The 115,343-nt window shown below is 37.8% G+C and carries 107 protein-coding genes, 1 tRNA gene and 3 pseudogenes (2 of these 111 running past the window's edge); 61 read left to right on the top strand and 50 right to left on the bottom strand.

Going from position 1 to position 115,343, the window contains the following annotated elements:
- Window positions 1–82, top strand: partial view of a DEAD/DEAH box helicase gene (locus ACTJJF_RS16795; protein WP_312299391.1) — the end only. Its footprint begins 1,271 nt before the window's first position; 82 of the gene's 1,353 nt are visible here — the last part of the coding sequence; its start codon lies beyond the left edge, outside the window; its stop codon occupies window positions 80–82.
- A 50-nt stretch (window positions 83–132) separates the two neighbouring features.
- Here the strand turns inward: ACTJJF_RS16795 and ACTJJF_RS16800 are convergent, their stop codons facing one another.
- From ACTJJF_RS16800 to ACTJJF_RS16830, 7 genes are all read right to left on the bottom strand, one after another.
- A complete protein-coding gene (locus ACTJJF_RS16800; protein WP_440700375.1) occupies window positions 133–789 on the bottom strand; it encodes a GDSL-type esterase/lipase family protein in 657 nt (218 codons plus the stop codon).
- A 71-nt stretch (window positions 790–860) separates the two neighbouring features.
- Complete coding sequence (locus ACTJJF_RS16805) at window positions 861–1,319, bottom strand: lipocalin family protein (RefSeq protein WP_312299387.1); 459 nt, start codon at window positions 1,317–1,319, stop codon at window positions 861–863.
- A gap of 299 nt (window positions 1,320–1,618) precedes the next feature.
- Complete coding sequence (locus tag ACTJJF_RS16810) at window positions 1,619–2,782, bottom strand: iron-containing alcohol dehydrogenase (RefSeq protein WP_440700376.1); 1,164 nt, start codon at window positions 2,780–2,782, stop codon at window positions 1,619–1,621.
- A 243-nt stretch (window positions 2,783–3,025) separates the two neighbouring features.
- Window positions 3,026–3,631, bottom strand: coding sequence for a hypothetical protein (locus ACTJJF_RS16815; protein ID WP_440700377.1), 606 nt, complete (start codon window positions 3,629–3,631; stop codon window positions 3,026–3,028).
- A 515-nt stretch (window positions 3,632–4,146) separates the two neighbouring features.
- Window positions 4,147–4,290, bottom strand: a complete 144-nt coding sequence (locus ACTJJF_RS16820; RefSeq protein ID WP_440700475.1) for a peptide deformylase — start codon at window positions 4,288–4,290, stop codon at window positions 4,147–4,149.
- Window positions 4,291–4,535: 245 nt separating this feature from the next.
- On the bottom strand, window positions 4,536–4,685 hold the full coding sequence (locus ACTJJF_RS16825) for a hypothetical protein (RefSeq protein WP_312299379.1): 150 nt from the start codon (window positions 4,683–4,685) through the stop codon (window positions 4,536–4,538).
- A 74-nt stretch (window positions 4,686–4,759) separates the two neighbouring features.
- A complete protein-coding gene (locus tag ACTJJF_RS16830) occupies window positions 4,760–5,470 on the bottom strand; it encodes a hypothetical protein (RefSeq protein ID WP_312299377.1) in 711 nt (236 codons plus the stop codon).
- A 127-nt stretch (window positions 5,471–5,597) separates the two neighbouring features.
- On the opposite strand from ACTJJF_RS16830, the gene ACTJJF_RS16835 reads away from it, so the two are divergent.
- Window positions 5,598–8,132, top strand: coding sequence for a phosphoenolpyruvate carboxylase (locus tag ACTJJF_RS16835; RefSeq protein WP_440700378.1), 2,535 nt, complete (start codon window positions 5,598–5,600; stop codon window positions 8,130–8,132).
- Between the two features lie 167 nt (window positions 8,133–8,299).
- On the opposite strand, the gene ACTJJF_RS16840 is transcribed toward ACTJJF_RS16835, so the two are convergent.
- The gene (locus tag ACTJJF_RS16840) at window positions 8,300–9,904 is read right to left on the bottom strand and encodes a S8 family peptidase (protein ID WP_440700379.1); all 1,605 of its coding nucleotides are present in this window, start codon (window positions 9,902–9,904) and stop codon (window positions 8,300–8,302) included.
- Between the two features lie 88 nt (window positions 9,905–9,992).
- On the opposite strand from ACTJJF_RS16840, the gene ACTJJF_RS16845 reads away from it, so the two are divergent.
- From ACTJJF_RS16845 to ACTJJF_RS16860, 4 genes are all read left to right on the top strand, one after another.
- Window positions 9,993–11,117 carry a DegT/DnrJ/EryC1/StrS family aminotransferase gene (locus ACTJJF_RS16845; protein ID WP_065397319.1) on the top strand — a complete coding sequence of 375 codons (1,125 nt, stop codon included), beginning with the start codon at window positions 9,993–9,995 and terminating at the stop codon, window positions 11,115–11,117.
- A complete protein-coding gene (locus tag ACTJJF_RS16850) occupies window positions 11,117–11,560 on the top strand; it encodes a hypothetical protein (RefSeq protein ID WP_440700380.1) in 444 nt (147 codons plus the stop codon). The genes ACTJJF_RS16845 and ACTJJF_RS16850 overlap by 1 nt, the downstream gene beginning before the upstream one ends.
- 5 nt (window positions 11,561–11,565) lie before the next feature.
- Window positions 11,566–12,588 (top strand): UDP-glucose 4-epimerase GalE, encoded by a 1,023-nt coding sequence (gene galE / locus ACTJJF_RS16855; RefSeq protein ID WP_312299368.1) that lies wholly within the window; start codon window positions 11,566–11,568, stop codon window positions 12,586–12,588.
- Window positions 12,589–12,711: 123 nt separating this feature from the next.
- Window positions 12,712–13,164 carry an adenylyltransferase/cytidyltransferase family protein gene (locus ACTJJF_RS16860; protein ID WP_241330898.1) on the top strand — a complete coding sequence of 151 codons (453 nt, stop codon included), beginning with the start codon at window positions 12,712–12,714 and terminating at the stop codon, window positions 13,162–13,164.
- A 46-nt stretch (window positions 13,165–13,210) separates the two neighbouring features.
- On the opposite strand, the gene ACTJJF_RS16865 is transcribed toward ACTJJF_RS16860, so the two are convergent.
- From ACTJJF_RS16865 to pnuC, 5 genes are all read right to left on the bottom strand, one after another.
- Window positions 13,211–15,817 (bottom strand): TonB-dependent receptor domain-containing protein, encoded by a 2,607-nt coding sequence (locus tag ACTJJF_RS16865; protein WP_440700381.1) that lies wholly within the window; start codon window positions 15,815–15,817, stop codon window positions 13,211–13,213.
- Between the two features lie 132 nt (window positions 15,818–15,949).
- Window positions 15,950–16,975, bottom strand: a complete 1,026-nt coding sequence (mltG, locus tag ACTJJF_RS16870) for an endolytic transglycosylase MltG (RefSeq protein WP_065397324.1) — start codon at window positions 16,973–16,975, stop codon at window positions 15,950–15,952.
- Between the two features lie 33 nt (window positions 16,976–17,008).
- The gene (gene dapF, locus ACTJJF_RS16875; protein ID WP_440700382.1) at window positions 17,009–17,776 is read right to left on the bottom strand and encodes a diaminopimelate epimerase; all 768 of its coding nucleotides are present in this window, start codon (window positions 17,774–17,776) and stop codon (window positions 17,009–17,011) included.
- A 101-nt stretch (window positions 17,777–17,877) separates the two neighbouring features.
- Entirely contained in the window at window positions 17,878–18,552 is a 675-nt protein-coding gene (locus tag ACTJJF_RS16880) for a hypothetical protein (RefSeq protein WP_440700383.1), read from the bottom strand.
- A complete protein-coding gene (gene pnuC / locus ACTJJF_RS16885; RefSeq protein ID WP_312299352.1) occupies window positions 18,549–19,226 on the bottom strand; it encodes a nicotinamide riboside transporter PnuC in 678 nt (225 codons plus the stop codon). The genes ACTJJF_RS16880 and pnuC overlap by 4 nt, the downstream gene beginning before the upstream one ends.
- A gap of 164 nt (window positions 19,227–19,390) precedes the next feature.
- On the opposite strand from pnuC, the gene ACTJJF_RS16890 reads away from it, so the two are divergent.
- From ACTJJF_RS16890 to hemN, 3 genes are all read left to right on the top strand, one after another.
- On the top strand, window positions 19,391–20,908 hold the full coding sequence (locus tag ACTJJF_RS16890) for an amino acid permease (RefSeq protein WP_312299349.1): 1,518 nt from the start codon (window positions 19,391–19,393) through the stop codon (window positions 20,906–20,908).
- Between the two features lie 56 nt (window positions 20,909–20,964).
- Window positions 20,965–21,978 carry a WD40/YVTN/BNR-like repeat-containing protein gene (locus ACTJJF_RS16895; RefSeq protein ID WP_440700384.1) on the top strand — a complete coding sequence of 338 codons (1,014 nt, stop codon included), beginning with the start codon at window positions 20,965–20,967 and terminating at the stop codon, window positions 21,976–21,978.
- A gap of 178 nt (window positions 21,979–22,156) precedes the next feature.
- Window positions 22,157–23,515, top strand: a complete 1,359-nt coding sequence (gene hemN / locus ACTJJF_RS16900) for an oxygen-independent coproporphyrinogen III oxidase (protein ID WP_440700385.1) — start codon at window positions 22,157–22,159, stop codon at window positions 23,513–23,515.
- 114 nt (window positions 23,516–23,629) lie between these two features.
- Here hemN and ACTJJF_RS16905 read toward each other — a convergent pair whose 3' ends face one another.
- Entirely contained in the window at window positions 23,630–25,006 is a 1,377-nt protein-coding gene (locus ACTJJF_RS16905) for a PQQ-dependent sugar dehydrogenase (RefSeq protein WP_440700386.1), read from the bottom strand.
- Window positions 25,007–25,222: 216 nt separating this feature from the next.
- Between ACTJJF_RS16905 and secD the strand changes: the two genes are divergently transcribed.
- The 3 genes from secD to ACTJJF_RS16920 all read left to right on the top strand — a co-directional run bounded on the left by secD (window position 25,223) and on the right by ACTJJF_RS16920 (window position 30,546).
- Window positions 25,223–28,117, top strand: a complete 2,895-nt coding sequence (secD, locus tag ACTJJF_RS16910; protein WP_440700387.1) for a protein translocase subunit SecD — start codon at window positions 25,223–25,225, stop codon at window positions 28,115–28,117.
- A gap of 247 nt (window positions 28,118–28,364) precedes the next feature.
- Entirely contained in the window at window positions 28,365–29,618 is a 1,254-nt protein-coding gene (locus tag ACTJJF_RS16915; RefSeq protein ID WP_440700388.1) for a TCR/Tet family MFS transporter, read from the top strand.
- Between the two features lie 127 nt (window positions 29,619–29,745).
- Entirely contained in the window at window positions 29,746–30,546 is an 801-nt protein-coding gene (locus ACTJJF_RS16920; protein WP_440700389.1) for an arylamine N-acetyltransferase family protein, read from the top strand.
- An 81-nt stretch (window positions 30,547–30,627) separates the two neighbouring features.
- Here the strand turns inward: ACTJJF_RS16920 and ACTJJF_RS16925 are convergent, their stop codons facing one another.
- Window positions 30,628–31,578, bottom strand: coding sequence for a hypothetical protein (locus ACTJJF_RS16925; protein WP_440700390.1), 951 nt, complete (start codon window positions 31,576–31,578; stop codon window positions 30,628–30,630).
- Between the two features lie 302 nt (window positions 31,579–31,880).
- Here ACTJJF_RS16925 and ACTJJF_RS16930 point away from each other — a divergent pair, with 302 nt between their 5' ends.
- The 4 genes from ACTJJF_RS16930 to ACTJJF_RS16945 are packed head-to-tail and all read left to right on the top strand — an operon-like array spanning window position 31,881 to window position 34,198.
- The gene (locus ACTJJF_RS16930; RefSeq protein ID WP_312306401.1) at window positions 31,881–32,216 is read left to right on the top strand and encodes a Sec-independent protein translocase subunit TatA/TatB; all 336 of its coding nucleotides are present in this window, start codon (window positions 31,881–31,883) and stop codon (window positions 32,214–32,216) included.
- Between the two features lies 1 nt (window position 32,217).
- Window positions 32,218–32,784 (top strand): phosphatase PAP2 family protein, encoded by a 567-nt coding sequence (locus tag ACTJJF_RS16935; protein WP_312306403.1) that lies wholly within the window; start codon window positions 32,218–32,220, stop codon window positions 32,782–32,784.
- Window positions 32,781–33,593 (top strand): tetratricopeptide repeat protein, encoded by an 813-nt coding sequence (locus ACTJJF_RS16940; protein ID WP_440700391.1) that lies wholly within the window; start codon window positions 32,781–32,783, stop codon window positions 33,591–33,593. Before ACTJJF_RS16935 ends, ACTJJF_RS16940 begins: the two co-directional genes overlap by 4 nt.
- A 29-nt stretch (window positions 33,594–33,622) precedes the next feature.
- Window positions 33,623–34,198 (top strand): hypothetical protein, encoded by a 576-nt coding sequence (locus tag ACTJJF_RS16945; protein ID WP_312306407.1) that lies wholly within the window; start codon window positions 33,623–33,625, stop codon window positions 34,196–34,198.
- A gap of 49 nt (window positions 34,199–34,247) precedes the next feature.
- Here ACTJJF_RS16945 and ACTJJF_RS16950 read toward each other — a convergent pair whose 3' ends face one another.
- Window positions 34,248–34,721, bottom strand: a complete 474-nt coding sequence (locus ACTJJF_RS16950) for a 23S rRNA (pseudouridine(1915)-N(3))-methyltransferase RlmH (RefSeq protein WP_312306409.1) — start codon at window positions 34,719–34,721, stop codon at window positions 34,248–34,250.
- A 459-nt stretch (window positions 34,722–35,180) separates the two neighbouring features.
- On the opposite strand from ACTJJF_RS16950, the gene ACTJJF_RS16955 reads away from it, so the two are divergent.
- Window positions 35,181–36,194, top strand: coding sequence for a YihY/virulence factor BrkB family protein (locus tag ACTJJF_RS16955; protein WP_276161413.1), 1,014 nt, complete (start codon window positions 35,181–35,183; stop codon window positions 36,192–36,194).
- On the opposite strand, the gene nhaA is transcribed toward ACTJJF_RS16955, so the two are convergent.
- The 13 genes and pseudogenes from nhaA to ACTJJF_RS17020 form a co-directional block, all read right to left on the bottom strand.
- Entirely contained in the window at window positions 36,191–37,369 is a 1,179-nt protein-coding gene (gene nhaA / locus ACTJJF_RS16960; protein WP_440700392.1) for a Na+/H+ antiporter NhaA, read from the bottom strand. The two genes, ACTJJF_RS16955 and nhaA, sit on opposite strands and share 4 nt — an antisense overlap.
- Window positions 37,370–37,371: 2 nt before the next feature.
- The gene (locus tag ACTJJF_RS16965) at window positions 37,372–39,582 is read right to left on the bottom strand and encodes a RelA/SpoT family protein (RefSeq protein ID WP_065397341.1); all 2,211 of its coding nucleotides are present in this window, start codon (window positions 39,580–39,582) and stop codon (window positions 37,372–37,374) included.
- 107 nt (window positions 39,583–39,689) lie between these two features.
- Window positions 39,690–40,055 carry a hypothetical protein gene (locus ACTJJF_RS16970; protein WP_312306419.1) on the bottom strand — a complete coding sequence of 122 codons (366 nt, stop codon included), beginning with the start codon at window positions 40,053–40,055 and terminating at the stop codon, window positions 39,690–39,692.
- Window positions 40,056–40,454: 399 nt separating this feature from the next.
- Window positions 40,455–42,362, bottom strand: coding sequence for an acetate--CoA ligase (gene acs / locus ACTJJF_RS16975; RefSeq protein ID WP_440700393.1), 1,908 nt, complete (start codon window positions 42,360–42,362; stop codon window positions 40,455–40,457).
- A gap of 61 nt (window positions 42,363–42,423) precedes the next feature.
- Window positions 42,424–44,310 (bottom strand): AMP-binding protein, encoded by a 1,887-nt coding sequence (locus ACTJJF_RS16980; protein WP_440700394.1) that lies wholly within the window; start codon window positions 44,308–44,310, stop codon window positions 42,424–42,426.
- 260 nt (window positions 44,311–44,570) lie between these two features.
- Window positions 44,571–44,930 carry a response regulator transcription factor gene (locus tag ACTJJF_RS16985; protein WP_440700395.1) on the bottom strand — a complete coding sequence of 120 codons (360 nt, stop codon included), beginning with the start codon at window positions 44,928–44,930 and terminating at the stop codon, window positions 44,571–44,573.
- A gap of 9 nt (window positions 44,931–44,939) precedes the next feature.
- A complete protein-coding gene (locus tag ACTJJF_RS16990) occupies window positions 44,940–47,642 on the bottom strand; it encodes an ATP-binding protein (protein WP_440700476.1) in 2,703 nt (900 codons plus the stop codon).
- The gene (locus ACTJJF_RS16995) at window positions 47,635–47,871 is read right to left on the bottom strand and encodes a hypothetical protein (protein WP_440700396.1); all 237 of its coding nucleotides are present in this window, start codon (window positions 47,869–47,871) and stop codon (window positions 47,635–47,637) included. The genes ACTJJF_RS16990 and ACTJJF_RS16995 overlap by 8 nt, the downstream gene beginning before the upstream one ends.
- A gap of 21 nt (window positions 47,872–47,892) precedes the next feature.
- Window positions 47,893–48,120 (bottom strand): DUF6814 family protein, encoded by a 228-nt coding sequence (locus ACTJJF_RS17000; RefSeq protein ID WP_312305881.1) that lies wholly within the window; start codon window positions 48,118–48,120, stop codon window positions 47,893–47,895.
- Between the two features lie 43 nt (window positions 48,121–48,163).
- Window positions 48,164–49,744 carry an MFS transporter gene (locus ACTJJF_RS17005; RefSeq protein ID WP_440700397.1) on the bottom strand — a complete coding sequence of 527 codons (1,581 nt, stop codon included), beginning with the start codon at window positions 49,742–49,744 and terminating at the stop codon, window positions 48,164–48,166.
- A 74-nt stretch (window positions 49,745–49,818) separates the two neighbouring features.
- The gene (locus ACTJJF_RS17010; RefSeq protein ID WP_312305877.1) at window positions 49,819–51,198 is read right to left on the bottom strand and encodes a porin; all 1,380 of its coding nucleotides are present in this window, start codon (window positions 51,196–51,198) and stop codon (window positions 49,819–49,821) included.
- Between the two features lie 413 nt (window positions 51,199–51,611).
- Window positions 51,612–51,710 (bottom strand): annotated as a pseudogene (locus ACTJJF_RS17015) (helix-turn-helix domain-containing protein); the annotation flags it as partial.
- 54 nt (window positions 51,711–51,764) lie between these two features.
- Window positions 51,765–51,857, bottom strand: a pseudogene (locus ACTJJF_RS17020) (transposase-like zinc-binding domain-containing protein); the annotation flags it as partial.
- A 160-nt stretch (window positions 51,858–52,017) separates the two neighbouring features.
- Here ACTJJF_RS17020 and ACTJJF_RS17025 point away from each other — a divergent pair.
- The 8 genes from ACTJJF_RS17025 to argH all read left to right on the top strand — a co-directional run bounded on the left by ACTJJF_RS17025 (window position 52,018) and on the right by argH (window position 60,760).
- Window positions 52,018–52,617, top strand: a complete 600-nt coding sequence (locus ACTJJF_RS17025; RefSeq protein WP_312305873.1) for a GNAT family N-acetyltransferase — start codon at window positions 52,018–52,020, stop codon at window positions 52,615–52,617.
- Window positions 52,589–53,785, top strand: coding sequence for an argininosuccinate synthase (locus tag ACTJJF_RS17030; protein WP_440700398.1), 1,197 nt, complete (start codon window positions 52,589–52,591; stop codon window positions 53,783–53,785). The genes ACTJJF_RS17025 and ACTJJF_RS17030 overlap by 29 nt, the downstream gene beginning before the upstream one ends.
- Before the next feature lie 54 nt (window positions 53,786–53,839).
- On the top strand, window positions 53,840–54,805 hold the full coding sequence (gene argC / locus ACTJJF_RS17035) for an N-acetyl-gamma-glutamyl-phosphate reductase (RefSeq protein WP_440700399.1): 966 nt from the start codon (window positions 53,840–53,842) through the stop codon (window positions 54,803–54,805).
- A gap of 112 nt (window positions 54,806–54,917) precedes the next feature.
- Window positions 54,918–56,057, top strand: a complete 1,140-nt coding sequence (locus ACTJJF_RS17040) for an aspartate aminotransferase family protein (RefSeq protein WP_440700400.1) — start codon at window positions 54,918–54,920, stop codon at window positions 56,055–56,057.
- Between the two features lie 257 nt (window positions 56,058–56,314).
- Window positions 56,315–57,268, top strand: a complete 954-nt coding sequence (locus ACTJJF_RS17045) for an N-acetylornithine carbamoyltransferase (RefSeq protein ID WP_440700401.1) — start codon at window positions 56,315–56,317, stop codon at window positions 57,266–57,268.
- A gap of 47 nt (window positions 57,269–57,315) precedes the next feature.
- Window positions 57,316–58,110 carry an acetylglutamate kinase gene (gene argB, locus ACTJJF_RS17050; RefSeq protein WP_440700402.1) on the top strand — a complete coding sequence of 265 codons (795 nt, stop codon included), beginning with the start codon at window positions 57,316–57,318 and terminating at the stop codon, window positions 58,108–58,110.
- Complete coding sequence (locus tag ACTJJF_RS17055; protein WP_440700403.1) at window positions 58,085–59,167, top strand: M20 family metallo-hydrolase; 1,083 nt, start codon at window positions 58,085–58,087, stop codon at window positions 59,165–59,167. The genes argB and ACTJJF_RS17055 overlap by 26 nt, the downstream gene beginning before the upstream one ends.
- Window positions 59,168–59,455: 288 nt before the next feature.
- A complete protein-coding gene (argH, locus tag ACTJJF_RS17060; protein ID WP_440700404.1) occupies window positions 59,456–60,760 on the top strand; it encodes an argininosuccinate lyase in 1,305 nt (434 codons plus the stop codon).
- A gap of 312 nt (window positions 60,761–61,072) precedes the next feature.
- Here the strand turns inward: argH and ACTJJF_RS17065 are convergent, their stop codons facing one another.
- Entirely contained in the window at window positions 61,073–61,534 is a 462-nt protein-coding gene (locus ACTJJF_RS17065) for an Lrp/AsnC family transcriptional regulator (protein ID WP_312305854.1), read from the bottom strand.
- Window positions 61,535–61,775: 241 nt separating this feature from the next.
- Here ACTJJF_RS17065 and ACTJJF_RS17070 point away from each other — a divergent pair, with 241 nt between their 5' ends.
- From ACTJJF_RS17070 to ACTJJF_RS17125, 12 genes are all read left to right on the top strand, one after another.
- Complete coding sequence (locus tag ACTJJF_RS17070) at window positions 61,776–62,666, top strand: aspartate carbamoyltransferase catalytic subunit (protein ID WP_440700405.1); 891 nt, start codon at window positions 61,776–61,778, stop codon at window positions 62,664–62,666.
- Window positions 62,667–62,993: 327 nt separating this feature from the next.
- Complete coding sequence (locus ACTJJF_RS17075; protein ID WP_065397359.1) at window positions 62,994–64,067, top strand: carbamoyl phosphate synthase small subunit; 1,074 nt, start codon at window positions 62,994–62,996, stop codon at window positions 64,065–64,067.
- 68 nt (window positions 64,068–64,135) lie between these two features.
- Window positions 64,136–64,486, top strand: coding sequence for a four helix bundle protein (locus ACTJJF_RS17080; RefSeq protein ID WP_440700406.1), 351 nt, complete (start codon window positions 64,136–64,138; stop codon window positions 64,484–64,486).
- 56 nt (window positions 64,487–64,542) lie between these two features.
- A complete protein-coding gene (carB, locus tag ACTJJF_RS17085) occupies window positions 64,543–67,725 on the top strand; it encodes a carbamoyl-phosphate synthase large subunit (RefSeq protein ID WP_440700407.1) in 3,183 nt (1,060 codons plus the stop codon).
- A 194-nt stretch (window positions 67,726–67,919) separates the two neighbouring features.
- Complete coding sequence (locus tag ACTJJF_RS17090; protein ID WP_440700408.1) at window positions 67,920–68,447, top strand: hypothetical protein; 528 nt, start codon at window positions 67,920–67,922, stop codon at window positions 68,445–68,447.
- 203 nt (window positions 68,448–68,650) lie between these two features.
- On the top strand, window positions 68,651–69,088 hold the full coding sequence (locus ACTJJF_RS17095; protein ID WP_440700409.1) for a RidA family protein: 438 nt from the start codon (window positions 68,651–68,653) through the stop codon (window positions 69,086–69,088).
- Window positions 69,089–69,393: 305 nt separating this feature from the next.
- On the top strand, window positions 69,394–72,156 hold the full coding sequence (locus ACTJJF_RS17100; RefSeq protein ID WP_440700410.1) for a S8 family serine peptidase: 2,763 nt from the start codon (window positions 69,394–69,396) through the stop codon (window positions 72,154–72,156).
- Window positions 72,157–72,166: 10 nt separating this feature from the next.
- Window positions 72,167–73,813 carry a hypothetical protein gene (locus ACTJJF_RS17105; RefSeq protein WP_440700411.1) on the top strand — a complete coding sequence of 549 codons (1,647 nt, stop codon included), beginning with the start codon at window positions 72,167–72,169 and terminating at the stop codon, window positions 73,811–73,813.
- 72 nt (window positions 73,814–73,885) lie between these two features.
- Window positions 73,886–74,332 (top strand): hypothetical protein, encoded by a 447-nt coding sequence (locus ACTJJF_RS17110; RefSeq protein ID WP_440700412.1) that lies wholly within the window; start codon window positions 73,886–73,888, stop codon window positions 74,330–74,332.
- A gap of 120 nt (window positions 74,333–74,452) precedes the next feature.
- The gene (locus ACTJJF_RS17115) at window positions 74,453–75,244 is read left to right on the top strand and encodes a hypothetical protein (RefSeq protein WP_440700413.1); all 792 of its coding nucleotides are present in this window, start codon (window positions 74,453–74,455) and stop codon (window positions 75,242–75,244) included.
- 99 nt (window positions 75,245–75,343) lie between these two features.
- Window positions 75,344–75,790 carry a hypothetical protein gene (locus tag ACTJJF_RS17120; protein WP_440700414.1) on the top strand — a complete coding sequence of 149 codons (447 nt, stop codon included), beginning with the start codon at window positions 75,344–75,346 and terminating at the stop codon, window positions 75,788–75,790.
- A 61-nt stretch (window positions 75,791–75,851) separates the two neighbouring features.
- Window positions 75,852–76,571, top strand: coding sequence for a hypothetical protein (locus ACTJJF_RS17125; protein ID WP_440700415.1), 720 nt, complete (start codon window positions 75,852–75,854; stop codon window positions 76,569–76,571).
- A gap of 39 nt (window positions 76,572–76,610) precedes the next feature.
- Here the strand turns inward: ACTJJF_RS17125 and ACTJJF_RS17130 are convergent, their stop codons facing one another.
- The 3 genes from ACTJJF_RS17130 to ACTJJF_RS17140 form a co-directional block, all read right to left on the bottom strand.
- Window positions 76,611–77,828, bottom strand: a complete 1,218-nt coding sequence (locus tag ACTJJF_RS17130; RefSeq protein WP_440700416.1) for a helix-turn-helix domain-containing protein — start codon at window positions 77,826–77,828, stop codon at window positions 76,611–76,613.
- An 83-nt stretch (window positions 77,829–77,911) separates the two neighbouring features.
- A complete protein-coding gene (locus tag ACTJJF_RS17135) occupies window positions 77,912–78,445 on the bottom strand; it encodes a hypothetical protein (RefSeq protein ID WP_440700417.1) in 534 nt (177 codons plus the stop codon).
- Between the two features lie 47 nt (window positions 78,446–78,492).
- Window positions 78,493–79,287, bottom strand: coding sequence for an alpha/beta hydrolase (locus ACTJJF_RS17140; RefSeq protein WP_440700418.1), 795 nt, complete (start codon window positions 79,285–79,287; stop codon window positions 78,493–78,495).
- Between the two features lie 389 nt (window positions 79,288–79,676).
- Here ACTJJF_RS17140 and ACTJJF_RS17145 point away from each other — a divergent pair, with 389 nt between their 5' ends.
- Complete coding sequence (locus ACTJJF_RS17145; RefSeq protein ID WP_440700419.1) at window positions 79,677–80,168, top strand: hypothetical protein; 492 nt, start codon at window positions 79,677–79,679, stop codon at window positions 80,166–80,168.
- A 175-nt stretch (window positions 80,169–80,343) separates the two neighbouring features.
- Here the strand turns inward: ACTJJF_RS17145 and ACTJJF_RS17150 are convergent, their stop codons facing one another.
- Both ACTJJF_RS17150 and ACTJJF_RS17155 read right to left on the bottom strand, forming a co-directional pair.
- Window positions 80,344–81,375 (bottom strand): hypothetical protein, encoded by a 1,032-nt coding sequence (locus ACTJJF_RS17150; RefSeq protein ID WP_440700420.1) that lies wholly within the window; start codon window positions 81,373–81,375, stop codon window positions 80,344–80,346.
- 15 nt (window positions 81,376–81,390) lie between these two features.
- A complete protein-coding gene (locus ACTJJF_RS17155; protein WP_440700421.1) occupies window positions 81,391–82,242 on the bottom strand; it encodes a hypothetical protein in 852 nt (283 codons plus the stop codon).
- Between the two features lie 67 nt (window positions 82,243–82,309).
- On the opposite strand from ACTJJF_RS17155, the gene ACTJJF_RS17160 reads away from it, so the two are divergent.
- The 6 genes from ACTJJF_RS17160 (at window position 82,310) to ACTJJF_RS17185 (ending at window position 85,636) form a co-directional block, all read left to right on the top strand.
- Window positions 82,310–82,828: a Crp/Fnr family transcriptional regulator gene (locus ACTJJF_RS17160; protein ID WP_312305808.1), complete on the top strand. Its 519-nt coding sequence runs from the start codon at window positions 82,310–82,312 to the stop codon at window positions 82,826–82,828.
- A gap of 55 nt (window positions 82,829–82,883) precedes the next feature.
- Window positions 82,884–83,432, top strand: coding sequence for a DinB family protein (locus tag ACTJJF_RS17165; RefSeq protein ID WP_440700422.1), 549 nt, complete (start codon window positions 82,884–82,886; stop codon window positions 83,430–83,432).
- 42 nt (window positions 83,433–83,474) lie between these two features.
- Entirely contained in the window at window positions 83,475–83,987 is a 513-nt protein-coding gene (locus ACTJJF_RS17170) for a methylated-DNA--[protein]-cysteine S-methyltransferase (RefSeq protein ID WP_440700423.1), read from the top strand.
- Window positions 83,988–84,136: 149 nt separating this feature from the next.
- Window positions 84,137–84,739 (top strand): DUF2911 domain-containing protein, encoded by a 603-nt coding sequence (locus tag ACTJJF_RS17175; protein ID WP_312305799.1) that lies wholly within the window; start codon window positions 84,137–84,139, stop codon window positions 84,737–84,739.
- 1 nt (window position 84,740) lies between these two features.
- Window positions 84,741–85,268 (top strand): GNAT family N-acetyltransferase, encoded by a 528-nt coding sequence (locus tag ACTJJF_RS17180; RefSeq protein WP_440700424.1) that lies wholly within the window; start codon window positions 84,741–84,743, stop codon window positions 85,266–85,268.
- Window positions 85,265–85,636 carry a cupin domain-containing protein gene (locus tag ACTJJF_RS17185; RefSeq protein ID WP_065397381.1) on the top strand — a complete coding sequence of 124 codons (372 nt, stop codon included), beginning with the start codon at window positions 85,265–85,267 and terminating at the stop codon, window positions 85,634–85,636. The genes ACTJJF_RS17180 and ACTJJF_RS17185 overlap by 4 nt, the downstream gene beginning before the upstream one ends.
- Before the next feature lie 53 nt (window positions 85,637–85,689).
- Here ACTJJF_RS17185 and ACTJJF_RS17190 read toward each other — a convergent pair whose 3' ends face one another.
- The 3 genes from ACTJJF_RS17190 to ACTJJF_RS17200 form a co-directional block, all read right to left on the bottom strand.
- Entirely contained in the window at window positions 85,690–86,433 is a 744-nt protein-coding gene (locus ACTJJF_RS17190; RefSeq protein WP_440700425.1) for a dienelactone hydrolase family protein, read from the bottom strand.
- A 108-nt stretch (window positions 86,434–86,541) separates the two neighbouring features.
- On the bottom strand, window positions 86,542–87,153 hold the full coding sequence (locus tag ACTJJF_RS17195; protein WP_440700426.1) for an HAD family hydrolase: 612 nt from the start codon (window positions 87,151–87,153) through the stop codon (window positions 86,542–86,544).
- 149 nt (window positions 87,154–87,302) lie between these two features.
- Complete coding sequence (locus tag ACTJJF_RS17200) at window positions 87,303–87,734, bottom strand: type I restriction enzyme HsdR N-terminal domain-containing protein (RefSeq protein ID WP_312305787.1); 432 nt, start codon at window positions 87,732–87,734, stop codon at window positions 87,303–87,305.
- 7 nt (window positions 87,735–87,741) lie between these two features.
- Between ACTJJF_RS17200 and holA the strand changes: the two genes are divergently transcribed.
- Both holA and trxB read left to right on the top strand, forming a co-directional pair.
- Complete coding sequence (gene holA, locus ACTJJF_RS17205; RefSeq protein ID WP_312305784.1) at window positions 87,742–88,779, top strand: DNA polymerase III subunit delta; 1,038 nt, start codon at window positions 87,742–87,744, stop codon at window positions 88,777–88,779.
- A 212-nt stretch (window positions 88,780–88,991) separates the two neighbouring features.
- Window positions 88,992–89,933: a thioredoxin-disulfide reductase gene (gene trxB, locus ACTJJF_RS17210; protein ID WP_312305782.1), complete on the top strand. Its 942-nt coding sequence runs from the start codon at window positions 88,992–88,994 to the stop codon at window positions 89,931–89,933.
- A 364-nt stretch (window positions 89,934–90,297) separates the two neighbouring features.
- Here trxB and ACTJJF_RS17215 read toward each other — a convergent pair whose 3' ends face one another.
- Entirely contained in the window at window positions 90,298–91,149 is an 852-nt protein-coding gene (locus tag ACTJJF_RS17215) for a hypothetical protein (RefSeq protein WP_440700427.1), read from the bottom strand.
- 504 nt (window positions 91,150–91,653) lie between these two features.
- Between ACTJJF_RS17215 and ACTJJF_RS17220 the strand changes: the two genes are divergently transcribed.
- Window positions 91,654–91,866, top strand: a complete 213-nt coding sequence (locus ACTJJF_RS17220; protein WP_312305770.1) for a glyceraldehyde-3-phosphate dehydrogenase — start codon at window positions 91,654–91,656, stop codon at window positions 91,864–91,866.
- A gap of 172 nt (window positions 91,867–92,038) precedes the next feature.
- Window positions 92,039–92,123, top strand: a tRNA-Ser gene (locus tag ACTJJF_RS17225).
- A 112-nt stretch (window positions 92,124–92,235) separates the two neighbouring features.
- On the opposite strand, the pseudogene ACTJJF_RS17230 reads toward ACTJJF_RS17225, so the two are convergent.
- Window positions 92,236–92,376, bottom strand: a pseudogene (locus ACTJJF_RS17230) (transposase); the annotation flags it as partial.
- Between the two features lie 366 nt (window positions 92,377–92,742).
- Entirely contained in the window at window positions 92,743–93,396 is a 654-nt protein-coding gene (locus ACTJJF_RS17235; protein WP_440700428.1) for a DUF892 family protein, read from the bottom strand.
- Window positions 93,397–93,411: 15 nt separating this feature from the next.
- On the opposite strand from ACTJJF_RS17235, the gene ACTJJF_RS17240 reads away from it, so the two are divergent.
- Both ACTJJF_RS17240 and ACTJJF_RS17245 read left to right on the top strand, forming a co-directional pair.
- A complete protein-coding gene (locus ACTJJF_RS17240; RefSeq protein WP_440700429.1) occupies window positions 93,412–93,609 on the top strand; it encodes a hypothetical protein in 198 nt (65 codons plus the stop codon).
- 132 nt (window positions 93,610–93,741) lie between these two features.
- Window positions 93,742–94,101, top strand: coding sequence for a VOC family protein (locus ACTJJF_RS17245; RefSeq protein ID WP_440700430.1), 360 nt, complete (start codon window positions 93,742–93,744; stop codon window positions 94,099–94,101).
- A gap of 54 nt (window positions 94,102–94,155) precedes the next feature.
- Here the strand turns inward: ACTJJF_RS17245 and ACTJJF_RS17250 are convergent, their stop codons facing one another.
- Window positions 94,156–94,302 carry a bacteriocin-like protein gene (locus ACTJJF_RS17250; RefSeq protein ID WP_165602490.1) on the bottom strand — a complete coding sequence of 49 codons (147 nt, stop codon included), beginning with the start codon at window positions 94,300–94,302 and terminating at the stop codon, window positions 94,156–94,158.
- A gap of 25 nt (window positions 94,303–94,327) precedes the next feature.
- On the bottom strand, window positions 94,328–94,471 hold the full coding sequence (locus ACTJJF_RS17255; protein WP_312305757.1) for a bacteriocin-like protein: 144 nt from the start codon (window positions 94,469–94,471) through the stop codon (window positions 94,328–94,330).
- A gap of 275 nt (window positions 94,472–94,746) precedes the next feature.
- On the opposite strand from ACTJJF_RS17255, the gene ACTJJF_RS17260 reads away from it, so the two are divergent.
- The 4 genes from ACTJJF_RS17260 to ACTJJF_RS17275 all read left to right on the top strand — a co-directional run bounded on the left by ACTJJF_RS17260 (window position 94,747) and on the right by ACTJJF_RS17275 (window position 97,337).
- Window positions 94,747–95,622: an alpha/beta fold hydrolase gene (locus tag ACTJJF_RS17260; RefSeq protein ID WP_312305755.1), complete on the top strand. Its 876-nt coding sequence runs from the start codon at window positions 94,747–94,749 to the stop codon at window positions 95,620–95,622.
- Between the two features lie 45 nt (window positions 95,623–95,667).
- A complete protein-coding gene (locus ACTJJF_RS17265) occupies window positions 95,668–96,033 on the top strand; it encodes a VOC family protein (RefSeq protein ID WP_440700431.1) in 366 nt (121 codons plus the stop codon).
- Window positions 96,034–96,155: 122 nt separating this feature from the next.
- Window positions 96,156–96,740 carry a hypothetical protein gene (locus ACTJJF_RS17270; protein WP_440700432.1) on the top strand — a complete coding sequence of 195 codons (585 nt, stop codon included), beginning with the start codon at window positions 96,156–96,158 and terminating at the stop codon, window positions 96,738–96,740.
- 138 nt (window positions 96,741–96,878) lie between these two features.
- Window positions 96,879–97,337, top strand: coding sequence for a hypothetical protein (locus ACTJJF_RS17275; RefSeq protein ID WP_440700433.1), 459 nt, complete (start codon window positions 96,879–96,881; stop codon window positions 97,335–97,337).
- A gap of 127 nt (window positions 97,338–97,464) precedes the next feature.
- Here the strand turns inward: ACTJJF_RS17275 and ACTJJF_RS17280 are convergent, their stop codons facing one another.
- Window positions 97,465–98,919 carry a sigma 54-interacting transcriptional regulator gene (locus tag ACTJJF_RS17280; RefSeq protein ID WP_440700434.1) on the bottom strand — a complete coding sequence of 485 codons (1,455 nt, stop codon included), beginning with the start codon at window positions 98,917–98,919 and terminating at the stop codon, window positions 97,465–97,467.
- Window positions 98,920–98,998: 79 nt separating this feature from the next.
- Window positions 98,999–100,138 carry a vWA domain-containing protein gene (locus tag ACTJJF_RS17285; protein WP_440700435.1) on the bottom strand — a complete coding sequence of 380 codons (1,140 nt, stop codon included), beginning with the start codon at window positions 100,136–100,138 and terminating at the stop codon, window positions 98,999–99,001.
- Between the two features lie 810 nt (window positions 100,139–100,948).
- Here ACTJJF_RS17285 and ACTJJF_RS17290 point away from each other — a divergent pair.
- Together ACTJJF_RS17290 and ACTJJF_RS17295 are read left to right on the top strand one after the other, a co-directional pair.
- Window positions 100,949–102,682, top strand: coding sequence for a sensor histidine kinase (locus tag ACTJJF_RS17290; RefSeq protein WP_312305739.1), 1,734 nt, complete (start codon window positions 100,949–100,951; stop codon window positions 102,680–102,682).
- Complete coding sequence (locus tag ACTJJF_RS17295; protein ID WP_440700436.1) at window positions 102,660–103,313, top strand: response regulator transcription factor; 654 nt, start codon at window positions 102,660–102,662, stop codon at window positions 103,311–103,313. Before ACTJJF_RS17290 ends, ACTJJF_RS17295 begins: the two co-directional genes overlap by 23 nt.
- Before the next feature lie 432 nt (window positions 103,314–103,745).
- On the opposite strand, the gene ACTJJF_RS17300 is transcribed toward ACTJJF_RS17295, so the two are convergent.
- The 5 genes from ACTJJF_RS17300 to ACTJJF_RS17320 all read right to left on the bottom strand — a co-directional run bounded on the left by ACTJJF_RS17300 (window position 103,746) and on the right by ACTJJF_RS17320 (window position 108,290).
- Window positions 103,746–104,204: a DoxX family protein gene (locus ACTJJF_RS17300; RefSeq protein ID WP_440700437.1), complete on the bottom strand. Its 459-nt coding sequence runs from the start codon at window positions 104,202–104,204 to the stop codon at window positions 103,746–103,748.
- Between the two features lie 83 nt (window positions 104,205–104,287).
- Window positions 104,288–104,887, bottom strand: a complete 600-nt coding sequence (locus tag ACTJJF_RS17305; protein ID WP_440700438.1) for a Crp/Fnr family transcriptional regulator — start codon at window positions 104,885–104,887, stop codon at window positions 104,288–104,290.
- Window positions 104,888–104,942: 55 nt separating this feature from the next.
- A complete protein-coding gene (locus ACTJJF_RS17310) occupies window positions 104,943–105,377 on the bottom strand; it encodes a hypothetical protein (RefSeq protein WP_440700439.1) in 435 nt (144 codons plus the stop codon).
- A gap of 136 nt (window positions 105,378–105,513) precedes the next feature.
- Complete coding sequence (locus ACTJJF_RS17315; RefSeq protein ID WP_440700440.1) at window positions 105,514–106,830, bottom strand: sensor histidine kinase; 1,317 nt, start codon at window positions 106,828–106,830, stop codon at window positions 105,514–105,516.
- A gap of 116 nt (window positions 106,831–106,946) precedes the next feature.
- Window positions 106,947–108,290, bottom strand: a complete 1,344-nt coding sequence (locus tag ACTJJF_RS17320) for a sigma-54-dependent transcriptional regulator (protein ID WP_440700441.1) — start codon at window positions 108,288–108,290, stop codon at window positions 106,947–106,949.
- Between the two features lie 184 nt (window positions 108,291–108,474).
- On the opposite strand from ACTJJF_RS17320, the gene ACTJJF_RS17325 reads away from it, so the two are divergent.
- The 5 genes from ACTJJF_RS17325 to ACTJJF_RS17345 form a co-directional block, all read left to right on the top strand.
- Complete coding sequence (locus tag ACTJJF_RS17325; protein WP_440700442.1) at window positions 108,475–109,716, top strand: efflux RND transporter periplasmic adaptor subunit; 1,242 nt, start codon at window positions 108,475–108,477, stop codon at window positions 109,714–109,716.
- A 79-nt stretch (window positions 109,717–109,795) separates the two neighbouring features.
- A complete protein-coding gene (locus ACTJJF_RS17330; protein WP_440700443.1) occupies window positions 109,796–110,518 on the top strand; it encodes an ABC transporter ATP-binding protein in 723 nt (240 codons plus the stop codon).
- A gap of 48 nt (window positions 110,519–110,566) precedes the next feature.
- Window positions 110,567–112,981 (top strand): ABC transporter permease, encoded by a 2,415-nt coding sequence (locus tag ACTJJF_RS17335; RefSeq protein WP_440700444.1) that lies wholly within the window; start codon window positions 110,567–110,569, stop codon window positions 112,979–112,981.
- Between the two features lie 43 nt (window positions 112,982–113,024).
- Window positions 113,025–114,323, top strand: a complete 1,299-nt coding sequence (locus ACTJJF_RS17340) for a TolC family protein (RefSeq protein WP_440700445.1) — start codon at window positions 113,025–113,027, stop codon at window positions 114,321–114,323.
- 295 nt (window positions 114,324–114,618) lie between these two features.
- A protein-coding gene (locus ACTJJF_RS17345) for a T9SS type A sorting domain-containing protein (RefSeq protein WP_440700446.1) crosses the window boundary here: on the top strand, window positions 114,619–115,343 show its beginning. Its footprint extends 889 nt past the window's final position; only the first 725 of its 1,614 coding nucleotides appear in the window; it begins with the start codon at window positions 114,619–114,621; its stop codon lies beyond the right edge, outside the window.

Consider the following 115,343-nt stretch of genomic DNA (forward strand, 5'->3'; position numbering starts at 1 on the left):
TTCCAAAAGAAAAGCTCCTAAAAAATTTGGAGCCAACAGGGCACAGCAAAAAGCGATTTCTAAATCGAAGAAAAAGAAATAAATAAAAAACGATTCCGGATATTGGAATCGTTTTTTTTATTGTTGTTCATTTTACTTTAAATAAGGAGTGATGATCCTTGTCCAGATTTTATACCCTTCCGGTTTAAAGTGAAGCATATCTTCTACAAAAATGTCTTTTCTTACATTTCCATTGGAATCTTCCATCGCTTTGGTAACATCAATGAATTCTGCATGGGGTTCTTTTTTCATAAAAGCAGCAATCTTTTTATTGGCAATTTTCATTTGCGGCCAGATCACTTCTCTGCTCGGAGAATATTTGATGGATATATAATCCACTTCAATATTGGGAAATCTCTCCCGTATTTTTTTGTAAAAGCTTTTGTATCTGTCCACTACTACCTGAGCTTTCAGCTGATGATTGTCTGCAAAGTCGTTTTCACCACAATAAATAATAATCTGTTTAGGCTGGTAAGGCGCTAAAAGATCGTCAGCAAAATCATTCAGGTCTGTAAGTCTGGATCCTCCGAACCCTCTGTTGATGATCGTTTTACCGGGGAAATAATCTGCGATGTCAGTCCATTTGGTGAATGATGAGCTTCCAAGGAATAAGATGGCATCTTTAGGAGGCGGGTTTTGCTGGTCCTGTTTTTTGAATTCCTGGATGTCCTGCCAGAACATCGGTTTTTTTTCCTGAGAAAAGGCAATAGTAAAATACAGCAGTAGAAATGCTGATAGAATCTTCTTCATTATATTCAGTTTTAAATTTAAGATAAAAGTAATAAAAAACTCCCGGTTAAGAGGGAGTTTTTATAGTTGATTTATCTTTTATAGGTAATATAGGTGTAGTCCGGAACTTTATCTCCATTCATATCCATCAGCCCGGATTGCTGAACCATTTTTAAATCCTTGCTTGTCAGCACCTCAATTTTAAAGTCCATAGAGCCTTCATCACCAAGTTTAATTCCTATCACCTTAGTTCCAGCATCATAAGTATATCTCCCTTCCGTTTTTACATCCATCTGGCAGTCTGTCCCTGTTCCAGTATAGGCTGTATAGCTTACATAATAGTCTGTTTTTAAATATAATGTGTTCTTAGCTTCGCATCCTGTAGGTATGTCAGTTTGAAGCACAGTTTTATCTTTTCCGGAAATTAGTTCCCTTTTAACTTCCTTCCAGTCTCCCTGCATGATTTCCATATCATAAGCTTCAAGATTTTCATCTTTACAAGAAGTAAGCGCCAGAGCCGAAAAGGCAAATAAAAGTAGCTGTTTTTTCATTTTCACAAATTTAGAATATGCTAAAATATAAATAAATTTGAAATATCCGTAATGAAATCACTGTTTTTTAAACAAATGTTTACAAATAAGAGCATTCTAAAAAAAGAATATGAGATTTTAATGAAGTCTGGCTTTCAAAAAGAATATTGATAAAAGATATTGTCATTAAGCAACTTTTACTCATGAGGAAATTACAATAATCAATAGGAGCGGGCTTTAGCCCGTTCCTATAATCAATTTATCATTCAATTTGGCTTCAGCCAAAGCTTAAAAGTATGAATTTCAGATTTTTAATTTGATTAGTAGCTCATTTCCACAATCTTATAAGCATCCTTAGGAGTCAGTTTTTTATACTCTCCAAGGCCAAGCCAGTTTCTGTCTGTAAAAGCTTTTTCCACTTTTTCTGCTGTCCCTTTATATTCTTCCGTATACTCAGAAAGTCTGGTTTTGATATGAAGACTGTGGAAGAACTCTTCAAGCTTTTTGATTCCTGATTCTGCTTTTTCTTCTGTCGTTCCGTCTTTGATTCCCCAAACTCTTTCTGCATACTGAGCCAGTTTTCCTTTTTTATCCTCAAAATTATAACGGTAGTGAGACGGAGCAATAATCGCCAGTGTTCTTGCATGGTCAATACCGAAATAAGCGGTTAATTCATGTCCCATAGCGTGTACTGCCCAGTCTGTGATTACGCCTTTCTGGATGAGTCCGTTCAGAGCCATTGTACAGCACCACATAAAGTTTCCGGCAGCATCATAGTTAAAGTCATCTGCCAGTACTTTTGGAGCGGTTTCCTGAAGACTGATCAGGATACTTTCCGCAATTCTTTCCTGAAGATCAGCGGAAGAAGGAGCAGTCATATATTGTTCCAATACGTGAGTGTAAGCATCCGTAATTCCGTTGACAATCTGATTTTTAGGAATTGATCTGATCACTTCCGGATCCAGAACAGAAAACTGAGGGAAAAGTCCAGGACCTCCTGAAGATAGTTTTTCATTTGTTTCTCTCCTAGAGATCACATATCCTGAGTTCATTTCCGAACCGGTTGCAGGAAGTGTTAAAATACTTCCGAATGGCATTCCTTCTCCTTCAAAAGTTCTTACCTGCTTTTTCAGAATATCCCATGGCTCACCCTCATAATGGGCTGCTGCAGAAATGAATTTAGTTCCGTCAATAACAGATCCGCCACCTACGGCAAGAAGATAAGTAATATTATTTTCTTTGATAAAGCTTATAGCATTGATCAGCACTTCATATTCAGGGTTGGCAGGCACTCCGCCAAATTCATAAAGGGTATGATCTTTCAAAGCCGCTTTTACCTGATCATAAACTCCGTTGTTTTTGATGCTTCCGCCACCGTAGATCATTAATATTCTGGCATCTTTAGGAATTTCATTGGAAATTTTAGCGATTTCGCCTTTTCCGAAAAGTATTTTAGTTGGATTTTTGAACTCGAAATTAAGCATTGTTCTAAATTTATTTTAATTCAAATTTACGGAATGAAAAAAGAATATTGAGTTAATGAAATTTTAAAATTGCTATGATTAAGTTTCATGAAAGCTATTATGTGACAGAGCAGAGTGGAAGCAGCTTCCGGCTAAATATTCCAGGAAGAATAAAGCACATTGCTCAAAATAGCTTTAGCGACTTTCCCTTAAAAAAACTTAATGGGTTATAAAATTATAAGATTTTCAATTTTAGTAATGATTTTACAAAGAAGAACAGTTCTCATCCTTCGCATACATACCATTGCTTTTTGCTTCCAACTTTCCGGTTTTTCTGTTGATTTTAACGAAAAAAGACTCTTTCACAGCAGGACAGCCCTTAATCTGCATGAGGTACATGGAAATATGGCGATCGTCAATTTTATAGGATCCGGTAAATCGGTTATTCGTATCTACAGAATATCCATACGTTTTTGCCAGCAAAATAGCTTCTGGAAGATTGTCTACAGTTCCGATAAAATCTCTTAACTGCTGTTCATTGGAAAAATAAACAGACCTTTCATTTTTACAGGCAAGAATGTATGAAAAACAGTTGTCTCCAATACATTTCTGGAAGAATCCTTTTTCCGGAAGAGGTTCATTGATGGTCATGAAATCAGGTGCCTGGCTTTCATAGATCACAGCTTTTTCATAATCCGGATCATTGCTGAGAACACGCCAGTAAGCATAGTCTTTATCCGGGATTATGAAAGGGTAAAGATAGTCTGTCGTATCCAGTATATCAGGAATTTTTTTATAATCATCAGGAACCTTGATCTGGCTGTAAAGCAGATGGGAGAAGATCAGGGAAAATGTGATGATAACTTTCATAAAGAATGTATTTACAGTGCAAATGTAAAGAGAATTATTGCAATACAATTTTGTAATAGCCTTTTTCCTCTTTTACATCGATTCCAATGCCTGTAAACGTTAATTTATTGATTTGAAAACCATCACAGCCCCCTTTAAATTCTGATGACTGGATTGAAAAATCAAGGTTTTTAATATTAGAATAAAATTTATAATTTTTTGTTCCGTTATAGGCCCCTACATTTTCTAAAATAACTCTATTGTCAGACGTTTTGGTTAATTCTACATTAACATTATTTTCGTCCTGAACGGAATAGGATGTGAGTGTCCCATTAGTAATAAGGTTTTCATCATTGGAATTGATAAATTCAAAAACAATGGGAAGTGGTGCATTATAACAATCTTTTTCACAAGAGATGAACAGAAGGGTGATGAGTAGAAAAGTAAATATTTTTTTCCTAAATTTTAACTGGAGTGAAGAGTAAAATTAATGAATAATATTTTGTAGTCAAAATTATAGCAGACTGTTGTCAGATTTATAAAAACTTCATCGGATATTTCACTGTAATATTCCCATGGGAAATTTTCTTCAGTTTTGATTCCTTCATTCTTTTTGTCAGAGGTTTCAGGTGGTCGGTATATAAAATTCCCCATGTATGATCGTATTCATGCTGGATGATTCTTACCGTAAGACCGGAAAAGGTTTTGTTGCATCATGAAATCTCTGTCCAGGTGTTCAATAGTAATTGCAGGTCATCATGAGAGATCTGCCATACTACGGTTTCTGTTAATGCCTGCATTTCATATTCAGAAGGAGTCCGGGTAAGGAAAGAATCATAGGCACAGGTAAATTCTTTCTCAAAACTAAAACCGAAAGTAAACCCATATTCATCATCCGGAAGATAAAACCTGACCAGCCCGGATTCTATAAAAGATGAAAAGTTTTCATTGTTGCCTGTTGGGTGATGATCCCGTTTTTAGCATATACCTTTCTGTGAAAATGCCCGGCTATAAATGCCCATTCCGATTCCTGAAGTTTGACGACCTGTTCATAATATTCTCTGATATAGCCCATAGGATTGCCTATGATCAGGTAAAGGTAAGGAAAATCAAATTTTTGCAGCAGAAAGATGTTTCATCCTTAAAGATTTAATGTACCATATACTCCACAAAAGGAACAATTCTGTTATGGTGAATCCTTCCTTTGATATATACCTGATCCCCGTCCTGAAAAACATATTCGCTGACCAGGATATTGTTTAAACCACTGGTTCCCAGAAAAGAACTGATCCATGGATGCCGGCCTTTGAGTAAAGATACTTTGGGGTTTTCAGTGGGTTGATAATTTTGTAGATAATAAGGTGTTTTATAATTGGTGGCATAAACTTTTTGTGTAAAATGGTTCTGGTCGATTATACCATCCGCCATCCATAATTTAAAATCGATGTCATATAATTTTCCGTCCACGGATACCTGAGTGCCTTTCGGATATCCTGCAATAATATTGTAGTCAAAAGTTTCATAAATTTCTACCGGATCTTTACTTTGCCGGGCAGTACCTACACGCAGGGCATAAAATGCTGCTTCTTTTCCGGATAAAGGAGCTTTTAGCGTTGTATTGGTATGGATGGTACATTTCAGTCCTGGCAACGCTGCTATATCCTCCATGTGCTGGCTATATTCTTCATCCTGATCCATTGAACCAAGACTGGAGATCAGAGAACCAAATACCATCATTGAAGAAATGCAGATGAGTATAAAAACAGCAGAAACGATCAGGAAGATCTTTAGGGATTTCCTATGAACCGGTGCTCCGTTCGTTTTAATATTCACATTGGCGTTGAAATTGAATTTGATCATAAGAATTCAGATGGATGCCAAAACTAGGTAATTTTCCAAAGCAAAAGCTAATTTTTTTTGTATTTCATTACTTAATTTTTGTCATTTGTCAATTCAACTCATTACAAAATCACTTACATTTGTGAGTATGAGACACGACCAACGCACAGAAAAATTCAGGCAGATCGTGGAAAATAAATTCCAGATCTACAATTCATTATTTATGAGCCTGCCTTATGATAAAATGACGAATATCGGGATGCTTCTTCCGTTTCTTTGTGAAGAAAGTAAAATAGGCTATGAAGCCGGGAAAACACCCGAAGAAATCGTTGAAGAATTTTTTAAAAACCATACGGATCTTCAGACGGAAGAGCAGAAGCTCGAACTGCTTTTTAAGATCATTCAGTATATAGAGAGACAGGTTGTATTGTTTGACAGTATTGAAGATGCAGCCTTTCCAAATCTTCATTCTGAAAGTGACAGCGGAACGGTTACCAATCTTTTTGAGCGCTCTTTTCAGGATCATAAGATTGAAAAGGTACGTGAAAAATTAAAAGATTTTAGTGTAAAAGTAGTGTTTACCGCACATCCGACGCAGTTTTATCCAAGCTCGGTTCAAAGAATTATCCAGGACTTAAGAGGAGCGATTACCAGTGATTCTGTGACTCAGATCGATATGCTTCTTCAGCAGCTGGGAAAAACTCCTTTTGTCAATAAAGAAAAACCCACTCCGATAGATGAAGCACTCAGCATTATTTCTTATCTGAGATATGTATATTATGATACGATCGGCGAATTGTTTACGAAAATTAAAAAGACCTTCGGAAACGGGCATTTCCATCTTCATGAAGATATTATCCAGCTTGGATTCTGGCCGGGAGGTGACAGAGACGGAAATCCTTTTGTAACTGCAGATGTTACCAGAAGAGTGGCGGAGGAACTTCGTTCAGCGATCCTCAAATCTTATTACAGCCATCTGAAATACATCAGAAGACGACTGAGTTTCCGTGGAGTAGCTGAAGTTTTGACCCAAATGAGCGAAGAGCTGTATGCTGCTATTTTTGATGGAAAAACTATTACGGCAGAAAATATCCTGGAGAAAGCAGATGAGGCGGAAAAGATTCTGATTAACGAACATAATTCTTTATTTCTTGACCTTCTGGTAAACTTCAAAGACCGTGTGAAGATTTTCGGAACTCACTTTGCAACATTGGATGTACGTCAGGACAGCAGAATTCATCAGAAAGTAATTGATGAGGCTTTTGCAAAACTATATGGAAATGAAGAAGCTACTCAGGAAGAAAAATTCAGTAAGCTGATTCAGGTTTCAGAAAAAGTGAATGCCGATGATTTTCAGGATATTGTAAAAGATACATTACTGACGGTTTCCCAGGTTTCGGAAATTCAGAAACTGAATGGGCTGAGAGGGATGAATCGCTATATCATCTCCAATTCCGATGCTGTAAAAGATGTAATGAATGTGTATGCATTCTTTAAAATCTGTGGGTATAAAGATGAAGAGATCAATATGGATATCGTTCCGCTTTTTGAAACAATGGAAGGCCTTGCCAATGCCGAACATGTCATGAATGAGCTGTATCAGCATCCCGTTTATAAAAAACACCTTGAAAAAAGAGGAAACCAGCAGACTATTATGCTTGGCTTCTCCGACGGTACTAAAGACGGAGGATATTTAAAGGCCAACTGGGAGATTTATAAAGCAAAAGAAGTCCTGACGAAGCTTTCAGAACAAAATAATATCAAAGTAGTATTCTTCGATGGAAGAGGAGGCCCGCCGGCAAGAGGGGGAGGGAAAACCCACGACTTCTATGCTTCTCAGGGAAAAACAATTGCCAATAACAAAATTGAGCTAACCATCCAGGGGCAGACCATTACCAGTATCTTCGGAAATAAAGAGCAGGCGATGTATAACTTTGAACAACTTCTGACAGCCGGAGTTGAAAATGATGTCTTTAAGAATGCCAAAAAGGACCTGACAGAGAAAGAAAGAGCCTTAATTATAGAGCTGGCGGATATCAGCTATCAGAAATACTCCGATCTGAAAGCCCATCCGATGTTCGTCCCTTATCTTCAGGAAATGAGTACACTGGAATATTACGGAAAAACGAATATAGGAAGCCGCCCGTCCAAGAGAGGAAATGGAAGTGAATTGAAATTTGAAGACCTGAGAGCTATTCCATTTGTAGGGTCATGGTCGCAGCTGAAGCAGAATGTGCCAGGATTCTTCGGTTTTGGATATGCAATGCAGAAGATGAAAGAGCAGGGAAGGTTTGAAGAGGTGAAAGAACTTTACAAAGGTTCTGATTTCTTTAAAACCTTAGTTCTGAATTCTATGATGAGTATGAACAAGTCTTATTTTCCCCTGACGTATTATATCAAAAACAATCCGAAATTCGGGGTATTCTGGAATGTACTCTTCGATGAATATGAGTTGTCCAGAGAAATCATGCTGGAGCTTACGGGTTTCAAAATGCTTCAGGAAGAAGATCCTTTATCAAGAAAATCCGTGAAAATCCGTGAGAAGATTGTACTTCCGTTATTAAGTATTCAGCAATATGCATTAATGAAGATTCAGAAAGGAGAAGGAAATAAAGAGGCTTATGAAAAACTGGTGACAAGATCGCTGTTTGGAAATATCAATGCGAGCAGAAATTCAGCATAGATCATTTACTACGAATTCTACAAAATATTATAGGAATGGGCTTTAGTCCATTCTTTTTTATTAAAGATCCATCGGCTTTAACCAAAAATAGTAAACCTCTCGTCCATTAAACAAACGAAATACAATATCGGGGATTGTTCAGCTTGCTCAATAGACGAGAGAAAAAATTATTCTTTTATAAACTTTTCATAATGAACTTTATCCTGAGTCTGAATTTTCAGATAATATACTCCTTTTGCAAAGTCATCAACTTTTACAGCTTTCTGATTGCTGTTTTTTCTGATCAGCCTTCCCAGATTGTCATAAACTTCCAGAGATTTAATATCATTTTCTGATACTACGCTCAGAATATTTTTGACAGGATTAGGGTATAGTGCAAAACGGTCTTTTTTTACAACTTCAGAAGTGTTTAACACTGCGTTATACACGTTTCCGAAATTGAGAATACCAAATCCTGTCTGATCATTATGATTCGGATAAAGAGAAGCCGTTTGTCTCAGCCTTGCTCTGATCTGGTCCCGGTTCATTGTCGGGAAAGCCTGGATAAAGCATGCCACACCTCCTGCTGCAATCGGAGTAGAAATGGAAGTTCCGTTTACGATGGTAGTTGTATTATCATAAACCGTTGTGGTAAAGGTTCCCTGGGCACTTCCGTCCGGTTTTACCACTCCAAGGGAATTAGGCCCGTAAGAGGAAAAATCCGAAGCATTTCCTGCCGAATCCACAGAACCGATAGAGAAAACTTTGGCATTATCTGAAGGTGTGGTAAGATAATGCCATGGCTGTGTTCCTGAATTTCCTGTAGCAGCAAGCACAAAGATGCCTTTATTCGCTGCAATCTCCGCTCCACGGGCAATGAAGGAGGTACTCCCGTTCATATCTGCATAACTATAATTGTACCGGGTATCATCAAAAACATGATATCCGAGAGAGGAAGTAATAATATCTACACCTTTTCTGTCTGCTTCTTCAGCGGCTTCAATCCAGTAGAGCTCTTCTTCAGGGACTTCAACGGTAGCATTTTCACTGCGGTAAAGATAAAAATCAGCATCCGGTGCAGCTCCTACAAAGGTATTTTCAATGAAACCACCGATTGCTCCCAGTACTACGCTGCCATGAGGGCTCAGGGAAGTATTATAAATATCTCCGGTTTTCGCAACGAAATCATAAGCGGCCTTTATTTGATTGCCATTCCATAATCTTGAAAAAGCAGCCCCTGTATTCACGGTAGGGAATCCTGCATCAATGACAGCAATGGAGACTCCGGTTCCGGTATATCCTGCCAGATGAAGCGGACGTATATTCACCTGGTCGATCTGTGCGGAGCCTGAGCCGTAATTAAAATTGGTCAGAATTTTATTAAGACCTGTATCATCTTTCCATTTGCCGGGTGCTTTTTTTAGTCCCGTTGGATTGCCGTTTCTGGCAAAACTTTCCACGGAAAGTACAAAAGGCTGAGCCTGCAGCTGTGCTTTCTGCGCTGGAGTGGCATTTACCGCAGCACCATTGAGCCATTTGGAATAATCGGTAACCGTAAAACCTAAATTCTGTAAGTTCTGAAGGTATGACGGTTCAATAGGGGCATCCTGGTCATTGAGCGGAATTCCAAGTGCTGTACGTCTGTTGATCGATTTTTGAGAAAGTTCTGAGAGCGGATTGGCATAAAATGCTGCTTTATTGGGCTTGTCTGTGAAATAGACAAAAACAAGTTCAGTTTGTGCAGATACGCTGAGGTAACCTGTTAGGAAACAAAAGAGTAAAAGTTTTTTCATAAGATTAATTTGTATAAAGATAAAAACAAAATCAATAAAATTTTTGATAGGATATTAAATTCCTTATTTTTACAGAAATATTTGTTATATGAAAAAAATTCAGATGGTTGACTTGCAAAGTCAGTATTACAAAATAAAGAATGATGTAGACAATGCGGTTTTAAATGTAATGGATTCGGCGGCATTCATAAACGGTCCTGAAGTAAAGTCTTTCCAGAATGAATTGGAGTCTTATTTAGACGTAAAACATGTGATTCCTTGTGCCAATGGTACAGATGCATTACAGATTGCCCTGATGGCTTTGGATCTGAAAGAAGGAGACGAGATCATCACAGCAGATTTTACTTTTGCGGCTACGGTAGAAGTAATTCACCTGCTTAAATTAAAATCAGTACTGGTAGATGTGGATTATGATACTTTCACCATTTCTACGGAACAGATTAAAAAAGCAATTACGCCAAGAACAAAAGCGATCATTCCGGTACATATTTTTGGACAGTGTGCCAATATGGAAGAAATTTTGAAAATTGCTGAAGAGCACAATCTGTATGTTATCGAAGACAATGCTCAGGCAATCGGTTCAGAATATACATTCTCTGACGGAAGTGTAAAACAGGCCGGAACAATGGCCACTGTGGGAACAACCTCTTTCTTCCCGTCAAAAAACCTTGGATGCTACGGAGATGGTGGTGCAATCTTTACCAATAATGATGAATTAGCACACCGTTTAAGAGGGATTGTAAACCATGGAATGTACGAAAGATACTATCATGATGAGGTAGGTGTGAACTCCCGTTTAGACAGTATTCAGGCAGCTGTTTTAAGAAAAAAACTTCCACATCTTGATTCTTATAACGAAGCAAGAAGGAAAGCAGCAGATTATTATGATGAAGCATTCGCAGGAAATCCGAATATTCTTACTCCGAAAAGATCTGAAAACTCTACCCACGTATTCCACCAGTATACTTTAAGAATTCTGAATGGAAAGCGTAATGAACTTCAGAAATTTTTAACGGAAAAAGAAATTCCTGCAATGATCTACTATCCGGTTGCACTAAGAAAGCAGAAAGCTTACTTCCAGGAAAGCAACGCTGCAGACTTTGTGAATACAGACAAACTTCTGGATCAGGTGATTTCTTTACCGATGCATACGGAATTAGACGAAGAGCAGCTGAAGTATATTACGGATGCAGTGCTTGAGTTTATGAAATAATGAAAAATACCATATTTAAATATAGAATAATAGGAATTGTAATATTTGTATTCCAGTTGCTTTTATTTTTGTTTTTGTTTTTTGGCTTTGGTACTTACAGTTCTTTTTTAGAAATCAGTACAGAGAAAATTTTTTCAATAGAAAATTTGGTCTGTCTCTTTACTTTAACCATATTTATAAGTACATTTCTAAGCCTGACAGGTTTTTTATATAATAGCAGAAAAGTTATTCTATATTTAAATGTAAACTATATTTTAGTTTTATCGTTTTTTATTTTTGAGTATATAAAGCTTATGATAGAAACCTCGTTTGAGGAGGTTGATGTTTTAATATTATTTCTGATTTTTTCTATTACATCGGCCTTTCTTTTAATGACGAATATTTTTAAAAATAAAAAAGTACAATTTTTAGAATTAGAAGATATAGGAAAATACAAAGATTAAAAAAAATGGCAATACTTGTTACCGGAGGACTTGGATACATTGGTTCCCACACTGTAGTAGAACTTCTCAATAGCGGCTTTGAAGTGATTATTGTAGATGATTTATCCAACTCAGAAAGGTTTATTTTAAATAATATTGAGGAAATTACAGGCAAAAAGCCGGTTTTTTATCCTTTTGACCTCAGAAGAAAAGAGCTTCTCAGCCAGGTTTTTGATGCGCATCAAATTGAAGGGTGTCTCAATTTCGCCGCTTCTAAAGCAGTAGGAGAGAGTCAGCTGAAACCTGTGGATTATTATGAAAATAATTTATTCTCGCTCATCAATATTCTTCAGGAATTTAAAGAAAGGGAAATATCCAATTTTATTTTCAGCTCATCCTGTACGGTTTACGGGCAGGCAGACACAATGCCAATTGACGAAAATACACCTTTGAAAATGCCGGAAAGTGTGTATGGAAAGACCAAACAGATGGGAGAAGAAATTCTGATTGATTTTGCAAAGGCTTATCACCGAAAAATATCGTTACTGAGATACTTCAACCCTATTGGTGCGCACCCGTCTGCAAAGATCGGAGAATTGCCTTCGGGAATTCCTAATAATTTAGTACCTTACGTTATGCAAACGGCGGCAGGAATCCGTGAGAAACTAAGCGTATGGGGGAATGATTATGATACGGAAGACGGAACCCCGGTCCGTGATTATATCTATGTGGTTGATCTAGCAAAAGCGCACGTAGCAGCATTAAAAAAGCTAATGGAAGATCCATCTTCGGATACTGTGATCGATACTTATAACCTTGGAACAGGAAAAGGATCCTCAGTATTAGAGGTCATACAGGCATTTGAAGAGTCAAATGGAGTAGAAGTACCTTATCAGATCTGTGCCAGAAGAGAAGGGGATATTACCATCGCCTATGCCAACCCTCAGAAAGCCGAAAAAGAGCTTCACTGGAAATCTGAAACTTCACTGGAAGAATCTTTAAGAACAGGTTGGGAGTGGCAGAAGTACCTGAACACCAGGAATTCATAAAAACAGGAAAATTTAAAAACGACTATAAAAATAAATTACAAAATATTTTCCCTGAATCCCCGGTCTTTTATCCATTTAAAAGAATCTTTTTTCAGGTGAAGTTTTAAATAATTTTAAATTAATATGAAGACACAAAGAATAGGTATTACATTTTCCTCATTTGATTTATTACATGCAGGGCATATTAAAATGCTTGAAGAAGCTAAAACCGTATGTGATTATTTAATCGTAGGACTTCAGATTGATCCATCTCATGATCGTCCCAACAAAAATAAGCCGAGCCAGACGATTGTAGAGCGTTATATTCAGCTGAAAGCAGTAAATGCTGTAGATGAGATCATTCCTTATTATACAGAAGAAGACCTGCTGGATATTTTGAAATCCTTCGTTATTGATGTAAGAATCATCGGTGACGATTATATGGACAGAGACTTTACAGGAAAACAATACTGTGAAGAAAAAGGAATTGAAATCTTTTATAACAAAAGAGATCACAGGTTTTCCACCAGTGACCTGAGAAAAAGAATTTACGAAGCTGAAAAAGAGAAATACTCCAAAACAGAACAGGTAAAATAAGAACAATAAAAAATCCCGAAAATTAATTTTCGGGATTTTTTTTGTATTACATTGGACCGCCTTGCTGATCATCGCCTGCCTCATTGGCATTGATGTCTTTTTTCTTTTTAGGTTGTTCTATCTTTTCACCTTGCTTAAATCTGTAGGTTAATGAAATAGAAAACTGTCTTGGCTGCCACTGCATATAATTTCTACGGGTATAATCGCTATTGAAGCTATATACTTCTCTGCTTCTTGTATTGAAGATATCCTGGATATTGAAGGAAATTGTCCCGTCTCCTTTCCAGATGGTTTTGGAAGCTCCAAGGTTCAATGCATACATATCCTGTGTATCCTGGTTGGCAGATTTCTGTGCTCCTCTGTAGAATCCCTGTAATTGTACACTTAAAGTTTTATCAAGCTTGAAAGTCGTATTAAGACGGGCTCTTGTAGAAAAACCGCTTCCGGTAAAATTCATATTTCCTACTTTGGCATTACCATCCTTGTCCCTCGCATCATAATAAGCAATTCCGGTGGTTTTATATCCGAACATATCCAAACTACCCATTATTTTTAACCATGCAAAAGGATCATAAGTGAAGTTAAGGTCTAAACCATAACGGTCATCATTACCAAGGTTGATAGGTTTCGTATAGAACACACTCTTACTTTCATCCGGTCTGTATACAAGCATTTTGGTATCATCCGTAGCATGTCTGTAGTACAGGGTAGGGTTTACCATAAATTTCTTTCTGGTGATGTTATAACCTACCTCAAAAGAGTCTACATAAGACGGGTTCAGGTCAATATTCCCTTCAAAAATATTCTGGCTGTTGCTGTAATTAGGGAAAGGAACCATGAAGAATGATCTTGGCCTGTCAATTCTTCTGGAATAGTTAACCAAAATCTGATTGTTCTTAGATACATCGTAGCTTAAGAAAACACTCGGGAACAAATTGTTGTAATTCTTCGTTTTGTTCAGAGGTTCTTTTGCCGTGTTCTGGCTGATATAATTGATCTTAACATTCGAAATCTCATCTCTTAAACCTAACTGGTAGGCAAAATTTCCAATCTTACTTTTAAATTGCAGATAAAATGCATTGAACGTCTCTCTGTAATCAGTATTGTTATTAAAATCCGAAATAAAAGGATTGTTTGAAGTACTGCTTACAAAGTTATCATACTTATTGTCGTTGATGTCTAGTCTGTATCCTGCTTCCAGTTTAGATTTCTCACCTATTGGAAGTTCATAATCGGCTTTTCCTATAACAGTTTTGCTTACAGAATGTCTTCTGGTAACATCATGTATGTCTGGTAGCAGGTCATTTGTTTCCAGAATGTCTGCATTGTTGTTGCTTCTGTTTCTCTGTAAACTCATTGATACGGATAAATTCTGACCTTTATCATCAAATTTGTGATCCAATCCTACATCCCCCTGGAATGCAAGGTTGTTGAACACGCTTTTGGAATCTCTAAGCCCGAAAGGGTTTAACAGTTGCCAGGTTCCCGCTACATTGTTAGGATCAGAAGGATCTTTAAAGAAACGGTGAAAACTTTCTTCCGTATTCAGCAGTTCATTTCCATCCCCTTCAAACGTTCTTACCAAACCTGTTAAATTGATCGAAGTTTTTTCAGACAGATCATGTACAAAACCGGCACTTACATTATAATTTTTGTTATAGGTTTTATTCGTGGAATTTTGCAGCTGATGAAGAAGAACATCTTTAGGCTGTTCACCTTTTACGATGTTCGGGAAATTAATGCTGTGGTAAGTCGTTTCAGAATTATTTTTTGTTTTATTTTCAGTGTAACCGCCGCCGCCGTTCAGAAACCAGGTCCAGTTATTTTTTCTCCAGCTCAAATTGGTGTTAAGCGAGGTTCTCGGGAAATATCCCAAAGATCCTACAACACTACCATTGAATCCGACTTTCTTGCTTTTTTTAAGGATGATATTCAAAATCCCCGAAGTTCCGCTGGCTTCAAATTTAGAAGAAGGGTTGGTGATCACTTCAATTCTTTCAATCTGATCCGCCGGAATACTCTGCAAAGCATTGGCGCCGTCATCAATTCCCAGAAGGGCAGAAGGTTTCCCGTTGATCAGGAACTTTACATTGGTGCTTCCTCTCATAGAAACCGTTCCGTCAGTATCTACAGAAACCGAAGGAACATTTGTAAGGACATCCTGAAGGCTTCCCCCTTTACTTACAATATCCTGTGAAGGATCATATGTTTTTTTATCAAGCTCTACCTTATAAGGTTTTGCTGCAGATGCAGTAATAACGACTCCCTGAATCTCTTTGGTTTTGCCATCAATGGTAGTTGTAGCTTCAGGTTCTATAGATAATGCACCAATATTACCTGCTGTAGTAATATTTTTGCTGACCACACTTTTCTTGTAGTCAATAGCCTCTACTGTAATGTCGTAATCTCCGGGAGCAAGCTGAAGTTTGTACTGTCCCTTTTCGTCAGTAAGAACAGCGTCACTTAACGCAGTGTTGGCTTTATTGCTGAAAGTAACGGAGGCATAAGGAACCGGCTGGTTCTTCTTATTGACAATCGTTCCCGAAACACCTGCTTTTTCCTGGGCAAAAGCCATAGCCGCTGCCGAAAGTACTAAAGTAAGTCCTAAAGTTTTTCTGGTGAAAATATTGACAATTTCTGTCTTATTCTTCATAGGTTATTTTTTTGTATAAAATCGTGAAAGGATAACCCTTAATATTTTGGATTTTTATATTAGTTTGATTTCCAAAATATTATGATTTGTTTATTGTTTTTAGCTGTATAAAATTTTAGATGCCTGCTAAGCTTATTTTATATTCCTGGAGTTGAGCCAGTCCTGATAAGCTTTTGCATTTACAGCATGCTCTTCAGCACTTGCCGTAAACTTATGATATCCAAATCTTGCAGGATCGGCACACATGAATATATAATTGTTGTTTTCCGCATTCAAAACAGCATCTACCGAATTTTTATCCACCACACAGATCGGTCCCGGAGGAATGCCTGCATTAGCATAGGTGTTGTATGGCGATGGAGTAGACAGATGCTTATATAATACTCTTTTTATAGGTTCTTTAAAATTAGTCTGTTTGTTGATGGCATAAATCACCGTAGGATCAGACTGAAGCTTCATTCCTTTTCTGTAACGGTTCAGGTATAACCCGGCAATCGTTTTCATTTCATCTTTCTTACCTCCTGATTCTTTATAAACAATGGAAGCCAGTGCATAGATCTGATCTCTTGTAAGACCGGACTGCTGTTCCTTATTCTTTCTTTCACCCGTCCAGAAACTATTGTACTGATCTTCGAATTTTGCAAAAAATTCTCTTGGACTTACTGTCCAGAAAAAATTATACGTATCGATGAAAAAATATTTCTTTAAATCTTCAACATTTTTATACCCCTTCGCCTGGGCAACAACATCCAGATCATTTACGAAATGTAAAGAATCAATCTCCGTTTTTTTGCTCACCTTTCCAATCATCTGATACATATCTCCAAAATCTCCGATTCTGAAAGAATTAGCAGTCTGATTACCTGCTTTGATCATATTCACAAGGTCTGTATTTCCTGTTCCGCTTTTGATCTGGTAACGCCCCGCTTTGAAATTGGCAGGAAGACCTTTGTCCTTGGCTACCGCTTCAAAAGATTCCTTATCCTTAATATAAGGCGCAACAGAATCAAGAATCTGTTTGAAACCCGCATTGTGAGGGATCAGAACATAGCCTTCTTTTTCTACGTTATTCCCGAAATATTTATTATAAAATCTCAAACCAAAAAATCCTGCGACTACAAAAACCAGCAGAATGATAATGAGAATAGCTTTTTTCATTCTTATTAAATGTTGATTAAAAGTCTTTTTGTTTTAAAGAAGATCCGTTTTACCTCTAAAAACCTGCTTTGCAGGACCTTCCAACCATATATCATGGAAAGAATCACCGCTTTTTTCAGCATATACTTTAAGGTTGCCCCCTAAAGTTTTAACTTTTACAGAGGTTAGATGATGCTTTTGAAGAAAAGTTAAAGCGGAAGCCGTAACTCCTGTTCCGCAACTGTAAGTTTCGTCCTCAACGCCTCGTTCATAGGTTCTTACAAAAATCTCCTGATCCGAAATTTTTTCCACAAAGTTTACATTGATGCCTTTTTCCTTGTAATTTTCAGAATTTCTGATCCCATATCCTTCGTCATATACGTGAAAGTCTTTCAGGTTGTCTACATATTTTACATAATGAGGAGATCCGGTGTTCAGAACAAAATCATTTCCGTCGTGAGAAATCGTATCTACATTGATCATTTTCAGTTTAATGATTCCGTTGTGTACTTCTGCTTCATGTTCTCCGTCTATTGCCATGAACTTACATTTATCTTCAAAAATGTCCAGGAAAAAAGCAAAAGCTACCAGGCATCTTCCACCGTTTCCGCACATTGTACTCTCTCCGCCGTCAGAATTGTAGTAGACCATTTTAAAATCATAATCCGGATCATTTTCAAGCAGGATAAGTCCGTCAGCACCTATCCCAAAACGTCTGTCACATAGTTTTTCAATGATTGTTTTATCTTTTGGAAACTGAAGGTCACGGTTGTCTACCATCACAAAATCATTTCCTGTTCCCTGATATTTATAGAATTCCATACTTTTTTTTTGTCTAAATGAAGCAGCAAAATTAATATATTTAAAATGAAAAACGAACAGTGTTAACTGTTCGTTTCCTTATTTATAATCGTTTTATCTAATTATCTGAAGCCTCTTCCGTTGCTCTGTCTGTTGGCATCACTGCTTTGGCTGCTTGAGTTGTTTCTGAACCCGCTGGATGATGATTCTGATCTTGTACTGCTTTCGCTGTTTCTGAACCCGCCACTGTTTTGGTTTCTGAATCCGCTATTGTTTTGGTTGTTCTGAGAACCGCTGCTTTGATTTCTGAATCCGCTATTGCCGCTGCTGTTCTGATTTCTGAATCCGCCACTGTTTTGGTTATTCTGATTTCCCTGGTTTCCCTGGTTTCTGAACCCGCTGTTACTGTTGGAGTTTCTGTTATTATTGAATCCTCCGCTATTATTGTTATTGTAAGATCCGTTATTATTTCTGAAACCATTGTTAGGTCTCTGGGTGGTTATTGTAGAAGACCTTCTTTCCACATACACTTTTCTTCTGGAGTTGTTGTAACTATCATAATAGTAAGGAATACCATTATCATAATAATAATTAATATTATTTCTATAGTAATAGCCATCATTACCCCAATATCCACCGCTTCCATAATATCCGGAAGGGGCATAGTAATATCCGTTATTATAATAAGGATCACCATAACCATAGCCATTATTGGCGTATCCATCTGAATATGCTAAACAAGAAGTTAAACTGCTAATAGCAAAAATACTGAGTGCTATTTTTAATAAATTTTTCATGACTTTATTGTACTTTTTTCTTTAAAACTTTTTTTCCAATTGACGTATCCTAAGATAGCCATTATAGTAAATACCAAATATTGCACCGAAGTGATACCAAGTCCCTTAAAAATCATCATCGGGATGCAAATAAGATCTCCGATAATCCAGAAAATCCAGTTCTCAATGCGCTGTTTGGCCATAAACCACATTCCTGCTAAAAATATTGAAGTTGTGAAAACATCCATCCAATTGGCCCAGTCCAGATGATACAATCCAAGGTTGGCCCCTTCCATAGAAAACTGATTATCTATATAAGGTTTGTAGTAGTAAATAACTGTAACCAATACTAAACTGAGTACAAAAAGAATGCTCGCATACAGCCATTCTTTCTTTGTAGCCCATGTAACGTCTACATGTATATGATCTTCTGAGTTTTTTGCCCATAAAACCCAGCCATAGACACTCATGATCGTATAGTATACATTAATAAGACAGTCTCCCAGTAATCCGAAATTAAAAAGAATATATACATAGATCAGGGTAGAAATAATGCCGGTAGGATATACCCATATATTTTTTTTAATGGAAAAATATACGCTCAAAGTTCCGAAAACAGCACCTGCCGTTTCCAGTGCAATTTGTAAAGAATCGTAGCTTTCATAAGGCTTTACAAAAAGATCATATAAATTCATGCGATCAAAAATAAGCAAAAATATGGACTTTTTAAAATGAATTAAATAATGTCTTGTTCAGGTTTTTGATATATTAATGTAAAATAAATCATGAAAGTTTAACGATAAACGTGAGAGTTCCTAAATTTTTTATATTTTCGTGAATCCTTAATAAATAAAAAAACATGTCGAAAATTTGGGTTAAGAAGCCACTAAGTGCCTATGAGGCAGATATGAAGAAAAGTGAGCTGAAAAAAGTCCTTGGAAAATGGAGTTTAACAGCAATTGGAGTGGGTGCTATCATTGGTGGTGGAATCTTTGTTCTTACCGGAACCGGAGCCTATTACCATGCAGGTCCTGCACTTGCAATTTCCTTTATTATAGCAGGTATTGCCTGCGTTTTTGCAGCATTATGTTATGCAGAGTTTGCATCCATTATTCCTGTGGAAGGTTCAGCGTATGCTTATGCATATGGAACAGTAGGAGAGATTTTTGCCTGGGCAATGGGCTGGTGTCTCATTCTGGAGTATGCTATGGCCAGTATGGCGGTCTCGGTGAGCTGGTCCGGATATTTTAATAAATTTCTGAAAATATTCAATATTCACTTACCGGCTTATCTTACCTCAGACCCGGCAAGTTATACCGGTGACGGTTTCTCTATGAACCTGCCTGCATTTATCCTTGTTCTATTGATTACAGCTTTACTTGTAAAAGGAACTAAAGAAGCAGCGGGTGCCAATAACCTGATCGTTCTGATGAAAACTTCTGCAGTTATTTTCGTGATCATAGCCGGAGTTTATATTATCTTCTCCAATACTGACCTTTATAACGCTGTAGACGGAGTAAAAAACTGGAAGCCATTTATTCCTGATCAGATCAAGATCAAGAATTCTGAAGGCGATATGGTTTCTGCCTATGGTATCAAAGGAATCATCTCCGGAGCGGCTGCAATTTTCTTTGCCTATATCGGTTTTGATGCTGTTTCTACCCAGGCAGGGGAGGCGATTAATCCTAAAAAGGATGTGCCTTTTGCGATTATTGCTTCATTATTGATCTGTACTGCTTTGTATATCTGTGTATCTCTTGTATTGACAGGAATGATGCATTATACAGACTTTAATCCTGAAGGAAAATATCCTGATGCGATCAAAGCTCCTGTAGCCTACGCATTTGAAATTGCAGGAAAACATTGGGCAAGTAATGTGGTAACGATTGCTGCTACTGTAGGATTGATTTCTGTAGTAATGGTAATGATGATGGGACAGTCCAGAATCTTCATCGGTATGGCAAAAGACGGATTGATTCCTAAGTTCTTCGGTGAGCTTCACCCAAAAACAAAGACTCCTTATAAAGGAATTATTTTGTTAGGAATTGTAGTAGCGTTCATTGCAGCCTTTACGCCAATTTCTACTCTTGCGGATATGACAAGTTTCGGAACCCTGTTTGCATTTACACTGGTATGTATTGCTGTTTGGGTAATGAGAAAGAAAGAACCTGCATTGATCAGACCTTTTAAGGTTCCTGCTTATAAAGTGGTAGTAGCATTGGGAGTAGTAATCAATCTTTATCTGATTTTTAACTTAAGTGCCCACGCACTGGAACTTTCTGCTGTATGGTTATTCTTAGGTGGTTTAGTGTATTTCCTTTATGGAAAATCAAACAGTAAACTTAATAATCCTGAAAAATATAAAAACGTAGACTAAATCAATCAATATATAAACCGCTTCGGCGGTTTTTTTGTTCTTAAAAATATAAGCTTATGAAAAAAATACTCTCCATTATATTCCTTTCTGCAGGAATATGTGCATTTTCTCAACAGGTAGAAAATATTGAAACGATCCTTAATGATAAAATAAGCATCAGGGCGATTGAGCTTTATGATCATAAGGTCTGGTACAGTGGAACGGAAGCTAAATTCGGGTTTGTAGATCTTAAAGATTATAAAAACCAGAAGCAGATCAAACTTTCGGAAGAAAAGCTTGAGTTCCGTACCCTGGGTCAGAATAAAACGTCCTTCTATGCCATCAATATCGGAAGTCCGGGCCGTTTCTTTGCAATAGACAAAAAGGACATGAAGTCACAGGTTGTCTTTACAGATCCCTCTCAAACCGCTTTCTATGATGCTTTACATTTTGTGAACGATAAGCTGGGATATACCTTCAGTGATGCAGACAAAGATAATTTGCTGAAGCTTGCCGTATACAGAAATGGAAACTGGAGTATGCTGAAAAGTGATTTGAAACTGAATGAAGGCGAAGCCGCTTTTGCAGCCAGTAATACCAATATTTCTTCTACTCAGAAATACCTATGGATTGCAACAGGTGGTAAAGCCTCGAGAATCTTAAGAATGGATCTGAAAAATGAAAAAATTGAAGTATTCAATACCCCGTTTGTTCAGGGGGAATCTTCGCAGGGAATGTATTCCATCGATTTTTATGATGATCATTTCGGAATTGCGGTAGGAGGTGATTATACTAAGCAGGAAGCCAATATCAATAATATTGCAACCACCAATGATGGAGGTAAAACATGGCAGGTTCAGGCTTCAGGGCAGAATGCAGGATATACAACCTGTGTGAAAATCAAACCGGGCTCAAAAGGAAAAGAAATGATTGCTGTAGGTGACCGTCACATCAGTTATTCTTCAGATTTCGGAAAAACCTGGAAGAAGATTTCAGATGAAAAAGGTTTTTTTGTCTGTGAATGGATAGATGCCCATAGAATTGCAGTTGCGGGCAATGGAAAGATTTCAGTAGTGAAATTAAAATTTTAAATAATATGGATAGAAATTATCATTATTGAAGAAAGGTATTGATAATGCGTATTTAGACTCATTATAAAATAGAGCCTAATATAATTCATAGGTTATATTTCACAACTAATGGTTAATTTTGCAGGACGAAATTTTAATTATGTTAAATTTCATCATCTGATTAATTTAATTTTTCAAAATGAACTCTTTAATAGATAAATATAATATTCCCGGACCTCGTTACACTTCTTACCCTACCGTTCCTTACTGGGATGAAACTACATTCTCACCGGAACAATGGAAGGAGACCGTGATCAGGTCTTTTCATGAAACCAATGCGGAAGAGGGGATTTCTATTTATATCCATTTGCCTTTTTGTGAGGCGTTGTGTACATTCTGTGCATGTCATAAAAGAATAACGAAACAGCATAGCGTTGAAGTTCCTTATCTGGAAAGCGTATTAAAAGAATGGAAACTTTACCTGGAACTTTTCGATGAAAGGCCTAAACTGAAAGAGCTTCACCTGGGTGGCGGTACACCGACATTTTTCTCTCCTGAAAATTTAAAAACATTATTGGAAGGAATCTTTTCAACGGTAGATATTGCGGAACATCCTGAATTCTCTTTTGAAGGTCACCCGAATAACACTACAAAAGAACATCTTCAGACTTTGTATGACCTTGGTTTCAGAAGAGTAAGCTTTGGAGTACAGGATTACGACCCTAAAGTACAGAAAGCGATCAACAGAATCCAGCCTTTTGAGAACGTGAAAAACGTAACGGAATGGGCGAAGGAAATAGGTTACAGGGGAATCAGCCATGACCTGGTCTTCGGTCTTCCGCATCAGACCTGGGAGGCGATGGAACACACCATCAGAAAAACGATGGAACTGAAACCGGACCGACTTGCTTTCTATTCTTATGCACACGTTCCATGGGTGAAAGGTGTAGGACAAAGAGGATTTGATGAAAATGACCTTCCAAGCGGAGAAGAAAAGAGACGTTTGTATGAAGATGGTAAAAAACTGCTTCAGGATCTGGGATATATTGAGGTTGGAATGGACCATTTCTCTCTGGAACATGATGATTTATACCAGTCTTTGATTCATAAAAAACTTCACAGAAACTTCATGGGGTATACTTCAAGCAACACCCAACTGATGGTAGGACTGGGGATGTCAGCAATCTCAGATTCATGGTATGCTTTTGCCCAGAATGTAAAAACGGTGGAAGAATACCAGAAAATGGTGGAAGAGGGCCAGATTCCTGTAGTGAAGGGCCATGTGCTTAATGAAGAAGACCTGGTGGTAAGAAGACATATTCTTAACCTGATGTGCCAGCTTGAAACTACTTTCAATGAAACCAATTCATTCCCGGAACTTGAAAATGCATTAGATATGCTGAAAGAGATGGAAAATGACGGTTTAGTTGAAATCAATGGGCATGAAATAAAAATTACAGAAGCGGGAAGAGCCTTCACCAGAAATGTTGCAATGGTTTTCGACCTGAGAATGATGAGAAATAAACCGGAAACGAGGATTTTCTCCATGACGATATAAAACAAAAGCGGTTCAGTGTTGAGCCGCTTTTTTATTTGCTTTAAGATTTTAGTTGAAGTCTTACTGCTACTTAAAGCTAATCTATACAAAGGATAGCTGTCTGTATCAATTTTTTTATTTAATGACAATTTTCTGGCTATAAGATTTCAGATCACCGGATTTTACATTGATAAAATAAACACCGGAGGCTATTCCGGAAATATCAATGCTCTTTCCGCTGGTAATCTGACCGGTTTCCAGAACCTTTCTTCCCTCTGCACTGATGATTTCTGCCGTTACTTTTTTATCCTTTATCCCATCTATAAAGATTTCTTTGGAGGCTGGATTTGGATAGATCTTCACAGTTCCTAAAGGATCATTTTCCTTTGTTGATAGAGTTCCGGTTGTAATTTTAAAAATTTTCCCGCTATTCACTGCTGCTACATACAATTCTTTTTGTGAATCCTGTCCGAAAGTGGAGAAGTTATTCCCGCTGTACGCAGAAGTCCAGGTTATGGTATTGTTGCTGTCCAGAATTCCGATTTGTGTGGAGCAGTAATCTGCAAAGAAATATTTCCCCTGAAGAGACGGATATTGAGTTCCCCTGTAGACATACCCTCCTGTTATGGAGCATTTATTTCCGGAATGATCATACACTGCGATCGGGAATGTCATCGTAGACTGGGCGGGACATCCTGCTGTATTGTAAGCATTATTTCCTTCATAGCAGCGCCAGCCATAATTTATACCAGCCTGTGTAATGGGCATTTTGTTGATCTCTTCTATGTTTTCCTGGCCCACGTCAGCAATCATAGCGTTTCCTGTAGTAAGATCAAAGGAATACTTCCAGGCGTTTCTGAGACCGTAAGCCCATATTTCATCGGCTCCGTCTACACCAGCCCCGGCAAAAGGATTGTCAGGAGGGATGTTGTAAGGAGTGGGGTCAGTGGCATCTACATCAATCCGCAGCATTTTTCCCAGCAGTGAATTTTTATTTTGGGCATTATTGTTGGGGTCTCCGCCGCTTCCGCCGTCTCCTGTGATGATCCATAATTTTCCGTCAGGGGCAAAATGAATGCTTCCGCCATTATGATTGGAGAATGGTTTGGGAATATTCAGCAGGATCTTTTCAGAACCGGCATTGGCTACATTGGGATCTGTGGAGCTTACAGAGTATCTTGCCACGATAATATTTCCGGCAGGGTTGTTATAATACACAAAAAAATACCCGTTTACAGAGTACTGCGGGTGAAATGCAAGCCCTAGAAGCCCCCTTTCACCACCAAAAATAATTTTTGAAGAAATATTCAGAAAATTAGTGGCATTAATGGTCCCGTTAGGTTGAATAATCTTAATAATTCCGTTTTGCTGAACGACAAACAGACGGCTGTCATTAGCGTTTGTAATCTCTACGGGACTGGTCAGTCCGCTCACAAATTCTTCCAGATTAATGCTTTGGGCATTACCGATTAAGGAAGAAAAAATACTGATGCTAAAAAGTAGTTTTTTCATAATATTTTGATAGTTAAGGTGTTGAAATATGAATGAAAATTTTATACCAATCAGATTTTGCAGACTTTATGATGATACCGTCAAATAATTGTTAAATCTTAAATAGAAATCAGAATACCAATATATCTGAAAATAAACCATTTCTGTTGTTAAAAATTCATAAAATACAAGAAAATCATTATATTTGCCGACTTAATTTAACGTAGTTATAACAAAATGCAAGGAAAAGGACTTATTACAATTGTTGCTATTGTCCTGGGGTTGATCTGCTTAAACGAGCTATTGCCAACCTGGTACACCAGCAAAATTGAATCGCAGATTGAAGCTGCGAAAGGAAACGAGAAAGAGATCAAACGAATCAAGGAAGATACTCTTAATCTTGGGTATACAAAGCTTTATTATTCTAAAGCGAAGGACAAGGAAATGAAATTGGGTCTTGACTTAAAAGGAGGGATCAACGTTCTTTTGGAAATCAATCAGAGAGATCTGGTAAATGATTTAACCAATTATTCTACGAATCCTGTTCTTATTGAGGCTTTAAACAAGACTGATGAAGCTCAGAAAAACTCAACAAAATCTTACATCGACAATTTCTTTGAACAGTTCGATGCGGTAAACAAAGCAAAAGGAACAAACCTGAAGCTAGCTGATCCGGAACTTTTCGGAAATACAAATCTATCTGAAATCAAGTACAACACTACTGATGAGCAGGTAAAAAGTATTATAAAAAGAAGAATTGATCTTTCTGTAGGAACAGCTTTCGAGGTAATCAGAACGAGAATTGACAAGCTTGGAGCGATCCAGCCGAACGTTCAGAGAGTACCTGGTACAGCTAGAATTTCTGTGGAAATGCCTGGTATGAAAGATATCGACAAAGTGAAGAAAATGCTTCAGACTTCTGCAAAACTTCAATTCTGGGAAGTACAGCAGATTCCTGAAATTGCGCCTTATTTCCAGACTTTGACAACTATGGTTGCTGCAAAAGGAGATTCTATGGGAGTTGCAAAGAATGTGAACTTCATGAACCTTTTACAGCTTGACAAATTAAGAACTAATGGTGTTGCCAACGTAAAATTGTCTGATACTGCTGCTGTAAACAAAATCTTGAACAGCAAAGTAGGTATGGCTTTACGTCCTGCAAACATTAAATATACACAGTTTATGTGGGGTTACAAACCTGAAGCTACAAGCCCTGATGATTTGGTATTGTATGCAATCAGAAGTAACATCAACCAAAAAGCTCCGGTAGACGGTGCCGTAGAAACTGCGAACATCAGCTATGACGAACTTGGAAGAATAGTGGTAGACATGCAGATGGATTCTAAAGGTGCTAAAGAATGGAAAACTTTAACGGAGAAAAACGTTGGAAAACCAGTAGCTGTAACACTTGATAACAGAGTATACACTGCTCCAAACGTTGTAGGTGCTATTCCTAACGGGAGAACTCAAATCTCTGGTAACTTCTCTCAGGAAGAAGCTAAAGAACTGGTTGACGTATTAGGAGCCGGTAAATTACCTGCAGGTGCAAAAGTAGTACAGGCTACTCAGGTAGGTCCGTCTCTTGGACAGGAATCTATCAATGCCGGTATGATTTCATTCGCAATCGCATTCTTAATTATCATTGTTTATATCATTTTCTATTACGGTGGTGCCGGTGTGTACGCTGTAATTGCGATGGTAATTAACTTATTCTATATTTTCGGAATTATGGATTCCGGAGACTTTACGCTGACTCTTCCTGGTATCGCAGGTATCGTATTGACGATGGCGATGGCGGTAGATACCAACGTAATTATCTATGAAAGAACGAAAGAAGAATTATTTGCAGGTAAGAGCATCCTGGAAGCTTATAAAGACGGTTTCAAACATGCATTAAGTGCAATTATCGACGGTCACTCAACTACGTTACTTACAGCGGTAGTGCTATTCTTCTTCGGAACAGGACCTATCAAAGGATTTGCTTTGACATTAATGATCGGTATTATCATGACCTTGTTCACTTCTGTATTGTTATCAAGAGTGATGATCTTCAGCAGACTGAATAAAGGTAAGACCCTTTCTGTATGGACTCCGCCAACTAAAAATCTATTCAGAAACACATGGATCGATTTCATCGGAAAGAGAAAATATGCTTATATCATCTCTGCGGTATTAACTGTGGTTTGTATCATTTCTATAGCTACTCACGGGTTCAAATATGGTATCGACTTTACAGGAGGTAGAAACTATGTGGTAAGATTTGATAAAGAAGTAAATGCCAATGACGTTGAAGAGAAGCTGGTAAAACTTTTCAAAACTGAAGATGGGAAAAACTCTTCTGTGGAAGCGAAGACTTTCGGAAATTCAAATCAGTTGAAAATTTCTACAGATTATCTTATTGAAGATGAATCTTTAAAAGCTGACCAGACGATTGAGCAGAAATTATACGAAGGATTAAAAGGAGAGCTTCCGGCTAATATTACACTGAATGATTTCAAATCTGCGGATAAAGACCATGCAGGAATTATTTCTTCTGAAAAAGTAGGACCTACAGTAGCAGATGATATTCAGACACACGGTATTCTTGCTGTAGTAGCTGCATTGGCCGGTATCTTTATCTATATCTTATTCCGATTCAGAAAATGGCAGTTCTCTCTGGGTGCAGTTGCTGCACTATTCCACGATGCGGTTATTATTTTGGGAACGTATTCATTACTTCACAAGTATATGCCATTCAATATGGAGATCAACCAGGACTTCATTGCTGCGATCCTTACGGTATTGGGGTACTCTATCAACGATACGGTAATTATCTTCGACAGAATCAGGGAGTATCTGAGAGAGAAGAAATCATTGACATTGGCTGGATTGTTTGATGACTCTATTTCAAGTACATTGGGTAGAACATTCAACACTTCATTTACTACAATCCTTGTGATCCTTGCGATCTTCATCTTTGGTGGTGATAACCTTAGAGGATTCATGTTTGCCTTGTTGATCGGTATCGGATTCGGTACTTATTCATCCATCTTTATTGCATCAGCAATTGCTTATGATTTCCTGAAGAAAGGAAAAGAAGAAGAAGTACACGGTAAAACAACTTCTGACAAAGAAGTACTTGCTTCAAAGTAATACGAACTACAATAAATTAGTAAAAGCCTTTCGAAAGAAGGGCTTTTTTTATTGTAATTAAATCAATGAAAACACATTGCTTTGTAAGTGACTTCTGTTTTCATTACTCATGAAGTATAAAATTGTATTAAAAAGAGTGAAGTGAATTCTGTTTTATTGATATAGATTTGCTATTCTGTATTATACTTCTTTAATACAATGAAATTTATAATCATTATTTTTAAGATTTGATTAATTTTGCACCATCATGGAAAATTCAAAGAAAAAAGCGGCTATAGGCTTCATATTTATTACTTTACTGATTGATATTACCGGATGGGGCATCATTATACCTGTGGTTCCGAAACTGATCGAAGAACTGATTCATGCAGATATCAGTGAAGCTGCAAAGTATGGAGGCTGGCTGGGATTTGCCTATGCATTCACACAGTTTATTTTTTCTCCCCTAGTTGGAAACCTGAGTGATAAATACGGGCGCCGACCTATTATTCTGATTTCACTTTTCGGATTTGCTGTAGATTATATCTTCTTGGCATTAGCACCTACAATCTGGTGGCTGTTTTTAGGAAGAGTAATAGCAGGAATTACAGGGGCAAGCGTCACCACGGCAAGTGCTTATATCGCAGATATTTCTACCGATGAAGACCGGGCCAAAAACTTTGGACTGATAGGAGCTGCATTTGGACTTGGATTTATTATAGGACCGGTTTTGGGTGGAGTTCTCGGACATTATGGAGCCAGGGTTCCTTTCTATGCCGCTGCAGGTCTGTGTCTGCTCAATTTCCTGTACGGTTATTTCATCCTTCCGGAAAGTTTGGATAAAGATAAAAGAAGAGAGTTTGACTGGAAGCGTGCCAATCCGGTAGGATCATTTAAATTTTTAGGTAAGCACCCCGAAATTTCCGGACTCATTGTTTCGTTGATTTTAATTTATATAGCAGGTCATGCTGTACAGAGTAACTGGAGTTTCTTTACTATGTATAAATTCAGCTGGACAGAAAGAATGGTGGGAATTTCATTAGGAGTAGTAGGATTGCTGGTAGGATTGGTACAGGGACTTCTGATCAGATGGACAACACCAAAACTGGGAGAACAGAAAAGTATTTATTACGGATTGGCTTTTTATGCTGTAGGAATGCTGTTATTTGCATTTGCTTCAGAAGGCTGGATGATGTTTGTATTCCTCATTCCTTATTGTCTTGGGGGTATTTGTGGACCGGCTTTACAGTCTGTTATTACTAAAAGTGTTCCTTCCAATGAACAGGGAGAGCTTCAGGGAGCTCTGACGAGTTTAATGAGTGCAACTTCCATTATCGGGCCTCCGATGATGACCAACCTGTTTTACTTTTTTACCCACGATGAAGCGCCTTTCAAGTTTTCGGGAGCGCCATTCTTCCTGGCATTTATTCTGATGGCAGTTAGCGTCATCATTACCTATTCTGCTTTTCAGAAAAAACCGAAAAATTTAGATCCACTCCCGGAAGATAAATATTCAAAATAAAAACAGGGTTAAGATGCATTGAACATCTTAACCTTATTTTTTACAGACCGATTCTGAATATTTACGTAAATTGTGATAGAGTTACAGAATCTTCTTGATAGCTGTCTTTGCGTTAAAGCCCTATATTATGAATGAATTGAAATTAGAACAATACCTCGAACGGATTCATTATTCCGGAGATTTGGCAATGGATATGGATACCCTGAAAAAAATCCATCAGCTTCATCCCAAGCATATTCCTTTTGAAAATATAGATCCTTACACAGGAACAGTTCCGTCTCTGAATGCGGATGATGTTTTTCAGAAATTGGTCGTTCATGGAAGAGGAGGATATTGCTATGAGCAGAATCTGCTTTTAAGTGAAGTACTGAAATATATAGGATTTCCCGTTCAGCTGCAATTGGGCAGGGTAGTTTGGAAAAGGGAAGAAAACAGCATTGCTGCAAAGACCCATTTACTCCTTATTGTTGACTTTGAAGGAAAAAAACATCTCGTAGATTGTGGTTTCGGTACAGCAACACTCACTGCTCCTTTAGTTTTGAATGATGAAGGACCCCAGCAGACTCCTAACGGGTTGTTTAAGATATCAAAAAAAGAAGAAGAATACGTGCTTTGGACCTTGCGGGAAGAATGGTTTCCTGTTTATCGTTTTGCCCTGGAGCAAGTAGAACCAATTGATCTGGAAATTGCCAATTGGTACCTTGCTACACTTCCTGAATCAGGTTTTAAGAAAAATCTGGTTCTTTCAAAAGTAGATGAAAACGCCCGTTATACCTATACGGATCATGTGCTGAATATCCGATCAAATGAAGGATTAAAAGAATCTGTCTCTATAGATAATAACCTGCAGTTATTTGAAATACTCAAAAATACTTTTGGATTAAGAGGTAATGCAATAGATTTGCTGAAGAAAAAACTGAATGACTGACAATGTTTCTGATAAATGCTATAAGATAAAAGGGAAGCCATCTGGCTTCCCTTCGTTTTGAAATTTAATTCTATATGAAGATTAAGGATATAAAGATTTTGTTCCGTTGCTCACAATATTACTTCCTAATCCTGAGAATGATACTGAGAATTTGCTGGAATTAAAGCTCAGGGAACCGGTAGGAGTACAAAGTCCCAGTGCATATTGACACTGTCCGTATGCGCCTGTTCTTTTGATGATTTTGCTTTCGCTTTTTGCCTTTCCTAAGCTGATTGAACCCCAGTCGCTCACATCCGCATTGGAAACTGTAGATCCAGAGTAATAAATGGTGATCTGATACCCGATTTCCCCTCTTTTAGACCCCCAAAGCCAGTTGGCAGTCCACCATTGTTTGTACCATTTAGAGACAACTTTTGCAGCCTGGGTTTCGCTGGAGGTCTCCGTATTGGCCCTTGTATCCATCATGACCAGTCCGCCCAGGATATTATCCCAGATAATTCCGGACTCATTGTAAAAGCATAATGTGCTGAATGTTCCTTTTTTGCTGTTCCAGGTGATTTCCATGACGTTGGTTCCGGCTTTTACTTCTTCAGTGATAGCATCTTTCAGTCCTTTTTGAGCTATTGCCAGATCATCACCGGTATACAGGTCTCCGATCTTTCCGATTTTTACAGAAGACGTTTCCATGATATTTCCCAGCGCAATAAACTGGCCTGGATCAGAGATTAAGCTTTGGGAAATGTCAATTCCTTTCTGAGTAGAGATTTTTCCGATAATATTGACTTCTGCAATCTGTAAATCGCTCTTCAGATAGGTCTCAAGATTTTTTTTGGATTCATTCAGCTGTACCTGTACTGTTTCAGGAACAATTTTTGATGGAAGGGGAGTGGTTTCCTTTTTCAGATCTTCAGGGCTTACTTTAGCCTGAACTGTTTCCTGCCTCGTGATTTCATTGTTCTCATCACTGCAGCTGCTGAGAGCTAATACCGACAGTGCGGCAAAAACTTTAAAAGTAGTTACTAATTTTTTCATATTAATTTTTTGTTGTGTAAAGTAAATATAATGATTCGTTACATAATTCTCAGTGTTTTGAGTTAATTATTTATTAATAAATTAAAAATTCAGAATTGCAAGGTCACAAATAGCAGTAACAATAATTAATAACTACTCGTTTTATATAACATAACTGAAAAACCGAATCCGTTACCTATAACCTTCATCTTAATTCCTGCATCTCGGGTCACAGCCCACAATCTGCCTCTGAAAATCTTAAAATTTGTTTAAATTTTTCATTTACGCTAACATAAGTCTATAATCTTTCGTAATTTTACACCATGGAATTAAGCATTGGAGAAATGGCACTCATTGCTATTGCAATCGTTGTATTATTCGGACCGGATAAACTTCCTCAGATCGCGCGTGACTTAGGATCAGGTGTAAGAAAAATGCGTGGAGCAGTAGAAGATATCAAAACAGAAATCATGAAGGAAACGGATAATCCTGTTTCTGAGATCAAACGTGAAATTGAAAAGGTAAAAGATGCTGCCAAAGATTTCAATCCTGTAAATGATATCAAAAAAGATATTCTTACAGAACCTGCTTCGTCCAATGAAACTCCAAAAATAAAACCTTCAGAAGATGAAACTTATGAAGGCCCTGTAAGCAGATAATATGGAGGAGCTTATTCAGGAAGATAAAAAGGTATTTCTGTACCTTAACAATTTGGGAGACTCTTCTTTTGATCAGTTCTGGATGATGATTTCCAGTACATGGATCTGGGTTCCCCTTTATATTATATTCCTTTACTTTTTATACAAGAATTATAAGCTGAGATCTCTGGTCTTTATTCTTATATTTCTGGCCATCGGAGCTACAGTATCTGATCAGCTTGCCGGTGTTTTCAAATATGGTGTGGCGAGATTAAGGCCCTGCCATGACCCTACACTGGAACATCACATGAGAATTGTGAAATGTGGCGGGCAGTATGGATTTTACTCTGCTCATGCCTCCAATACATTCTTTTTAGCATCTTTTCTAAGTATTTTGCTGAAAAATAAACTTAAATGGTTTCCATATACTATATTTGTATGGGCTTTGGTCGTATCCTACAGCCGTATTTATTTAGGAGTGCATTTTCCAATTGATATTTTGGTGGGAGCGTTTGTTGGATCTTTATTGGGAGTGATATTTGGTGCACTCGCCAGAAAAGTGATTAACAAACAAACGATAACCTCATGAAAAAAACTTTATTACTCACAGCATGTATTTGCTTTTCATTCAATGCTTATTCCCAGGACAAAAAAATAGCTGAAGACTGTTTCAATAAAGGCGATTATAAGTGCGCTGAAGAACAGTATTCCAAACTGGCTGAAAAAGAACAGATCCAGAAATTCAAATCCGAATATTATGATTATCTGGGAACTGCCCAAAGAAGATCGGGAAAAGCTGCTCTTGCTTTTAAATCCTATGAATCTGCCTTGAAGGCAAATCCCATGTCGGTATCTGTATATGCCAATCTGGCCTCATTACACAGCCAGAAAGGAAATAAGACCAAAGCATTGGAATATATTGAAAAAGGACTTCAGGTAGATGACAAAAATCCTGATTTATACCTTACACGTTCCAAAATTTATGATAGCCAGGGAAAAAAGGAGCTTGCTATCAATGACCTTACTCAGATTCTGACCTTTGCACCCGATAATCTCTTTGCCAAAACAGGGCTGGCAGCGCTTAAAAAAAATAATGGTGACCTGGATGGTGCTTTAAAGGATTATAATCAGCTTATTTCGGAAAAACCGGAGTCCCTATTATACAATGACAGGGCAGATGTTTATCTGAAAATGAAAAAGTATAAAGAAGCTCTCGCAGATGTAAATAAAGCCGTTTCTATTGATTCAAAATTTTCACAGTCTTATGTGACCAAAGCTTTAATCCTGTTTGATACAGCCAAGCCTAAAGAAGCCTGTGAGAACCTTGATAAAGCCGTAGGATTAGGCTATGAAAAAGCAGTGCTGGCAGAATATTATACCAAATGTGTGAAAAAATAAAGAACATTATTTAAATCTTTCCGGATAAAATGAATATAATAACCATCAAAATACTTTGTATAACAGCACTTCTGTGCTATGGATTTTCAAAAGGGCAGGAGGCCGGGGAATACCTCAGCTATTATGAATTCGGGCTTTGCAATTCACCTCAGGTTGTTGTATTGAAACATCATAAGGATAATACCTATTCTGCAACCATCAACACCCATCTGAAAAAGAAAGGAAGCGATCTTGAAATCGTGTCAGAGACAACCCTGTTTCCGGATGCGGCCAGAGAAATGGTTTTAAAGTTGAAAGAAGCAGGTATTGATTCTGCGGATGAGACGTATAATGATGAAGAAGTGGCTTATCTGGATGGAGATGCTCTGACTCTGAAACGGTTGAAAAATAATAAAATGGAAAGTTTTGCATTTCCCGAGCTTTACCCTCCCGGTCAGCAAAAACCGGAAACTACACCATTAAGGCTTAAAGTGCAGAATTGGCTGGCAGTTATAGACCATGAACAAAATCTGAAAGAAAATTTTTCAGATGTAAAGAAGAGGCTTAAAAGAGGAACTTACTGTTATAATGCAGGAATCAATACCATTTGTTTTAAAAAGAAATAAAAACAGCATTATATATTGAAAAATGGCCCCCTGCGGAGGCCATTTTTTATTAGTCGTTATGATAAGGTTTTCCCTGCAGGATCTGGTCTGCCCTGTACAATTGCTCTACAATAAACAGACGGATCATCTGGTGGGTAAATGTCATTTTTGATAGTGAGAGTTTTTCATTCGCCCTGCTGTACATTTCCTCTGAAAAGCCATAAGCTCCACCGATCAGGATGTGAACTTTTTTCACAGAAGAATTCATCCAGTTATCGATTTTCTGAGAAAATTCCCGGCTCGTAAACTGTTTTCCTTTTTCATCAAGGATCACCACAAGATCATTTTTGTCTATATGATTCAAAAACAGCTTTGCTTCCTCTTTTTTAAGAAGTTCAGGAGAAAGGTTTTTAGCATTTTTCACATCAGGAATTTCCGTTATTTCAAAATTCCAGTGTTTGGGTAAACGGTTGAGATAATAATGAATTAAAGAAGTGATCTCTTTATCGTCTGTTTTACCGATACAAAGTAAGCTGATTCGCATTGATGAATAGTTTCAGAATGCAAAGATAGGGCTTTTGTGTTCAAGGCTCAAAGTGATAATTTTCATGCGACAGGTCAACGGCTGGAAAATGCGGCAGAAATGTGCTTTTAGTCTACATTAGCTAGCAATAATCATTAAAAATAATGCAAATGCAAAGATTATTCTTTTGCGGACTTGGTAACTTCCTGCCCTCTGAAGATCAGAAGTTCATATGCTGAATTCAGGTAACAATAACAATTGGAATATTCCAACCGATTTTTATTGAATGTAAAAAGCATGACAGTGATAAACGCAAAAAAATCATAATTTGAATATTTCAGACCTATCAGACTGAATTCTATATAATGCAGCTTGGGAAATAGGAGAGGGAAAATGTTTATATTTGTATGAAAAGACCTGCAGAATATCTGAAAAAAATGATGGTTTCAGAGAGTAAGTTTTTCATTAATATAACTATAGATGAGTGTAAAAGTTCCCAGATTTATCCTGAAAATTCAAGAGTTTTTTGATGACATCCATATTCCTGTTTTGGGAATATCACTTTGGCAGATGTTTCAGATTTATATCTCCGGGATTTTCAAAGGAAATATAGGACGTAAGGCAGCTGCTATTTCCTGGAGCTTTACCATAAGTCTGTTTCCCTTTATTCTGTTTCTATTGTCGGTTTTGCCTTATATGCCACATTATGCCAAGCTGCAGTTTTATATTTTTGATGTGCTGATGCATAATGTATTTCCATCCAATATGGAAGGAGATATACGGGGATATATCGAGGCCAATATTGTTCCCAATATGAAAGGAATCAGTAATCTGACAATTGTTCTGGCTTTGCTTTTTGCGACCAATGGTACTTTTTCGCTCATCAACGGATTCAATGAAAACTCTGATGAAAAGCTGAGTGATGTAAAAGAGTTTATTTTGTCATTTTTCATTACGATCGGCTTTATTACCATTGTATTTTTAGCGCTTTTCGGTGTGTATTATGCAGAAGTGGTGATGAAACCTTTTACTCCGGCCTATGATATTTCGTGGCTGGTGAATAACCTTTCCAAAATTATCGGATTTGTTTCCTTTCCTCTATTTTATTTTATCCTTCTTACCCTGTTTTACTGGTTGGGAACCGTTAAGATCACCAGATTCAGACAGGCAATCCCCGGAGCGATTCTTACCACCGTATTATTTGTGGTCACCACTTATATTTTTGCCATTTATGTAAAAGATATTGCCCGTTACAATGTTCTTTACGGATCTATCGGAAGCATGATCCTGCTGATGGTATGGGTGAATGTGAATGTATATCTTCTCCTGTTCGGAAACGAACTGAATATGGCTATCAGAAAGCTCAGAATAGAAAAACTTCTTTCCGATGAGATTCAGAAAGAAGCTGTTCAGTATCATACGCCAATCTCAGAGCCTGATTTTGAGAGTAATGAAGATCATAAAAGAAAACTGGAAGACAGGAAGAAAAATTAGTTTTCTTCCGGCTCTGCATTTCCTTTAGAGCTTATGCTTAAAATGGTAAATCCTAAAATGGCAGCTACAAAAGAAGCGATCAGGATCGCAAATTTAGCTTCATCCTGAATGTGGATTTCATTTTTAAAGGATAATAAAGCGATAAAGATTGACATCGTAAATCCTATTCCCGCCAGAAGCCCTACACCAATCATTTGGAGCCAGTTGCTGTTCTGAGGTAAGGAACTCAGCTTTAATTTAATAGCAATCAGGGAGAATACATTGATTCCGATCAGTTTTCCGAGAATCAAACCGCAGATAATTCCTAGTCCTAATGTACTGCTGATCCCGGCAACCATATCTCCTGAGAAAGTAATATTGGTATTCGTAAGGGCAAAAACAGGCATGATCAGAAAGCTTACCGGAATGTGAAGCTGATGCTCCAGTTTTTCTAAAGGTGAAATTTCTACATTGGAAGCATTTGTTGGAATAGAGAATGCCAGCAAAACTCCTGCTATTGTTGCATGTATCCCGGAATGATGAAGGAAATACCATAAAAATAATCCCGGAATAATATAAAATATCGTTTTGGTAACTTTTAAAAAGTTCAAAAGAAACAGAAGAGCAGTTACTCCGAAAGACAGAAGAAGATAGCTCCAGTGAATCTGTTCGGTATAGAAAATAGCGATCACCAGAATAGCTCCAAGGTCATCTACAATTGCCAATGCTGCTAAAAATATCTTGATCGAATTGGGAATTTTCTTTCCCAGCATAGAAATAATGGCCAGTGAGAAGGCAATATCCGTAGCCATAGGAATTCCCCAGCCATTGCTATACTCGGTTCCGGAGTTGAAAATGCTGTAGATAACAGCAGGAACCAGCATTCCGCCAACTGCTGCAAAAATAGGCAGTGAAGCGTTTTTGAAAGATGAAAGCTCGCCCTCTACAAGCTCTCTTTTGATCTCAAGACCCACCAGAAGAAAAAATACAGCCATCAATCCGTCGTTAATCCAGATGCTGACAGGATATTCAAGCCCAAAGAGGTGAGTACCTACTACTTTATCTAAAAAATGTTGAAAAGTTTCTGCTGCTGATGAATTGGCGATAAGTAATGAAATAAGCACACAGAAGATAAGGATGATTCCTGATGCCTGACTGTTGTTGAAAAATTTTTTAAAATAAAGAGATAAATTCATATTTAAGATTGTAATCGTCTCACTCTTGAAACGCCGTTAATACTTTTAAGTTTTTTAAAGGTCTCTTCAAGCTGACCCTTATTTTTTACTTCCAAGTTGATGTTTCCGGTGAAAACGCCGTTGTTGGATTCAATGGACATGCTTTTCATATCCATTCCCATGCTTCCACTGATGACAGTGGTGATATCGTTGATCATTCCCATTCTGTCGAGTCCCTCAATTTCAATTTTTACTCTGTTTTTGAAACTTTCGGCGTTGACCCATTTGGCCGGGATGACACGATAATCATATTGTGCTCTGAGGTTAATAGCATTCGGGCAGTTGTCACTGTGTACCTTGATACCGTCCGAGATCGTAATAAACCCGAAGATCTTGTCTCCAGGAATTACGGTACAGCATTTTGCATAGCTGTAGTTGAGTTTTTCTTCGTCTTTTCCGAAGACGATCATATCCAGATTCTGCTCCTTCGGTTCTTCGAATTGCTGATTCTTGGATGGTGATTTTCTGAATCTTGAAAGTAAATTGTTGAAAACGTTTTTACTTTCTATATATTTTCTCAGGCTGCTCGCATCCAGCTCATTGCTCTGGAATTTAAGGAACAGCTCCTGGGATGATTTCAGATTAAAGAATTTCTGAAGCTTGTTGACTTCTTCATCATTGAAATTGATTTTCGCATGACGAAGCTTTCTCTGCAGGATCTCTTTACCTTCATCTACCAATTGGTTTTTCTGGGAATTCAGGTAACTCTTGATCTTGGATTTGGCTTTAGAAGTGACTACAAATTCCAGCCAGTCAGACTTCGGCTTTTGATTCTGGGAAGAAAGGATATCTACCTGATCCCCGTTTTGAAGGATATAAGAAATAGGAACCAGTTTTCCGTTGATTTTAGCGCCTAAACATTTCATTCCCAGATCGGAGTGAACGGAGAAAGCAAAATCCAGAGCCGTTGCATTCGTTGGAAGAATTTTAATTTCTCCTTTCGGGGTAAAGACAAATACCTCTTTTGAATACAGATTAAGCTTGATGTTATCCAAAAGCTCAGACGTAGAAAGGTTCTGCTGCTGCTCAAGAACTTCACGGATCTCAGTGACCCATTTTTCAAAATTCCTGTCATCAGAACTTTGTTTATAACCTTCTTTGTATTTGTAGTGGGCAGCCACCCCTTTTTCAGCAATTTCATCCATCCGCTCTGAACGGATCTGAACTTCGATCCATTTTTTATCAGGACCAAGAACCGTTAAATGCAAACTTTCATAGCCTGTAGAACGAGGCTGGGTGATCCAGTCACGCATTCTTGACGGGTTACTGTGATAGACATCCGTAACGATGGAGTAAATCTTCCAAGCTAGGAACTTTTCATTTTTGGCGTCAGATTTATAGATAATTCTGATTGCATAGTTGTCAAAAACCTCTTCAAAAGAAACCCCCTGTTTCAGCATCTTCCTGTAAATGGAAGAAATAGCTTTTGCACGGCCTTTGATCGTAAAATTCAGACCTTCTTCCTTCAGTTTCTCGGAAACTTCGGTTTTAAATTCCTCAATATACCGTTCACGGCTTTCTTTGGCAAGTTCAAGTTTTTCTGTAATTTCACTGTATACCTCAGGATTATTGTATTTTAGTGAAAGGTCTTCGAGCTCAGATTTGATGTTGTACAATCCCAGACGGTGCGCCATGGGAGCATAGATATATACCGTTTCTGAAGCAATTTTTTTCTGCTTATCCGGAGCCATGCTTTCCAGCGTTCTCATATTGTGAAGGCGGTCTGCAATCTTGATCAGAATCACCCTGAAATCCTCGGAAAGAGTCAGCAAAAGCTTTCTGTAGTTTTCAGACTGTACAGAAATATTCTGATGATTCATGATGGAGATCTTGGTAAGCCCGTTGACGATATTGGCAATTTTTTCCCCGAAGATTTTTTTCAGGTCTTCATAGGTATAGTCAGAATCTTCAATGACGTCATGAAGCAGTGCACAGGCAATAGATGTTGCTCCCAGTCCAATCTCTGTTGCCACGATTTTGGCCACAGCGATAGGGTGGTAGATGTAAGGTTCCCCAGACTTTCTCCTTTGGTCTTTATGAGCATCCAATGCGATATCGAATGCCTTCCGGATGAGTTTGTTGTTTTCCTCATCCAGCGTTCTGTATGTGTTAGAAATCAGATCCTTATATCTGGCAAGGATCTCTTTATTCTCTTGTTCTAAATCGTAACTCATTTGTGCAGATGCCTATAATACAACGAAAATACGAAAATTTTTAGTTTTTTCAAATATAAAAGATCCGTAGAAGAGTCTACGGATCTGTGATTATTCGTTTATGCCGGTTAGAATTTTACTTCCGAATTCATTCCGTCACTTGATGTTTTGATTTTAATATCGGGGCTGTTGTGAATTTCGGCCCTGTTCCTTGCATCAATGTATTTTTTGATAGTATCATAATTCATTTCACCAATATTCATATTTTCAAATAAATATGACTTCAATGCTGCATTCTGAACGAAAATATTCCGGGCAAGATCAATCTGACTGTTATCGTTTACAGTAACACTTGCCAGATATTGGGAATGATTAGAATCACTATTAAGGTACACCATGTAATCTTCATTTTCAAATCCTGAATTTTCCAGATCACTTTCCAGTTTTTTGTAATCGCTGTGATGATCAAATAGTCCAGCTAGTATATGTGACATAATTTATAGATTTAAAGTTATGATTAAAGTTAATATTATTTTCTGATTTATTTTGCGTTTAAATCAATAAAGTGTGTTAATTAACATTTCATCGGTATAATAAAATGATTTTTTTTGATAAATTTTATTGAACGCTTGTTTAATTTTGATTATTTTACAAAATTAGATAATGGCTTTTTTGATTATTAAGTTGTTTGTTTATAGTAGTTTGTGAATCGATGTATTACTTTGGAGCTTCTTTTTTTCTTTTTTGAACTTCGTATAGCATGTCGGATCAAAGCCGTTATTTTATTATTCCTTCAGCTTTTATTGATTTAGGATGCCTTAGTTATAAATAAGCAAAAAAAGACTGCCCTTTTGAGACAGTCTCTGATGATTTTAATGAATTAAATTCTTTAATTAAATTCTTTCGTTCTTAATTTCCTCTACAATTTCCGGATTCAATAATGTGCTGATATCTCCGAAATTACTGAAGTCTCCTTCTGCAATCTTTCTCAGAATCCTACGCATAATTTTTCCAGAACGAGTTTTAGGAAGTCCGGAAACAAACTGAATTTTATCCAGCTTGGCAATAGGCCCGATCTGGTCTGAAATCAACTGATTGATCTCCTTCTTCAGGTTTTCTTTATCACGGCTCTCACCTGTTTCTTTCAGTGTTACATAACCATACAGTGCATTTCCTTTGATGTCATGCGGATATCCTACGATTGCAGATTCTGCTACGGCAGGATGCTGGTTGATGCTGTCTTCAATCGGTGCTGTTCCCAGATTATGCCCGGAAACAATGATCACATCATCTACACGGCCCGTAATTCTATAATAGCCTACTTCATCTCTCAAAGCGCCGTCCCCTGTGAAATATTTTCCCGGAAAAGCGGTAAAATAGGTTTCCTTATATCTTTGATGATCACCCCAGATGGTTCTTGCAATTCCCGGCCATGGAAAACGGATACATAGATTTCCTGTGACCTGGTTTCCTGTGATTTCGTTACGTTTATCATCCATTAAAACAGGCTGGATTCCCGGTAGTGGAAGGGTTGCGTAGGTAGGTTTTGTAGGAGTAACGAATGGGAGAGGAGAGATCATGATTCCTCCAGTTTCAGTCTGCCACCAGGTATCTACAATCGGGCATTTCTTTTTTCCCACATGATCATTGAACCAATGCCATGCTTCGTCATTAATGGGTTCACCCACAGATCCGATTACTTTTAAGGTGCTCAGGTCATGCTTGTCTACCCATTCTGTACTTTCTTTTGCCAGTGAGCGGATGGCTGTAGGAGCGGTGTAAAACTGAGTAATTTTATGTTTTTCAATAACTTCCCAGAAACGGTCCGGCTCAGGATAAGTGGGAACTCCTTCGAAAATTACCGTAGTAGCCCCATTCAATAAAGGTCCGTAAAGAATATAGGAGTGCCCCGTGATCCATCCGATATCGGCAGTACACCAATAAATATCATTTTCTTTATAATTGAATACATTTTTGAAAGTGTATGCTGTGTACACCATGTAACCGGCACAGGTATGAAGCATTCCTTTAGGTTTTCCCGTAGAACCGGAAGTATACAGGATGAAAAGCGGATCCTCAGAATCCATGATAACTGTAACGAAATCAGGAGAAGCTTTTTCATACAAATCGGCCATCCAGTAATCTCTGCCTTCCCTCATTTTGATCTCGTTTTGGGTTCTTTTCACTACCAGTACTTTTTCAATGGTAGGGCTTTTTTCCAAAGCTTCATCAACGATGCTTTTCAGATCAAGAACTTTATTTCCTCTATAACTTCCGTCTGAAGTAATAATCATTTTCGCCTCACAGTCATTAACTCTTGAAGCTACCGCAGAAGCTGAAAACCCTGCAAAAATTACGGAATGAACGGCTCCCAGTTTAGCACATGCCAGCATGGTAATGGCCAGTTCAGGGATCATAGGAAGGTAAATACATACCCTGTCTCCTTTTTCAATGCCCATATCACGAAGAACGTTGGCTGTTTTATTCACACGGGTGTACAACTCGTTGTAAGAGATATGCTGAGCTTCTTCCTTAGGATCATTGGGTTCCCAGATGATGGCAGTTTTGTCTCCTCTTACGGAAAGGTGCCTGTCTATACAGTTTTTGGTAATATTAAGTTTGGCATTTTTAAACCATGTGATCTTAGCTTCATTCATATCGTACTTAACGACCTTGCTCCATCTCTGGTACCACACGAAATTCTGGTCAGCTACTTTGTCCCAGAATTTTTTAGGATTTTTGATCGACTTTTTATATTCTTCAAAATAATGTGGCAGATCTTCTATTAAGTAATTTCTCATATCCCTTTCGTTTTTTGAAATTTGAATTTATTATATTTTAAATTTATGTTTAATTTCTGGCTTATGCCCTATAATCCTTGATTTTTTCCTGAATTTCTTCAATGATTTTCTCATCATCAATGGTTGACGGAACCTGAAAATCTTTTCCGTCAAGTAATGTTCTTATCAGTTTTCTCAGAGTCTTTCCGGACCGTGTTTTGGGTAAGCGTTTGACAACCATTGCATTCTTTAAAAAAGCAACGGCTCCGATTTTTTCACGCACCATCCGGATAATGTCCTTTTCAACCTGTTCTTCAGAGATTGCAGCTCCGTTCTTCAATACTACGGAAGCAAAAGGAATCTGCCCTTTCAGATCATCATCAATGCCTACTACTGCACATTCTGCAACATCTGGATGTGATGATACAATTTCTTCCATTTCAGATGTGGAAAGCCGGTGCCCTGCAACATTGATCACATCGTCCACTCTTCCGGTAATGAAGATATAGCCGTCTTCATCCTGTATGGCACCATCTCCGGAAAAATAGTATCCATTGTATTGAGACAGGTAGCTGTTCTGAAAACGGTCATAATCATTCCAGATTCCCAGCATAGCACCTGGCGGAAGCGGAAGTTTTATAATTAAATAGCCTTCCTGATGAGCATCCAGTTCATAGCCGTTTTCGTCAAAAATTTTAATATCATAACCCGGAACCGGTTTTCCGGCAGAAGCTCTTTTGATTCTGTAGTTTTCATCAAGGGTCATTAAACCGAGCATGGGCCAGCCGGATTCCGTCTGCCACCAGTGGTCAATAGCCGGAACCCCGATATGTTCTGCAAACCAGTCCAGAGTAGCAACGTCACAACGTTCGCCGGCGAGGAATTGTTTTTTGAAATGAGAAAGGTCGTATTTCTTGACCAGTTCTCCGTCAGGATCTTCTTTTTTGATGGCTCTGATGGCTGTAGGAGCGGTAAACATGACAGATACCTTATATTCTGAAATGATTCTCCAGAAAGTTCCTGCATCCGGGGTCATGATAGGTTTTCCTTCAAAAATAATTGTTGTATTTCTATTGATCAATGGTCCGTAAACGGAAAAACTATGTCCTACTGCCCAGCCAAAATCTGAGGCGGCCCAATAGGTTTCACCGGGTTCAACGCCGTAGATGTATTTCATAGAAAACTTCAGTGCTGTGGCATAGCCGCCTGTATCCCTTACAATACCTTTGGGTTTCCCGGTAGTTCCCGAAGTGTAAAGTAAGTATAAAGGATGGGTAGATTCTACAGAGACACAATCTGCAGGTTCTGATTTTTGTACAAGCTCTTCATAATCAATCAGCCCGTCAAACATTTCATGTTGATTGTCAACCAGTTTTCTGTTGTAAACAATGATGTTGTCTACTTTATCCTGAGCCAGTTCTATTGCTTTTTCTACCAGTGGAAGATAGGGGATTCTTTTGGCAATCTCTATTCCTGCTGTTGCTGTGATCAGTACCTTTGGCTTACAGTCATCAATTCTTACCACCAGTTCGTGAGGTGCAAAACCTCCGAAAACCACATTGTGAATCACTCCGATCCTTGCACAGGCAAGCATGGCAAAAAGGGTCTGCGGGATCATTGGCATATAGATAACTGCAGTATCTCCTTTCTGTAATCCAAGAGAAGTTAATCCCCCAGCTAATTTTGAGATTTCTTCCTGAGCCTGTCTGAAAGTATAGGTTTTCTTCTGATTGGTAACAGGTGAATCGTAAACGATTGCTGCCTGATCTCCAAACCCATCTTCAATATGCTGGTCAATGCACAGATGGCACATGTTGATCCGGCCGTCAGAATACCACTGCGGGTAATTATTCTGATCTTTGGAAAGGATCTGCTTTGGAAACTCGAACCATTGTATCGCTTTGGCCTGCTCTTTCCAGAATTCTTCTTTGTTTTCTATACTTTGTTTAAATAACATATCTGCATCCATATCAATGATTGTGTTTTCGTGTTTATTTTTTTTGTGAACAGTCATTGCGAGGAGCGAAAGCGACGAAGCAATCTCTTAATAATCTTAATTTCTAAATAAGTCTTAATGGTTAAGTTTTTTTGATCCATTAAGGAGGGATTAAGCTTTTAAGATTATTAAGCTTCATTTCTTATTAAACTGAGATTGCTTCGCTTTGCTCGCAATGACTGTTGTGTTTTTTTACTTTTTATCATATCTGATCTCCTGTTTATATTCCCCTTCTAAAACATTTCCTCAATCTGCTGCATCAGCTTTTTAATTGAATAGGGTTTTGTTACGTAAGCGTCAGCGCCCATTTCCAATCCTTTTTCAATATCTTTTGGGTTGTTTTTTGCACTGAGGAAGATAACTTTGGTGTCTTTTAGTTTTTCATCCTGTCTGATGAGATCCAGAGTGCTGTATCCATCCAGATTGGGCATCATAATATCCAGTAAAATAACGTCCGGGACCATGCTTTTCAGAAAGTCCAGTACTTCCGTTCCGTCCCGTGCGATATAAACATCATAGCCGTTTTTCTTAAAACTGTATTCCAGTGACATTAATATTTTGTGTTCATCATCTGCAATGATTATCTTTCTCATAAGTGGGTTTTAATGGTGTTCAACTTCATTTATAATCTCTTTTGTCGTTTTTTCAGGGAGGGTAATGATAAAAGTTACGCCCAGTCCGCTGTTTTCTGCTTTTATACTTCCTCCGTGGGCCTGAATAATTTTTTTGGAAATGGCCAGTCCGAGCCCGCTTCCCGTAGGTTTTAAAATATTCTGATTTTTAGACTGATAGAATTTGTCAAAGATCATTTCAAGATCTTCTTCGGGAATGTGTTTTCCCGTATTGAAAATGGAGATCACCAGCTGGTGTTCCTTTTCATAAAGTTTTGTTTGTATCGTTCCCTGTTCTTCGGTGAATTTTAAAGCATTTCCCCAGATATTCTGGAACAGCTGAATCATTCTTGCTTCGTCATATTCAAAGATAACCTGATTCAGGAGATTGACTTCACTTAAGTGTATATTTTTCTGCTGTATCAGATGAAGGAGTGGGTTTAAAGCCTTTTTATAGGTTTCAATAATGTTGTTTTCCTGAATATGGAGTGAAATTTCACCGTGCTGAAGCTTATCCAGATAAAGAATATCATTGATGATTTCACTGAGCCGGTCAGATTCTGTGATGATATTATTTAAAAACTCCTGTTTGATATCAAACGGAATGTCATCATCATCAGCCAGAATTTCCCCTGCAGAGCGGATAGCGGTGATCGGAGTTCTTAATTCATGGGCTACGGAATCCAGGAAGTCATCTTTCTGGCGGTCTTTGATGATCAGGCTTTCGTTGGCTGTTCTCAGGTCGTCAGACAGTTTCTGCAGTTCTTCAGATTGTTCTGTCAGTTTTTTATTCAGACTTATATTTTCTTTTGATTCTTCAAGAATATTCAAAACCTCTTTTAAAGATATTTTATCTTCTTTGGTTACTCCTTCAATCAATATTTTTGCAGAAGCGGTTCCAATCCTTCCTGCAAGAAGATTTTCAGAGAATTTGATGAATCTGGAATCGGCAGTTTCTGTTTTTGAATCAATATTATATTTTAAATTGAAAATTCTCAGCGCCTGCTCAGTTTTGTTTTTACCTAAAAAACGTTCAAGAATATTCCGGATATCAGAAATATAAGCAGTTCCACGCCAGATAAAAGCATTTTCATGATTCTGAATATACTTGTCAATATCTACGTAAAGTTCTGCAAAATTTCTTTCACGGTAATTTCCTTTAGTGCTTACTGAAATGATGGTAAATAAACCGGTATTCACCAGAAGTGACCAGAAAAAGATCTGGGGAATTCTTCCCAAATACGGAATCGTGAAAAAACCAAATGCATCATACATTTCCCTCAAAACTCCTTTGAATTCCTGATTATAGGAAAAATAATACTGCGGAATGATCAGTCCGAAATAGCAGATAGCCAGTCCGGCAGCTAATCCGGCAACAGCTCCTTTGTAGCTTCCTCTTCTCCAGAACAAGGCTCCGAAAAATGAAGGAGCGAGTTGGGCGATCACTACAAATGAAATTAACCCTACAGAATCCAGTGATGTTTTTAAAATAAAATATTTGTAGAATGCAAAAGCCATAATGATCAGGGCAAAAATGCTGAATTTCCTGATGTTGGTAATGCTTCTGGTATTCTGTTCTTCATTTTCGGATTTAAATTTTCCAAGCAGCCCGTAAGGAATGATAAGGTTGTTGGAAAGCATGATGGATAAAGTGATAGCAGAAATAATGATCATTGAAATGCATGAGCTCAGTCCGCCAAGAAATACCAAAACTGTAATCAAAGTATTGTCAAAATGCTGTGGAATTAAGATCGAGTAGAACTCAGGATTTACCTTCTGGCCGTCAAAAATTAACCTTCCGCCCCAGGCAATCGGAAAAATAAATACGGTGAATATCAAAAGATAAAGCGGGAAAAACCAGATTGCTGTTCTGATGTGTTTTTCCTGCCTGTTTTCAATGATGGCAGTGTGAAACTGTCTGGGCAATATACAGATGGCAGTAGCTGAGATCATGCACAATACCATCCAGTTCATAGCGCCTTCAACGCCGTTGAATGTATTTTTTGCTTTAAAATCTTCAAACCTGCTTGCTTTCTGGTAGATATCCGAAAACCCGTCGAATACATAATAGATCACAAAAAGGCCAAGAATAATAATAAAGAAAAGCTTTAAAAAACTTTCCAGGGCAATGGCGGAAATGATTCCCAGACGTTTTTCCGAAGCATCCACATACCTGGTTCCGTAATAAGATGAAAACAAGGCGATAAGAACCACAACAAAGGTAGCATTGTCCGTCAGAATATCCTTTGACATCGGAGTTTCTGTTACCAGGTGAAAGGTTTCGGAAATGGCCTTGATCTGCAGTCCGATGTAAGGAACAATAGCCAAAAGACAAACGATGGTGATAATGGCACTGAAGCTTCTGCTGTTTCCATACCGTAAAGAAATAAAGTCAGCAAGGCTGCTGATTTTGTTGACTCTGGAAATTCTTACAATTCTTGTGTTGATATAGATCCAGGCCGGGATGATCATAACAGGTCCTATATAGATCGGAAGATAATTCAGGCCGCTGGTGGCTGCCACTCCGATGCTTCCGTAATAGGTCCAGGCTGTGCAGTACACGGCAAGAGATAAAGCATAGATATAGGGATTGTTGATCCATAGCTTACTTCTCTTCTTTTCTGCCAGATGGGCAACTAAGAACAGAAGTGCCAGATAAAACAAGACTACGAAAAATAATGCAAAGCTACTCATCATACCTCTTTACAATTACTAATGAGATGACGATGGAAATCATCCAGACAGCAAACAGATAGATCAGGATCATAGGATAGCCCAAAACTTCCTTCTCACTGTTGAAAAGGAGAGAAATAGGAATGCTGAAGGCGATCATCAGTCCGATGCTCAGGATAATCAGTTTTTGCTCGTGTCTCTTTTTCATAATGCTCATTGATAAAAGATAATTGATGAATGCGTGATTCATCAATTATCTGTTTGGGCCATTTTATATTTTGTCGTCAGAATATTCTCCGGTTAATGCATAATAGCCGAAGACAGCCATTCCTCCCGAAATGATCGGCATCAATACAAACAGGATGATAATACCGAAAACCAGATCTTCCTGTTTTCCTGAAGTGATTTTGGGAATTCCCATTACTGTAGTTCCGAAATAGCCTACCACTAATGCTATTGCGATCCAGAGTACACCTAATATTTTTTTTAGTCCGTTCATTTTAGTAGTTTTAAAATTAATAAAAATTTGAGTGATTCAGTACTTAATCGTGAAGATTATTGTTCTTATTTTTAAGATAAAACAATCCGATGATCAGACAGACGGTGGCAACTCCTATCGGATACCAAAGGCCTTCCAGATACCATGTTGCGTGCCCTGCCTCTTTGCCGGTTGTTACCAGATAGGTGGCTACTGCCGGAAGAAGACCTCCAAACACTCCATTTCCGATGTGATAAGGCAGAGACATTGAGGTATAGCGGATTCTCACCGGGAACATTTCTACAAGGAATGCAGCAATAGGGCCGTAAACCATCGTTACAAATATCACCTGAATGAACACAAGGAAGATAAGGTACCATTTCGTATCATTACTTAACTTTACGGTTTGAGAGACTTTTGCTTCTTCAGCTTTTCCATCTTTCATTACCGGACCGGCTGGAGACCAGTGAACAATACTGTCTTTTTTAATTAGTGTTCCGTCTGTGTAAAGAGTTTCTTTATGAAAAGTGATAAGGCTGTCTGTCGCTATATCACTGTGTATTTTAGCTGTTCTTTTCTCCGAAATTCCGTTAGCTGCAACTGTTTTATTTTCCAGGCTTACACTTTTAAACATGCTGTCGTAAATAGGTCTGTAAGCCAGGATCGCCACCAGCATTCCGGTCATCATGACTGCTTTTCTCCCGATTTTATCAGAAAGCCACCCGAAAAACACAAAGAAAGGGGTGCCCAAAAGTAAAGCTGTAGCCATCAGCATATCTACCTGGGAAGATTCTACATTCATTACCTTTTGTAAAAAGCTCATCGCATAGAATTGTCCGGTGTACCAGATTACCCCTTGCCCCATAGCTGCTCCAAACAAAGCAAGAAGAACAAATTTGAAATTGTATTTATTTCCGAAACTTTCTTTCAATGGATTTTTAGAAGTTTTCCCTTCACTTTTTGCCTTTGCAAAAAGTGGAGATTCTTTCATGTTTTTTCTGATGACATAAGAAACGCCTACCATTAAAATAGAAATCCAGAATGGAACTCTCCATCCCCAGGTATCAAAATCTTCTGCAGAAAGAGTTGTTTTTGTGATTAAAATAACAATGAGGGAAATGAATAGACCTGCGGTGGCCGTAGTCTGGATCCACGAAGTCCAGTAGCCCCTGCGGTGGGGTTGTGCATACTCTGCAACATAGGTGGCAGCGCCTCCATATTCACCTCCAAGTGCCAATCCCTGTAATAATCTTAAAATTAAAACCAGAACGGGAGCCATAAACCCAATAGATTCATAACTTGGGATACATCCGATCAGGAATGTAGAAAATCCCATGATCAGTAAAGTCACAAGGAAAGTATATTTTCGCCCGATAATATCTCCCAGTCTTCCGAAAAATAACGCTCCAAAAGGCCTTACAACAAATCCGGCGGCAAATGTGGCCAATGTAGATAAAAATGCAGCGGTAGGATTATCTGCCGGGAAAAATTTAGTTGCTAAGACGACAGCTAAACTTCCGAAAATATAGAAGTCATACCATTCTATCAGAGTGCCGAGGGATGAGGCGGTGATCACGCTCCATATGGTGCGGTTCTTTTGCCTGTCGGTCATATTTTCGTAGCTTTCGTGATGATTTTCGCTCATATTGATTAGTTTTTGATGTTAGTGAAAATGATATTAATTCATTCAGGATTGTATTGAAAGGGTTCAAATTATTTTTATAAATAGATTTGAAATTGTACAATAAATTCCCCTTTTGAAGAAGGGCTTTCCGTAGGGCTGGTGTAAACCGGTCTTGTTGAGTATTGGGTTGTAATTTTAGCATGATGCCCGTCTATAAACCAGTTAGCTCCTATATCAAACTGATTGGAAGACTTGTCGAATGCTTCAAAATTTTTGTGGGTATAAGCAGCGAAAGGCTGTATTCTGATTTTAGGTTTTTCTGCCTGACTTGGCAAAAGTAGTCCGGCCTGTGCGTAGATAATATTACCTGTTCCTATGGTAGGCTGCAGGTTTCCTGGCCCTGCAATTGCTTTGTTACCGATAAAATTCGGATCGTTGGCTCCTATATTCATCGTTCCCAGATTTCTTACATAGTTGGGACCGAAATTGTAGTTATAATATCCTGCATAAGCGGAAACTGCCATTTTATTTTTCGCTTCACCTAACGGAATATCGGCAAAAGCATCTACAGCAACAAGGGTAATATCGTGCTTTTCAATATTTGAATTCACAGAAGTTCTCGTTCCATCTGCCTGGTGGTAAAAACCTGCCCCTACATTGAATACTTTTTTTGTTCCCAAATAAGAGCCTACCTTGAAGGGAAGTGTGTTCGATTCTTCATCAAGAAACTGATATTCAAGATATCCTGCCTTTGAAAAACTTGGGTTCCCGTTGTTGTCTACTGCAACAGCTCTGGACGGATCTGTTACATTTACAGGAGTAAGGTCGGTAGCAAAAGGTTTATTTAAGCTGAAGCGATATTCCAGTTTTCCATATTTTCCTTTGGCAAACATTCCCAGCTGTCTCGCAAACTGATCGGAATTATCAATTAATGGCCACGAAAACACAGGAGAATCAACAGTCAGGAAATTAAGGGTGGAAGCCATTGTCATGCGGGAAAGTCCCATATAATAATGAAGTCCTGCCCCTAAAGATAAACTGAATTTTCCTGCTTCTCCAGGTAAAATCACTGCATATTCGTTCCAGGCATCATGAAAAAACAGTTGGGTTTTCTTTCCGTTTCCATAGCCGCCCGTTCCTGAAGTGCCTGTAGCTCCTCCGTTGATGAACGTCTGATTGTTGATTCCAAAGTGGAGGAGGATCATGTATCTTTTGGAGATTTGTGCATAGGTTAAAGCCCGTAACCTTCTGTTTCCTATACTCCAGGAGTTGTCTGTGGGTTCTCCGCCTACCATCGTCCCTGGATTCATAGAAGTGTTCCTTAGCCAAAGCTGGTCCCATAAAATAAATCGGATAAATTTATCTCCTTCCGGATTAAGATTTAATTTCAGTCCGCTGCCGTAATCCGGAGAACCTTGAGCATATAGGGAAGTGCTGATTAAGGCTGCTCCAATGAATGTAAGTAATTTCTTCATAAATTATCAATTTTTGGCGTTGTTTTTTGTGAAAGCCAAATTGTAATTAATAATTTGTTTATGAAAATTTAATATATATTAATGGTAATAGTATAGTTAATTGCTGTGATAGCTGTTATATATTGGAAATCTATATTGAATTTGTACAGTTTACAAGATTGATTTGTTGTATAATTATTTGATAATTAGATATATTGTGTCTCAGAATATGAAACCTGGAATATATTATCTGTATCTCTAAATTACTTCTTGAATCTTTCCCATTTAATCAGCATATACTTGTCAGCAAATTGGGTGATAATGATTCCTGCATTTTTAATATTTTCCTCTTGGGCAATATACTCAATCAGTTCGCTTTGTTTCAGGATTTTGTAAACAGGATGGAATTCTGAATGGGGAGGTCTTGTGATATTGTATTTCTTGATCCAGGAGCTTATCGTGACGTGGGAAACTCCTATAATCCGCTCTATTTCACGGTAACTTAAGCCTTCGAGATAAAGCTGAAGAGCCTTTGTTACATAATAATCATCAATCTGTTTTCCCAGTTTTTTAACAGTGAAATAATAGTTACAGCTTTTGCAGAGAAACCTTTGTTTCTCATTAACGATTCCGCTTTTTACCACTTTATTGCTTTTGCATTTCGGACAGGTATTTTCCATAACTATATCTTTTTAGCAAATATATAATAATTTAGCAAAAATATATTTTCTTTCAAAGATAATTTTACCTGTGTAAATTTTTAAAACAAAAAAAATATCTTTTTAATTTGGTTTTTAAAGAAATTATATTTTAAATTTGCCAAAAAATTTAGATAAATAAATGGAAATAGAAATTTCCTCATGCGAACATCTGATGTATGTGAGTGAAATACAGCAGGAAATGTATGATTCTGCACAGCGTAGAGGAACGGGAATCGCAAAACGTTCTATAGAATATTTGAGTAAAAAGATTTCAGAGGGAAATGCTGTAGTAGCCACTGAAAATGGCGAGTGGGTAGGTTTCTGCTATATAGAGACCTGGTCACATGGGAAGTTTGTGGCCAATTCGGGACTGATTGTGTCGCCTAAATTCAGGAACGGGGGAGTAGCTACTCAGATCAAGCAGAAGGTTTTCCAGTTATCTAGAGAAAAATATCCGGAGGCAAAAGTATTCGGATTAACAACAGGGCTTGCAGTAATGAAAATCAATAGCGATTTGGGATACAAACCGGTCATTTATTCTGAGCTGACTCAGGATGAAGAATTCTGGAACGGTTGTAAGAACTGTGTGAATTATGAAATTTTAATGAAAAAGGAACGTAAAAACTGTCTGTGTACGGCCATGCTTTTCGTTCCTGAAGATAATAAAGTAAACAGTGTTGTGAATGAGCAACCAGAAATTAAATATAGCAATGAACAAGAAAGTCATCTTAGCGTTTAGTGGAGGTTTAGATACTTCCTACTGTGCAAAATATCTTAGCGAAACACTGGGATATGATGTGTATGCGGTTACTGTAAATACCGGAGGTTTTTCCAAAGAAGAAGAAAAAGAACTGGAAAGAAAAGCTTTAAACCTTGGGGTGAAAGAATACAGGTGCGTAGATGCTCAGGAAGATTATTACAATTCATGTGTGAAGTATTTGATTTTCGGGAATGTATTGAAAAATAATACCTATCCGCTTTCTGTAAGTGCTGAGCGTACCATCCAGGCACAGGAAATTGCAAAATATGCGATTGAAGTACAGGCAGATGCAATTGCTCACGGAAGTACAGGAGCGGGAAATGATCAGGTTCGTTTCGATTTGATTTTTCAGGTGATGTGCCCGAATATTGAAATCATTACCCCAATCCGTGATATGGCTTTGTCCCGTGAAGAAGAAATTGAGTTTTTGAAAGAACATGGTTATGAAATGGAATTCCAAAAAGCACAATATTCTGTCAATAAAGGACTCTGGGGTACTTCTGTGGGAGGAAAAGAGACATTGACCTCAAGAAATTATCTGCCTGAAGAGGCTTTTCCTTCACAAATACAGGAAACTCAGCCTTCAGAGCTTGAAATAGAATTTAAGAACGGTGAAATCATTGGAGTTAACGGAGAATCTTTTGAACACCCGGTATATGCGATTCAAAAAATAGAAACATTAGCTTCAGCATACGGAATCGGTCGTGACATCCATGTAGGAGATACCATTGTTGGAATTAAAGGAAGAGTAGGATTTGAGGCAGCAGCGGCATCAGTGATTATTAAAGCACATCATTTATTGGAAAAGCATACCCTTTCAAAATACCAGCAAATGATGAAGTCTCAGTTATCCGACTGGTACGGGAACTGGCTTCATGAGGCACTTTTCTTAGATCCTGTCATGAGAAATATTGAGTTATTCTTGGTAGATTCTCAGAAAACAGTGAGCGGAAAAGTATTTGTAACCCTGCATCCTTATAGATTTATCTTAAATGGAATTGAGTCTGACCATGATCTGATGTCCGATAAATTCGGAAGCTATGGAGAAGCAAACAGAGCATGGACTGGAGAAGACGTGAAAGGATATACAAAAATTGTAAGCAATTCCTTAAATATATATCACCAAATCAACCAAAATATCAATTAGAGTTCCGAAGGAATGATTTAAACCAAAATAGGATGCAGTCCTATGAGTATAAAAATGAAAAAAACAGTAGGAATAGTTGGAGCTAATGGCTATACAGGAAGTGAATTGATACGCTTACTGGCTTTTCATCCCCATGTGACATTGAGTTTTTTATATAGTCGTTCGAATTCGGGGACAAAGATTTCAGATCTGTACCCGGATTTAACGACAGTTTGCGATCAGCTGCTGACCAATCAGACAGAAGATGTTGATATCCTTTTTCTGTGCCTTCCACACAAGGAAAGTCAAAACTGGTTAACTCAAAACCCAGTTAAAGATGAAACACTGGTGATTGATCTGGGAAACGATTTCCGTTTAGAAGGAAACTTCGGAAACAGAAATTTTATCTACGGATTACCTGAAATCAATAAAAAACAACTGGCAGGTGTTAAAAGCATCGCTAATCCGGGATGTTTTGCAACGGCAATTCAATTAGGTCTTCTGCCATTGGCTGAAAAAGGCCTGCTTGATGAAATTTTTACAACGGGGATTACCGGATCTACAGGAGCGGGACAGTCTTTACAGGCAACAACCCATTTTACCTGGAGGAATGATAATATATCAGCTTATAAAACCTTAACTCATCAACATGTAGACGAGATTTTGCAACAGCTGATTTCATTCAATAATAAAGAAGTAAACCTGAATTTTGTTCCATGGAGAGGAGATTTTGCAAGAGGGATTTTTACAAGTTCCACCATGAAGACAGATTTGACGCTGGAGGAAATAGAACAATTGTATCAGGATTTCTATGCGGAGGAGCCTTTTGTTACGGTAAGTAGCAGGGCAGTTGATTTAAAGCAGGTTGTCAATACCAATCGCTGTGTGATTCAGATTGAAAAAAGTGGAAATGTAGCAGTTATTCACTCAGCGATTGACAATTTGTTAAAAGGAGCTTCGGGACAGGCAGTACAGAATATGAATATCGCCATGGGATGGGAAGAAAATGCAGGACTGAACCTTAAACCGATGGCATTTTAATTATTAATAAGGTAGAAGGTGGTAGATGATAGGTTGCAGTAGTACGAAGAATAACTTTTAGACCTGCAAGCTTTCAACCATTAACTAACAACTAGCAACTAGCAACAAAAAAATGAATTTATTCAACGTATATCCATTATTTAATATAAATCCGGTTAAAGCTCAGGGATCTTTTCTTTGGGACGATAAAGGAGAACAATATCTAGACTTTTATGGCGGTCATGCAGTGATTTCTATCGGGCATAATCATCCACATTATCAGAATAAATTGAAAGAACAGCTAGAGAAAATTTCTTTTTACTCAAACTCTGTTCAGAATGAATTGCAGACTGAGCTGGCGGAAAAGCTGGGAAAACTTTCAGGATATGAAGATTATAACCTTTTCTTATGCAATTCAGGAGCGGAAGCCAATGAGAATGCACTGAAACTGGCTTCTTTTCATAATGAAAAAAGCAAAGTGCTTTATTTTTCAGGTTCATTTCACGGAAGAACTTCGGCAGCGGTTTCAGTGACTGATAATCCAAAGATTGTGGCTCCGGTTAACTTTTCAGAAAGATTTATCAAATCAGAATGGAATGATGTAGAACAGCTTGAAGAAACCTTTGAGAAATTTGGAAATGAAATTTCATCTGTAATCATCGAAGGAATTCAGGGAGTAGGAGGAATTATGATTCCAACACCGGAATTTTTATCTAAAATCAAAGAATTGTGTGAAAAATACGATACTGTTTTGATCTTGGATGAGGTACAGTCAGGATATGGAAGAAGCGGGTATTTCTTTGCCCATCAGGAATTTGGAATAGAACCGGATATTATTACAACAGCAAAAGGAATGGGGAATGGTTTCCCTGTTGGCGGAGTTTTGATTCACCCTAAATTCCAGGCAAGCAACGGTTTGCTGGGAACTACTTTTGGAGGTAATCACTTAGCTTGTGCGGCTTCCATTGCTGTTCTTGATGTTATGAAAGATGAAAATCTTATCGAAAATGCTCGGCAAATGGGTGAGTATATTGAAAATGAAATTAAAGATTTACCACATATTAAATCCATCCGAAGGAAAGGACTGATGATCGGAATAGAGCTCGACAGAGACTGTTCAGAAATAAGGAAAAGCTTATTGTTTGATCATCATATTTTCACAGGAAACTCTAATGATAAAACAGTATTGAGGATTCTTCCGGCACTGAATATCAAAAAAGAGGAAACGGATCTTTTCATCAATGCTTTGAAAACAGTGTTGGGAAGTATTTAAGATGTAAAAGACAAATAGCAAAAAGGTGCTACGTTTTGTTATTCTGAATTTAACGAAGTGAAATAAAGAATCTCAAAATGACAAAAACAAACGTCAATTGCTGAGTGAAACGCCCTTGCGAACGAAAAAAAACATCAGTGAAAAGCTTTGCATCATAGCGTTAAAACTTTCAAAAATGTGTAAACACAATCTTTAAAATTAATTCAAAATGAAATGGATATTCCATTTGTCCATTGAAAAAAAATAGAAAATACCAAATGAAAAAATTTACCTCTGTAAGTGATGTAGAAAACTTACAGGAAATCATAAAAAAAGCTTTAGAGATAAAAGCAAATCCACTTTCTGAAACAGAAAAAGGAAAGGGAAAAACAATCGGACTTGTATTTTTAAATTCAAGTTTGAGAACCCGTCTGAGCAGTCAGATTGCAGCTCAAAACTTAGGTTTAAATGTTTTGACATTAAATGCTGCGCAGGAAGCATGGAATCTTGAGTTTGCAGATGGAGCGGTAATGAATGGTGATACTGTAGAGCATATAAAAGATGCAATCGAGGTTTTAAACCAATATTGTGATATCATCGCTGTACGTTGCTTTGCAGGAATGAAAAGTAAAGAAGATGATGTAAATGAAAGCATCTTAAGTCAGTTTGAAAAACATGCAAAAGTTCCTGTGATCTCTCTGGAGTCTGCTACTCGTCACCCGCTACAAAGTCTTGCTGACTGTATTACTATTACAGAAAACTGGAAAAAAGATCATAAACCAAAAGTGGTATTGACCTGGGCACCGCATATCAAACCTATTGCACACGCTGTTGGAAATTCTTTCGCAGAATGGATGCAGGAAATGGATGTAGAGTTGGTAATTGCCAATCCGGAAGGATATGATCTGGATAAAAACTTTACAAAAGACATAAAAGTAATTCATGATCAGGATGAAGCATTGAAAAACGCTGATTTTATCTATGTGAAAAACTGGTCTTCATTTGATGATTATGCTGCAATGCCGGAAGTGAAAGAAAACTGGATGCTGACGAATGAAAAGCTGGAAAATACCAATCAGGCCAAAGTAATGCACTGCTTACCCGTTCGCCGTAATGTAGAATTGAGTGATGAGGTAATGGACGGAGAAAACTCCATTATTTACCAGCAGGCAAAGAACCGTATTTTCTCTGCACAGGCTGTATTCAGTGAAATCCTGGATAATATCCAATAATCCCAAATCATGTGATTTTTTTAATCTTTTAATCCTTTGATCTTTTCATGAAAAATAAATTATACATCGTAAAAATAGGCGGAGCGCTCATTGATGATGAACAGTTGCTGGATCAGTTTTTAGATCAGTTTTCAGCCATTAATGAAAAGAAGATCCTTGTTCATGGCGGAGGGAAGCTGGCGACAACTTTGGCTGATAAACTTGGTATAGAACAGAAAATGATCAACGGAAGGAGGATTACGGATAAAGATACCCTGGATATCGTAACGATGGTATATGCGGGAGGGATCAATAAAAATATTGTTGAAAAACTACAGCAGAAAAAATGTAATGCGATAGGGTTTTCGGGGGCAGACGGAAATTTAATCAAAGCTAAAAAAAGAGAACATCCTGAAATTGATTTCGGATTTGTGGGCGATATTAATAAGAAAAGTGTGAACAGGAAACTTGTTTCAAAATTAATCAAACTTGACCTTGTTCCTGTGTTTTCTGCAATTACACATGATAAAAAAGGAAATCTTTTCAACACCAATGCAGATACTATTGCCTCTGTGATGGCTCAGGCACTTTCTGAGAAATATGAAGTTGAATTGCTGTATTGTTTTGATAAAGAAGGTGTTTTAGAAGATGTGGATGATCCCGAGTCTGTTATAAAAAGCGTAAACGAACAGGAATTTACCGCATTGAAAGAAGAAGGAAAATTGCACAAAGGGATTTTGCCCAAACTTGAAAACGCTCTGGGAGCCATAAAAAATAATGTAAACAAAGTGTTTCTGATCAAAGAAACCGAACTGAAAAACCATATAGAGAATCATCATGCAGGAACTGAAATCTGTTTATAATAAAGAAGAATTGTTGAATAATGCCGTTGGATTGCTTAAAAATCTGATTGAAATTCCTTCATTCAGCAAAGATGAATTCAATACTTCGGTAGAGATCGAGAATTTTTTTAAAAAGCATCAGATCCCCACCAAACGTTTTAAAAACAACATCTGGGCGGTCAATAAAAACTTTGATGTATTTAAACCGTCCGTCTTATTAAATACTCATCATGATACCGTAAAACCTAACAAAGCTTATACGCTGGATCCGTTTGTACCCATTGAAAAAGACGGTAAACTTTATGGGTTGGGAAGCAATGATGCCGGTGCCTCACTGGTTTCTATGGCTCAGGTTTTTTTACATTTTTATGAGAAAGAAGATTTAAAATATAATTTAGTTATTGCTTTGACGGCAGAGGAGGAGATTTCTGGTTTTGACGGAATTGAGGCCCTGTTTCCACAGCTCCCGAATATAGAACTCGCCATTGTAGGAGAACCCACGCAGATGAATCTGGCGATTGCAGAAAAAGGATTGCTTGTGATAGACGGGGAAATGAAGGGGACTCCTTCTCATGCTGCTCATCCTAATGATGATAATTCCATTGTCAAATGTATGCAGGATCTGCAGAATATTTTAAACTTTAAATTTCCTAAAGTTTCAGAATATCTTGGAGAAGTTAAAATTACTTTATCGGGAATTCGTGCAGGAGTTCAGCATAATGTAGTGCCTGAATCATGCAACTTCACATTAGATGTAAGGGTGACCGATGAATATTCCAATAAAGAAGCCTTTGAAATCATTCAGTCACAGATGAAATCTACCCTCACTGCAAGATCTTTCAGACTGAATTCTTCAAAGATCGAAATGGATCATCCGTTTGTAAAAGCGGGATTGGAAATTGGCAGGACAACATATGGTTCTCCTACATCCTCAGATCAGGCAATTATTCCATGTACCTCTGTGAAAATGGGTCCTGGAGACAGTAGGCGCTCCCATACAGCGGATGAATTCATCTATATAGACGAAATAGAAGAAGGAATAGATATCTATATCCGGATTTTGGAAAAAGTGTTATAAAAGATGGAAGCGGGAAGAAAGAAAGTAGTGATTAACTTCCAGTAGCTTCCGGCTTAATAAATATTTTGACTAATGCTCAGCAAGCAATAAAGTTTACGTTTTTAATAAAGATTTATGCAAAAATGACCATTAAAAATTGTGGCTTTATAGAATAAGGAAATGTTTTTTTATAGTTAATAATAATAAGGAGAGTCTTGCTGGGCTTGTCAAGATCAATCAAATATTTTAAATCGGACTGTATATTATCAGGAATGATGGTATTCAGTCTTAGAAAATCAAAACTTACTTATGAAAAAAATATGGCAAAAGGATGACCTGGCCACCAATATATTAGTCAATAACTTTACTGTAGGAAAAGATCTTGACTTTGATGAACGTTTAGCTAAATACGATGTTAAAGGTTCCATGGCACATTGTAAAATGCTGGCAGAAACCGGGATTATTTCTCTTGAAGAATCTGAGCAGATGCAGGCGGTATTAAACGAAATTTTACAGGAAATTGAAAGCGGAAATTTTGAAATTGATAAAGAAGCTGAGGATATCCATTCTCAGGTAGAAGCGATCCTGATTACAAAATTAGGAGACACAGGAAAGAAAATCCATACGGCACGATCAAGAAATGATCAGGTTTTACTGGATATCAAACTGTATTTACTGGATGAGATCCGTGAGATCACAGCACTTACTGATGAGTTCTTCCAGATATTGATTCAGCTGGCGGATCAGCACAAAAACATTCTGCTTCCGGGATATACCCATTTACAGATTGCAATGCCTTCCTCTTTCGGATTATGGTTTGGAGCGTATGCTGAAGCCCTTTTGGATGACGTGGAAATGCTGTTCTCGGTGAAGAATATCATCAATAAAAATCCTTTAGGATCAGCTGCAGGCTATGGTTCTTCGTTCCCGATCAACCGTGAGAGTACAACTTATAATCTGGGATTTCAATCCATGAATTATAATTCTGTATATGCTCAGATGACCCGCGGAAAGTCTGAAAAAATGCTGGCAATGGCAATGGCTACTTTAGCAGGAACACTTGGGAAATTTGCTTATGATGTGTGTCTGTATCTGAATCAGAACTTTGATTTTATCAGTTTTCCGAAAGAATTTACAACGGGAAGCAGCATTATGCCTCATAAAAAGAACCCGGATATCTTTGAATTGGTTCGTGCACGATGCAACAGAATTCAGGCGTTACCGAATGAATTAATCCTGTTAACAAATAATCTTCCATCAGGATATCACAGAGATGTGCAATTGACAAAGGAAATTCTTTTCCCTGCCATTGATTCATTAAAAGAATGTCTGGAAATTTTAAGCTATACTTTACCGAATATTCAGGTAAAAGACGGAATTCTTGAAGATGAAAAATATAAATACCTGTTCAGCGTAGAGAAGATCAATGAAGAAGTGAAAAACGGAAGCTCTTTCCGTGATGCTTATGTGAAGGTGGGGCAGGAGATCGAGAATAATGAATTTGAATTTGAGCCGGGAAATCTGGATCATACCCATCAGGGAAGTATCGGAAATCTTTGCCTGGATAAAATAGAATACCAGTTCAATAAACTGAAGAACAAATTATTGGGTTAGAATCTGAACCATTAAGGTCATTAAAAACTTAGGCAAAAATCAGTGGAAATTCTAAAATTATTTTAGCCTGCTGCCTTTTCGTTGTGAAAGCCTTAATCTTAAATCTTATCTGCTTAAGCGATCTTAATGGTTGGATTTTATTCCGCTCTTTGAATTTGATGATTGATAAATTGAACCATTAAGGTAGATGAAGGGTTTAAGATAGGTTAAGAAAATCTGCGATTTTTTAACCGTATTATTTTAAAATTCGCTTGCGAATTACTTAATTATTCTTCAACTCTTAAAAGCACTTAATGGTTTAAAATAAATGATTTATTCCAGATCAATTTTAAACTTTGTAGATTTTTTCACCTCATGAAGTACAATAGAACTGTGGTACTGCCCGATATTGGGAAGGTTTGAAATGACACTCACAGCAAATTCATTATAAGAGTTGATATCCTTTGCAATAATTTTCAGCATATAATCATATTCCCCGGAAAGGCTGGTGATCTCCTGAACTTCATCGTATTTGGAAATATTGTCCTCAAAGGTCTCCAATACTTTTTTGGATTGTTCTTTAAGACGAACATTGCAGTAAACGATGATATTCAGCCCCAGTTTTTCACGGTTTAAAAGACCTACATACTTTTCAATGACTCCCTGCTTCTCCAGCTGTTTGATTCTTTCATACGTAGGAGTAAAGGTAAGACCAATCTTTTCGGAAATTTCCTTAACAGATAATGTAGAGTCTTCCTGAATAATGCTGAGAATCATTTTGTCTTTTAAATCCATATAGTAAACTTGAGTTGTAACAAAAATATTAATTTTAAATGAGAATAAGGAAGGACTGAAGTTTTTAATTTATTTTAAACTTAATTTTTGTAGGTTCATAAAATTGTTGTATCTTTGCACCTAATGAATAAAAAAGCATTTATATCATTAGATTTACCGGGCGAAAGCGCCCTTTACGATATTTATTGTTATTAAGCGAAGATAGTTGTCTTCGCTTTTTTTATGCCCAAAAATAAGAATTATGTTTACGATTACAGAACTAAGCACCGAGAGAATCAACAGTATACTGACAGAAGCAATGGCTTTTGCAAACGGTAAAACTGCTAAAATTGAAGGAGAAGTTTTTTGCTCAAACCTTTTCTTCGAAGACAGCACAAGAACGAAGACCAGTTTTGATCTTGCAGAAAGAAAACTGGGACTGCAGGTAGTTCCTTTTGATGCCTCGCACAGTTCTGTAAATAAAGGAGAGAGTCTTTATGATACAGTAAAGACCATTGAAAGCATAGGAGTAAACCTTGTGGTGATCCGTGATAAGAAAGACAGATATTTTGAGGAGCTTAAAAATATTAGTATTCCGGTAATTAACGGAGGTGACGGAACAGGAAACCATCCTTCACAGTGTATGCTGGACCTACTGACCATCTATCAGGAATTCGGAAAGTTTGAAGGATTAAAAGTAGGAATTGTAGGAGATGTAAAACACAGCCGTGTAGCCAATTCAAATGCGGAGGCTTTAAGAAGATTAGGCGCTAAAGTATACTTCTCAGGACCGGAACAATGGTTTGACGAAGGTGCCTTGATCAACGGAACTTATCTTTCAGTAGATGAGCTTATCGCTGAAGTGGATGTGCTGATGTTGCTGAGAATTCAGCACGAAAGACATGATTCTGCCATGAGCTTCACCGCTTCTGAATATCATAAAAGATACGGCCTGACCAAAGAAAGGGAACAGGCTATGAAAAAAGAAGCGATCATCATGCACCCTGCACCCATCAACAGAGGCGTTGAGATAGACTCAGATTTAGTGGAGTGCGATAGATCAAGAGTCTTTAAACAAATGCAGAACGGAGTATTCGCCAGGATGGCCATTCTGAAAGAAGCACTGGAAGAAAAAGGATTTACCTTTAAATAACAAAGAGCCAAGGTAAAAGTAAAAAGTATGGCGAGCCTCGTAGAGGCGGTCTGCTAGTAGAAGATAATGAAGAGGGAAAAAAGAGAGAGCCTCGTAGAGGCGCCCTGTTAATAGCCAGAGGTAAAGCCCCTGGAAAAAAAGGAAAAAGATAATGTGAGCCCCGTAGGGGTGACTTGTTAATAGATAATGAAGAGGGAAAAAAGAGAGAGCCTCGTAGAGGCGCCCTGTTAATAGCCAGAGGTAAAGCCCCTGGAACAAAAGAAAAAAAGATAATGTGAGCCCCATAGGGGCGACCTGTTAATAAAAAAGAAAATCTAAATAGAAAAAATGAAGAAAAAATTAATACTGGAGTCCGGTGAAGTGTTTCATGGAGAAGGTTTCGGAGCAGATTTGGAAACTGCAGGAGAAGTAGTTTTCAATACCGGAATGACAGGGTATCAGGAATTGATCTCTGACCCGTCTTACTGTGGTCAGATAGTTTGTATGACCTATCCGCTTATCGGGAATTATGGTATTAACCGTGATGATTATGAAAGTATCGAGCCGGCAATCAAGGGGCTTATCGTAAAAGAACTTTGCGACCTTCCTTCCAATTTCCGTACTCAGATCACTTTAGATGAATTATTTAAAAAGAAAAACCTTTCCGGAATCTCAGGAATCGATACGAGAAGACTGACAAGAATTCTTCGTAATTCCGGGGTAGTGAAAGGAAAAATTGTGAACGCTGATGCCGATGAAAATGCTGTAGCTTCAGAATTGAAATCAACCAGCTTCCCAACCAATCAGGTAGAAGAAGTTTCTACAAAAACACCTTATGCCAACCCAAACAGAGGTTTCAAAGTGGTATTGGTGGATTTCGGAGCAAAATTAGGGATCATCAGAGAATTATCTCAAAGAAACTGTGATATCATTGTGGTTTCTCAGGATACTACAGCAGAAGAAATTCTACTGATGAATCCGGACGGAATCATGTTATCCAACGGTCCTGGCGACCCGGAAGATGTGCCACACGCTTTAGACATGATCCGTGGTTTATTAGGAAAAGTTCCGATCTTCGGAATTTGTTTAGGGCATCAGTTGATCGGTCTTGCTTGCGGAGCGAAAACATTCAAGCTGAAATTCGGTCACAGAGGAGGAAACCATCCTGTATTGGATTTAGAGAAAAACAAAGTAGCAATCACTTCTCAGAACCATGGGTATGCTGTAGATCAGGAAAGTTTAAAAGGAACAGACCTTATCGAAACGCATATCGCTTTGAACGACAGAACAAATGAAGGATTAAAACACAAAATCCACCCTTGTTTCTCAGTTCAGTATCACCCTGAAGCGAGCCCTGGTCCGGAAGATGCAAACTACCTGTTTGATGAGTTCATTCAAATGATGGAAGATTTTAAGAAGTAAGATTCAAGAGACAAGAACCAAGAGTCAAGATTTAAGAACCGGGATTAAAGATTTAAGATAGAAAATATATGCACAACTTTGAAAACTTACTTTTCTGGCAAAAATCTATTGCGTTGGCAAAAAATATATACATTATTTGTCAGGAGATCAGTAGTGATGAAAAGTTTGGTTTAATTTCACAGATTAAAAGATGTACAGTTTCTATTCCGTCTAATATTGCTGAGGGTTCTGGAAGAAATAGTAATAAAGAGTTTAATCATTTTCTTGCTATTGCTTTAGGTTCTGCATTTGAATTACAAACTCAATTGATTTTGGTTAAAGAGTTAAATCTTTTATCAGAAGAAAAAGTAAGTATCTTATTAAAAGAAGTTTCCGAAATTCAAAGAATGATTTATTCATTCAAAAATAATTTAAAATAAAGTCTGGTAATCTAGGCTCTTGGTTCTAGATTCTTGACTCTAATAAAAAAAGAAAAATGGCAAAACGTACAGATATAAAAACAATTTTAGTAATCGGTTCAGGACCTATCATCATTGGTCAGGCAGCTGAATTTGATTACGCAGGAACGCAGGCTTGTCTGTCTTTGAAAGAAGAAGGCTACAAGGTAATTTTGATCAACTCAAACCCTGCAACGATCATGACAGATGTGGAAATCGCAGATAAAGTATATATCGAGCCGATTTCACTACAGTTTGTAAGCCACATCATCAGAAAAGAACGTCCGGATGCTTTATTACCAACATTGGGAGGTCAGACAGGACTGAACATGGCGGTAGAATTGGAAAAATCAGGAATTCTTGAAGAATGCAAAGTGGAAGTATTGGGAACTAAGCTTTCTGCCATCAACAGAGCAGAAGACAGAGACCTTTTCCGTGAGCTGATGAGAGAACTGAACGAACCGGTTCCTGAATCTGATATCGTAAATACGGTAGAAGGAGCGCTGGCTTTCGCAGATGAGATCGGGTATCCTGTAATTGTTCGTCCTGCCTTTACCATGGGAGGTACCGGAGGTGGTATTGCTTCCACTGAAGCAGAATTAAAAGAAATTGCAGAACTGGGATTAAAGCACAGCCCGGTGACACAATGTCTTATTGAGAAATCAATTGCAGGTTTCAAAGAAATAGAATACGAAGTAATGCGTGATGCAAACGACAACGCCATTGTAGTTTGTAACATGGAAAATATTGATCCGGTAGGAGTTCACACTGGTGACTCTATCGTAGTGGCGCCTTCTCAGACACTTTCTGACAGAGAGTATCAGCTATTGAGAAATGCTTCTCTGAAAATCATCAGAGCTCTAGGAATTGAGGGTGGATGTAACGTACAGTTAGCTTTAGATCCGCATTCTTTCGATTACTATATCATCGAAGTAAATCCTAGAGTTTCCCGTTCATCAGCATTGGCAAGTAAAGCAACAGGTTACCCGATTGCAAAGATTGCTGCAAAAATTGCTGTAGGATTGACTCTGGATGAAATCATGAACCCGGTAACAGGTAAAACATACGCATGTTTCGAGCCCGCTCTTGACTATGTGGTAACAAAATTCCCAAGATTCCCGTTCGATAAATTCGAAACAGCAGACAGAAGACTTTCTACTCAGATGAAAGCTACCGGAGAAGTAATGGCGATCGGAAGAAACTTCGAAGAATCTTTGCAAAAAGCGATCCGTTCACTGGAAACAGGGATCAAACATTTAGGATTAAAGACAAAGCAGGCTCAGGCACTTACTGCTGAGGAAATCGAAAGAAGAATCAGAGTGTGTGATGATGAAAGACTATTCATTATCGGAGATGCTTTAAGAAGAGGATATGACTGGGAGCAGATTGTAGAATGGAGTAAAATTGATAAATTCTTTATCTGGAAACTGAAAAAGTTAGTTGACTTCGAAAAAGTAATCGCTGTCAACAAATTTGATAAAGAAACTTTAATTGAAGCTAAGAAATTAGGTTTTGCAGATATCAATATTGCAGTTCTTTGGGAGGTAAAAGAGCGTGAAGTGTTCAACTTCAGAAAAGAAAACGGAGTAATGCCGGTTTACAAAATGGTAGATACCTGTGCTGCTGAATTTGAATCTGAAACACCTTACTTCTACGGAACTTATGAAGAAGAAAACGAAAGTGTGGTTTCTGCCAAAGAGAAGATCATTGTATTAGGATCCGGACCTATCAGAATCGGGCAGGGAGTTGAATTCGATTACGCAACGGTTCACTCAGTATGGGCGATCAAAGAAATGGGTTACGAAGCGATTATCATCAACAACAACCCTGAAACTGTTTCTACAGACTTCTCAATCTCTGATAAACTTTACTTCGAGCCACTTACAGAAGAAGATGTAATGAACATCATCGAGCTTGAAAAACCTAAAGGGGTAGTCGTACAGTTTGGTGGGCAGACAGCGATCAACCTTGCAGATAAATTAGCTTCTCACGGAGTACAGATCTTAGGAACTTCATTAGAAGATCTTGACAGAGCTGAAAACAGAGATAAGTTTGAAAAAGCTTTACAGGAAATGGGAATTCCTCAGCCAAAAGGAAGAACTTCCACTTCTAAGGAAGAAGCCATAAAAATTGCCAATGAAATCGGTTACCCGGTATTGGTACGTCCAAGCTACGTTCTTGGAGGTAGAGCAATGGAAATCGTATATGCTGAAGCAGAATTGGCTCACTATATGGAACATGCGGTAGACGCAAGCCCTGAGCACCCGGTTTTGGTTGATAAATATATGGTAGGAAAAGAAATCGAAGTAGATGCCATCTGCGACGGTGAAACAGTAGTGATTCCGGGAATTATGGAGCACATCGAAAGAGCAGGAGTTCACTCCGGAGACTCAATCGCAGTGTATCCGCCACAGAATATCTCTCAAAGTGAAATTGACACTTTGGTAGATTACACAAAGAGACTCGCAAAAGGACTGAATGTAATCGGATTAATGAACATCCAGTACGTTCTTTTCGAAGGAAACGTTTATGTGATCGAGGTAAACCCACGTTCTTCAAGAACAGTTCCTTTCTTATCCAAAATTACAGAGGTTCCGATGGCTAACCTTGCTACAAAAGCAATTTTAGGACAAAAACTGAAAGATTTAGGATACGAACACGGATTGGTTCCAAATAAAGAAGGAGTATTTGTAAAAGTTCCGGTATTTTCATTCTCTAAGCTAACGAAAGTTGATATCTCTTTAGGCCCTGAAATGAAGTCTACCGGAGAGGTGATGGGGAAAGATACCACTCTGGAGAAAGCACTTTATAAAGGTCTTGTAGCAGCAGGCAGAAAAGTTCCTATGCACGGGTCCATCCTGTTCACGGTAGCAGATAAGCACAAGCAGGAAGCCGCTGATCTGGCTGCAAGATTCCATGAGGTAGGATTCAGAATCTGGGCTACGGAAGGAACTGCAAAATTCTTCGAAGAAAAAGGAATCCCTTGCAAAATCGGATACAAAATCGGGGAAGAAGACGTTAATCTTATCGATCTGATCCAGAAAGGAAAAGTTCAGTATGTTGTCAATACCACTACAAAAGGTAAGCAGGCTGAAAGAGACGGATTCCAGATCAGAAGAATGAGTGTGGAAAACGGTGTACCTTGTTTAACTTCAATGGATACGGTAGAAGCAATCCTGAAAGTGATCGAGAGCATGAGCTTCAAGATGGAGACGATGTAATCGTTAACTTATAAATATTTAAAACGCACCTGATGAATAATCGGGTGCGTTTTTTTATTATTTTTGGTCTTAAACCTAACGGGTTTTCAAAACCTGTTAGGTTTAGTTTAGAATTCCTTGATAATTATGATGGCTCTAATCTGAAAACCAAATCGAATAGTAAAATGTTATTTATTGATAAGCTTTGTAAGAAATTGAAATTTTCTTTTTTATTATTTCTTATTCTTATTTGTTCCTGTACAGCAAAAAAAACTGCTGAGTATCCTTCTGAATTCCAGAAATATGAATTAGCCTATAATGCCACTACCCATAAGTTTAATCAGGAAAAACCCTTTCTCAAAGAATACCATTCTGATGCGTCCGGAGTGAAAATAATACCTGGAATCTATAAAATTCAGAACTATGCCATTTATGGAAGTGAGAATTTTAAAAATGAAAATTCATTTTCAAATTCAATGATCAGAAAACTTTCAAAAAAATATACAAAATCGAACTGGAGAAAAGATCATCAGTACAAAACTATACCTGTTTCTAAGTTAAAGAATTTTCACGGACCATTACAGTACATATACTTCTCGGAAATCAGGAATGATTCATTGAGAGCTGAAATTTTAGCAAACCCCTTCACCAAATACTCTATGACAAAGGCAGAGCATTATTTGATCATATTTGAAAATAATAAAATTAAATCCGTTCAAAAGAGTGTCAGTCACTATGATTGAAAAATGATAGAGTCATATGATCTCTGATTCTAAAAAGAAGACTTGTATTGGGAAGGTTTTTAACACCAATTTAGTGTATTCACTTATATTAAACTATCGTTAATCGGAATTTGAAATTTATTGGCTTAAAAATTTTAAATTAGTAAAGAAAATTTACTTATGGATTTGCAAATAAAATTATTTAAAAACTAAAATTAACCGTTATGCGATATCTTATACTGTTTCCTCTTATTCTCCTTTTTGGTAAAACGTATTCACAGGATTCCAAAATAAAAAAAGAAAAATGGCATTGGAATAATAATAAAGCAAAGCAAGACACCGTTGCTGGCTATACGCAGGTTTTAAAAGTCGATAATATTCTGTACATTTCCGGTGCTGTGGCCACTGAAATAACTCCTGAAGGAATTACCTCCGTTTATAATGACTTAAAAGCTTCTCTGTCCAGTTTCGGAGCTACCTTTGAGAATGTTGTTAAAGAGAATTTGTATACCACGGATATTGATCAGATGAAAAAGCTGAATAACGTCAGAAAAAAATTCTACAAAAATGATTTTCCTGCAGCTACCTGGGTACAGGTACAAAGATTATATATGCCCGCCGCTAAACTGGAAGTTGAACTGATTGCACACCTTCCTCAATAACTGAACAAAAAGTTTTTTATTGTATTAAAACCTGTTAGACTACTTATTTATTATCACACAAAAGTGCTATTTTCCGTTACAATCATTCATGGTAACTTTGAAAATATTCTTAGAAATAGTAATCTTTTATTACAGATTATTGAGCATTTTTCCGTAATTTTTAATTGCTTTTTTAAAAGAATACCTATCAGGGAGATTGTTGGTTATTGAGGAGTTCATGACATACTTTACAGCTTATTGATGGTAAGTCAGATATGGTTTCAGTTTCTCTGGTTTTTGAATGAATAACCCTAAAAACTTATACTATGTTTAATTTTTTAAATGCTGGGGAAACAAAAGCGGTCATTGTTGACAGACTGGCGAATCAGTATGATCAGATTATCAAAGATCACAATAAACTTGAAGAATTACGCTCGTTAAATTATCCTCTCATCAACCTGGAGGATGATCAGAAGCGTTTTGACATCAGAATGGCCCGCAAGGATATTAATTCCCGTTTGGGAATCGAAAAAATAATCGGCGGAAATGATCTTGTAGACATTGTAAATCTTTCAAAAATACTTCAGATCTCCCAATCAGTATGCCGGATTTTGTATAACAATCAACCTCTGGGATCTGGCTTTTTGATCAACGGGAATATTTTAATGACCAATAATCACGTCATTTCCAGTAAGGAAGATTGTGAAAACATTAAGGCTGAATTTTTCTACGAAATTGACGAAGAAGGAAGGATACTGAATCCTGTCCAGTTCAGGCCTGAACCGGAAACGTTCTTCTTTACTTCAGACATTCAGCAAAAGCCGGAAGATGAGTTTTCAGGATTAGACTTTACAATGGTGGCATTAGAAGAACTTAATGTTAAAGGAAAAAAGATTACAGATATTCCTTCTCTGGAAATAGACGGCAATGCAGGTAAAATAACCAAAGGAGGAACGTGTATTATTATACAGCATCCCAACGGACAGCCTAAAAAGACCTCTCTGAATAATAATTCTTTTTTCTCAGAAACTCAGGACCTCATTATGTATGAGACCGATTCTTTATCAGGCACTTCAGGCGCACCGGTCATAGCATTGGATACCTGTGAGATAGTAGCCCTGCACCAGACAGGCGTGCCTAAAATGGATGAAAATAAAAGGCCTCTTACAAAATCAGGAGCAGTTGCCACTTTAGATACACCGGATGATGAGATTGAATGGGTGGCCAATGCCGGAATTCGTATCAGCAGAATACTGGAGTTGCTGCAAAAGAAAAATTTTGATGATCCGGCCCAAAACCTTAAGAAAAATGAAATTCTTGCAAGAACTCAGAAGATCAAAAAAGAACTCAAAGAAGTTGTTAAGAATCAGCCGGAAATTTCTCTTACTGAAGTAAAGAATGAAGGCCAAAAACTAAAAGACCCTGTTGCAATAATTGATCAGCCGGTATTGAATACAAAAAAAACTTCGGATGAATCAAAAAAGTTTCCATTCATTATTCTTGCGAAAAACAGCCCGGAAAATTTTGACAGACTTGAAGCAGAGCTTGTATTGAATTATGGCAGAGATTTCAGTCTCAGTCTTGCGACTCCGGTTTCTGCCAGAGAAAATGAAGAAGAATTATTTGTGCTGGATATTTCTACAGGAGGCAAAAACCCGAACGAGTTTGCCAGAGAATTACTTTCATTGGAAGAAATTATTCATGCAGAATATGATAGTGAGATCTATCTGAATATGGAAGTGACCTATGAGGATCAGTTTAAAGCAGTTGAGAGCTCAGGTTCAAAAGATTTTAATAATGAAAAAAAATTTCTTGAATTATACAGCCAATCCAGTCAATATGTAAAAGGCAAGTCTAAGGAAGACTACAGGAAGTGGAACTGGGAAGCCGTAAATTATAAAGGAGGTATAACAGATGCCATAGGAAATTCAGTGAAAATTGTCCAGTTTGATACAGGCTATTCTCATCACCCGAAAAACTATGGTTCATTTGACCTTACTGAGGACTTTGATTTTGTAGATAATGATGATAATTCCAGAGAAGAAGAACATCGCAAAATATTTACCCTTGCAGATGCGGGCCACGGTGCAAGAACAGGAAGTATTATTATTGGAAACCTTTATTCTGATGCAGAAGAAAACGGCAATCGTGGTTTATTAAATCAAAATGACGTTAAACTTATCCCTTACCGGGTTGCACAGGATGTAATGATCATTGGAAGACAGGAAGAATTGGCCAAAGCAGTGGATGCAGCCATTGCAACCGGAGCAAAAGTAATTACCACAAGTATGGGATTACCTCCTACAATGACGACCTATAACCTATCCAAAAAAGTGTATGAAAGAGGGATTATATGGTGTTGTGCAGCAGGAAATGAAGTGAAAGAAGTTGTCGCACCTGCGGTACATCCGGGAACCATTGCCGTCGCAGCATCGAATCCCGATGATAAAGAATGGAAAGGATCATGCCGGGGAAAAACCGTAGATATTACAGCTCCGGGAATGCATGTATATGTCCCGAAATCCTTAAAACTAGATTCCGGACTGTTCCGCTACGGAATGGCATATGGTCACGGTACAAGCTATGCCACTCCTCATGTTTCTTCTGCAGCTGTACTCTGGCTTTATAAAAACAGAGAAGACTTAAAAGCATACCACGGATATCAAATCGTTGAAGCCTTCAGAAAAAGCCTTAAAGATTCTGCAAGAACCAAACACAGCCTTCCCCCTAAGGATTTCGGAGCTGGGATTTTAGATGTTGATAAGCTTTTGAAAAGCAAACTTCCGGCAGCTTCCGGTTTAAATAATGCGTACGATGGTGAAGATATCAGCCGTGTTGCTATGGAATTCCGAACTGTAGGAGAAAGTTTAAAGATGCTCTGGAACGGAATCATGAGAAGTATTATGACAGGTATAAAAGCTGAAGAAAGCCTTCAGTCTGAAGATTTTGAAATGTCTGATCATGCAAAAAAAATTGTGAAACGTAATGCCCCGCTGGGTAAAGCTGCTGTAGAAAGCTTAAACGATGGTGACGGAAACCAGTCGCTGGCCACATTCAATGCAATAAGACAAAAAGTACTTCATCCTTAAAACACACCGTATGAAAAATATATTTGATTTTCACTTTCATTTGTTATTTAAACATCTGATCAGTAAAAAAGATACCGGCCGTCTTCCATTGAGCTCAAACTTTAAAACAAAAGGGTTAATGAGTGTCATAGATGAATTTATGGGCAATGCATTCGACAGCCAGTCTTCACCGGCAATGGTGAAAAACAGTTCCCTGGGATACGGAGTGACTGCTCTGATGGCAATGGAATATGCTTTTGCCGAAAACATCAATGGCTTTTTTAAAGGCTTTAGTTCTTCTAAACTCCCTATAAACTGGGATTTTATAGATCGTGTGAAAAACAGGGAAACTACCTATTTTGATTTGTTAAAAGAAGAAATAGCCTATTACCAATCCAATTATACTACACTGGAAAATGATTTCAAAATAAAATTTATCAGCCGTAAAAACCCTCCCGCCGAAGACATTTTCAGCAATCAGCAATATACCTATCTTGCATTTTCTGTAGAAGGAGCGCATAATTTTTCGAATGCTAAAATAAGAGATGCGGCAGCAGCTACTGAGCCGGAAAAGTGTTACCGTGAAATTCAGGATGACCAAAAAAATGTAGATCTTTTCAGCATCAATCTGGTTCACCTCAGCGAAATTCCTGAGCAGCATATGTGCGGTTTTGCACAGGCTTTAAACGGAACAGCGCAAGTAGCCTTTAGAAGTGAAGACTTTATCCCCAAATCAGGTTTTGGAATTTCAGATAAGGGAAAAGACTTTATCCGTACCGTATTCCTGCATCCATATCCTTCCCTTATTGATATTAAGCATATGAGTGTTTTTTCCCGGCACAAATTTTATCAGTTCCGGGAAGAATTAGGTGTACAGCATCCGGAAACACTCCGGTTGCCGATTATTTCATCCCATACCGGTTTTACATTTTCCTCAATAAAAGATTTTTTAGAACAGAAAAACTATCGTTCTGGTTTCAGGTATGTTCAGGGAAAAACGATCTGTGAAATTCAGGCTAAGAATCATTCAATAGGCAAAACAGATTTCCTTTTGAATAATAAATTATTCGGCAATCCATGGACCATCAATCTGTTTGATGAAGAAATTCTGGAAATTATGAAAAGCAACGGTCTGATAGGAATTTCAATGGATCAGCGGATTCTGGGAGCTGCTAAAACGATGATGGATGGCTCCAGACCTGAATATTTTAAAGATCCGGAAGCAATTCCTCTTTACGAATGGCGCAAGTGGTTTAAAGAAGGAACTTTTGATCTGAAAGAGGCTTTCATAACTGAAGACAAAACAGACCGTGAAGTAAGACATATCTATCTGCTTTGTGCCCATATTCTTTATGCGGTAAGGTTAGGGTACTCGGAAATGAACTGGGTAGGAGAGCGCAGCCCATGGGATCATATCTGCATAGGATCTGATTATGACGGGCTTATCAATCCTATTAATCCTTACGATGATGTGACAACTTTAGGAAAACTTAGAAATGACCTTCTTGTTTATTTGCCCATTGTAGACAAAAGACTGGAACCGCTGAAAGACATCAGAGTATTTAAAAATAACAATTCCGGGTCTATAGATGAAGATTATCTTGTACAGTGCGTAGATAAATTTCTAACTGAAAACGGAAAGAATTTTTTGAAAAGATTCCTTAATAATTGGAACTAAAAATGAAACCTAACAGGTTTTAAAAACCTGTTAGGTTTAGAACCCTCTAGCTTTCAACAAAAAATAAAAACCATGAAACTTATTTTTAAAGGAGATCAGATCAGCATTAAGATTGCTGTTGATAAAGCAAATGAAATTCTTAGAAATCCCAAATTTTTTGAGGAAATTAAAAAAATCCCTAAGTTTTATAATACACAATTAACTCCTACTCAGATTTCTGACATCCTTAGAGAGGCCAGTCAGGAAATTCAAGTGGAGACATATTGGAGGATCAATCCGTTTAGACCGGGAACCTGTGTAAATGCCAAAACGGTAAGTGCTACTTTAATAAAGCTTAATACACGCTGTTTTAGCAGCAATTTAAAAACAGGAGTCAATACATTGATCCATGAAAGCGTCCACGCCGCTGATTTTTTAGATGGAAACTGGGATTTTACCCATGTTGATAATAGGAATGAAGGAGAGGAAGATGGTACGGCACCATGGATGATTGGTAAATTAGCAGAACAATTTGTGTAATGGTAAGATCAAATACAAAATTCCTTGCTGATTTAGGAATGGCTGGGATAAAATAATTTTATAAAATATTTTTAAATTACCATCCAGGCCGTATATTAGCATAAAGAGATATACAGCCCAATGAAATACAAATATTTAGTTTATATTCCGTTACTTACAGTTATTTCCTGTAATAAGCCTGAACCAAAAGTTGAGACTCATTCTGAGACTCCAAAAACAACAGTTGCTTTAGCATCAGTAAAAAGCCAGGGAACGAAAGAAATATCATGGAAAGGTTTTCTGAATGGAAAGACACCTGTGTTTATCCATTATCAGCTGGATGGCAACTTAATTGTTGGAGAAATCACCTACCTGAATACGAAAAACAAATTGCCTATCATGCTTTTAGGAACCATAGAAGAGGACCATAGCTACAGGATCTTAGAATTTGAAAAATCAGGAAATATAACAGGTGTCATTATCGGAAAACCAACAGATAGTGCTTTTAAGGGAAGCTGGTTTTCACCCAAAACTAAAAAAGAACTTGCACTTAACCTTGTTAAAAAGGATACAGCGCTTGCTTCAAGGCAGACAGAAGCAAAATTGGACGATGTGTTCGGAAAGTATCATTATCAGTATGGTGATGCCGGATATCAGGGAGATATGGAAATTAAAAAATTACCGGATTCAAAAGCCGTTTTTGGAATTACATCCGTTACCAGTGAACCGGCAAGAAACCTTGCGCAGATAGATGATGATACCATCAGTCTTAAAACAACCAGTTTTACTTATAAGTTGTCTGATACAGAAGATTGTGAATTCAGAGTAAAATTCTACAAAGGATTTGCTGTGGTTCAATATACCAAGGGAGTATGCAGCGGACAGTTCGGAATGAATGCAACAGTTGAAGGCATATATATCAAGACAAAATAATAATCCGGAATGGATTGCGTTTTATCGATGAAAAAGGTGAACAAAAATATCAGCATTTTGTTCATTCATAAATTATATCCATAAAGCAAATTAAAAGAGATGAATAGTATAAAAAGAAACTGGATTGTATTCGGAATTATCTTTGTTTTTATTTTTTCAGGGTGTTCCATCCCTACAGATTTTTATATTCAAAACCTGACCGGGACACAAAAGGTCTTAAAGATCAATTATAAAAAAGGAAGCTCTAAGAGATTTTCAGAAGATCCTTACGGGGTATTCAGTTTCAACTATGAAAATGATATCGTAAATCCAAAGTTTTTTAAAAAGAATAGAAAAAATCTGAAGTCTCTGGAAAAGAAAACAGACAGTACCAGTGCTACTATCATAATAGAGGCCCATTCAACGGTACGGATCGAAAAAACACACAATTTTTACTGGAGCTGGAATATTGAAAATATTGAAATTGACGGTGAAAAATACAACAGTAAGGATCTGGAAGAGAAATCTGAAAGAATTAAGGATGATTATATCTTTAAAATTGAATAAGAATTTCCGGTTAATTGTGTTTTTTAGTAAGTTTACCTGAAAAAATTGTAAAAAACATTCCATGAAAAAAATGATACTAAACTCAATTCTGCTTGCAGGCTTACTTTCCTGCACCAAAAACGCTGAGAGTTTTGAAAGTTCTTCATCTTCGCAGACAGATCCGGTTTCCATTGATAATTTGAATATTCAGACCAATTCTTTTACAGAAATTGATAGTACGGGAATTCTGATGTTTCCACTGCAAATGGGACAGAATCCCAGAAAAGACGGTGGATATTCTTATAAAGAAATGCCGGACAACGGATATTGGAACATCGTTTTTCTGAATTCGAATACGAATGAATACCATCTGCTTACCGACAATAAGGTTCTTATCCTTAATTATGATTATAAATATAATGCTGAAGAAGGTACTAATATATCCAAAAAAACAGATCACATTTTTTATAATATAAGAAGCAAGGATTACAATAAAGATAAGTTGCTCAATGAGAAAGATCCGGTTTACCTGTTTGTTTCTGACAAGTCTGGTAAACAATTAAGACAAATTTCACCGGCAAACTATGACCTGAACAGCTGGAAATACATTCAGTCATCCAATAAAGTTATTATGACGGCTACAAAAGACAGCAATAAAAATGACCTATTTGATAATGAAGATGAGATCTCAACCTTTGAAATTATTTTGGGCAAGTCTGAAACTCCAAAAGAAGTTTTTCAGTCTGACTTGAAAAATAAGCTGAAAAAACTCTACGACAGGGATTGGAAGAAGATAAAATAGAAGGAATAAATTACCACGCATTCTTACCGAAGATGAACGTTACGATTTAGAAATAGAAGAAGAGGGTGGTGTAGAAGAAGGAATATAATACGGATTACTCTTTTCATCATCAGGCTGTACTTCGATCTTGAGTTGTTTTGCATATTGACTTGGAGACATTCCCGTGATCTTTTTAAAGTTCCGGTTAAAACTTGTTTTGGAATTAAAACCGCATTCAAAAGCCAGTGACAATAATGTATACTGCCTGCTATCAGGCTGTGAAAGCAACTGTTTGAAAGCTTCTGCTCTTAGGGTATTGATATAATCATAAAAATTTTTTCCTTCCTTAGAATTAATGACCTGGGAAAGCATGCCGGGCTGTATAGCCAACATTTTGGCCAGATCTCCTAAAGTAAGCTCCGGGTCTTTATAGCATTCTTTTTCCTTCATCAAAAGGGTTAATTCTTCCTGAATTTCAATAGCCCTGGAGTCCTCAAGCTTTGTTCTTTCATATTTTATACGATCTGCCGTTTCTGAAGCGGATTCTGTTGTTGGCAGTACCTCATTTTCAAGTGCAATGGGATGAATCACCTCATGAGCTGATAATACATTAGAAAAAATACCAACCTGACGGATTCCGAAATACCCGATAAAAAAAATAAATAATCCAACAGCAATATAAAGAACCTGTACCGGTTGTATAAAAATCACAACAATCCATATAAGTCCCATCCCGAAAATAAGATACCGCATCCAGTTAAGAGTAATCTTATCTGTATTAGAAAACTGTCCCACAATGTTGCGCCTGTGCCTGTGCAGTAGAATGAGTGATCCTGTGATGTAAGCAACACCCGAAATCATAATGGCAGCAACCATACCTTTAAATAAAGTTTTGAAAAAAGACTGGGTTGATAATGTACTGAACTGTACTGTCGGAAGTATAAAAATCAGTAGACATGCCACAGATACTGCCGGAATAAAGTGAATAATATACTGTTTCTCATGACGTTGCTGGCCACTTAAAAATAAAATATACAGATAGAGAAAAGGTCCATGAAGAAAAGGTAATGGTAATTCCCATCCCAGTAGCAGAGGTACTTTATAAATAATTCCGGAGGCATAGCCTGCAATAAACAGCAGATGAATCAGAGCAAAAAAGAACCAGGCACAGAGAATCCTGTCAGCAGTACTTTTGTTCTGCTTACTGATCAGTATAATGAACAGAAACAACGATATTGAAATTCCGCCTATATAAATAAGTTCCCAGCCTATTGCCATTGTTATAAAAAATCAAAAAGTAAAAATAGTAAATAATCAGACTGTATATATTTTCGCTCAATGATTTGTTTATATTACATTTTTTATTTGTAGAGTCTGATTCCAAGCCCTACTTCCAGATAAACCAGATTGGTTAATGTTCCCTGCGGATAATACCGGATGGGACTGAAAGGAAGATATAGCCTTGTATCAAACGTATATCTCTTTTTTCCTACTGAAAGCTCATACATTAATCCATAATCAGCCACTGTATGATGAGTACTGATACTTATCCTTTCAAGTTCCGGATGTTCCAGTGTTTCTTTAAAAGCAATATGCCTTATCCCGCCCAACGCCAGCAAAGTATGTCGGCTTTTTCTTTTTTTTCCATATAGAGAATAGCCAATTCCGAATTTCTGGGACAAAGAATAATTGTAGTGGGTTTTGATGTATTCAGGAGTATTGCTGAACATCAAAAAGCTAGTCATAGAGTGGGAGACTGCAGAAAATCTGTAATTCAAAGGCCGGAGCACCATAACGGATATGGTTGGTTTTACCGGACTTCCTGTAGTACCGATAGCAGGCTTTATTTCAAGGATCTTTTCTTGCCTGATGGTATCCTGTGCCTGTAACTGCATCCCAATAATTACAGGAAGGCAAATCAATAATAAACGCATATAAAATATTAAGGTTGGTGAAAATAAAAAGAGATTGCTTTTCGGATATTGGGCTTTTTAGAACCCAGATGATCCAATCCGACAGCCATATGATATCCCTGAGAAAATCCCTTATAATGTTGATTAAGGATCTGGCGGAAGGCTTCTATAGGCGGAAGCATTCCGCCTTCTTCAAGTCCTCCTGCGGCTAGAAAGAATCTACCACTTCGGGACTGGTTTCCGGACCTGTTTTTTTTTTCGTTAAGAAGAACGATTTGATCTCCTATCCAAAGCGAGGGGCTCAGGCAAAGATAATTTCCAAAAGTATCGGGGTAATTGGTAAAGCAATAGGTCCCCAGAAGCCCTCCGGCCGAGTGTCCTAAGATAGTCCGGTCTTCTCGTGCAGAAGCGGCATGGAAATCTTTTTCCAATCTGGGGATCAGCTCTTCATTAATGACCCTTACAAATTCATCCGCACGGCCAGTCCCGCCTTTATAAGGAACGGGAAGATAATCATCTAATCTGTCGTTACCCCAGCCGATACCTACAACGAGAATATCATGGCGTCGGAAATTTTCGGATTGCTTTTGAACTTCCCGGGCTGCAAAATCAAAATCCCATTTCGAATCTAAAACATACAACGTTTTATATTTTACGTCAGCAGAATAATTTTTCGGTAATGCCACTTTGATGGGATAAGTACTTCCATTAATAGAGGATGTAAAACTAAACTCCCTTACATATTGCTGATCAAATTCATCTTCCCGGCAGGAGATTAAAAAAAACAGCATAATACTAAGACATGTGATAACTGATATTTTCATTTAGATCGGTTTTTATTGACAGCATTTCTTTAATGTTGACAATGCAAAAGTAATGGTGGTATTGAGTCTAAACGCTCCATCCTATAAGGTGGTCTTTATTTTAAATGATTGTTATTCAGTATATTGTGTGTGGGTTGTTTTTTGGTCATGATATTGAAGTAAATAGTGGCTTCGGGATATTTATTCTATATATATGAACAAAAAAGGGAGAGGTTTCAATAAACAGCAATATTTTCAATTCTATAAGTTTAGAGCAACTGAGATGGAAAAAAACAGAATGTAAAATCTGTTATTTTTTGCGGATTTATTTATAAATTAGTGCGTTACAAATAAAAACTTCAAACCATAGTAAAAAACGGATAAAAACTTCATCAAACTAAACAACAACCATGGCAGAATATTACGCAAAATCAAACAATTCTTTATCTTTTGAAGTGATGGATGATGATCAGCCGGTAGGGAAACTTACTTACAGCAGCTGGTTTAGTTTTAAAGCTGAAATAGAGACTTTGGACCATATTTATCAGGTGGAGCCAAAAGGATTCTGGGGAACAACCATAGAGCTGAAAGATAATGACAGGGTGCTGCTTAAGTTCCGTATGAACTGGAATGGGGAGATTGTGATGCAGACTTATTTTGATGAGATAAAGAGCGGCTATCTTTTTAAACATAGAGGAATTTTTAAAGACTCATTTGTGTTGGCAGATCAGCATGGAACAGAGCTTTTTGTCATGAAACCGCATCTGAAGTGGGATACTCTGAATTATGAATATCAGATTACAACCTCCGAAAGCTTTGATGTACTGTCAAATAAAGAAATACTGCTGCTCAATTCATTACATTGCGCCAATTATTATATGTCAATGATTGCAGTGGTTTAACTGCTGGTCAGCAGATGTTGTGATGAAGTATTTGTGTTTATTTAGCAATATTTCAGTTGCAAATGAAGTGTTTATAAAGCAGAAAACGGGCTAAAGCCCGTTCCCGTTGAATCATATTATTCCTGCAGATAAATGCAGGTTTTTCGATAATCTTTTACCAGTTTGTTTTTATCCCTTAATGTCTGTTATCACAGTTAATGGTAAAATCTTTCTCATTTTTATCTAAAAAAGTAATGGAAGGACAACCGAAAGACTGCACCATAAATCCGAAAGCTACAGGAGGTTTCCCTTTGAAAAGGTAACCGGTCCATTGCATGGCGTTGGTACCATCAGTTCCTATTCCGTTGAGAGGAGAGAATTCTGCACCGTCGCTGCCTGCTGTGGTTATTGTTTTTTCAAATGTTTTTTCATTGCGGTCATTGATGACTACTAGCTTACGTTCCATCATTATATCATCTTCAAGATATTCCTGCAGATAATAGGTCAGGTTTTCATATTGGGCCTGATAAGTATTTCCTGCTTTAAGTCTGGATTGGGTAAAATATTTTTTTGAAATATCAGGGCCGGCCTTCTTCCACGCAAAAGGCTTCATTTTACCTTCGACGAATGGGTTTTTATTTCCAAAATAGGCAACAGCATTGTTATATTGGTCATAAATATCATTATTCTGCTGGGCGGCAAGTTGAAAACCTACCATATAAGACGCAGGGTCCACTTCGTTACCTTCCATAGAATAGGCATCCAGATAGGCAACGGCTTTCAGCTTATTTAACGGAAGCTTCTGAAGCTTGTTGAATTCATAATTATAGAGGTAAAGTGAATCATTTTCAGTAAGGTGAAGGCCATCCAGCATTTTCTTTCTGTGTTGTGGATCGAGCTCCAGATACTGCATCTCTTCATAAGAAGCATTCTTTTGGTTTTTAAAGACTTCTTCCTGTATAGAATGAGGTTCGGTATAAATATCTGATACGGAAATAAAAACATCTGCCAGAGCATCCTTCTGTGCAGAAGAGATCAGGCTTATGCTGTAAATATTGAAATTGCTATAATCTATTTTATCTTCAGCTTTTGCTGTTTTAATAGAATCAACTGTTGGTTTTGCTGTATTGTCAACCGTTTTCTTTTCTTCTTTCTTACAGCTGACAATGGCCAGTGGAAGGGATAAAAGCACCAGGGCTGTTTTGGTCTTCATAAGCATTCTTTGCATGATTATTGTTTTGAATTATAATTGGTAATAAGCTTCTGAGAAGTATTTACTGGGCTTGATGTAGGCTGTTTTTCTGTCGGCATCAATGATCCAGATAAACCGGCGAAGCATATCCGCTCCAAAATAGCTGGTTTTTTGTGTTTTGAGTTCTCCTGCGAAAAATCCGACAGAAGGGTTTTTAAAAACAATATTTCCCAGTTTAAAAAAAGGAAGAACGGCCTGCTTTGTAATCAGACTTTGTCCTTTAGAATTTTTCAGTGTTTTTTCACCTGTTACTTTTAGTTTTTTATCCAGTTCTTTTTCCTCTGCAAAGCTGTTACTGTAAAGAAGACCTCCCGAATAACCGGACTGGAGTAAAAAGTATTCCTCCTGCTGTCTTTTCCCATCAACAATATTATCACCGGAAATATAAAAAAAGTCTTGATCTGCAAGAATCTGAATGGGCTGAAATTCCTTTACATCAGGCTGCTGGTCATAAATGACAAACTGATTATTGTCGTAATCTATTTTAAAGGCTTTTCCCTGGAAAAGACCGGTGCCGATCTTTCCATCCGCTTCATATCCTGTAAGTTCATTGTCGAAAAAACGAACGTTTTGCAGCGTAAAATGACCAACTTCCACAGTATTGCCATCACTGATTTCTTCTTTGTCGAAAACAATATGATCTGCTTTCCGCTGCCTTTGAGGAGAGATAGAGCAGTCCTTCATAGCAATCTGGAACATAAGATCCAGAGAATCTTTTTTGTTGACCACAGTTTTTACAATAATGTTATTATGTTTGGTAACCCGGAAAGGAATAGTCTGCTGGGCTTTCATACCAAAGCATCCGGCAGTGATCAGTAAAAAGAGCGTTGTTTTTTTGAGCATTATAGTGATTAGTGTTTAAACCTTTAAAATTACCTATTATCTTTGGAAAACCAAATAATAAAATAAAATGGTTGAAAAATTGCTTCAAAGCGGAATTCATTGGGAAAAGAAAGAATTCAGACGGAATGAGTTCCTGAAGATCGCAGGCAGTACGGATACCTCTATTTACTTTATAGAAAAAGGAAGTGTAAGGATTTTTATGACCGATGAGCATGAGGAAAGGATTATCCGCTTCGGATACACCGGGAATATTATTGTTTCTTTGGATTCTTTTCTGAGCGGGAACCCTTCAGATCTTTATATTCAGGCGATTAAAAGAACCTCAGTGAAAGTTGCTTCAAAAAAAGATTTTTATGAGTTCATACAATCGGATGAAGCGAATATGAAATTCTGGATGCATATTCTGGAAGATCTGGTGCTCCAACAGCTGGAAAGGGAAAAAGACCTGCTCATCAATGCTCCGGGAGAACGTTTTGAAAGAGTTTTAAACCGAAGTCCCAGGCTGTTTCAGGAAGTTCCCAATAAATACATTGCCAATTATCTGAGAATGTCACCGGAAACCTTATCAAGACTTAAAAAATCTTGAGCTCAATCAATATTTAAGAACAAACAGATCCGGAAATTTGTATAAAAGAACAAGAATGAAATTTTCAACCTCAGAATTACTGGATGAATTAAAAAACAGAACCCGGCAACATCTTCAATATGCTGAAATCCTGATATCCAAAACCCATGAAGAACTGAATATAAGACCTTCGTCAGACAGTTGGAGCATATTGGAATGCCTGGAACATCTTAACAGGTACGGAGATTTCTACATCCCGGAAATTAAAGATAAAATAACGGCATCAGACACAACTCCCCAACCTTTTTTCAAACCCGGAATGCTTGGGAATTACTTTGCGAAAAGCATGCTTCCAAAGGAAAAGCTCAATAAGATGAAAACGCTTAAAGCGATGAATCCAATCCATAGCCAGCTGAATAAGGAAGTCGTAGAAGAGTTCATCAGACAACAAAAACAGCTGCTGGAATTATTGGAAAAAGCAGGAAATGTAGATTTACAAAAGATAAAGACAGGGATCAGTATTTCGAAACTGATCAGGCTAAAGTTGGGTGATACTTTCCGGTTTGTGATTTATCATAATGAAAGGCATGTTGTACAGGCAAAAAGAGTTTTGGAAAATAACTGAAAAAGATGATTTGATTTCCAGAAAAAGCTTAATTTTAAACTAATGGAAATCATACATCAAAAAACAATACAAACCCCGCTGGGTGAGATGATCGCCTGCGCTGTAGACCAGGGAATATGCCTTTTGGAATTCACAGACCGCAAGAATATTGAAAAGCAGCTGAAGTCTTTATCAAAAGCTTTGAAAGCCGATATTGAAGAAAAAGAACATCTCCATTTCAAGCAGCTGGAAGCAGAACTGGAAGAATATTTTGATGGAAAAAGAAGTCATTTTGAAGTTCCGTTGTTTACTACGGGTACTGAATTCCAGGAAAAAGTATGGCAGCTTCTGCGTGAAATCCCGATGGGTGAAATAAGAACGTATAAACAACAATCAGAATTTCTGGGTAATCCTAAAGCGATCCGTGCCGTAGGAACAGCCAATGGAATCAACAAAATTGCGATCCTGATTCCCTGTCACCGTGTGATTGGTTCCAATGGTGAGCTGATAGGCTATGCTGGTGGGATCTGGAGAAAACAGAAATTATTGGAGCTGGAAAAGGCTATTTTGTTTTAATGTTTTCATTTTCAATAGCTGGTAACTGATTTTGGCAAGATCTTTTTAAAGCCATACTGTTATAGAATAATATCGGGAAAATAAAAATTATTGGATCAGGAGAAAGCTATTTTGTTTTGATTTTTGTAATTTTAAACAAAAATTTACACGTGAAAAAGTTATTAGCAGCAGTTTGCATTTCAGTTTCAGCATTCAGTTTTGCACAGGACTATTCTGTACCGGCAGCAAGCCCGCGTCAGAAGGTAGAGCAGCAGTTTTCTATGTCTAAAATTTCAATCGACTACGGAAGACCGGGGGTGAAAGGACGTAAGATTTTTGGAGAATTGGTTCCTTATGGTCAGGTTTGGAGAGCAGGGGCAAACTCATCTACAAAAATTACATTTGGGCAGGCCGTTAATTTCGGAGGAAAAACAGTTCCTGCAGGTACATATGGACTATTCATTGTTCCTACAGAAAAAGAATGGAAAGTGATCCTGAATAAAGACTTCCAGCAATGGGGTGCTTATACTTATGATCCTAAGCAGGATGTAGTAGACGTTACCGTACCGGTGAATAAACTGGCAGACAAGCAGGAATGGTTTGAAATTACCCTGAATCCTACAGACGAAAACTCAGGAAACCTTGTGATCAAGTGGGATATGGCCCAGGCTGAGGTTCCATTGAAGCCATCCAAACTGGATACGGTGATCAAGATTTCTGATAAATTGAAAGAAATCAAGAAAATAGAATCAGACTCTACCAAAAAAAGCTAGCATGAAATTTTCTGTTCAGTCTGTTTTAGAGAATGAAGAATATCAATTAATCCCCTTACGGCAAGGGGATTTTGAGTCTTTATATGAAGTAGCCTCCGATCCTAAGGTTTGGGAACAACACCCTAATAAGGACCGGTACAAAAGAGAAGTTTTTGAAAGCTTTTTCAGGGGCGCTATAGAGAGTAAGGGAGCTTTTAAAATTGTGGAGAAAGCTACAGGAGATGTATTGGGAAGCAGCCGCTATTATAATTTTGATGAAGCGGATAATCATATTTTTATCGGGTATACTTTTTACGGAACGAAATCCTGGGGGAAAGGCATCAATCCGCAGATTAAAAAACTGATGCTGGACTATATTTTTCAGTTTGTAGATAAAGTGCATTTCCATATCGGGAAAGAGAACTTCCGTTCACAAACCGCCCTGGAAAGGCTGGGAGGCATCAAGATTGCAGAGGAGGAAGTGGCTTATTTCGCTGAAGCTACCCGTACTAATTTTGTATACGAAATCAGAAAAGAAAATTGGATATGAAAAAATATAAGATCCAGCAATCCCCGTTTGTAGTGCCTACTACGGATGGAAAACTTATTGAAGAACATTGGGGGAATTCTACAGGAAATTCCAATGTTTCCATCGCTCATATGGTGGCACCTCCGGATTGGAGTGAGCCCCATCAGACCCCTGAATTTGATGAGTTCACCTACATTATTTCAGGTAAAAAACAATTTGAAATAGATGGTGAGATTGTTACACTGGAAAAAGGACAGAGTATCCTGATTGAAAAAGGCGCCAGAATCCGGTACAGCAACCCGTTCTCAGAAGCTTGTGAATACCTTGCGATCTGTCTGCCTGCATTTTCTATGGAGCTGGTGAACAGGGAAGAGGAAGGAGTAGATTAGTATATAATATAACAATGTACCAATTTGATATTGGTACATTGTTACACTGAGTTTCATTTCAGTATTTCTTTCAGGAACATCAGTGTATGGTTCCATGCTCTCTTAGCCATCACTTCATTATAATCCGGAGACTTCGGATCGGTGAATGTATGTTTTGAGTGGGCATATGTGATGATCTGCCAGTCTGCATTTCCGTCATTCATTTCTTTGATCAGGTTGCTGTAGTCTTCAGGGGTTACACCTCTGTCATCCGCAGGGTTTTCAACCAGTATTTTAGCCGTCAGTTTTTCATTTTTTCTGCTTTGATCCCGCCCCAGGCTCCCGTGAATGGAAACAACGCCTGCAACAGGCAGATTTCCCCTTGCAGATTCCAAAGCACCGGTTCCTCCGAAACAATACCCGATGACTGCTGTTTTATCAGCTATAGCTCCGTTTTTCTTCAGTTGTTCTAAGGCCAGCGAAATCCGTTTTTGATATTCCTGGTAATTCTGTTTGTAATAGCCTGAGCTTTTGGCAGCAGATTCATTATCCGCCGGGATCTTGCCTTCGCCATAAATATCTGCAATGAAAGCAATATAACCTTCTTTCTCCAGCTCTATGGCTGCTGTTTTAGCTTCTTCATCAATACCTTTCCAGGCTGGAAGAATCAGTACTCCCGGAAGTTTTTTTCCTGCATTCGAGGTAATCAGTCCGTTCAGTTTCTGTGAGCCGTCCTGATAGGTTACTGTTTTTAGCTTCTGGCTGAAAAGAGTTCCTGAAGCTAGCATCAATGTGGTGAGTAAAATAGATCGTATCATATTATTTTGTAATGGTAAGGTGAAATTGTTCTTCTGTCTATAAGAAATCCTCAACTAAATTACTTAAAATAACTTAATTGAGGATGAAATATATTGTATATAAAATGATCACATTTTTACTCCCAACCCGGCAAGCTCCTGTTCAAGATTGGTATCCGGTGTTACATGAATGGTCACAAAACCTAAAGATTGAGCCATCTCAATATTCTTCGGATTGTCATCTATAAAAACAGATTCGCCAGCCTGTATATCGTATCTTTCTAATAATATGTGCCAGATTGCAGGATCAGGTTTGATGAGTTTTTCCGTTCCTGAAACAACAATTTTACCATTAAAAATCTGGAAAAAGTCATAATTTTCCAACGCATAGGGAAACGTTTCTGCAGACCAGTTCGTTAAACCGAATAACTGATAATCGGTATTCTTCAGTTTCCTTAAAACATCAACATTCTGAGGAATATCGCTTTTCAGCATCACCGTCCAGTTATCATAGTAAGCTCTGATTTCTTTTTCCCAGTCAGGGAATTTTTTTACCTGAATTTCAGTTCCTTCTGAAAGGCTTCTTCCCCGGTCCTGTTCAATATTCCATTCATCCTGGGCGATGTTTTCCAGAAAGTATTCCATTTTTTCGTCATCATTGAAATAGGTTTTGAAGAAATATCTCGGGTTCCAGTCCATTAGAACCCCTCCGAAATCGAATATAATGTTTTTTATTTTCATAATTAATTAAAATGGTTGTGAATTACTGCTTTTTTTATGAACCACCCCGTCAAAAATTTTTGAATTTTTACCACCCCTCCAGAGGAGGGGAATGATTACGCCTTCAGTTATAATCGTTGTGAAAACGGAAATGATTATATGTTTTTTATTTATTCCGGTCTGTAAAACTGATATTGCCCGTCCTGATAGTAAGCATTGATATGCTGAAGTCCATTGGTCAGAATGATTTCCTTGGCTCCGATAATAGAGTTATATCGGGCAGTCTGTTCAAATGTTTTTTCCGTTAATTTGATCTGGGGAGCTTTACATTCGATCAGGACTACAGGTTCTGTTTTCTCAGTAATCAACAGGTCAACTCTTTTGGTAAGGCCATTCAGAACGATCTTTTTTTCCGTGATCAATGCTGAGGTAGAATAGGACTTTACCGTAAGATAATAGTGGATCCAGTGCTGTCTTACCCATTCCTCAGGAGTGAGCAGAAGATAAGTTTTACGAACCAAATCATAAATAAAAAACTTATCTTTGTCTTTCTTGAATTTAAAATCAAAAGTTTCCTGAAAATTCAGTTTTGGAAGTTCCATTAATAAGATGAAAGAATTAGATTTAATCCTCAAAAATATTAAAAATAAAGAAGTTTTACCTATTTATTTTTTCCACGGAGAAGAAGCTTACTTTATTGACCTTGCTGTGAAAGCCCTTGAACACAATTTCCTGGAGGAAGATGAAAAAGCTTTCAACCAAACCGTTACCTACGGAAAAGATACTTCTTATCAGGAAGTGCTTTCTCTGGCAAGACAGTTTCCGATGATGGGAGATAAGCAGGTGATCATTGTAAAAGAGGCTCAGGATCTGAAATTTAATGAAGAGGAAAACCGTATTCTTGAAGCTTATGTAGAAAATCCCGTGCCTTCTACAGTACTGGTTTTTGCCCATAAACACAAAAAACTGGACAGCAGAAAGAAAGCAGCCAAGGCTCTGGATAAAGCCAAAGCGCTTTTTCTGAGTGAATCTGTAAAGGATGGCAATCTTCCCAAATGGATTGCCGATGAATGCATCAGGCTCAATATCAAAACAGCGCCCAATATTTCCCACCTTCTGGCAGAATATCTGGGGAATGACCTCTCAAGAATTGCCAATGAGCTGAACAAACTGAAAATCATTCTCAAAGAAAATGAAGTGCTGGACGGAACGATTATTGAAAATCACATCGGGATCAGTAAAGAATACAATATTTTTGAGCTTCAGAAAGCCTTAGGAACCAAAAATGCCAATGCAGCCTTTAAGATTGCTCATTTTATGGGAAAGAATCCTAAAAACAATCCTTTTGTAATGATGCTTGCAAGCCTTTACAATTATTTTTCCAATGTCATTATCTATCAGACCATGGCAGGGCAGCCCCAGCAGACCATTGCTTCCCAGATGGGCGTTCATCCTTACTTCATCAAAGATTATGCGGAAAGTGCAAGGCTTTATCCTTTGAAACATGCTACTAGAGTCATTTCTGTTTTAAGGGAGTTTGATATGAAAGGAAAAGGGCTGGGAGCTGTGAATATGGGAGAGGCAGAATTAATTAAGGAACTTGTCTATAAGATTATAAATATAGATAAGATTAAAATGAAGGTATAGCAAGAGAGAACAGGATAGATAAAGAAGAGGTATTTTTAAACTTATAAAAGTATCCTGTACGTTGCAACACCCAAAAACGGATTATACTCTTTCATTGACAATCCGCATATCTGATATTGACAAGTATCATTAAAATAACTTTAAAAAGACGGCAAAAATTACGAAATTAGCGGTCTTAATTTAATTAAATCTTTTTTCGAACAAAATAAATTATGGAGCAAAACATTTTAGATTGTGTGATCGTAGGATCTGGACCTTCTGGTTTCACAGCTGCTATCTATGCAGCAAGAGCAGACTTAAAACCTGAATTGTATACAGGTCTGGAGCCGGGCGGACAATTAACAACCACTACGGAAGTTGATAACTTTCCAGGGTATCCGGCCGGGATTACAGGTCCTGAAATGATGATGGATCTGCAAAAACAGGCAGAAAGATTTGAAACAAAGGTACATTACGAAATGATCACCAAAGCTGAATTCTCTAAAGAAAGAGGTGGTGTTCACAAACTATATGCAGGAAACAAAGAGATTCTTGCCAAAACAGTTATCATCTCTACAGGAGCTACTGCAAAATACCTGGGCCTTGAAGATGAAAAAAAATATGCCGGGGGCGGGGTTTCCGCTTGTGCTACATGTGATGGCTTCTTCTACAGAGGAAAAGACGTTGTGGTAGTAGGCGCAGGTGATACAGCAGCTGAAGAAGCTACTTATCTTGCCAAATTATGTAAAAAAGTTACCATGCTGGTAAGAAAAGACGTTTTCAGAGCTTCAAAAGCGATGATCCACAGAGTGGAAAACACTCCGAATATTGAGGTGAAATTCCACCATGAGCTGATCGGGATTGAAGGTGAAAACAGCCTGGTAGAAAGAGCAGTGATCATCAACAACCAGACTCAGGAAAAATCTACAGTAGATGTGGAAGGTATCTTCATCGCTATCGGTCACAAGCCGAATACGGATATCTTCACAGGTCAGATAGATCTTGATGAGAACGGATATATTCTTACGGAAAAAGGATCTTCAAGAACCAATCTTCCGGGAGTATTTGCTGCAGGAGATGTACAGGATCATATCTACAGACAGGCTATTACCGCTGCAGGAAGCGGATGTATGGCTGCAATGGATGCAGAAAAATATTTAGCTGAATTACACTAAGATTCAGTTTTAAAAAATGATATAAAGCGTACCCCAGGGTGCGCTTTTCTTTTGGATTCATAGCAGTTCAGGTAGGTTTTTATTTTTTGTTAATTGCAAAGGTGCAAAGGTTTTCTACTTTATATATAGCTTTTAAGGGCGCAAGAAAATCCAAGATTTTCAGCAAGAATTCATGTGATTTTTACAGCTATAATCTCTGTTTCTATGTTATTTATTTCTTCAACAGCATAGAGACAGAGTTTATTATTTTGTGAAAACTATTACTCCAAATGAAGACGCAAACATTCCCCTCCCTTGGAGGGGTGGCAAAAATTCAGAGAATTTTTGACGGGGTGGTTTTCCCAGGCATCGTTCCGCACAACTCCTAATCCAGAATATAAATTTTCTTCTCCTTAAGATTGAAACCCAGTTTTTTACCCAGCCAATTGATACTCGTTTTGCCTTCATAAATAAGGCCTTCCACAAAAAAGACTTTAGGCTTCTCAACAGTAACGAAAGGGGTTGAAACAGAGCCAATATCACCCTTATAAAACTTCGTCGTCATATCCGGGTTGAATTCGCTTTTCTTTTCCATCATCTGCAGGGTTTCTTTTTTGATGTTCAGTGTATTCATCAGTCTTTCGCTCAACCAGAAAGAATCGTTTCCGGCGCCGGAATCCAGAAGAATATTGATCCTGTATTGGTTATCCAGAAGCACATAGGTGGTTATATCCAGAGACTGGTCCGCATTGGTAGATAGCTGGATATCCATCACTTTTTTGCTGCTCAGCTTTTCTTTTGGGAAGATAAGCTCTTTCGTTGTATAATCTATGATAAACTCTGTGTCATACAGCATGGGTAGGGAGATCAGGCCGTCAATTCCTTTGATCTCGGTATCATGGGTGGCGTACCAGGTATCTTTGAATTTTTTGCCATTGAAAACAATCTCTTTCGACTTGAAAAGGGGGACGGTCATCTTTTCACCCGTTGCCCGGAAGGCCGTCAGGTAATTATAAGTTTCTTTTGGCCCGAGTTCTTTGGAAAAATTTTTCAGGAAAAGATTGATGCCTCCTCCGGTATCAAAAATAAAATTTCCTTTTTTGCCATCCACTTCAGCCCCTACCACGAGGTGGCCGGAAGGAAGTACAGACATAGGCATTTTTTGGGCTAAAGCCATAGATGAGAAGGCTAGTGAAGCGGTAACAACCGCATTTTTGATAAAAGATTGAGTAAACATCCGATAGTGTTATTAGTTTTTTATGTTGTGATGAATTTTTACAAATATAATGTATTCTGACCATTGATGGGGCATCCCCCCCTTTGAAACGGTCTGGAGATAGCTGTTCAAGGGGTTCCCGGTACTTGTATAACCGTCTGGAGGGGGTTCATCTACGGTCTCCAGCCACTTTAGTAACGGATATATACCGTTAATGAAGGGTATATACCCCCTTAGGTAAGGGGATAGAGGGGCTTGGGTAAGGGGTTCCGGACCCCTATGGAAAGGGCTGTAGGGTCTTCGGAAGGGGCTAAACGGAGTTTTTGATGAAAGCAAAAGAAAAACGGCCTCCAATGGAAGCCGCTTTTATCTTATAAGTAGAAGGTTATCTTTTCTTTGATTTTGCATTTTCTACGATCTGCTGTGCTGTTTTTTTGAATTATTTGTAAAGTGCTTATGATGATGGCCGGAAATGTCTTCATACTTCAGCTAAAATTCCTACATTTAGCAACTAATCAAAAAAATATGGAAACAAAAGTCATCAAAATAACACACGTTACCGGAACCTACACCATTGAAGCTCCCCACGGGCAACTCAATGACCTGAAAACCCAGCTGGACAAATGCCTGAACGATGAGCAGGGAGCTATAGTCATAAAAGGACAGGGCGGAGACCAGTTTGTGTACCCGTCTGATCTTTTAAAAAACAGCTTCATCGCAATAGTAGACAGGGAATAGGGGACATTCATATTCATTTACAAGAATTGGAGAAATATTTTACGGAAAATAATTCCCTTGATTTCTAGTCTATTATTAAGTTTTGTTAAAATTTATACACTAAAAGTTTTGCAGGAATTAAAAATCGTTCTATATTTGCACCACTGAAAACAACGGTACTACCGGAGTTTAAGGAGAGTTGGCAGAGTGGTCGATTGCGGCAGTCTTGAAAACTGTTGACTGTAACAGGTCCGGGGGTTCGAATCCCTCACTCTCCGCAAAAATCCTCGAAAATCTTAGATTTTCGAGGATTTGTTTTTTTATGAAACTCTGCCATTTTTCCAGATCCTGGATCAAGCGCAAAAGTGGATCAAGCGCAAAAGTTGTGGACTAAGCAAAAAGTTTGGTTAATCTAAAGAGGAAAAATGTTCTGTCTTTCACTCCTCTGAGTTGCATTCTGAAGTTTTTAATTTTAGCATTGAAAGATTCTGCGGAAGCATTAGTACTTCTTTTATCAAAAAAAGCTAAGATCTCGGATCAAGCGCAAAAGTTGTGGACTGATCCAAATAATGTATGTTTTGTACTGCTCTCCAGTTTTTGAACCTGATCCCTTTCTATATGTTTTTAAACGAAACGATAAATCATCATTTTCTTATGACTTCCAATACCTATAATAGCAAAACTGCAACATTAGATGTTGCAGTTTAGTATATTTATTCAGATAGAGATAATTATCATTTGATTTCTATTATGAGTATAATCATAGGCTTATTTTGTACCATATTGTACTTTTGTCATACCATAATAGTTGTAGTTTTATCTCCAAATCTACAGGCTTACCCTCCTTAGCCGGAGGGTTTTATTATTGAAGAGCTGATGTTTCATTATGCAGAATTATTACAGCGCCTTGGTATTAAGTCCAACGTCTGCAATTTTACTCAGTAATTTATCGCATTTTTTTTCTTCATTCAGGGTTGCTAAAAGATTTTTCAGGCATACATTTTCCTTAAGAACTTTTGCATAAGCAGCCAGTGTACCATAGGTTGCAATCTCATAATGTTCTATTTTCTGTGCGGCTGCTATTATCCCTGCATCTCTTACAGTTCCTGCTTCAGTTTCTTCCATGATGCTTTTTCCTTCATCAAGAAGTCCCTGCATGGCATCGCATTTCTTTGCCTGAGCTTTCTTTTTAAGTGCCTTAAAACATTCTGCAAGTCTTTTTACATGCACTTCAGTTTCCATTAAATGGTTTTCAATAGCTAACTTGAGCTTTTTATCTGTTGCATTCTTATGCATTTTGGGAAGGGCTTTTACCAATGCTTTTTCTGCCCAGTAGATGTCTTTGAGACCATCTTCAAATAAATCTTCCAATCCTTTAGAGGCATCCTTTTTAGCAGGAGTTTTTTTCGTATTACTTGCCGGTGTCTTTTTTGTGGAAGCTTTTTTTGTTGCGTTTTTGGTTGCCATAATATTATATTTTGTGTGATTATTGTTAATCTGCTGCAATTCTAGGGCCATTGCTGCTTCCCGGCTCATAAGTGTCAATTTCATTTTACAGCAATTGCAATGGATAAAAAAAAGGGTAAAATCTATGTAAGGAATGAAAAAAGAATTCTTATTGTAACCAGAGAAGAATTTAGAAAGGTGTTACAAAACTATAATGACAACCCTGGCTTTTTTCATGGTAAAGCCTACAATGAAGATGGTAGTCAGATACCTGTCAGATCTTCCCCACAGCCATATAATCCAATTGAATTAGAGTAAAAATATTTTGCACAGAACTTTTTAATGTTCAGGATTACATATAGATATGTTGGGTGCAATTTAACACAAAAGATATTTATATTATCAGATAAAAAGCTAAATTTAATCCATGTACTGATTAAATAGTAAAGCATGGATTTAAGAATATTATCAATCGTGTGGGGAGTACAGGACATGAACAGAGCTATTGCTTTCTGGTCTGCAGCTCTGAACTATAAACTCAAAAAAGATCCTGAACCGGATTTTGCCATTCTGGTTCCTGAAGAAGGCCAAGGAATTCAGCTGTCATTAAAACTGACAACATCCCCGGAGCCGAAAAGGCATCATATTGACCTTATTACGGATCATCAGGATCGGGAAGTAGATCGTTTACTCGCTTTAGGAGCCGGCAGAATGAAAGACTGGAATTATGAACAGGACGCAGATTACGTAGTATTGCTGGATCCGGATGGAAATTCTTTTTGCGTCGTACAGGCACCGGAAAATTCATGAAAAAAGCCTTAAGATCAAAGATCCTAAGGCATACTTATTTATCATTAATTGATTCTAACTTAATATATCACATGGTGCATAACAAAGTATCCATGGGCATTTTTTTATTCCCGGAGGCGGGCAGCATGCTTCGGAGCAGCTGAGTGCTCCGCCATTAATGTTTTTCAACTGGTCTCTTGAAATTTTCTTACAATTTTTCATAGTCAAGTCAATTAAGTGTTACAATTTAAGGCTGATTTCCGCCGCCACATCCATCGTACGGCATACATTGCCATTTCCCGCCGATTAAGCATATCTGTCCTCCAGGGCAGTTAATACCTCCTTTAATAGCCTTTAATTCCTGTCTTTCGATTTTTTTTAAATTTTTCATAATATTTAGGTTTAGTTCTGTTCGAAATTAATCAATTTTTATTTAATGAAGTAAATTATTCTTAAAAAAATATTTGTTATTCCTATGGGTTTATCTATGTGATATTGATGAATAAGCCTTTTAAATCAGGTAAAATATAACAACTCTAAAAGTTTTCCCGGAACAAGATTCATCAAAATGCATTAAGATAAAATCTTGTCCTGTGGCAAGTGAAGTTTGGTGATGAGTTGGTAATTTTGATTAAACATTTTACTCAACTAAATCCGGATTATATTATGAAAAATCTATTTAAATCTTATACGTTCCTTAGAGTATTCCTTGCCGCTGTACTCATTATACTCACCGTATCACAACTGAATGCCCAGAAAACAAAACCTTCCGATAGTGGCTATGCTCCTGTAAACGGGATCAAAGTTTACTATGAAGTATATGGCGAAGGCCGGCCTGTCATTTTGCTTCATGGCGCTTTTATGACCATTGATACAAATTGGAGTGAACTGATTCCTGAACTTTCAAAAAACAGAAAAGTAATTGCCATTGAATTGCAGGGCCATGGGCATAGCCCGTTTTCAGACAGAAAATTATCTCATACTACATTAGCCAGTGATGTTGCGGGGGTAATGGACCACCTGAAGGTTGAAAGTGCGGATGTTGTGGGCTACAGTTTTGGAGGCGCCATAGCCTACCAGTTTGCTATCCAGAGTCCTAAACGATTAAAAAATCTGGTCATTATTTCTGCAACGTATAAAAGCAGTGGCTGGATCCCTGAGATTAACAGTGTATTTAAAACCATGAAACCGGCTCTTTTTGAGAACAGCCCTATGCATACAGCTTACAATGCTGTGGCTCCTGATAAGACAAAATGGACGAAATTCCTGGAACAGATGATTGCTTCTGCCGGAACTCCATATGATATGGGAGATTCCAATATTTCGAAAATTACAGCTCCTGTACTGATCATAGCGGGTGATAATGATGGACTGGATAAAACCGAACTGGCAAAAACCTATAAGTTATTGGGTGGCGGTATTGCTGCTGATATGGCTCCCATGCCCAAGTCACAGCTGGCTATTGTACCCGGGCAAAGCCATGTAAGCCTGATGATGCAGACAGCGACTATACTTGGCTATCTGAATAATTTCTTAAAATAACTTAAAGTTGCAACAGTCTATATTATCTTCTAAGAACCATACAATATGAATACAAAATTTGAAGCAGGAATCAATATTGCTATTAAAATTCCAAAAAATAAATATGAAAAAACGGTCGCTTTTTACAAGAATATTCTGAAACTTGAGGTTGAAGAAAAACCGATTACCAATCCTACGGTTTCCAGAACACATGAGGTGAAATTCGGGCACAATATAATATGGCTGGACTGTGTAGATAATTATACCCACTCCGAAACCTGGCTGCAGCTTACTGTGCCTGACGTAGAAGAAGCTACAGAATATCTGAGACTGAGTGGAGTAGAGACCTGCGATGAAATTGAAGAACTTCCTGAAGGGATGCACTGGATTACAGACCCGGCAGGTACGGTATTCAATCTGCAGCAAGGGTAGATGGTTTCAGAAAATATTTATTCTCTTTAATCAAAAATCATCGTTTCATAAAGTATTTCTCCTCTGTAGGATTTGGTTTGCTTTTTGCAGTGAGTGATGGATTAAAAAAATAAATAAAAATTATGAAAATCTCTTATCTGGGAGCAGGAATTGTAGGTACAGCGTTGGTACTAGCATTAAGTTCAAATGTTGTTTTTGCCAAAAAAAGCCTGAAACCCGTTTTTGAAAAAGTAAATGCGAATTCAGACTCATTAAAAATAGAAGGTCTGGCTAAAGACTTAAAGAAGCTGAAACCTCTTGGTTCTGATGAATTTAAAAGAAAATTTAAAAAAGAGATTAACGGATACAAGCTTACGGAAGTAACGGCTTCTGAAGATAATGAAACAGGTTCTTTCGCTACAGGAAATTATGCAAAAGCAGGTAAAAACATTTATCTGATGGTTGCAGACGGTGCAGGAGCCGGAGCTGAACAGGTAAAATCAAGCCTGCTTAATTACCTGGAAACAAAAAAATATGAAGAACCGGGAGATAAAACCAATATAAAAAGCTATAAGGGATGGCAGGTGTATTTTGATTATAGTATGTTTGAAAGTGATCAACATACAAGCATTCAATATCTGGAAGGGAACAGGTATTCTGTAGTCTCATCAGGGAATAATGTTCCTATTGACGAGCTGAAAAGCTTTTTAGATAATTTTAGTCTATAACAGCACTTTTTATTATTTTTAAGCACCGAATTATAATAATTTAATAGTACCCTTATGACGATGAAACCATTCACTCTAATTTTAGCTGTATTTTTTCAATTGATAAGTATAACAGCATTTTCTCAGAAAACAGAGGGCTTGAGCTCTTTACTTAATAAAGAAGCAGAGTTTATTTTCCCGCAAACCCCTGATAAAATTTCAAAAGTTTTGCAGACCAAAACAGTTTTCTACGAAGATGCCAATGAAGAGAAATATGCAAAATGGCTGACTAAATCAGGCCTGGAGCTTTACTGCGGACTGGGAAAAAATAATATGATCAGCGAAATGTTTTTTGACATTCCTGAAGATAAACCTGTAGTCATAGAAGGTCTTCCTTTTGGTCTTGCCCTAAATAAAACAACTTTAGAGGAAGCTAAAAGGAAATTGGGAAAATATGGGACGAAAGTTCAGAAATTAGGTGATGACAGTGAATTTTCCGGAGGATCAAAACTGACATTCAAAAAAGGAAGACATTATACCACTTTACTTTTTGACAGCAAGAGTCTTCTAAAATCCATAGGACTTACAAAAGAACTCATTGATCCTGCAGCCAACTAATGTATTTTAAGAAGTTGGGCTTCTTAAAAATTTACTGATCAATAAGAAATTTAATTGCCACGGATACACGGATTTTATCTGCGTATCTGTGGCAAAAAAATATCTGCTATATTGAAAATGGAATCATCTAGTTACGTAAAAACTGACCAATACCGGCAGAATCAAACGTAAAAACCGACTGATTTTCAGACTTATCTATTTTACTGCTGATCGTCAAAGCCCATAACACCAGTTCTTTGCAGAAATTCTGATCTTCTTTGCTTAATTCCGATGTATTTTCCTCAATCACTGTAGTCAATGGAGTTACTTTATCAAGTTTAGCATAGAACTCTTTATCTGTATCATTATAATTAAGCTCCAGATGATTTTTGTTGAACCAGCGGATCAGGTCTGTATAAGGGGTTTTGATATCCTCTTTCTCCAGTTTGGGAATGCGGGGGAACAGGCTTTCAAACTGTCTCATGACGGCTTTATCAATTAATATCTTAGCTACATAATCTGCGCCTTCCTGCTCACCTTCATATACCAGTTCAATTTTTCCGGTAATAGACGGGATAATAGACATGAAATCAAGTAAACGGACTGTGGTTTTTTCAGCTCCCGACTCAATGAGGCGTAATTTCGCTGCAGCTACCAGGTTTTCCATTGCACTGATGGTCAGACGGGCACTTACACCGCTTTTTGCATCTACATATTCACTCTCACGGGCTGCAAAAGCAACTTCTTCCAAAAGATCTTTAGCCAGATCAGGAATTCTGATATTGGATTGGTCTTCGGCTGAAATCATGGCCTCCTGTTCAGTAATCTGACGGGCAAGGGCAATGGTTTTAGGATAATGGGTGAAAATCTGTGATCCGATCCTGTCTTTCAGAGGAGTCACAATGCTTCCCCGGTTGGTATAATCCTCCGGATTGGCGGTAAAGACAAACTGAATATCCAATGGCATTCTCAGCTGAAAACCACGGATCTGAACATCTCCTTCCTGTAGAATATTAAACAGGGAAACCTGAATGCGTGCCTGCAGATCGGGAAGCTCATTCAATACAAATATAGAACGGTTTGCCCTTGGAATCATCCCGTAGTGTAAAACCCTTTCATCGGAATAAGGCAGTTTTAACGTTGCTGCTTTAATAGGATCTATATCTCCAATCAAATCTGCAACATTCACATCCGGTGTTGCCAGTTTTTCAAAGAAACGATCGGAGCGGTGTACCCAGGAAATGGGCGTTTCATCTCCCAGTTCTGTAATAAGACCTCGGGCAAATTTAGAGATAGGATGAAAAGGACTGTCATTGATTTCAGAACCTTTTACAACAGGCATATATTCATCAAGCAGATCTACCATGCTTCTTGCAATCCTTGTTTTTGCCTGTCCCCTTAAACCCAGAAGGTTGATATGGTGGCCCGCAAGAATTGCTTTTTTCAACTGGGGAATTACCGTGTCCTCATATCCCCAAAGCCCTTCAAATACAGGTTGCCCGGCTTTGATCCTTGCAATCAGATTGTCCTGAATTTCTTCGTTGATTGTTTTATGAATATATCCGGAATCTTTCAGTTCCTTGAATGTAATATCGTTTTTCATTTCTTTTTTAAGTAATAATTAGTATCTGATGAGAATTTCAATTCTAAAACTTAAGCTCTGTGATGTATGGCTTAGTTTGCTATATTCTCTTTATTCTGTTTTTTTCATAATCTTCAAAAATCATTTGTCCGAGACCTGACAGGCCGGTTAAGAACGCTTTCCCTTTATTCTGAGCTGTAAATGTTTCTACAAACTGGCGGAGGTAAGGGTCCTGGGCAATCATAAATGTTGTGATCGGGATTTTCAGTTTTCTGGCCTGTGCAGCCCGGTTGAGGCACTGGTTCACAATCATTTCATCAAGCCCGTAGCTGTTCATATAAAACTCTCCTGTGGGAAGCTGGATGCAGCTCGGTTTTCCGTCAGTAATCATAAAGATCTGTTTGTTGGTGTTTCTTTTCCTCCGAAGAATATCCATGGCGAGCTCTAAACCGGCTACCGTATTGGTATGATAGGGCCCTACTTTTAAATAGGGAAGGTCTTTGATTTTAATTGGCCATGCTTCGTTTCCGAACACGATGATATCTATGGAATCTTTAGGGTATTTCCTTTTTATCAGTTCTACCAGTGCCATGGCTACCTTTTTCGCCGGAGTAATGCGGTCTTCACCATAAAGGATCATAGAATGACTGATATCAATCATCAGAACGGTGCTCATCTGTGCTTTGTGTTTGGTCTCTTCTACCACAAGGTCATCTTCTGTTAACCGCAGATCGGAAATTCCGTTATTCACCTGGGCGTTTTTCAGGCTTTCGGTCATGTTGACTGCAGACAGGTCGTCTCCATATTGGTAAGTCCGGTTTTCACCATCCCGTTCATCGCCAATGCCCGTTTTGGAAGTGCGGTGATTTCCGGTGCCGCTTTTTTTCAGTTTTCCAAAAATTTGATCCAGGGCATATTCACGGAGGGCAGCTTCCAGTTTGGGTGTTAATAGATTTTTGCCTTGTCCGTTTCCGGAATTGCCCTCTTCGGAATCATCTTTTCTGATATATCCCCGTTTTCTCAAATCTTCCTCAAAATCCTGCAAAGAATATTCATCATCAAAAATATCATATTCTTTATCAAGCATATCAAGCCATTCGAAGGCTTCTTCAATATCCCCGGAGGTATGGGTAAGCAAATCTTTGAACACATCAAAGACCCGGTCAAAATGCGATATTTCTTCCGGTATATGCTTACTGAATATAAAGCCTCTATGGGGACTAAATTCTTTATTGGTCATAAGATCATGAAGCTTTTTGCTGTTATCTGCTTTTGAATACCCAGATCATGTACAATGATTGGCAGGCATTCAGTATTGCTTTATCTTTTTAAAGAGACAAGTTAGCAAAATATCATTTCAGGAACTCTTATGAGAAATAGAAAAAACTAATGGTGGTTATATAAAATCGAAATATAGTGTAGCAGATCTTACCTTTATCAGTTGCAACTCAATATCTGATTCTGCTGAATGATTATTTCTGACAGATATTTGTGATGAGCAAATTCGACAAATAGACAATATTGATCCTCTTTTGAGAAAACTTCTCCCGAAGCATTTTTGAGTATAAATGCTTTATAATGATATTAACTAAATGGAAACAGGTACAATATAATAAGAATAACCATTTATTATTTCTCATTTATCATCCTTATTATTAACCTTGCAGAAAAGACAGGAATAGAGATGATTTTAGATAGTAACGTTGAGCCCTGATGAGTCTGAGCAGATAGCGTGGTCATGCTATTGATAAAGGTTTTGAATAAAGTAATAAATATTTTGTTGAATGATGATTTTTGCATCTTATTCTGAAAATAACCTGCCCGGAATGAAATTTTTAATCTGTAAAAGGATTTTGCTGACAACTTATATTGAGTTTTCCGGATTTTGTCTGATATTTACTATTATAAAGAAGTGAAAATTTACTTTAACTTTGTAAATTGTATGGTATTATACATATTGCATATTTTTTGACAATAATAGTATATCATTGAAAACTAATAACAAGTGAACTTAAGTTATCAGAAAAAATAATTTAGCTGACAAATAGATATGAAGAATAAATTCTTAAATTTTAAATTGAGGAAAGTAGTTCACTACTCACTGATCATATGTATTTTATCAATACAGGTAATTATCGCCATATTTTTTTATAACGAATTTGTCAACGGAAAAAAACTTCAGTTTATCAAAAACCAGCTGGAAGACAGCAGGGCTCTGGGAGGATTAACGGATAATTCAAGGAAAGACTTTATGGTTGCCCAGGAACATTTCCAGAAATATATGGCTACCCAGGATGACAAAGATCTGCAGCTGTATTTTCAGTCGCTGAAAAAGCTTAAGCTGAATTTTGATAAAATCAGTGAATATGAAAATACAAGCCCAAGGCTGAAAAATACCCTTGCACAGCATAAAAAAGACACACTGAAAGTAACTAAGCTGAAAACTCTGATCGATTCCGTATACCAGACTTCCCTGAATCCTCCTGCAAAAATTCAGGATAAGCAGTATGAGCCGGAGAAATATAAGAATGATTTTGAAGATTTCAATATACAGACCCGTACTTATGCAGATACAATTAAAAAGAAAGGCTTTTTCGGTCGTTTAAAAGATGCGGTAACCGGTAAAGTGGATGTACAGAAGGAAAGTACGGTTATTACATTAACGAATAACAAGACCATAGATATTTCTCAGGTAAAATCGAAGATGGATAATACCATAAAGTCTATGGATAAGCATTATGCTGCAGAAGTAAAGAAGGTTCAGCAGTATGCCGCACAGAACCAGAAAGATAATCTGCGGTTCTACAGTACATTTGGTAAGCTGTTGGTATACAGCAACGGTCTTATCGATGTGTATGAAAGTGCTATCAGGGACTTTAAGGCCGAACTGGAAAAAGAATACAACAAGCAAAGCTCAGATAATAACAGAATAAGAACTAACCTTGTCCTTGGCCTTATGGTTCTGATGTTCATTGTATCTATTCTGATCATGTATTTTACAAGAATGGCATTTATTTATGAGCAGAAGCTTAATGTAGCCAATAAAGAAATTAAAAAGAATCTTAATTTCAAAAACAGAATACTGGGAATGCTGAGCCATGATCTGAGATCTCCTCTGAAGATCATTAATATTTTTATTGATAAAATTCACAGGTCTACCGGTGATGAGACGATAAAAGACTATCTGAAGTCGATAAAGTTTACTAACAGTACCTTGTTGCTGCAGTCTAATCAGATTCTGGAGTATACGAAGAACCAGGATGCAGAAAAGAAACTGATACAGTCTGTTTTTAATCTTAAAGAAGAGATCAGTTCTATTGTAAAGGTGATTACTCCTTATCTTGAAACAAGAAACAATAAATTTCTGGTAACAGACAGGATCCCGGAAGATGTGGTGGTGTATTCGGATAATATCAGGATCAATCAGATTTTCATGAATATTCTGGGGAATGCCAACAAATTTACAGAGAACGGTCAGGTGGATCTTACCATGTTCACTGAACCGGTGGATAAAAACACCATTGCACTGATCACAACGGTAGGGGATACCGGAATAGGAATCTCCGAGTCTGATCTTGGTAAAATTTTTGATCCTTATTATCAGGGAATGGTATCTGATGAGGTTGATAATCTGGGAGCAGGTCTGGGGCTAAACCTTGTGAAAGAGATTGTAGAGCTTTTTGATGGAGAAATATCGGTAGCGAGCAAGCTGCATAAAGGCACGAAAATAACATTCAGGATCAACTTAAATATGAATCATAATGGAACAACCAATGGAAAATAAGGAAATTGTATTTCTTTTAGCAGACGACCACAGTATTGTAAGACAGGGGATGGAGATCGTCATCAGTGATATTGTTCCGGATGCTAAAGTATACCAGACTTCATCTTTGCAACAGGTGGTAGAGCTTGTAGAATCCAAAGGAATAGAAATGGCTATCATTGATGCCCATTTTCCGGATGGAAACAGCTTGCATATTTTACCACAGATGAAAGCAGCAAATCCTGACCTCAAGATTTTGATTTTTACGGGTCTTGAAGAAGATCTGCACGTCCTTAAATTTATTAAAGCAGGAGCAAACGGATATTTGAGTAAACTAAGCGAAGAGGAAGAAATAAGAGAAGCTCTTATAACCTTTATAGAAAAAGGAGAATACTTCTCTGATCTTTCCAGAAATTTACTGGTACAATTTGTTTATAATCCTAATCTGATCAGCCCTCTCAGCAGTCTGACCAAAAGAGAAATGGAAATTGCAGAAATGTATGCAGAAGGATACGGGAATCTGGAAATTGCAAATAATTTAAACATAAAGCAAAATACCGTAAGTACCATCAAAAAAAATATCTTTGAAAAACTGAAAATTGAAAACCTGGTTGAGCTGATCGAACTCGTGAAAACCCATCACAAAATATAGTTTCCATATTTCTTTCGTTTTATAGATAAATATCTATGAAACCGTCGACATGTATCGATGGGTTTTGTAGGTGGTTTTATTTCGTAATGTTGTTACTTTGTGGTATAAAATTTACCAAATTAAAAAAAGGTATTAAGTACATAAAAATGCTTTTTTGAAAAGGTCAATTTTAGACAAAAACACACAATGATCATAACTATAAAAATAATAAACTATAGTTATATAAAACACAAATGATGAAGAGGAATTATGCAAGTGATGAAATAAAATACATAAGCGTATAATAGCCTTTAGTAAGAGCTTCTTGAAAAAGCCAAATGATAAAAAAACACAAATTACTATAGGGGAGTTCATACAGGTTATTATTACAAGTAAAAAAGGAGACTGGAAGGTCTCCTTTTTTTATACAATTCTTAATTTTTCCTAATGATTTTACTTATTCAGTGATCGGTCAATGGAGTATTTTCCGCCTCCCTGTATCAGAAGGGAAAGACAGATACCCAGAACCAGCAGATGATATTCAAACCCTTCTGCACCGGCAGGCATCTTTCCGAACCAGTTCATGAAAAAACCATGAGAAGCATGATCGGTAACAATCATTCCTATAAATAAAGAAAAAACGGCTATGGCAGTAATTTTTGTCCATGCTCCCAGTAATAAAAATAAAGTTCCCAGACATTCGATGGCTATTGCAATAGCAGCAACGATTGATGAAAGCCCAACATGAGTGGTCATATAATCCATTTCTCCTTTTAGCCCCGGTCCTTCAAACCAACCGAATAATTTTTGGGCAGCATGGGGAAATAATACGATTCCTAAAGTAAGCCTTAGAATAAGCGGCGACCATGTATCATCTGCAGATACAATCCACTGTTTGATTGCTTTGTTCATTTTTACAAGTTTTGATGAACAAAATTAGTACAGCATCTGTTGTTTATCCTGTGATTTTTGGTACAAAAAAGTTGTGCGGTTTGTCACAGGTTTAAAGGCTCATCTCTGTACTGCTGACCTTTAAGCCTGCTCAGTGTTTCACGGGTAATGCCTAGAAAAGAAGCTATATGCTGCTGGGAAAGACGTTGCTCAAACCATCCATAAGATTTCGCAAACTCCTGATACCTCTCTTCAGCCGGCTTCTGCTGGAACAGGATCCTTTTTTGGAGAGAAACGAAAGCTTTCAGGAAGATCTGACGAAAGTAGCTTTCCAGAGCAGGAATTTCTATAAACAACTGCTCCAGCCTGTTTTTTTCAATCATCAAAACTTCAGTATTTTCAATAGCTTCGATATTATAGACGGAAGGCTGGGCGTGCATCATACTATACCAATCGGAGATCCACCAGTTTTCAAACGCAAACTGAACCGTATTTTCCCGTCCGTTCTCGCTGACTTCATATTGTCTCAGACAGCCTTTGATGACAAAAGAATCATAGGTACAGATTGTATTTTCCTGTAATAGATATTGTTTTTTTCGGAATTTTCTGTAAACCAATGCAGAGCAGAAAAGCTCTTTTTCCTGATCCGACAGGAAGACGTACTGGCTGATGTGGTTTATTATATCTTCATATTGGGGAGACATATCGTATGATTTGGATGTTTATCCAAAGGTAACCATTAAAAAATAAGCCTTTTCATTACAGGCGGTTATCATTTCCATACAGAATGGCAACTCCCGATTTTTTACGTACAATCTGGCGCAATGCTTTCTGAAATTCATCAACAGCATGAGGTTCTGCAATAATCTCAAACTGAATTTTACATTGGGTCTCAGGCCGGAAAGTGGCATCAGTTGCCATGGTAATCTGAATGCCAATCTGCGAAAGTGAAGAGGCGGGATAAAATTTCATAGAGAAATAGGCAAGGGTAGAATCTTTATGGCCTAATTCAAAAAAAGGAATTGTGTTATTTTGTGGAAAATCGATAAGGCTGTTGGTAAAGTACTCGAGGGTTTCACGATCCCCATAGTCCCACATTTCTCCCGAGAAAACCGTGTTGGAGCCCTTGATATCAAATATCATATCTATATCATCATCACTTACGGTAATTTCCAGATAAGATTTCAGGTTCATGGTTTGTTTTGAATATTTTATTTTTCAAATATAATCAATTGGTAGCCGTATTTACGGAAAAGTCTTGCTGAAAAGAAGAAAATATCTATCTTTCAGGAAACTAAGAGCCATGCTGAAAATTCTTACATTTCTGTCTTTATTCCAGAAACCACAATTCAAAACAGCTTCCTTCCTGCAGTGCTTTATAATTAAGATAACCACCATGAGCTTCCATAATACTTTTAGTAAGCGTAAGCCCGATTCCGGAGCCATTGGACCTTGTTGTAAAAAACGGGAGGAATATCTTGTCTTTGATCTCAAACGGAATTCCTGAGCCGTTATCTGTGATACTTATAATAATACGGTTGTTCTGAGACCTTACAACGGTTGTGATGGTTTTGTTTTCTTTTTCTGAAACGGCATGAATCGCATTGAGATAAACATTGATCAGGCTGCGTTCAACCATTTTTTCATCTGCAGATACAAGATAATTTCCGAGGTCTGATATGATCTTTATATTGTGTTTTTCAAATTCAGGTTTCAGAAAACTGACGGCGGCTTCAATGACTTTTTTGAGCGGAACAGGTGAAAGGACAGGCTTAGGCAATTCTGCAATCTGCCGATAGTGGTCCACGAAATTTAAAAGCTGCTTTGATTTGGAATTGATGATCATGAGGCTGTCTTTCATTTCCTGCTGATCTTCGGGATCTATGATTTCCTGGTTGCTGATGTATTCAAGATTCTGGATCAGACTGTTAACGGGAGTTAAAGTATTCAAGAGTTCATGAGAAATCACTTTCATCAGATTGTTCCAGGCCAGTTTTTCTTTTTGCTCTATAATTTTCTGCACAGATTCCAGGGTGATAATATAGAAATGGTGCTTTGTGTTTTTCACCTGCTTGGTTCTGAGAGAGAAAGACTGTTTGGAATTATTATGAATGGAGATATCAAAAAATTCCTGTGAGCTCTTATAGCCTGTTTCTTCAATAATTTTATAAAATTCCGGTACTTTGGCAGCATACAGTTCCCAGCGGTTGTATTTGGGAACCTGTAAAATATCAAGGAATGTGTTGTTTACATAAAATACATTCCAGATTTTATCTTTTTCAGACAGAATAATCAATCCTGTTTCCATTTGATCCAGGATACTTTCATAGAGGAGTTTGTAGGAAGATAAAGAAAACTGTTCCTCTTTGCTTTGATAATACAGACGGATACTGTTATCAAGCAGCGGATCACCTTCCATCCGGGGAAATAGTGAAAAATCTTTCTTTCTTACAGCGGAAATGATTTTCTCTGCTTTTGAAGCCCGGGCAAAGAATGAATAATGCATCAACGCCACAAAAACAATCATAAGTAGGATAAAGAGCAGGACATTGAACCATTTTCCTTCTGAAAAAAAGTGATAGGCGCCAACCCCGCCGGCTATAGCAAGCATATTGTAGATGAGCCCTAAATGATAGCTTTTATTCATTATTTAATAACAAATTTTTATTCATATTTTAAAACTGATTTGCAATAACAATCAGGAATTACAGCTTCCTCCAATCCTTCCAGATTCCTTCTTCCAGCTTCCGGTATATTCTCCACTTACAGCCCAAATTTCTCCATTCTTCTGTACAAAGCAGCCCGGGAAAGTCCGAGATCTTCCGCTGCCAGGGAAATATTTCCTTTGTGTTTTCTTAACGCTTTTCTGATAAGAACCTCTTCCATCTTTTCGATATTGAGGTTGACAATAGTATTCTCCTGCTCCTCCAGCTGAGGGACCAATAATTGCAGCTTATTCTCGTTGGATAAAATTACGCTTCTTTCAAGGCAGTGATCAAGTTCCCGGATATTTCCCGGCCACGGAAATTGGGTAAGTCCGGTAATAAGTTCAGAGGTAAGTTCAAGACCCGGTTTATGGTACTTTTGCTTGTAACGGTCCAGGAAGTATTGAGCCAGCAGCCCGATATCTTCCTGTCTTTCCCGTAAAGCGGGGATTTTTACTTCAACGGTATTGATCCTGTAATAAAGATCCTGACGGAAACGGTTTTCTGCAACGGCTTTTTTCAGGTTTTCATTGGTAGCAAAAATAAAGCGTACATCCAGTATCCTCTCCTTAGTTTCTCCCAGGCGGGATAATTTCCTGTTCTGGATCAGGCTGAGTAATTTCGTCTGAAGCTGAAGAGGAAGGTTGCCGATCTCGTCAAGAAAGACGGTTCCGTTCTGGGCATTCTCAATTTTTCCCGTATAATCCTGATGGGCGTCTGTAAAAGCTCCTTTTTTATATCCAAACAATTCAGATTCAAAAAGATTTTCCGAAATACTTCCCAGGTCAATATGTACAAAAGGTTGGTTTTTTCTTTCAGATTGCTCATGAATAGATTCCGCAAGAACATATTTTCCTGTTCCGTTTTCTCCTAATAACAATACATTGGCATCAGTAGGAGCAACTCTTTTGATCTGTTCAAGAACTTCCTGCATTCCTGCAGAACGGCTTTCCAATTGATATTGACTGTTTTTATGATGTACGTTTTCCCATTGGCTGAGCTTTCTGTTTTTTCTTGAAATATCTATAGCAAGATTGACGGAGGCATACAGTTTCTCATTGTTCCACGGTTTCAGGATAAAATCTGAGGCTCCGTTTTTCAGTGCTTCTACAGCCAATTCCACTTCACCGTAAGCCGTCATGAGGATAATGGGCAGCTGAGGTTCCAGCGTTTTTATCTCATTCATCCAGTAGAGACCGTCCTGTCCGCTTTCAAAACCTTTTCTGAAATTCATATCCAGTACTACAGCATCTATCTGATTTTCCGTCATGAATTTTAAAATTTCTGAAGGCTTACTCAGGCAGCTTATCTGTGAAAAAAATTTTTTCAGCCAGACTTTTGCTGAAAACAGGATATCTTCGTCATCATCTACGATCAGGATATGAGCTTCTTTTTTACGCATATTTTGGTATCGACTCTTTTAAAAAGGTTAAAACTGTTCATTTCCGTACAAAAAGTGTCCGATAATGAACAGTTTCCGGAATGCTATTAAAAACATTATTGCAGATTTTCAAGGACTTACATACGTATATTTTTCTGGCACCTGCCTTGTGTAATCTGTTGTAACAAAATGAGTTATCTTTAATATGGATACGAAAATAGTAAAAAAGAAATCGAAATTAAAATTTGTTTTAGGCGGATTGGTTCTTTTAGGAGCTATGATACTTTCCGGGTGGTATTTTCTGCTGCAGAAAAAAACATACAATGTTTCTGTTGAAAGTATTCAGACTGATGAGGTTACCCGGGGGAAATTTGAAGATATGCTGATGATAACGGCGCAGACCCAGTCGCTTAATTCTTCACTTGTTAATGTTATGGAGGGAGGCGTTGTAAAAGAGATTTTTGCAGAAGACGGACAGATGCTCACCAAAGACCAGCCGATTGCAAGGGTATACAATCCTAATACGGAATTTACCTATATGAGCCAGGAAACAGGGATTATGCAGCAGATCAGCCAGATGAGAAATACGCTTCTTGAACTTAAAAATCAGGAACTGGCCCAGGATAAAGAACTGCTGCTGGCTCAGAATGACTACAATACGGCACTTCAGAACTTTAATCTGCAAAAGAGACTGTATGATGCAGAGATCGGGAAAAAAACAGATTACGACGTCAGTGTACAGAATCTTACCTATCAGAAACAAAGAAAATCAATTGTTGAAAAAGGTTTTTTTGCTGAAAAGAATTCGAGAAATACCCAGATGTCTGCCATCAATACTTCAATGGGACAGATGGATAAAAGCCTTCAGATTTTACGTTCCAATAAAAATAATTTTCTGATTATGGCTCCTGTTTCCGGAAGGCTTTCATCATTTTCCATTTCATTGGGTGAAAATCTGACAACAGGGCAGAGCATCGGAAAGATCGATCTGATGGACGGCTATAAACTGGTGGCTAAAGTAGATGAATACTATATCAGTAAACTTCATAACGGCATCAAAGGAGTGCTCGATAATAATAATCAGCCTTATCAGGTTATCCTTACCAAAATTCTGCCGGAAGTAAAAGACGGTCAGTTTCTCGCAGAGCTTAATTTTATAGACAAAAAACCGGAGAATCTGAAAATAGGGATGACCTTTGGCCTGAAGCTGAAACTTTCAGCAGATACCCAGAGTATTATGGTTCCTAAAGGCAGTTTTTCAAAAGACACGAATGGAAAATGGATCTTTGTAGTGAAGGGGAATAAAGCAGAAAAGAGAGCCATAAGCCTTGGAAGAGAGAATCCGCTTTACTATGAGGTGGTATCAGGATTGAAGGCAGGTGAGACCGTTATTACATCAGATTATTCAGATTTGAAAAAATATGAAATCCTTGATATTAAAAAGTAAAAAGATGAATATTTTTAACCTTTTATTTTCATCATTTATCAACGAACGTAATCAATTAAACCCATAAAAAAACTTTATCATGATCAATATACATAACCTTTCAAAAATTTACAGAGCAGAAGACGTACAGACCAATGCTTTAAATGAAGTGAGCCTGAGCATTAAAGAAGGCGAATTTCTAGCTATCATGGGGCCTTCAGGGTGTGGGAAATCAACTTTTCTGAACATCATCGGGCTTTTGGATACTGCTTCATCAGGCTCTTATCAATTTGAAACAGCAGAAATGATGGGGCTGAGCGAAAGAAAGAAATCCGATGTCCGCAAGAAAAATATAGGCTTTATTTTCCAGAATTTTAACCTGATCGATGAACTGACAGTCTATGAAAACATTGAACTTCCCTTGATCTACAACGGAGTTTCTTCTTCCGAAAGAAAAAGAAAAGTAGAAGAGATCATGGATAAGATCAATATTTCCCACCGGGCCAAACATTATCCGCAACAGCTTTCCGGGGGACAGCAGCAAAGAGCAGCAGTCGCAAGAGCTTTGGTAACCAAACCCAAACTTATTCTGGCAGATGAACCCACAGGAAACCTGGACAGCTCCAATGGTAATGAGGTTATGAATCTACTGGCAGAACTTCACAGGGAAGGATCTACCATTGTAATGGTGACCCACTCTTCCTATGATGCAGGTTTTGCCTCCCGTATCATCAATATGAAAGATGGGGAAATTTTTAATGAAGAACACGCTTCCCAAAGAAAAGATGTCTTTGCAAAAGCAGATGCCGGAGCATTTGAATAAATCAGAAGCGTCTCGTTTCATATCATTAATCATTATAATACTACTATTATGCTTACCAACTGGCTTAAAATTGCCTTGATCAATTATAAAAAAAACTGGCTGTCCACCTGTATCAATTTATTTGGACTCACAGTAGGGTTAACCGGGTTTATGCTCATCCTGATGCATTGGAATGATGAAGAATCCTATGAAAGATGGAACCCTAAGAAAGATGATATCTATTTCTTTCAGACCTATTCAGGGAAAGATAACTCTTATGGAAATAATATCTCTATTCCCATGACCAAACGTGCCAAGGAAGTAATTCCGGGAATTCAGGACTATGTTTTGTTTAGCGGCTCGGAAATAGGGGTGAAAATGACTACAAAAAATAAAACGGCTTATCAGCAGGATGGGATGGCTGTTTCTGAAAATTTTTTCAATTTCTTCCCCTTTAAACTGGTAGCCGGAAGTTATAAAGATGCCCTAAAAGCGGAGAGTTCCGTAGCCCTTTCCACAACTGCTGCCAAAAACCTTTTTGGTAAAACGAATGTGGTGGGCGAAAGCATCAAATTTGATAACAAGAATTACAGCGTTACAGCAGTATATGAGCTTCCCAAAGAAAATTCTCAGATCAAACCGGAATTCATTTTTAACCCTGTTCAACAGATGAAGGAAAATGAAAACAGCTGGGGAAACTTCAGCTATGGAGGTTTTTTTATGCTGAAAAAAGGGACCGATCTTAAGGTTGTCCGACAAAAATTTATCAAAGATATTTTTGAATACCGTGCAGCACTGGATGGTAAATCCTCAGGATTGTCAGTAAAGCAATATATGGACTTGTATGGACCTACAGACAGTCTGTTGACTCCTCTGGATAAAATAAAGCTCCATGCAGAAGCTTCCTGGTTTGGGAATCCGGATTTCAAAACACTGATGATTCTATTCACCCTTTCTGTTCTGATCGTTATTTTATCAGCCATCAATTTCATTAATCTGAAAACAGCACAGGCTTCTCAACGTGCGAAAGAAATCGGGGTGCGAAAAGCAATTGGCAGTACCAAAAGCAGCCTTGTTCTGCAGTTTTTGCTGGAAACATTTATGGTTTGTATGGCCTCTTACTTCCTTTCATTGGCATTAACGGAGCTTCTTTTACCTAGCTTCAATAAGTTTTATGAAAAAGAAATAAAGATGGATGACTGGCCTATTTATTTTTATTCTTTTGGAATGGTAATGATAGTGACCGTGATTTCCGGGCTGGTTCCTGCAATTTATCTTTCCAATTTCAAGGCCATAGAAACACTGAAGGGGAATTTCGCAAGAAGCAAGCACGGAGCCTGGATGCGAAACGGAATTCTGACCTTGCAGTTGATCATTTCTTCATTCTTTATCATTGGCGGATTGATCGTTAATCAGCAGGTAAAATATATGATGAATAAAGACCTTGGTTTTAATGGTAAACAAGTGCTGATGATCAATTTCAGTGAAGGGAATGCAAAGCCATGGCTGAAATATGAACGTCTTAAAACTGAAATGAAAAAAATTCAGGGGGTGGGTGAAGTTTCTTATGGAGAAGCTGTACCCGGAGGCGAAAGATATGGCAGTTCCAATATGGATTTTATGGGTAAAAGTATTCAGGCTCAGCATGGTTCCATGGATTATGATTATCTTAAATTCATTGATGTAAAGCTTAAAAAAGGCCGTTGGCTGGATCCGAATCTTGCCTCAGATACCGTTAGTAATGTTTTGGTTAATGAAGCCTTTGTAAGAAAATTCGGATGGAAGGATGATGAAGCTTTGAAGAATGAAGTTGATCCCGGGTTTGATGACAAAAAATATAAAATTGTGGGTATTGTAAAAGATTTTAATATCAGAGGGTTAAAAACGGAAATAGAGCCGGTGGTATTTTTTCATTACAAGACAACAGGGTGGAAGAGGTTCAATCTCTATAATATTCAGCTGAAACTGGATCCCCATGATATCGATGGAACGGTTAAAAGACTGAAAACGTATTGGCAGACTCAGGTAGAACCCGGATATCCATTTGAATATTATTTCCTTGATCAAAGGTTTGCCAAGACATTTGAAAAGTATCAGAAGCAGCAGACATTATTCACCATTCTGAATGCGATGGTACTCATGGTAGCTTTATTGGGACTTTTTGCCTTGTCTTCATTAATGATTGAGCAGAAGCTGAAAGATGTAGCCATCAGAAAAACGTTGGGAGCTTCAGATCATGCGTTGGTTTTCGGATTGACACGCCAGTTTCTTTGGATTACAGTGATTGCTGTTTTGATCAGCATTCCGATCTGTTATTTTCTGATGAATGAATGGCTGAAAGATTTTGCCTACAGAATTGATATGCCCGTTTGGCCGTTTGTAGTCAGTTTTCTTACCCTGTTGATATTGACATTTGCTGTCGTAAGTATCAAAGCGTATAAAGCAACTAAGGTAAACCTTATAAAATATCTGAAGTATGAATAATTGAGCACATTGCTCATTAATGATTTAAAACCGCAACGTACTCATGAAAAATTTCATTTTCCTATTTTTTGTTGGCCTTTATCCGGCACAGCAGGCATGGAACCTGCAACAGTGTCTGGATTATGCTTCTGCCCATCATCCTTTGATAAAGCAGGCTACAGTAAACGTCAGCAGGAATGAAAAGCTTATTACAGGATCAAAAGGAATGCTTTTACCTTCAGTAGAAGCGGGAGCAAGGCACACTTATAGTTTTGGATCTTCTATCAACCAGTCCAGCAACCAGAGAGAAGCTCTCAATACCCAATATGATCAGTTTTATGCGCAGGCAGACTGGAACCTTTTCAACTGGAAAAATATTCTGGATATTTCTTTGTCTAAACTGAATAAAGAAACCAGCATCTATAAACTTAAACAGGCTCAGAATAAGGTAAAGCTGAATGTGATCCAGATGTTTTTTGCCTATCAGAACGGCAGAAGCTGGCTTGAAGTTCTGGAAACCCAGATATCTGGAATGCAGGAGCAGATTAAACGCACCGAAAAAGAAGTGGAGATAGGGAACAGGCCTAAAAGTGATATTTACGATATCAAAGCGAACCTGGGAACTTTACAGGAGCAGTGGGTCTCTGCTAAAAATCAGCGGGATCAGTCAAAAATTAACCTGTTGAATGCATTGTCCATGACCGAAGATTCCCTGGATTTTGTGATGGCTGATGAAAATCTTTCTTCAGAGGCTGGGTTTTATGATCCGGACTTTACCCGGAAACTCCTGGAAGTAAATCCGGCTTACCAATCAGCAATGGCAGAAATAAAAGCGCAGGAAAAAAAAGAAGCTATTGCAAGGGCAGGCTATTTGCCGACTTTAAACGGCAGCTACAGCTGGTCTACCTTTTATAATAAAGTGTTGGGGAAAGATAATGGTTCTACCGTCAGTTTCTCTGATCAGTTTTCACAGAATAAAAATCAGTCTCTGAATTTTGGTCTCAGCATTCCCATTTTTAATAAACTTCAGGTAAAAACCAATGTGGAAACAGCAAAACTGAATAAAATAAGTGCCCAATACGACAAAGAACTTGTGATTAATGATCTTACCCAGAATATTAATTCCATCAAAGCACAGTTTTTAAACGCCCGGGAGAAATACAGCCTGCTGGATGCTAATTTTGAAAATCAAAAACTATCTTTCCAGAAATCTGAGGAAAAATATAAAGAAGGATTAATAGATGCCTATACTTTTTTCGTAGTCAGAAACGGATGGCTTCAGGCTAATTTTAACCTGATCACCAGCAGAAATGATGTGATTCAGCAGACAGAATTACTCAAAGTATTACAAACAGAATTTTAAATTTCAGATCAGTCATATTTTTAGGAAAGCGGTCTTCATTATTTTGAAGGCTGCTTTTATTTTTTTGGATTGATAAAGTCAGGTAAACCTATTCATAATTTATTACGACAAGTTCTGTCGCAGTGCTGATATAGCTTTGTAAAAGGGAATTTAAAATAGATATATGATAATAAATATTTGATTGTTTTAATGATTTTTTAATATTAAATCCTTGGATATTGTTTTTAATGTATTAAAAAAAGTTAAATTTACACGATATGAAAAAAAGCTAATTATTAACTCAAAAAACACGAGAATGAAAAAAAACGCTCTCTGTGCACTTACTTTGTGTACAATGCTTGGTGTGTATGCTCAGGAAGTAGTCTGGCAGAAAGACATCAAATCTTCTACTCAGGATTTTCTAAGTCAGGTCACCACAACTATCGATCAGCAATACCTTATCACGGGAAGTTCTATTCAAAGCGATAAGCAGCAGGCTTCAGGCAGTAAGCAAAACAACGGTTATGATTTCCATTTGGTAAAACTGAACCAGCAAGGAGAAGAAATCTGGGAGAAGTATTTATCAGGACAGAATCATGATTATTTATCAGCTACTGTGACCACTCAGGATGGTGGTTTTCTCTTAGCCGGAACTTCTTATTCAGGCAAAGGACTGGATAAAAAGGACGATTCCAAAGGGGGATCAGATATCTGGTTGGTAAGAATCAATGAATTCGGGGATGAATTATGGCAAAAGACTTTGGGAACTTCCTCTGATGAAGAAGCCAGAGCAGTGATTCAATCCACAGATTTAGGATTCTTTGTTGCCGGCAATGTACAGAACTCATCCAAAGGCTATGGTTCCAAAGACGTCTGGATCACAAGATTGGATAAAGATGGAAAAGAACTCACACAGCTTATTTTAGGTGGAAAAGGTCTGGATGAGGTCGAAAAAATGATCCCCACAAAAGATGGCGGAGCCTTACTGGGAATCTATTCCAGAAGCGCTGAAGTTCGTAATCCTGGTGTAAGAAATCCTGA

Source organism: Chryseobacterium sp. 22458, from assembly GCF_052044975.1.
In the GTDB taxonomy this organism is placed as follows: domain Bacteria; phylum Bacteroidota; class Bacteroidia; order Flavobacteriales; family Weeksellaceae; genus Chryseobacterium.

Excerpts from the sequence above, each read along its gene's own strand:
- ACTJJF_RS16800 (WP_440700375.1), bottom strand. The coding sequence starts at position 789 with ATGAAGAAGATTCTATCAGCATTTCTACTGCTGTATTTTACTATTGCC.
- ACTJJF_RS16805 (WP_312299387.1), bottom strand. The coding sequence starts at position 1,319 with ATGAAAAAACAGCTACTTTTATTTGCCTTTTCGGCTCTGGCGCTTACT.
- ACTJJF_RS16810 (WP_440700376.1), bottom strand. The coding sequence starts at position 2,782 with ATGCTTAATTTCGAGTTCAAAAATCCAACTAAAATACTTTTCGGAAAA.
- ACTJJF_RS16815 (WP_440700377.1), bottom strand. The coding sequence starts at position 3,631 with ATGAAAGTTATCATCACATTTTCCCTGATCTTCTCCCATCTGCTTTAC.
- ACTJJF_RS16825 (WP_312299379.1), bottom strand. The coding sequence starts at position 4,685 with ATGGGCTATATCAGAGAATATTATGAACAGGTCGTCAAACTTCAGGAA.
- ACTJJF_RS16830 (WP_312299377.1), bottom strand. The coding sequence starts at position 5,470 with ATGATCAAATTCAATTTCAACGCCAATGTGAATATTAAAACGAACGGA.
- ACTJJF_RS16835 (WP_440700378.1), top strand. The coding sequence starts at position 5,598 with ATGAGACACGACCAACGCACAGAAAAATTCAGGCAGATCGTGGAAAAT.
- ACTJJF_RS16840 (WP_440700379.1), bottom strand. The coding sequence starts at position 9,904 with ATGAAAAAACTTTTACTCTTTTGTTTCCTAACAGGTTACCTCAGCGTA.
- ACTJJF_RS16845 (WP_065397319.1), top strand. The coding sequence starts at position 9,993 with ATGAAAAAAATTCAGATGGTTGACTTGCAAAGTCAGTATTACAAAATA.
- ACTJJF_RS16850 (WP_440700380.1), top strand. The coding sequence starts at position 11,117 with ATGAAAAATACCATATTTAAATATAGAATAATAGGAATTGTAATATTT.
- galE (WP_312299368.1), top strand. The coding sequence starts at position 11,566 with ATGGCAATACTTGTTACCGGAGGACTTGGATACATTGGTTCCCACACT.
- ACTJJF_RS16860 (WP_241330898.1), top strand. The coding sequence starts at position 12,712 with ATGAAGACACAAAGAATAGGTATTACATTTTCCTCATTTGATTTATTA.
- ACTJJF_RS16865 (WP_440700381.1), bottom strand. The coding sequence starts at position 15,817 with ATGAAGAATAAGACAGAAATTGTCAATATTTTCACCAGAAAAACTTTA.
- mltG (WP_065397324.1), bottom strand. The coding sequence starts at position 16,975 with ATGAAAAAAGCTATTCTCATTATCATTCTGCTGGTTTTTGTAGTCGCA.
- dapF (WP_440700382.1), bottom strand. The coding sequence starts at position 17,776 with ATGGAATTCTATAAATATCAGGGAACAGGAAATGATTTTGTGATGGTA.
- ACTJJF_RS16880 (WP_440700383.1), bottom strand. The coding sequence starts at position 18,552 with ATGAAAAATTTATTAAAAATAGCACTCAGTATTTTTGCTATTAGCAGT.
- pnuC (WP_312299352.1), bottom strand. The coding sequence starts at position 19,226 with ATGAATTTATATGATCTTTTTGTAAAGCCTTATGAAAGCTACGATTCT.
- ACTJJF_RS16890 (WP_312299349.1), top strand. The coding sequence starts at position 19,391 with ATGTCGAAAATTTGGGTTAAGAAGCCACTAAGTGCCTATGAGGCAGAT.
- ACTJJF_RS16895 (WP_440700384.1), top strand. The coding sequence starts at position 20,965 with ATGAAAAAAATACTCTCCATTATATTCCTTTCTGCAGGAATATGTGCA.
- hemN (WP_440700385.1), top strand. The coding sequence starts at position 22,157 with ATGAACTCTTTAATAGATAAATATAATATTCCCGGACCTCGTTACACT.
- ACTJJF_RS16905 (WP_440700386.1), bottom strand. The coding sequence starts at position 25,006 with ATGAAAAAACTACTTTTTAGCATCAGTATTTTTTCTTCCTTAATCGGT.
- secD (WP_440700387.1), top strand. The coding sequence starts at position 25,223 with ATGCAAGGAAAAGGACTTATTACAATTGTTGCTATTGTCCTGGGGTTG.
- ACTJJF_RS16915 (WP_440700388.1), top strand. The coding sequence starts at position 28,365 with ATGGAAAATTCAAAGAAAAAAGCGGCTATAGGCTTCATATTTATTACT.
- ACTJJF_RS16920 (WP_440700389.1), top strand. The coding sequence starts at position 29,746 with ATGAATGAATTGAAATTAGAACAATACCTCGAACGGATTCATTATTCC.
- ACTJJF_RS16925 (WP_440700390.1), bottom strand. The coding sequence starts at position 31,578 with ATGAAAAAATTAGTAACTACTTTTAAAGTTTTTGCCGCACTGTCGGTA.
- ACTJJF_RS16930 (WP_312306401.1), top strand. The coding sequence starts at position 31,881 with ATGGAATTAAGCATTGGAGAAATGGCACTCATTGCTATTGCAATCGTT.
- ACTJJF_RS16935 (WP_312306403.1), top strand. The coding sequence starts at position 32,218 with ATGGAGGAGCTTATTCAGGAAGATAAAAAGGTATTTCTGTACCTTAAC.
- ACTJJF_RS16940 (WP_440700391.1), top strand. The coding sequence starts at position 32,781 with ATGAAAAAAACTTTATTACTCACAGCATGTATTTGCTTTTCATTCAAT.
- ACTJJF_RS16945 (WP_312306407.1), top strand. The coding sequence starts at position 33,623 with ATGAATATAATAACCATCAAAATACTTTGTATAACAGCACTTCTGTGC.
- ACTJJF_RS16950 (WP_312306409.1), bottom strand. The coding sequence starts at position 34,721 with ATGCGAATCAGCTTACTTTGTATCGGTAAAACAGACGATAAAGAGATC.
- ACTJJF_RS16955 (WP_276161413.1), top strand. The coding sequence starts at position 35,181 with ATGAGTGTAAAAGTTCCCAGATTTATCCTGAAAATTCAAGAGTTTTTT.
- nhaA (WP_440700392.1), bottom strand. The coding sequence starts at position 37,369 with ATGAATTTATCTCTTTATTTTAAAAAATTTTTCAACAACAGTCAGGCA.
- ACTJJF_RS16965 (WP_065397341.1), bottom strand. The coding sequence starts at position 39,582 with ATGAGTTACGATTTAGAACAAGAGAATAAAGAGATCCTTGCCAGATAT.
- ACTJJF_RS16970 (WP_312306419.1), bottom strand. The coding sequence starts at position 40,055 with ATGTCACATATACTAGCTGGACTATTTGATCATCACAGCGATTACAAA.
- acs (WP_440700393.1), bottom strand. The coding sequence starts at position 42,362 with ATGAGAAATTACTTAATAGAAGATCTGCCACATTATTTTGAAGAATAT.
- ACTJJF_RS16980 (WP_440700394.1), bottom strand. The coding sequence starts at position 44,310 with ATGGATGCAGATATGTTATTTAAACAAAGTATAGAAAACAAAGAAGAA.
- ACTJJF_RS16985 (WP_440700395.1), bottom strand. The coding sequence starts at position 44,930 with ATGAGAAAGATAATCATTGCAGATGATGAACACAAAATATTAATGTCA.
- ACTJJF_RS16990 (WP_440700476.1), bottom strand. The coding sequence starts at position 47,642 with ATGAGTAGCTTTGCATTATTTTTCGTAGTCTTGTTTTATCTGGCACTT.
- ACTJJF_RS16995 (WP_440700396.1), bottom strand. The coding sequence starts at position 47,871 with ATGAATCACGCATTCATCAATTATCTTTTATCAATGAGCATTATGAAA.
- ACTJJF_RS17000 (WP_312305881.1), bottom strand. The coding sequence starts at position 48,120 with ATGAACGGACTAAAAAAAATATTAGGTGTACTCTGGATCGCAATAGCA.
- ACTJJF_RS17005 (WP_440700397.1), bottom strand. The coding sequence starts at position 49,744 with ATGAGCGAAAATCATCACGAAAGCTACGAAAATATGACCGACAGGCAA.
- ACTJJF_RS17010 (WP_312305877.1), bottom strand. The coding sequence starts at position 51,198 with ATGAAGAAATTACTTACATTCATTGGAGCAGCCTTAATCAGCACTTCC.
- ACTJJF_RS17025 (WP_312305873.1), top strand. The coding sequence starts at position 52,018 with ATGGAAATAGAAATTTCCTCATGCGAACATCTGATGTATGTGAGTGAA.
- ACTJJF_RS17030 (WP_440700398.1), top strand. The coding sequence starts at position 52,589 with ATGAACAAGAAAGTCATCTTAGCGTTTAGTGGAGGTTTAGATACTTCC.
- argC (WP_440700399.1), top strand. The coding sequence starts at position 53,840 with ATGAAAAAAACAGTAGGAATAGTTGGAGCTAATGGCTATACAGGAAGT.
- ACTJJF_RS17040 (WP_440700400.1), top strand. The coding sequence starts at position 54,918 with ATGAATTTATTCAACGTATATCCATTATTTAATATAAATCCGGTTAAA.
- ACTJJF_RS17045 (WP_440700401.1), top strand. The coding sequence starts at position 56,315 with ATGAAAAAATTTACCTCTGTAAGTGATGTAGAAAACTTACAGGAAATC.
- argB (WP_440700402.1), top strand. The coding sequence starts at position 57,316 with ATGAAAAATAAATTATACATCGTAAAAATAGGCGGAGCGCTCATTGAT.
- ACTJJF_RS17055 (WP_440700403.1), top strand. The coding sequence starts at position 58,085 with ATGCAGGAACTGAAATCTGTTTATAATAAAGAAGAATTGTTGAATAAT.
- argH (WP_440700404.1), top strand. The coding sequence starts at position 59,456 with ATGAAAAAAATATGGCAAAAGGATGACCTGGCCACCAATATATTAGTC.
- ACTJJF_RS17065 (WP_312305854.1), bottom strand. The coding sequence starts at position 61,534 with ATGGATTTAAAAGACAAAATGATTCTCAGCATTATTCAGGAAGACTCT.
- ACTJJF_RS17070 (WP_440700405.1), top strand. The coding sequence starts at position 61,776 with ATGTTTACGATTACAGAACTAAGCACCGAGAGAATCAACAGTATACTG.
- ACTJJF_RS17075 (WP_065397359.1), top strand. The coding sequence starts at position 62,994 with ATGAAGAAAAAATTAATACTGGAGTCCGGTGAAGTGTTTCATGGAGAA.
- ACTJJF_RS17080 (WP_440700406.1), top strand. The coding sequence starts at position 64,136 with ATGCACAACTTTGAAAACTTACTTTTCTGGCAAAAATCTATTGCGTTG.
- carB (WP_440700407.1), top strand. The coding sequence starts at position 64,543 with ATGGCAAAACGTACAGATATAAAAACAATTTTAGTAATCGGTTCAGGA.
- ACTJJF_RS17095 (WP_440700409.1), top strand. The coding sequence starts at position 68,651 with ATGCGATATCTTATACTGTTTCCTCTTATTCTCCTTTTTGGTAAAACG.
- ACTJJF_RS17100 (WP_440700410.1), top strand. The coding sequence starts at position 69,394 with ATGTTTAATTTTTTAAATGCTGGGGAAACAAAAGCGGTCATTGTTGAC.
- ACTJJF_RS17105 (WP_440700411.1), top strand. The coding sequence starts at position 72,167 with ATGAAAAATATATTTGATTTTCACTTTCATTTGTTATTTAAACATCTG.
- ACTJJF_RS17110 (WP_440700412.1), top strand. The coding sequence starts at position 73,886 with ATGAAACTTATTTTTAAAGGAGATCAGATCAGCATTAAGATTGCTGTT.
- ACTJJF_RS17115 (WP_440700413.1), top strand. The coding sequence starts at position 74,453 with ATGAAATACAAATATTTAGTTTATATTCCGTTACTTACAGTTATTTCC.
- ACTJJF_RS17120 (WP_440700414.1), top strand. The coding sequence starts at position 75,344 with ATGAATAGTATAAAAAGAAACTGGATTGTATTCGGAATTATCTTTGTT.
- ACTJJF_RS17125 (WP_440700415.1), top strand. The coding sequence starts at position 75,852 with ATGAAAAAAATGATACTAAACTCAATTCTGCTTGCAGGCTTACTTTCC.
- ACTJJF_RS17130 (WP_440700416.1), bottom strand. The coding sequence starts at position 77,828 with ATGGCAATAGGCTGGGAACTTATTTATATAGGCGGAATTTCAATATCG.
- ACTJJF_RS17135 (WP_440700417.1), bottom strand. The coding sequence starts at position 78,445 with ATGCAGTTACAGGCACAGGATACCATCAGGCAAGAAAAGATCCTTGAA.
- ACTJJF_RS17140 (WP_440700418.1), bottom strand. The coding sequence starts at position 79,287 with ATGAAAATATCAGTTATCACATGTCTTAGTATTATGCTGTTTTTTTTA.
- ACTJJF_RS17145 (WP_440700419.1), top strand. The coding sequence starts at position 79,677 with ATGGCAGAATATTACGCAAAATCAAACAATTCTTTATCTTTTGAAGTG.
- ACTJJF_RS17150 (WP_440700420.1), bottom strand. The coding sequence starts at position 81,375 with ATGCAAAGAATGCTTATGAAGACCAAAACAGCCCTGGTGCTTTTATCC.
- ACTJJF_RS17155 (WP_440700421.1), bottom strand. The coding sequence starts at position 82,242 with ATGCTCAAAAAAACAACGCTCTTTTTACTGATCACTGCCGGATGCTTT.
- ACTJJF_RS17160 (WP_312305808.1), top strand. The coding sequence starts at position 82,310 with ATGGTTGAAAAATTGCTTCAAAGCGGAATTCATTGGGAAAAGAAAGAA.
- ACTJJF_RS17165 (WP_440700422.1), top strand. The coding sequence starts at position 82,884 with ATGAAATTTTCAACCTCAGAATTACTGGATGAATTAAAAAACAGAACC.
- ACTJJF_RS17170 (WP_440700423.1), top strand. The coding sequence starts at position 83,475 with ATGGAAATCATACATCAAAAAACAATACAAACCCCGCTGGGTGAGATG.
- ACTJJF_RS17180 (WP_440700424.1), top strand. The coding sequence starts at position 84,741 with ATGAAATTTTCTGTTCAGTCTGTTTTAGAGAATGAAGAATATCAATTA.
- ACTJJF_RS17185 (WP_065397381.1), top strand. The coding sequence starts at position 85,265 with ATGAAAAAATATAAGATCCAGCAATCCCCGTTTGTAGTGCCTACTACG.
- ACTJJF_RS17190 (WP_440700425.1), bottom strand. The coding sequence starts at position 86,433 with ATGATACGATCTATTTTACTCACCACATTGATGCTAGCTTCAGGAACT.
- ACTJJF_RS17195 (WP_440700426.1), bottom strand. The coding sequence starts at position 87,153 with ATGAAAATAAAAAACATTATATTCGATTTCGGAGGGGTTCTAATGGAC.
- ACTJJF_RS17200 (WP_312305787.1), bottom strand. The coding sequence starts at position 87,734 with ATGGAACTTCCAAAACTGAATTTTCAGGAAACTTTTGATTTTAAATTC.
- holA (WP_312305784.1), top strand. The coding sequence starts at position 87,742 with ATGAAAGAATTAGATTTAATCCTCAAAAATATTAAAAATAAAGAAGTT.
- trxB (WP_312305782.1), top strand. The coding sequence starts at position 88,992 with ATGGAGCAAAACATTTTAGATTGTGTGATCGTAGGATCTGGACCTTCT.
- ACTJJF_RS17215 (WP_440700427.1), bottom strand. The coding sequence starts at position 91,149 with ATGTTTACTCAATCTTTTATCAAAAATGCGGTTGTTACCGCTTCACTA.
- ACTJJF_RS17220 (WP_312305770.1), top strand. The coding sequence starts at position 91,654 with ATGGAAACAAAAGTCATCAAAATAACACACGTTACCGGAACCTACACC.
- ACTJJF_RS17235 (WP_440700428.1), bottom strand. The coding sequence starts at position 93,396 with ATGAAATTGACACTTATGAGCCGGGAAGCAGCAATGGCCCTAGAATTG.
- ACTJJF_RS17240 (WP_440700429.1), top strand. The coding sequence starts at position 93,412 with ATGGATAAAAAAAAGGGTAAAATCTATGTAAGGAATGAAAAAAGAATT.
- ACTJJF_RS17245 (WP_440700430.1), top strand. The coding sequence starts at position 93,742 with ATGGATTTAAGAATATTATCAATCGTGTGGGGAGTACAGGACATGAAC.
- ACTJJF_RS17250 (WP_165602490.1), bottom strand. The coding sequence starts at position 94,302 with ATGAAAAATTGTAAGAAAATTTCAAGAGACCAGTTGAAAAACATTAAT.
- ACTJJF_RS17255 (WP_312305757.1), bottom strand. The coding sequence starts at position 94,471 with ATGAAAAATTTAAAAAAAATCGAAAGACAGGAATTAAAGGCTATTAAA.
- ACTJJF_RS17260 (WP_312305755.1), top strand. The coding sequence starts at position 94,747 with ATGAAAAATCTATTTAAATCTTATACGTTCCTTAGAGTATTCCTTGCC.
- ACTJJF_RS17265 (WP_440700431.1), top strand. The coding sequence starts at position 95,668 with ATGAATACAAAATTTGAAGCAGGAATCAATATTGCTATTAAAATTCCA.
- ACTJJF_RS17270 (WP_440700432.1), top strand. The coding sequence starts at position 96,156 with ATGAAAATCTCTTATCTGGGAGCAGGAATTGTAGGTACAGCGTTGGTA.
- ACTJJF_RS17280 (WP_440700434.1), bottom strand. The coding sequence starts at position 98,919 with ATGAAAAACGATATTACATTCAAGGAACTGAAAGATTCCGGATATATT.
- ACTJJF_RS17285 (WP_440700435.1), bottom strand. The coding sequence starts at position 100,138 with ATGACCAATAAAGAATTTAGTCCCCATAGAGGCTTTATATTCAGTAAG.
- ACTJJF_RS17290 (WP_312305739.1), top strand. The coding sequence starts at position 100,949 with ATGAAGAATAAATTCTTAAATTTTAAATTGAGGAAAGTAGTTCACTAC.
- ACTJJF_RS17295 (WP_440700436.1), top strand. The coding sequence starts at position 102,660 with ATGGAACAACCAATGGAAAATAAGGAAATTGTATTTCTTTTAGCAGAC.
- ACTJJF_RS17300 (WP_440700437.1), bottom strand. The coding sequence starts at position 104,204 with ATGAACAAAGCAATCAAACAGTGGATTGTATCTGCAGATGATACATGG.
- ACTJJF_RS17305 (WP_440700438.1), bottom strand. The coding sequence starts at position 104,887 with ATGTCTCCCCAATATGAAGATATAATAAACCACATCAGCCAGTACGTC.
- ACTJJF_RS17310 (WP_440700439.1), bottom strand. The coding sequence starts at position 105,377 with ATGAACCTGAAATCTTATCTGGAAATTACCGTAAGTGATGATGATATA.
- ACTJJF_RS17315 (WP_440700440.1), bottom strand. The coding sequence starts at position 106,830 with ATGAATAAAAGCTATCATTTAGGGCTCATCTACAATATGCTTGCTATA.
- ACTJJF_RS17320 (WP_440700441.1), bottom strand. The coding sequence starts at position 108,290 with ATGCGTAAAAAAGAAGCTCATATCCTGATCGTAGATGATGACGAAGAT.
- ACTJJF_RS17325 (WP_440700442.1), top strand. The coding sequence starts at position 108,475 with ATGGATACGAAAATAGTAAAAAAGAAATCGAAATTAAAATTTGTTTTA.
- ACTJJF_RS17330 (WP_440700443.1), top strand. The coding sequence starts at position 109,796 with ATGATCAATATACATAACCTTTCAAAAATTTACAGAGCAGAAGACGTA.
- ACTJJF_RS17335 (WP_440700444.1), top strand. The coding sequence starts at position 110,567 with ATGCTTACCAACTGGCTTAAAATTGCCTTGATCAATTATAAAAAAAAC.
- ACTJJF_RS17340 (WP_440700445.1), top strand. The coding sequence starts at position 113,025 with ATGAAAAATTTCATTTTCCTATTTTTTGTTGGCCTTTATCCGGCACAG.